Here is a 115,343-nt window from a genome sequence, read left to right on the forward strand (position 1 = left end):
CATGTTTTGTACCGTAGTACTGCAAGCGACAAATGTCTCGTACTCAGGTGGTAATCATCTATCTACAGGCATCTGCCTGTCCTTCCCGTTGTTCATTTCCTCAGGGAAAGTGCCCCTACCATCATTTGGGTTTCTCGCTCGCGGGGTTTACCTCGTTCCACCCTTTTCATTTCTGAAAAGGCTACGTCACTGTGGCACTTTCAAGGTATTCATGCCATATCCAGAAGGACTTAGGCATTTTCCCTGCCGTCAGCCAGAGCTAGCTCAGACTGCCCTAGCTTATGAATTCGCTAGGCACGAACACTACAGGCATCTCAGCCTGTGCGAGCATGGACTTTCCTCTACAATATAAAACATATTGCAGCGATTACCCGAACGCTATTAATGATCACAAAGAATATTATATGTAATCTGCGATGGAATAGCAATGGTTTTAAACAGGAAAAACTGTTAATTCCTGTCAATCATACAATTTACTGCCAAAAACGTGTTTTTCCAGATTTGATAATCTTTTTAGAATATCAAAATTGGTTGTACCTGCAGTTTGTGCTGCCGGTCTGCGTGAAGCATCGTCAACCTGTTTTTTCAATCTCATATTTTCCTGCTGAAGATCTTCAATTTCCTGATGGAATGCTTCATAATCTTTTATGACCAAATCTAAGAACTTGTCAACATCTTCAGGCTTATAGCCTCTCATAGCTGTCTTAAACTCTTTTTCCAAAATATCTTTTGCAGTTAATTTAATTTTATCGGATAGCATGATACTCACCTCAGTATATCGCCAATCATAATTAATACTATTTTTCCAGAGATATGTACATTTGTCAATTTATCTGTGTATTATTCAAATATGTCTCTCTGAGAGAATTGTTCTTCTTCTACAATCAATTGTAAATCATAAAAGGTGATTAGTCTAATTTCATATTCATTTTCTTCCTGATATTTTTTTGCGGTTTCATACAAATATTTGGGGCTTCCCTCTTTTTCCAAATCATAAAAAAGAAGCAGCACATCACTTTTGCCGACAAAAAAATGATTTTTCACCCTGAATTGCTGAGGACTTTCATAAGGTTTTTTTGATACTGAATCAACAAAATCAGCCTGAAGCAGTATGGATTCATACCATTCTTTGTTCGCATCCTTCCAGGATGCTTCCTGCTCCAAAAAAGGAGTTATGAATGCAAGCTTCAGGTCTTCGTAACCTTCCAGCTTCAGGTCAGATACAACTTCAGCCGCCCAAAGCTCGGCACCCAGCTGCCCGCTGATGATTACCCACTCGAGCCCATCATCAATCAGTGAAAGCAGGCTTTTTCTTATGGCGGTTTTTATATAGCCGACTGCCGGGTCATCATTTTTAAAAATCCCTACTTCAAAAGGCTTATACCCTGAAATAACTGCTACTTTTGTCAATTGCAAAAACTCCTTAAAGAAATCTGGCCGGGACTCATTTAAGTTTCCATTTGATATTTATATAAATAAAACAAGGGCATAAAGCCCTTGTTGATTATCTGCCGGAAAAACTCGGCCCTTGTTTTGGCCCCATTCCGGTTGATGCTCCTGCTACGCCAGTTCCTGGTCCGCCATATCCTGGACCCATTCCCATACCTGGGCCCATTCCCATACCTGGACCCATTCCTGGGCTATATGCACCTGCCACGCCTGGTCTTGGTCCCATATTAACATTTGATTGTGTCACCTGGTTCACATTTGACTGAGTATGCGGGAAAGAATGCTGATTCTCATAGTTAATGTGGTTTACATGAGTATGATGTGTAGGATGAATGTGTGGAACCACAATGTTCTGGAACGAATGAGTTACACAGCATTTTGTCGGATGAACAACAGCAGGCATCACCTGCGAAGGTCTTGGTCTGCAAAACATGTAAAGATCCCCTTTCCAAATTGTTTTTACATTAACAACCTATGTGAGAAAGAGTAATCTTGTACTAATGAAAACACCTATTTTTTAGGTACTAGCCTTAGAGCATGCTGTAGAAACTGTCTTTTAAATTGGAGAAAACGATTGCTGTAGTGAAAATCACAAGGAAGAATAAAAATAAGATTGCTTTATACATTTTACCAGCCTCACTATATAAAATTCCTAAAAAAGTACCACACAAGTTATAATTTTACCTGTAAGAAGAAGTACATACAACTAGGAAATAGTGGATTTTTTTGTCTGGTATATTAAAATTATGTTACAGGGAAATTTAAGTTCGATTAAACTTTCGTTCAAGCCGTACAATCCGCCGATGCAATTCTTCCTGTTTTATTTTCAGCTTTTCTGTTTCGCCACCTGAGATATCTTTCATCATGTTAAAAGCTTTTTTCGCATATATAATTGCCTGGCCTATATCCTTTAAGCGATGCTCATAGATCTTGGCCAGTTCAATGCATGATATTACCTTCCTATTCATCAAGCCTTTTTCAGCAATATCCTTCCATAATTTTGCCGCCTCATCCCAATTTTTATGTTTCTTATGCTCAAAAGCCAGTGCAAACCTGGCATCCGAAGCTTCAGAAGACTCTCCTTCAGATATTCTATTAAAGGCTGTCTTCGCCTGTGAAGATTCACCCAATGTCGAAAGCCATCTTCCTACTTCATAGACCTCACGGGGAGTCTGTTTTTCATCCAGCTGCATTATTTGGAAAGAAAGATGTGTATAAAGACTGATCAGGGACAAAATATCTATTTCATTATGTTTAATTATTCCCAGCATTCCTTCAGGATTTTTTCTTTCCACAAAATCAAAATAGATCATCGGTGCCAGAAAACCCGGAATATCATCCTTTCTTTCGATCCCCAAAACATCTTTTTCCACTGCAGTAAGTTTTATCCTCTCGAGTTTGTGCTTCCACATTCTCCTTGCTGCATGATACAAATCAAAATGGCCAAATGGAGGAAGTTTGGGGACATGCTCCTTCAGAAGGGTATGCCTCGTTTTTACCTGCGGCCAGTCGAAAGCCTTCCCGTTGTATGTCACCATTGTTGAATAATCAATGCTTTCAAGAAAGCTTTTATACAATGGAATCTCGGCTCCAGGATGAGGAAGGATATGCTGCTTCAGCTTTATTTTATCTCCGTGCAGACTGGCTTGGCCAAGCAGGAAAATAGTGTTTCCAGTCCCTCCGCCTAAGCCTGTTGTCTCTGTATCAAAGAAGAAAAGATTTTCCGGCCCATGTCCGGCAGCAGACAGCGGATGCCTGATGCCTGAAGAATTCCAGGCCTCCACCGCCGCTGTAAACTGGCCAAAAGAATAGATTCCATGCATTTGATCAAGGCTATATTCCTTTTCCCTCACAAGGCAATAGGAGTCTTCAAAATAATATGGATAGACACTTTCGGCTTCCCATACTTCTTTAAATGGCACATCGATATTATTCTTTGACAACTTGACGGGTGATGGCTGTTTATCCTTCTCTGTACCGAGATGGCCCTTTAGCCTGTTCAGTTTGTTTTTAATGGACAAGTCTATCACCTGCTCGATTAACTCCATTTTTAAAAGAGCTGAGAATCCTGAGTACGTCTTTTTTCGCGGTTTCTGAAGAGGTATCAGTTCCAATGCAGGAAGGACACCCATGCTCACATGAACATCTGCTGACCATTTCCATCGTTTCGTGCATGATATGTTCTATTCCCCCAAAAATCTTCTCGCTTAGCCCTACCCCGCCGGGATACCTGTCATAAAAAAAGATCGTCGGCTTTTCATTATGGGCCGCTTTTACCTGTGGGACAACATGAACATCCTGAGGATCGCACATAACAAAAAGAGGCACAATATGTTTAAGCGCATGTGCTGTTCCGATGAGTCCCTGCTCAAGCCGGTCTTGCTTATAATTTAAGGATTCCTTGTTAAACGAAAGCCAGGTTGAGCTTGTATGAAGTTCTTCTTCCGGAAGTGTTATTGGACCGGATCCGATATTTTCATGTGTTTCAAACTTAATTTTCTTAAAGATCGTAGCCATTGCCACAACACTTACATCCCCAAACCCTACTTCCCCAATGGTGGATGATCTGAGTTTATCCTGTTCCAGCACCTTTAGCTCAACTGCCAGGTTAGCATCTGTAAAATAGTCTACATCCACTTCGCGGACAAATGCTTTTTTCTCTTCCCAATCAAGCATTTCCACCTGAAACTGGGTCCCCTGGTGGAGATAGATTGCTTCTTCATGCAGAAGGGTCATAGCGGAAAAGCGGTCCATTTCGCCAATAACTTTCACATTCGCGATATCCGATTGATCGATTATAACGACATTTTCCTGTGATGCTGAACGGAGGCTGATGTTATGGGCAGGAAATGAGTCTTTCATCCAATAAAATTTATCTCCATTTTGATGCAGTACCCTTTCTTCTGCCAGGTATTCCAATACCTCTTCAGTTTCAAAGGTGCCAAAACGTTCCCCGGCATTAAAAGGAAGCTCATAGGCTGCACACTTGATATGATCCACCAGAATAATAAGATTATCTGGATTAATTCTGGCTGTTTCAGGACTTCTATTAAAAAAGTAATCAGGGTTTTGAATAACATATTGGTCAAGCGGACTGGAGCTTGCCACCATGATGACAAGCGATTCACCATGCCTTCTGCCTGCACGGCCAGCCTGCTGCCATGAGCTGGCAATTGTACCGGGGTATCCGGTCATAATACAAACCTGCAGCTGTCCGATGTCCACTCCGAGCTCAAGCGCATTTGTGCTGACAACTCCATAAATCTCCCCTGAACGAAGTCCTTTTTCAATTTCCCGCCTCTGAGTTGGCAGATAACCGCCTCTATAACCCCGAATGGCTTTAGGTCCCAACTTATGCTTTACAAGCTCCTGGAGGTATGTCAGCAGAATCTCGACTCTGACTCTGCTTCTTGCAAACACAATGGTCTGGATTTTATTTTTCAGTAGTTCACCTGCGAGCTTTCTCGCTTCTAGAGTAGCGCTTCTTCTAATATTCAGCGGTTTATTGACAATAGGAGGATTGTAAAATACAAAATGTTTTTTCCCGCTCGGGGCTCCATTATTATCTACAAGTTTCATCGGCTTTTCTGTAAGCTTTTCTGCGAGTTCCAATGGATTTGCAATTGTTGCAGAAGTACAGATAAAAATGGGGTCACTTCCATAAAAACGGCAAATCCGTCTAAGGCGGCGTATGACATTGGCTACATGACTGCCAAATACCCCTCTGTAAATATGAAGTTCATCTATGACCACATACTTCAAATTTTCAAACAAAGACACCCATTTTGTATGATGGGGCAATATCGCCGAATGAAGCATGTCCGGGTTTGTTATAACCACATGCCCAGCCCTGCGTACCTTTTGCCGAATATTTGCTGGTGTATCCCCGTCGTATGTATAGGAATTGATATCCAATCCGGACTCCTGGATGATTTCATTGATTTCGCTTTTTTGGTCCTGAGCCAAGGCTTTTGTCGGAAACATATAAAGCGCCCTTGCATCTGGATCATTGACGATCGTCTGCAGGACTGGAAGGTTGTAGCAAAGTGTTTTGCCTGAGGCCGTTGGAGTAACTGCCACAAGACTGTCCCCATTCATGGCTGTCCGATAAGATGTTTTTTGATGTGTATAAAGCCTTGTAATGCCCCTCTTTTGCAATGCTTCTATTAAAGACGGATGTATGTCTTCCGGAAGGCCGGCAGTCTTAGCCTCTTTTTCTTCTATTGTATGCCAATGGACAATATTATCTTTATATTGCTGTTCAGATATAAGTTCTTTCATGATTTCAGGCAGATTTTTACGCACTTTCATCTATTTCACCTCATACCCCTATTCTAGCGAATAAACGTTCGTTCTAACAGAGCAAACTCTTAAATCCCATTAACTTTTTATGGAAATATTCTATTAAACTCTAAAATCCTTCGTCCTCAATTCCCTAAATTAGACTTCATGGGAAAAATTGACTGAAAGTTCTAAATATAGGACAATATTATGTATATTTTTCATTTTTTTAAGAGGTGAAGCCATGCTTTACAGCATTTTAAAATCAGCAGCGGTGTTTTTGTTAATTCTAATTGGATTTATCCTGATTCTTCTTCTTCCCCGGGAACAAGAAATAGCTGTTTTTTCGGCATTTCATGTTGAAGCGGATTACCCCTTTAGCTTTGAATTATATAAAGAGAGAATACAAGATTTCACTGTTTATATAGTAACTGAAAAAGGTTTGGGTGATGCAAGGAGCGGACGCCCAGTCAGTGAGGAATCAGCGATATTTGTTAAGCGCAGCATTAAGATTATTTTGCCGGCCTTCATGGTCAGCATGCTGCTTGGCACACTGATGGGTGCACTCCAATTTTACAGGAGAAAAAAATTTTCCGGGAAGCTTCAGAACTTTCTTTCCTGGCTGTTTTCTTCCATACCCGATTTTTTTCTTTTTATTGCCATTCAATACCTTCTGATTCTGTTGATGCAGCAAGGGCTTCCTTACTTTAAGCTATATGGGCATGAAAATTGGTATAGCTTTTTACTGCCGCTCATTTCTTTATCCGTGTTTCCATTTCTTCACATGTCCCGTTTTACCTCGGCTGCACTTGAAAATGAAATGGGCGAAGAGTATGTGCGCACCACCTATGCAAAAGGGCTTGGCGACTTTAAAGCACTCCTGCATATGCTATGGAATTGCTGGTCCCCCATTTTGAACCAGGCGCAGCTGGTGATGCTCTATATCCTATCCAGTCTGCCAATCATTGAAAAGCTGGCTGGCTATAATGGGGCAGGCAAGGAGCTTCTATTCAGCATAACATCTAATGATGAAATTAAGGCACTGTCCCTGATGCTCCCTTTTCTCTTTATCATGTTTATTACTATTATCCTTTCACAGATAGCAAAATTCTGGCTCATGCCAAAAGGAAGGGCGTGATGGAGTATGCGCGTTTTAATATGGTTTAAGAGACATGCCCTATTTTGCACAGGAACTGTTTTTCTGATGCTACTATTGGCAATCACGTTTGCCGGACCTTATCTTCCTTTTGTAGACCGCGAGTTAACAAAGATTACTTACATCCTTAATGAGGATAAAAAGCCCGTTATACCGCCTTATCCGCCATCAGAGGAATACATATTCGGCACTGACAAAAGCGGAAGGGATTTACTCAGCCTGATTATATTGGGCGCAAAAGAAACCATTTTGCTGGTCGCCTGTATAACTGGCCTGAGATATACACTGGCAATTCCGCTCTCCTTTCTTGCGCACAAAAAATGGATGGGTACACACCTCTTCCTTAAATGGCTTAATGGACTGCTGTCATATATTCCGACCATCATCATTGTCATGCTTCTTGCCATGCTTCCGCCATTTTTGTTAACTGAACACCGGCCCCTATTCCTGCTCCTAATTATAGGTCTGGCAGAAATGCCCCGTGCCGCAGAAATGATAAAGCTGGAATTTGATCAGATTTCTTCCAAAGAATATATATATGGAGGGATTGCTGCTGGAGCTTCACCATACAGGCTTTTCAGAACATACTATCTGCCTTTTCTATTTAGCAAGCTTCTTGTATATATGGTTACAGACCTTGGAAAAGTCATGTTTTTACTTGGTCAATTAGGGTTTGTCGGCATTTTTATTTCCCAGGATTTAGTTCAATCCATGGGAGGAGATTGGCAATTGGTCAATAATTCGATTTCTTGGCCTATGATGCTGATGAAAGCCTTTGAGGATATAAGAGGCCCGATTTGGATTCCTTTCTTCCCAGCATTTGCAATGACCTGTGCCATCTTAACGTTTAATATATTCGCTCAGGGATTAAAATCATTTTTCACCAAGAAGGTCCGATATATTTAGACGTCCCAGCCGGACTATCTTCTTTAAGGAAACTGATTTTAAAATAAGCTTTTCTTTATATGAACGTTAAGAATGTTTTTTGTTACAATAAGCTTTATAGGACAGACGCAAGAGGTGGATTATGAGAGCAGAAGAAATTAAGGGAGTTCTTTCCCAGTTCTCTCTATTTAAAGAACTGAACAATGAAGAGCTCGATAAAGTGGTAGAGATATCAATTTCACGGGATTGGAAAAAAGGAAGCCATGTTTTTCTTCAGGATGACCCGCTGGATAATGTTTATTTTATTAACAACGGCAGAGTTAAGATTTATAGAAGTGATATTAATGGAAAAGAGCAGATTGTTGCCATCTTAACAAAAGGCGAGATGTTTCCTCACGTAGGATTTTTCAGAAAAGGGGGATATCCGGCTTTTTCGGAGGTGCTTGAAAATGCTCAACTCGTCGTTGTACCAATTTCGCAATTTGAAAAGGTACTAATTGAAAATCCCGTGCTATGCATTAAGGTGTTTAAAGTTCTGGGCGAGAAGATTGTTGATCTTCAGGAGCGGCTGGAAGCGCAAATTTTAAACAATACTTATGAACAAATTATCAAATTACTTGTCCGTCTAGCCAAAATGCATGGAAAAACGCTTGAAAACGGCAGCTTTCTTTTAAAAGGGGACTTCACCAATAAAGACCTCGCCAATATGATTGGCACTACAAGGGAAACGGTCAGCAGGACTTTAACCAAAATGAAAAAAGAAAAGTTAATTGAAACAGATCAGGATGGACATTTAATCATAAACCCTGATCAGCTCTTAGAGACAATCTTTTAAAAACCGCCTATGCGGTTTATTCTATTTTCCAGCTCAAGCGTTTACTCCCTCGAGGTTTCGGCCGTGAGCACCAAAGGAAAGATTCCTTGGAGGTTCTCGCAGTCGCAGGAACAAGCGGTTTTACTTGTTCCAAAGGGCGCTTCCGCTTTTCTTTTAACCTTATTTGCTCAACAGGAACATCCACCCAATTGGCAGCATAGGATATGTTGAAAAATCCTGTTTGAGAGGGGATGGATGTATATGGAGGATCCAAAGAAAAAAGACCGAAATGAGCCTTTTGGTGATTTAATGAAATCGATGAATCAGCTTTTTCATGAAAAACCCGTTAGAGGATTTCTGCAGACCATGGATGATTTCTTTAAGAATCCCTTCCCAAATTCTTCTTCCTTTCATGTCGATGTTGCGGAAACCGAAAAAGAACATATCATTAGTGCAGAACTTCCAGGAATAAATAGAGAGCAAATACAAATTGACATCCTGGACAATTATATAACCATTTCTGTCAAGTCCTCTGAGATGGTGACAGAAGAGGATGAGAAAAATAAAATCTTTAGAAGACAGCAAAGCATGCAGCGTTCCAGCCGGACCGTTCCGCTTCCCCAGCCAGTTAATGAAAAGAAAGTAAAGGCAGTTTACCAAAACGGCCTTCTGCAAATCACGGTGCCAAAGCAGCAGGGAAAAAGAATCGTAATCGATGAAAGCTGATCCTGCCTGCAAGCCAGGTAAAATTAATTCACTAATGCGGCCTGGTTAAACAAAAACAAGCAGGCTCAATGACTGCTTGTTTTTGTTTAAATGAACTAATTAGCTGTCTAGTTTAGATGTATCAATCCAATTATTGAAATAACCGGTCGGAACACTGAAGTAATCTTTTGTGAAGGATATAAACTCCTTTGTATCGACCTCTTTATAACGGAAATTTTGATAATAATCTGACAGGAACTGCATCCCCACGGCTTTAGGGGATTCTCCTTTTAGGGTATATTTTTCCTGAATCATCTGTAAAATCTCCAGAGAAGGCTGCCCATAGATATAGCCTGAATGCTTTACCTCATTAACCGGCACATTTGAATATTGCCTTCCAAGTCCAGCTTCTTCAATGGCCTCCATTCGAAAATGGGAAATGCCAAATGCCTGTCTTTCAGCCTGGTTTTGACCTGCATAGAAATACATAGAGGTGGCAAATTCAGTAATTCCTTCATCAATCCACGCATTATTGTAGGGGTCATTGGCCACTACTCCATAAAAATACTGATGCGCAATTTCATGAACAATAGATATATCATAAAATCTCTTATCATCAATATAAGGGTTAATGGTTACAATACCGGGATATTCCATAAATTGTCCATCATCTAAAACGATGTCAAGCTGCTCATGCGGGTAGTCTCCAATATGATCCTGATAGAATGTTAATGCATTTTTGGCCAGTGTCAATGAAGCTACAGGGTCTTTGTCATGATTGCTTCTTGAAAACAATCTGACCTTCACGCCGTCTTTCGCTTCCGTTTCATGAACTTCCATATCCTTCATGACAGCAATGAAGAAATCCCTGACCTTTTTGGCTTTAATATGCCCTTCATTCTTCCCTTCTGCAGGATCTTTGTCTGCTGTGGAAGCCAGAGAATACCCTTTCGGAAGCTTATAGGAAACGTTGAAATCAGAGAAGCCTGTATGAAATGTTTCCAGTCCTTCCATATACGGCTCTTTATTCCATTTGCCTTTTTGATAAACTGCAGCCATAGGGTACCATTGAGCAAGATAATAGTTTGTGTCTACTTTTGAAAAGCGGCTGCCTTTGTCAGGGACTGTAAATCCATATTCGATCTTTACATTATGTCTTCTTTTATCTTTCATTTCAGGTTTTAACTTTATGGTTAACGTATCACCCTTTAGCATAAATGACGCTTTTTGCCCGTTCACTGTTACCTTCCCGATATCTGCCTCAGATGTTCCCTCGACTGAATCAAATGTATGTCCCTCTGCAAAAACGTTTGGAATGAAATAAAATACAAGGTCTTCCCATTCTTTATTTGATTGGTTTTTCACTTGGATATTAGCATTGGCAGTGAAATAACCTTCGCCATTCATTTTCAGATCAATGTTGTAATCCGAGTGGCTGCCGCTTTTAACGCCAATATTGGCATCTTTTGCTGCCATTACATAAATTCCAGCACCAGCAAAAGCAATGACTAGTGAAGAAAAGGCTGCTTTTGGGGCAGAAAATGACCAAAATTTCTTTTTTCGGCCATATTGTTTTCTGGAAGGCTGAATTAATGGTTCATGCCCTGTCCTAATCCACGGTGTACGCTGATAATTTGACTGAAATCGATTCTTCAATCCATTTGCCAGAAGGCTGAAGGATACTGTTGTATATAAAAGGACCGCAAGTGGCGCAACTAATATATGAGTGTTTCCATAGATATTCAACCTCGCCTGCCCAACCAGCCCTGCGAGCTCTTTTGTAGCTGATAGGTATATGATGGGGTCAAATCTCATAATGGTTCCGCCGACAAAAATATTTAAAAGCGCCAGCTGGCCCATAAGAGCAATCACATACACAATTTCAAGTATAAACATAACAAGGAAAGTTTCCTTTAACTGAGGAAATAGATGCTTCCAAATCAAACGGTGTTTTCCAGCACCCAGTGCTTTGGCCGCTTCGATATAAACGGACTTATATAATTCAGCGGTTTTAAGTCTTACAGATGATACGATGCTGGGAATGCTGATGACCGACGCAATAACTATAAAGTAGACTATTAATACATTTTGTTTAAGGCTGCTGTTGAAGCTTATTGGCGCCAGGAAAAAATACAGGATCAGAAACAGCGGAACATAGCTCCAGGCATTTTCAAAAGCAATCAGCCAGCCTGGTGTCCGTTTCAATGTGCCAGCATACAAACCGATGATTGTTCCGAAAGCCATTTTAATCATCGTAACAGCAGCTGCAATAAAAACAGTGTATCTTAATCCATATAAAATCATGGACAAAAGGTCGTAGCCCCATTTGTCTGTCCCCAGCGGATAGGAGGGTGATTCAAAGGGCTCTAATGGCGGGGCCAAAACCTTCCCGTTTGTATATTGTGTTTCCAATGCTGCAGTCAATGAATGCGGTGCAAGATAAGGTCCAAATATGCTGAAAAAAAGCAAGCCTGCAACCATAAGAATTCCGATAATCAAGGAGTAATTTATTTTTAGCAGCTTATTCATAGATAAAACCCCGTTTAAACAGATAGAATATGAGCCTGTTAGAAATATAGACAATTAGAGAAATCAAAAGCATGGCAAACAAGCCAATTGCGATCGGCTGGACCTCATTGCTCTGAAAAATAAATTTAGTTATGCCGGAGACATTCATAATATGTTCAATAATGAAGAGATTGCCAATCGCCAGGGAAATCACTTTGATTAGCTCAGATTTAATAAATGGCTCCAAATTTTTAAATACATGCTGAAAATTTATGTAATTCAAGCTCATTCCTTTAGCAACTGCAGTCTTTATATAGTCCTCCCCGCTTGTTTGATAATATTTTACCGAAACAAGCTTAAATAGATATAGAGTTGGAGCTAAGCTTGCGAGCACTGTTGGAAACCAGGTGTTAAGGGCTCCTCCATCCGGCCTTAGTGAGATCACTCTGATCCCCGTCATTTTATATATTTTAACGGCGAGAATCATAGACATTACAATGATGATAAAGTCGGGTATGGACGCAAGGATATTCAAGAATGCACCAAAAAGCTTAGTTAGTTTGAAACGGCTGATAAATACCCCGAAAATAAGACTTATAACTAAGGAAGCATTCACAGCAATCAATACAATTAGCAGACTGGTAGTAAAGTTATCAGCAATATCCTCCGCTATAGGACGAGTTTGCCGGCCGAGCTGATAGGTACCCAGGCTGCCCCCGCTTACTTCTTTAATAAAATCTCCATAAATCTGCGGTAGACTTTCAAAGCTCCAATCAAGACTCCCGTTTGATGGATCAACAGAAATAATTTTTGGCAATGCCGCAAGTAGCGAAATTAATATAAATATGATAAATATTTGCTGAAGAGCACGAACCATACAAATCCCCCTTTATGACCATGAGCCATTTTTCTATCTTTTCACTTTTATCTAAATTTTGTCAATCATGCGATAAATTCTCCTGGATAATAATTCCTATACAATGGGAGTCGCAAAAAATAGACCAGCTATTTTATTTTCAAATATATTTAATTTTTTTTCAAGTCTGATTTTTATATATAATTCCATGCCATTAAAATAAGAGATAAAAAAAAGGCCTATTCGGCCATGATCAGTTAAGCTTTAAATATTCCGCCAATCCCTTTTACCATCGATGACACTTGCGTTACAGCTGACATCATCTGACCTGCGGTATCCACCATTTTATTGAGATCAAGCGAACCATCCTGGGCTTTAAAGGAATTCATAATGCTTTGCACTCCAGATGGCTGTTTAGGAATGAATGATTGTTTAGGATACGGATTCATATACGGCATCTGCTGCGCAGCGGACTTGCTTGCCTGAGTTCCGTAATAATCTTCAGATTCTAATGGGTTTTGAAAAACACCAGCATTTTTCGAACCGGTCTTTGCGTAGTATCCTTGGTCATAGTTATGCTGCGGATAGGGATTTGGTGAATAATTTTGCTGCTGCAATCCTGCCATCTGAGGCGGCTGATGATACTCCATATTATAAGGCAAATAATAAGGGTTATACTGTCCAGCAGAATTATTATAATTCTGCATTGGCTGCTGCCTCATATAAAATTGGCCATTCGGCCCCATATAAAATGGATCCATGTATATACTTTGATTTAAATGGCCGTATGGCTGCAGATGGCTCGCTCTATTCATTACTCGGCCAAACATGGGCAAACATCCTCCCCATTCAAAAAATATAAGTATATTAGCAATAATTCCAGGCAAAAGCCTTCTAATTATCACCAATATAATATATGAAAGTTTTGCCCAGAATGTGAAAGGATCAATTAACATTAAAAATGGAAGCGGTTTCCGTTTTTGTCTAACTATGAAGAATCATGTCGGAAGTTTGATTTTTTTAAAAACGATGAAAAATAAATTTTCATGATAGGATATAAAAAACAAAACAGTTTCTTGTCCCCTTTTTCATTTACCGGGCTGCGGGGAAGAAATTTCTCCGCGAATCAATATTCTGAGGAGGCAATATCATGAATGTTCACGAACTAAAAATGAAGTTTCATCAGCTGCGGGAGTATACTCCTGAAAATGTTAATGAATTATTGGATTTTGCTAAAAAGGCCTATATCCATAATGAAATTTCCAGTACAGATTATCGAAATCTCGTTCGTGAGCTTGAAGCTCAAGGAGCGGCCGTTCCGGAAAGCTACAAAGATAACACCCTCCAGGATTCAGTAAATGCATAAGAAATATTTAAAAAAGGGACCCTATTTCAGGTTCCCTTTTTTTCTTCACCTACTAATTTTATCAATTGCTTTAGGACATACACGGCCGAATTAACATAATTAATGAACCTGGTTTTGCTTGTTTCAGGGAAAAATGCCTGAATGGAGACCAGTTCAATATGTTCAGCAGCAGATTCAATCTGCTGAGGATAAAGATTTCGGGGTTTATGAATGCCAATCCACTCCAGGGCTTCTTCTTTCCATCTTTCATTTATGGATTTAACATCATCGGCAAAAGGTTTGACTTCATTATAAAAATCACCCTTCTCACCTGATTCCTTAACCTTTTTAAACCTGCTGTCTGAGATTTCCACACATTCAAGCAGCTGTTCTGTCATTTGCAGCAGGGAATTTTCATGAACCATTCAGCATCAACTCCAATTAGAATAGCGGAAGGCGCCCGCTTAATAAAGGCACGCAGACTAAAACGCCACGTCCGGTGGCAACGTCTGCATGACCCACATCCTCCCAAAAGCTATCGCTTTCGGTCGTGCGATGTTTATGCTGACGAAGCCTTCCATGTCCTGTGGGCCTCATACATAAGACTCTTTAACCTTTTGGACGGATTGGCTTAGACCCGAGAGCCGATGGCGCCTGGAGCTAGACAGTTTTCTAACTTCAGATCTTATACGCTTTATTAAAAAATAAAAGTAGCTAGTCAACATTAGCTACTGAAGGATACTGCTATTCTATGCCACTTAGAAGCCAAGTTCAAGCTTCATTGCTGCTGACCTTTTTGTATCTTCTATATTGTCTGCCTCAGACCTGATTACCGTCATGCCCTCTTCAATCGCTTCCAGCCTGCTTTCGCAAACCTCCAGTTTTTCTGACTGTTCATAATACCAATCCTGGCGAAGCCCAGACAAATTAGACTCCAGGACATTTTCAAGCTCTTCCAGCTGATCATATATTTCTGTAAGCATGGCCAGCAATTCATCTTTTTCTACCATTTTTCCCTGCATACAAAAAACCTCCCGATTTCTTTTTCTCCTTGCTTCCTGCAATAAATACGACGAAGGATACAGTGAAAATTTTGCTGTGTGCCTACATAATTCTATTTCGTTTGTAGGTTTCCTCCATGCATGACAAAACTAGAAGTGATTCGTCAAAGAAAGTTCTTATTTGCATGGCAGCAACATGGTTTCGACAGCCCCCGGAAGAATGAAAACAGCGTCATTGAACAAACTAATTAACGGAGGTGTAATGTAATGGCAAAAAAAGAAAAAGAAAAAGAAAAACAAAATAAAGCACAGCCGAAAAAGCTGGAAGAAACAAAAACAGGCTATGGCAATAAGAAACTTGAAGGCCCTGACCGCCCTTCAACTTAAAAGAACAAAGGCGGAAGCGCCTTGATCAGCCCCGACAGGCATAAGACGAATCACGCAGATTTCTGGAGTGATTTGGCTTATGACCCGAGGGGCTAGGCGCTGGAGCTGGATGCAGATATTTTTTCATCAAAGTTATCCACATTGTTATATTTTATAATTTCATAGACATTGTAAAAAGCAAGGGATTCCTTGCTTTTTTTCACTTTTCCGCTAACAAAGCAAGCGAAATAATTTCCCCAGCTTTGCAGCAGTATGAAGCTGTTTCTGCTTATGCAAATACCATTTGGTAATATGGACAGGGTGCTTTAAGACAACCGATTCAGATGCCCATTTACTTTTAATGCGTTTTTTTTCGGACCAATCATTAAATTGATGAATGTGATGGGTGATTATCGGGTATGTACAGCGTAAGAAAGGGGTGGTTCTCCGTTGTCTTCCCTCAAAGTATTTCTCATAATCATGTCTTGAACCAGTATGAATTGTGCCTGAAGCAAATTCATACACGTCCCCATAATAGCTGGTGTCAAATAAGATTTCTGCCAGCCGTTTTCCAAGATCAATTCTTTTCGACACCGAGCGGAAACCATTGACACTTGCCCCGTATAATTCCCCTTTACAAGTAGGGAAGATTACAGAACTAAAATGAAGATAGTCCTGAAAGGAAAAAAGCAATGAATGAAAAACTTTATTCTTATAAATTTCATGTTCCATTACAGGTTCTTGGATAACATTTTGTTCATTGATAATCAGTGAAATCATTAACCTCTTTTTATTTCTATTTTTCCAGAAAGAAAGCCACTCCTGTTCCATAAATGCCGATACACGAAAAATTTTTAATAAATGAAACATTGGCCTATTTATTTTCGTCGAATAATGATAGAGGAGCAATTGCGGAAATGCATCCTGAAAAATCAGCCAATTGGCCCTTTCATATGTAATATAAAGCATGTCCCGCAATTTCTTTCCTATCAATTTAGGAAAACAGTTTCCTTCAAGATCACACATATTCCAGCCGGCATTTCGAGACACCATGGAGGCAAGAAACGCCCAGCGTATCTCAGGATGCTTTTTATAAAATCTGAAATATGCTTCCGTTCTTGAAATATTGTCCAGGTTATATTTTGCAGTCATCTTCATAATATGATCCATTATTGCCTGTTCCTTTTTCTCATGGCTATTCAAGAATTTCCCAGGAAGAAACATCGCATTTCACCTCAGAAAATGAATGGTCTGTATTTGGCCAGCAGGCAGACACTCCAAATGACTCTGTAAAACGAATAAAACTGGAAAGTAACGCTCAAATGGAGTTTCCTATATACTTTGTTATTTAGAACTTTTTATTCAACCAAATCATGCTTACTTTTGTTATTATAGGGAGTAGTTTAAAACGAGGTGAATGCATGAATTTCCATTATCCTAATGGCAGGAGATATACTCCTTCTCCCAATAGCGCCAAAAAATTAACACCAGAGAAGAAATGGACCTACAGCAATCGTGGAATGACACTGGAGGAAGATATAAACGAAACGAATGAATTCTATCTGGAACATGGAATAGCCACTATTCATAAAAAACCAACGCCTGTTCAAATCGTCCAGGTTGATTATCCAAAGAGAAGTGCGGCAGTTATTAAAGAAGCATATTTCAAACAAGCATCAACAACAGATTATAATGGTGTGTATAAAGGGAGATATATTGATTTTGAAGCAAAAGAAACTCAGAACACGACCTCCTTCCCTCTAAAGAATTTTCATGAACACCAGGTGAAGCACATGGAGAAGGTATTAGCCCAGCAAGGGATTTGTTTTGTTCTTCTCCGCTTTTCTGCTACCGAAGAAGTTTTCCTTTTAGAGGCACATTATTTGCTCTCATACTGGGAGAGAATGAAGGCTGGGGGAAGAAAATCAATTACCAAGGGGGAAATCGAAATGCATGGCCACCACATTCCGCTTGGATTTCAGCCCAGAATTGACTATATTAAGATAATAGATTATCTTTATACCCTTAAATAAGTTTTTTTACAGTTCCATTGTCAAGAAAGGATGAACATAGATATGACTGAAAAATATCAATCAAGAGAGGAGCGCCGCAAACAGCAATCCAAGCCTAAAAAGAAGGGCAGAAAAAAAGGCACAGGCACTTTTAAACGTATTTTCCTAATTTTAATTGCCCTCGGGATTGCTGGAATGCTTATAGGAGCAGGCGCTTTTGCTTTTATGGTGAAAGACGCACCAAAGCTTGATGAAAAATTGCTGAAGGATCCAATTTCTTCACAGATTTACGATATGGAGGGCGAATTCATTACTGATGTAGGCTCCGAAAACCGTGATTATGTCGCTTATGAAGACATACCAAAACTAGTGGAAGACGCGTTTTTGGCAACTGAGGATGTTCGCTTTTACAAACATAATGGCATGGACTTAATTCGATTAGGCGGTGCAGTAATAGCCAACGTAACTCGCGGATTTGGTTCTGAAGGGGCAAGTACGATTACCCAGCAGGTGGTAAAGAACTCCTTCTTAAATAATGAAAAAACGCTAAGCAGGAAAGCCCAGGAAGCCTGGCTCGCATTCCAGCTTGAGCGCAAGTATACAAAACAGGAAATCTTTGAGATGTATGTGAACAAGATTTACATGTCAGAAGGGCATGGAGTTTTAACGGCATCGAAAATCTTTTTTGATAAAGAACTAGATGAGCTGGAGCTGCATGAAGCGGCCCTCTTAGCCGGCATGCCGCAAAGCCCGAACAATTATAATCCTTTTGATCATCCTGACAAGGCAGAGAAAAGGAGAAATATTGTCCTTTCACTGATGAATCAGCATGGTTTCATTACAAAAGAACAAATGGAAGCAGCCCAAAAAGTTCCTGTGGAATCTACACTTGTGGCTGAAGAGAAAAGAGAAACAAACGAATCAAAATATGATTCTTTCATCGATGTTGTCTTGGATGAAGTAGAAAAGAAATACCCGGATCTTAACCCATATTCTGATGGATTAAAAATTTATACGACCCTGGATCCAAATGCACAGAAACACGTAGAAAACATCTTAAACACTGATGCAGCGGTAGCGTATCCAGATGACGAATTCCAGGCAGGAATCACTTTGCTGGATACAAAAACTGGGGAAATAAGAGCAATTGGCGGCGGTCGCAACCAGGAAGTAAAACGCGGGTTTAACTATGCTGTAGATCAAAAAAGACATGCTGGTTCAACTTTTAAACCGATTGTCGATTATGGCCCAGCAATCGAGTATCTAAAATGGGGAACCTACCAGACTATTGTTGATGAACCCCACACATATTCCGGCGGAACAAAAATTAATAACTGGGACGGAAAACATATGGGCCCTATGTCCATGCGTGAAGCCCTCGCCCGTTCACGTAATATCCCGGCCCTGAAAACCCTTCAGGAAGTAGGAACTGATAAGGCTTTAGAATTCACCAATAGATTAGGCATCCCAATGGAAGAAATGTATGAGTCATATTCTATCGGCGCATATGAGGTTTCCTCTCTGCAGGTAGCCGGCGCATATAGTGCTTTTGGGAATAATGGCTTTTACACTGAGCCTCATGCCATCAAGCAAATTGAAATGCGTGACGGCACGAAGCTTGACTTGAAACCAGAGTCTGAAGTAGTGATGAAAGATTATACAGCATTTATGATTAGTGACATGCTGAAAAGTGTAGTTAAATCTTCATATGGAACTGGCCGACAGGCAGATGTTCAAGGATTGCCTGTAGCAGGAAAAACAGGAACTACAAACTACACTGATGAACAGGAACAGGAATGGGGAATTCCTAGTGGTGCTGTGCCTGATGCATGGTTTGCAGGTTATACGACGAACTATACAGCAGCTATATGGACCGGCTATCAGGATAGAAAAAACTATATCCCTGCAGGCGATGAGCAAAAAATTGCGCAAAGACTTTTCAGCAGTCTAATGGCACATGTTTCAGAAGGAAAAGAAACAGAAGACTTCAAGGTCCCTAACTCCGTGGAGGAGGTTGCCATTGAAAAAGGAAGCAACCCTGCCAAACGGGCAAGCCAATTTACACCTAAGGACCAAATCATTTATGAATATGCTGTAAAAGGCAATGCTCCGACACAAGTGTCTGAGAAGTTTGATAAACTCGACTCCCCTTCTGGCCTGTCAGCGAACTTTGACCAGGAGACAAATGAAATTGCATTATCATGGGAATACCCAGAAGACGCAGAAGGCACTCAATTTGAAGTGACGGTATCCGTAAATGAAGGCGGAGATCAGCAGCTTAGCGTCACTTCTGAAAAAGGCTTAAAAATTGCCAACCCTCAGCCAGGAGCTGTTTATACCTTTAAAGTAACAGCATTTAAAGGTGATCAGCAAAGTGATCCTGCCTCTGTAAAAGTAGAAATCCCTGATCCAGGCGTCATCGAAGAAGATGAAACTGAAGGTGAAGGACAAGATGGAACTGGCGAAGAGGAACAGGAAGGTCAAGAAGGACAAAATGGTGAAGACGGCCAGGACGGAAACCAAGATGGCGACGGTTCTGGAAATGGTGAAGGTGAAGGTTCCGGTGATGGTTCCGGAGATGGCGAAGGAGCCGGAAACGGTGAAGGTAATGGTGAAGGTTCCGGAGATGGCGACACCGGTACCGGAGAAGGAAATGGAGCGGGTGCTGGAGATACAGGAGATACTGGAGATACTGGAGGTACTGGAGGTACTGGAGGTACTGGCAGCGGCGGAAACGGCAATGGCAGCGGCACTTCAGGCTCGAGCGGTTCTGGAAATGGATCTGGCACATAACTAAATAGAAATGAAGAGCTGGCTCAGGGTTGAGTCAGCTCTTTTTTTATCTTTGTCCTGCTGAGGTTTTATGGAATGGACGGTATTGGTACAATTGTGTCCGGGTAATTCGTGATTGTAGGCAGCTTCCTCCTTTGGCGCTCGGATTCTTTGAAGTTGTGCGCGATTCTGTTGGGTTCGCGCGGATCCCGGTCTTTTGCGCGTGCATTTCTTCCGTTTGTGCGCGGTTTCCTCACTTTCCGCGCTGTTTAATGAGATTTTTGCGCTGAGACCTTTGGATTCGCGCGAGTCTCGGTCTTTTGTGCGCCCATTTCTCCGGTTTGTGCGCACTTTCTCTCCTTTTACGCGCGGCTTTTTTGGAGTTGTGCGCGATACTTTTGGGTTTGCGCGGGTTCGGGTCTTTTACGCTCGCATTTCTTCCGTTTGTGCGCGCTTTCCCTTCTTTTGCACGCGGCTTAATGGGATTTATGCGCGGGACTTTTGGGTTTGCGGCGCGGGTCCTGGTCTTTTACGCTCGCATTTCTTCCGTTTGTGCGCGCTTTCCCTCCTTTTGCGCGCGGCTTAATGGGATTTATGCGCGGGACTTTTGGGTTTGCGCGGGTCCTGGTCTTTTACGCTCGCATTTCTTCCGTTGTGTGCGCTTTCCCTCCTTTTGTGCGCGGGTTCCGGTCTTTTACGCTCGCATTTCTTGTGCGCGCTTTCTCTCCTTTCGCGCGCGGCCTTAATGGGGTTTATGCGCGGGACTTGTAGTTCGCGCAGGCTATTGTTTTCTCTAGCCATAGAAAAAAGCGCCTATCATTTAAAGGCGCTTTCTCTTCGATTTTTCCAATGCAAGCATCTTCATATATTGCTTTTCCATTTCAGACATTAGTTCAGACAGCTGTATATAAGAATGATAAAAAGCCGGTCGTGCAAAAATGAAATTCAGCCGTTCCTTAAGGTTCACTGGCTTTATTGGCAATTCTCCAGGATCTGACTGAAGGTTTACCGGCTTGCTGTTTGCCCAATACAATAGCTGTAAAAATACTCCCAAAGATACTTTCATCGGATCTAATGCTGCCTTCTGGTCCCGGTTCGAAAAGTGCATACCCAGAAGATGTTTCTGCCCTGCCCACTCATTCATTAAGACAGGAATAAATTTTTCGCTGGTTTCCCAAGGCCTTACAGCAGGTATGCCCCTATAAAAAGCCGCTTCATATAGAAATGGCGGTAGAGGCTGATAAGCGGAAAGGGATCCTTCTTTTACAGCCAATGAATCATTCATTTTGTAAAACAGGGAATGGCATAATTGTTCTGTAACAGGAATGACTATCTCCCCGGTCATTTTGCTTGCTTCACCTTCATACGTTTCTTGCCTTCCCGGCATAAATCTAGCAGAGGGCAAATCTCACATTGAGGATTCTGTGCCTTACAGTGATATCTCCCAAAAAAGATCATACGATGATGAGTAATTGACCATTCATCCATCGGCACTTTCTTCATTAATGTCTTTTCAACTTCCAGTACAGAGTCCTTCCAGCGGCAGAAGCCAAGCCTTTTGCTTACTCGTTCAACATGAGTATCGACTGCAATAGCAGGCACTCCATAAGCCACTGAGACAACGACATTGGCAGTTTTGCGGCCTACTCCAGGAAGCTTTGTCAGCTCATCTCTGTCACGCGGCACTACACCCTCATATTCATCCAGAAGCAATCTGCACAGCTTTTGGATATTTTTAGCTTTGTTGCGATAAAGACCAATTGAGCGGATATCTTCCTGCAGTTCCTCTATGGAAACATTGAGGTAATCCTGGGGTGTTTTATACTTTTGGAACAGGTTTTTTGTCACTTTGTTTACCAGTGCATCAGTACATTGTGCAGATAGTGCTACAGCTATGACTAATTCAAATGGATTGGAATGATTTAATTCACAATGTGCCTCCGGGAACATTTCCCCCATTGCATCAAGGCAGTATCTTATTTGTGTTTTATTTAACAAAGAAATCACCAACTTACTATCTTCAATATTTTGGGTGCAGCTTTAGCCTGCTTACTGTTCAAGCCAATTATAAAAGGGAACAGATTTCGTCGTCTGTGACGGAGTGTCTTCCCTCTTTGTCCTTAGCTGTGCCTGGTTCTGCCTGAATTTTTTTCCATAGCTTTTAGCCTGTTCAATCGTTTTTATGCCATTCTTTTTCCACTCAAAAAGAATCCTGTCTATATATCTGAAATTCAGTTTGCCGGACAGGACAGATTCTCTTAATGCAGCTTTTATAATATGGGGATCATGATGATCATCATCCATCCAGAGCGCAAGTGTTTCACATTCAAAAGGTGAAAGCGGCCTGCCGAATTCCCTTTCAAAGCAAGTATAAAGATCTGTTTCCTCCTGCTGTATCTTAACAGCTTCCTCTTTCTTGCCGCTGAGCAGAAACTGATCAATGAGCTTCTCCCAAAGCGGATCTAGATGGTATTTTTCATATCTGATGCCATCAGCAGAGTAGCTATCTTTGATATCAAAAAATCCTTTTTGGATTAGTTTCCTTAGCATATCCGTACATTCAGCCACAGAAATGGTCATGCGCGAAGATAATTCTACAGGGGTGGGAAATTCATTCCCATGTTCAATATAGGAAATTACATGAAGAATTAAGACGAGTTCATGCTCATTCAAATTCATTTCTTTATATTGAGAAAGCAGGACTCCAGGTATTGAAATATTTCCTTCCTGAAGCCATTTTAATAAACTATTTTTAGACATTCGGGACACCTCCTTCTCAGTATATCATGAACACAGTGGCCAAAGTGAGATGAAAAACCGGTAACTTTTCCATGAAGATTCAGCTTGACTGCTTTCTTCTGGAAGATGTTGCGGGAATCTGAAGAAGCAAAAAATCCGCGGAAGGCGGATTTCTGCTTTATCTATCAGTTTTTTAAAAAATTATGGATATAGGCGGTTTAATAAACGAGGAAAAGGAATTGTTTCACGTACATGCTCGACGCCGCTTATCCACGCAACTGTTCTTTCAAGTCCAAGACCAAATCCCGAATGCGGTACGGACCCATATTGACGAAGCTCCAGGTACCATTTGTAAGCATCCCTATCTAACTTATGTTCATCAAGGCGCTGCTTTAGAAGGTCATAGTCGTGAATACGCTCAGAGCCACCGATGATTTCTCCATACCCTTCAGGTGCAATCAAGTCGGCACATAATACAACATCTTCTCTTGATGGATCAGGCTGCATATAGAATGGTTTCAGTGAAGTTGGATAGTGTGTGATAAAGACTGGCTTATCATAGCTTTCTGCAATTGCTGTCTCATGCGGTGCACCAAAGTCGTCTCCCCACTGGATATCATCAAAACCTTTTTCCTGAAGAAACTTAATTGCTTCATCATACGTGATGCGCGGGAATGGTGCCGTAATTTTTTCAAGTTTCTCCGTATCACGGCCTAGTGTTTTGAGTTCAATTGAACAGTTCTTAAGAACAGATTGTACAATATGAGCTACATATTCTTCCTGTACTTTCAGGTTATCATCAAACTCACAGAAAGCCATTTCAGGTTCAATCATCCAAAATTCGATTAAATGACGGCGAGTTTTGGATTTTTCAGCACGGAAGGTCGGCCCGAATGAAAATACTTTTCCAAGAGCCATAGCAGCTGCCTCCATATAAAGCTGGCCGCTTTGTGATAAATAAGCATCTTCATCAAAATACTTTGTCGCAAAAAGTTCCGATGTACCTTCTGGGGCGCTTCCCGTCAAAATTGGAGGGTCAACCTTTGAAAAACCTTGCTCGTTGAAAAACTCATAAGTTGCCCGGATAATTTCATTTCTGATTTTCATGACTGCATGCTGTCGGCGGGAGCGCAGCCATAAGTGACGATTGTCCATTAGGAATTCAGTTCCATGTTCTTTAGGAGTAATCGGATAGTCCACAGCCTGATGAATAACTTCCAGGCCTGTAACCAGCATTTCAAATCCGAAAGGTGAACGCTCATCCTTTTGAATCTTGCCAGTAACATAAACAGAAGATTCCTGTGTAACTGATTTTGCACCCTGGAAAATCTCTTCCGGCACTTCCGCTTTCACTACAACACCTTGAATAAAACCAGTCCCATCGCGCAGCTGTAAAAATGCAATCTTTCCGCTTGAGCGCTTGTTGGCAATCCAAGCTCCAATCGTAACTTCCTGATCAACATATTTATGAACTTGAGAAATTGTTGTTTTTATCAATTTATGTTCCCTCCAAAAAAATCTAAGCAATCACTTCTTATGTAACGCTATATATTATACCTTCAAGCACATTGACAAGCAATATTAGTAATATTTTAAGTGTTCTTACGAAAAATACAGAAGGAGGCCGGATATAATCCAGCGCTCCTGTTTCACAAAAATTAGAAAGTCCAAAATTTTGAACGTCGATAACTTTCTAGCGTAAGCAGCCTACCGTCTCGAGGTGTCGGCGTGGGCAAGGCGCTTCCGCTTTTCTTTACTTCATGTTCTTTTCTACAAATCCATGCATCCGTTCCACAGCTTTTTCTAATAATTCAAGAGAAGTTGCATATGATAAACGGATATTATCCGGAGAGCCAAAACCAGAACCTGGAATTACTGCAACCATCGCTTCCTCAAGAAGAGCCTTAACAAATTCATCGACACTCTCAAAACCGGTCAATTCTGCTGCCTTTTTCACATTGGGAAACAGGTAAAATGCTCCTTGTGGTTTTACACAAGTAAAGCCTGGAATGCTGATTAATTTATCATAGATAACATTTAATCGATGTTCGAATGCTTCTCTCATTTCTTCCAGTGTATCCTGTGATCCGGCATATGCAGCGATTGAACCATATTGTGCTGTTGTTGTCGGGTTGGATGTGCTGTGGCTGGCAAGGTTGGTCATGGCCTTAATAATATTCTTATTACCTGCTGCATATCCAATTCTCCACCCTGTCATGGAATGAGACTTGGATACCCCATTAATGATAATGGTTTGTTCTTTAAGTTCAGGTGAAATTTCAGCAATCGAAGTATGCTGGTGGCCGCCATATACCAGTTTTTCATAGATTTCATCAGAAATGATAAGGACATTATGCTTTAAACAAACCTCGCCAAGCTCCTTTAATTCCTCCGCTGAATAAAGCATGCCGGTCGGGTTGCTTGGTGAGTTAATAATCACTGCCTTGGTTTTGTCAGTTAGGCTTTTAGCCAGCTGTTCCGGTGTGATCTTAAAATCATTCTCTTCTCTTCCCTCTGCATAAACAGGAATACCTCCTGCTAGTTTAACCTGTTCAGGATAGCTGACCCAATATGGAGTCGGGATAATGACTTCATCCCCTTCATTAAGCAAAACCTGGAAAAGTGTATATAAGCCATGCTTTGCACCATTGGTAACGATGATTTCTGAAGCGTCATACTCAAGTCCCTGGTCTTTTTTAAACTTGTTTGCGATTTCTTTCTTTAATGCTGGAAGACCTGCTGAAGCCGTATATTTTGTATGTCCCTCATTCATTGATTTCACTGCTGCATCGATAATATGCTGCGGCGTATTAAAATCCGGCTCGCCTGCTCCCAATCCAATAACATCATGTCCCTGGGCTTTTAGCTCTTTTGCTTTTGCTGTGATTGCCAGAGTTGTTGATGGTGTCAACGCTTTTACTCTTTGTGCCAGTTGAATCTCCATTTGCTTGCTTCCTCCCGATTTTCTCCTGCACTAAGGCGCTGTAATGCCTCAGGCTATAGATTTTCAATTTTTTTTAGCCATTCTCCTGTTTTAAAATCTATATAATAATAATTTATTAAATCACTGCCGGAACGGTAATGAATTTCCCATAATGGAATATTTTTCTCCATTCCAAGCCGCACAGACATGATTTCAGCAGCATTTTTCTCCTGCTTAAGTCTGTTAATGGCCTCATTTCTGGAAATTCCTTCAGATTCTTTCAGTGTAACGATTTTCCCTTTTTTTTCTGGAACCCACACATATATACTTGTCCCATCATGATCTTTACCCTCGATTACATAGTAGGTCTCAGTGCCATGATATAAATTGAAATCTTCAGTTTCAGCAAGATCTGTTTCCTTTTTCGCAAGCTCTACAGCCTTTGATTCTGCCGCTCTAACCGGCTTCATGCTGTTGAAATAAATTAAAGAGCCTGCTCCAATGCATATGACAAGCAGAATAATGATACCCCATATTGCTCTCTTCATGTCTCAATCACTCTTTTATGTACGATAAATCGTAAAAATCGCTTTATTTTGGTCTTCCTGATCAAGCGCCAAACCGAACATCAAATCTTTTTCTTTTAAAGTTCTGTTCAGTGCATCAACAATTTTATACAGATCCGGGCTTTGCTGGATCTTCACGGTAGATAAAACCTCAATTTTGCTTTCCATTCTGGAATTCCTCCTCAGCCTCTACAATATTTGTAACTTATATACCCAGCCGTTAAGGTTAAACTAATTTTACAAAGAAATAAATCTCAGTAACAGTATAACAGCAGAATTGATTAACTGGTATTAAAACAACTACAAATTTTCTTCTGGTCCATCACGTCAAGCTGCGCCGCAAGCGCAGCTTTTTTCATTTGGCCATTAAATTTTGATTGCTAATTATTTGGCCTGTTGAAAGTGGTAAACTTCCCCCTAAAAGTCATTACCTTCACAAAATATTTCCCTTTGATATTTTGGTGAAGGTATATGTTTATTTGAACTCCTCGCCCTGGAAAATCGTGAATAATTCATAATTAATGTCTGTAAATTTGATGGTGACGGTTCCGTGCTTTCTTGTATAATATACATCAACCCAGGCATCGTTTAACAGCCCGAACAGATCCGAATCATGTTTTATGGATGGTTTATAAAAAAGAATGGCGATCTGCGGATCCAAATGTTTGATCATCTCTTCTGATATGGAATCGTTCCTGCCAAACGCAGGAAGTTTTACAATATTAACATTGGATAACTCTTTTTTCATGAGAAAATCTTTAGATTTTGGACTAGTCGAGTTCATAAATAATACACGATGCCTTGCAAATGTAAAGGAAATATCCATTCCTTCCCCCGATTCATTACCTGCGTAAAGAACTTCTGCAAGCAACCCCGGAAATAGCTGCTGCTTAAAATTCTGATTCCAGGCATGCAGACTAAGGTCACTGATTCCGTTCTCAGCCCTCAACTCAGAAACTGCAGAATCATAGGCAATAATTTCTTTAACCCCAAAATCTTCTATCAGCCATTTAAGGCTGGCCACGTTATATAATTCCTCATCTGTCAGGATAATAGCTGAAATCCTATTTACGCCATATAATTCAAGAAGCTTCTTTAATTCTTCCTCTGTTCCTGGCCCGCCGGTGTTAATAAGGACTTTTTCGTCATTTCCATGATGAAGCAAGGAAGCCTCGCCATCAGACAAGGAAAAAAACGTAAAAGCCAGCTCATCACTTTTTAGTTTTAGATCAATGCTTTCCACTTTAACAGGAACTGCTGGTGAATCCTTAGGTATGTAATACCAATTCGTGAACAGTAGCATAAAGGCGAACAGCACGTTCATCTTTCCATTCCTCCTACATATGAACAAAAGCATACTGAGGATTTATAAATAAAGAACCCACAAAATTATAATGCGTTAATCATCTAAATTTATCCTGATAAAAACCAGATGCCTTGTTCTCATAGTAGGATTCCGGTGAAAATCGCGGAATTTTTTACAGCCAAGTATAAATTAATTCGACAATTTCATCAATATTACTTTTCTGGACAGGAATAGGCGGAATGGAATCCAGAAATGCCTTTCCATACCTTGCGGTGATAATTCTTCGGTCAAATATCACGATGACTCCTCTATCCGAACTTGTTCTAATTAATCTCCCGACACCTTGCTTAAAGCGGATAACTGCTTCGGGCAATGAGTATTCGGAAAACGAATTTTTTCCTTCCTTTGCAATTTGCTCATTTTTCGCCTGTGCCATCGGTTCATCTGGAGGTGAAAATGGCAGCCTGACAATTACAAGACAGGAAAGATCCTCACCAGGGATATCCACACCTTCCCAAAAGCTGCTTGTCCCTAAAAGAATGGCTTTATCAAATCGCTGAAAATTCCTCGTAAGTCTTGATCTGCTTCCGCTTGTAACACCCTGGGCAATGAGAACATAATCCTCCAGGAACCCTGATTCCTTTATAAGCTCATAGGTTCTTCTTAACATCTCATGCGAAGTGAAAAGAATCAGCATTCTTCCTTTCGCTGCTTCCGCAATTGAAATTATATGCTCGGTAATTGATGCCACATACTCCTCGAGCGGTACTGCATTCACTTCAGGCAAATCATCAGAAATCACTAGCTTAACCTGCCTTTGATAATCAAAAGGAGATTGAATTTGCTTTAGAGTGCATTGCTGTTCCTCAAGCCCTAGTTCCTTTAGAATAAAACTGAAAGAATTTTTCACAGATAAAGTGGCAGATGTAATGACCGTACTTTCCTTTTGGCTGAAGAATTGTTCATTAAGATATTCAGAAACTGATACAGGCTGTGCATAAACAGTTGTAGCATTTTGTGCAGAGCGAGTATCCATTTCAATCCAAACAACAAATTCCCGGGACGGCAAGTGAAAGATATGGTTTAAATCCTCATACATTCCCCTTAAATCATCCAGAATGGAAGCCACTTCCTCCATTAATGCCTTCTCCTCAAGAGAAAGAGCTGATTTAATATTTGTAACTGCTCCTACACGGCTGTCTATGCCCTGGATCAATTCCTTAAGCATAAATTTAAAACGTTCGGCACTCGCTAATACGACATTCGTTTCCTTGTTATCAGCATTTCTATTAAATCGGACCGTAATTCGATTTACGCTTTTTTTTGCTTTTGTATATTTTTTAGCATAAATCGCTATAACTCTAAACAACTCATCCATTTCATGAATAATGTCAGCTATTGTTTGGTTGATTTCAAAAGAATGCATGACATCATCAGGTGCCGCTGCTTTCTCTTCCACCAGCTTTTCAAGCTTATAATACAGCTGCTTCTGTTCAAATAATCCAATTTGACCAAGCATCAGCCGAACTGATAGATAATCAAGCTTATTGCCAAAATGTTTCCCAGAAGCCTTAACAAAATGATGTCCCTCATCGATCACCACATGGCTGAATTCAGGCAAAATAACATTATCTGCTGTTAGATCCGTTAAAAGCAGTGAGTGATTCGTAATAATGATATCTGCCTTTTGGGCATCCTTTCTTGCCCTTAGATAAAAATCTCTGGAAATCCAAGACTTATCCTGTAAAAAAGCTGTTTCATCATTCTTTATCCTGCTCCAGTAAATCATCCCGCCGCTTGACAGGTTTAATTCATCAATATCACCTGTGTCAGTCTCCAGCAGCCAGACAAGAATCTGCATTTTGCTAAGGGTTGTATCATAATTATCTTCATCATCTCTTAACGTTTGAGCGAACTTCGCAAGGCTGATATAATGGCTTCTTCCCTTCAGCAATACAGCTTTAAGCGGGAATGGCAGCATTTTTTGAAGCAGTGGAACATCCTTCCTCAGCAGCTGCTCCTGAAGCTGTGTTGTATATGTACTGATAATAACAGTTCTTCCGCTTTCCTTTGCATAAACAGCTGATGGAACAAGATATGCCAAGGACTTCCCAACACCAGTGCCTGCCTCAATCAATGCATGCCGTTTATTTTTGAACGCTCCATAAACCGAATCCATCATGATAAACTGGCCTTCTCTTTTTTCAAAAGAAGGGAAGGCTTTAATGAACATTTCCAGCTTTTCCTCTTCACTGAAAGGAAAGCCCTGAAATTCGGAGCCTGCTAGTTCCCGTGGTTTCATTTCTTTTTTCAGTGCAATCCCTCTGTGAACTTCAATCCCATCATCTAAATAACCAATCCTACTTTCATTAACCGCAATGAACTCGTCCAATAATATATCAAGATCACTCTTTAAGCCTCCAGACAGCTTATGCAGCAGGTCTATGGTGTTATGGGGAAGGTTTTTAAGCTTATTCAATAATATTAACAGGAGCTCAGCGGTCACATACGCATCACTGTCTGCCTGATGGGGACGTTCATGATTAAGGCCTTCCCGGAGTGCAAGATCAGATAATTTAAAGCTATCTGCAGTCGGAAAAAGAATACGGGCCATCTCAACTGTATCAAGAACAGGACCGTAAAATCCGTTATATCCTGCCTCAATTAATTCTTCCTGTAAAAAAGATAAATCAAATAAAACATTATGAGCCACAAAATAAGCACCCTCAAGCAAAGTCAAGACTTTAGGGGCAATTTCCGAAAAGAGCGGGGCATTCTCGACCATTTCATCTGACAATCCTGTCAGTTCTTCTATAAACGGGGGGATGGATTGCTCCGGGTTTACAAGGGAGGAGTATTCCTCTGTGATTTTTCCGTTTTCAATCACCACAGCAGCAAATTGTATCATTTTATCGCCTTTTTTCGGGGCGTTCCCGGTTGTTTCCAAATCCACTACAACATATTTATTACCCATGGCTAACACCTCAATATTCAGTCATTCAAACGGTATCATAAAAACGGAAAAAGAAAAAGGCAAATAGCTTTTCCCCTTATTATTTTTCTTCCACTTGAACTATGCAGTTATTCAGGCTGTTTATAAAAAAGAGCTGAATCTCCATAGGAGTTCAGCACTTTATAAAACTCTATTTAAAAAACTGTACTTTCCGGCTCTGCATGTATCATGTCAGCGATCCGATTGCTGCTGTCCATTATCGCTACCTTTGGTTCATGATAAGGCACCTTTTCATCAGGAACGAGAGCATATGAAATGATAATGACAATATCCCCTTCCTGTACAAGGCGTGCAGCTGCACCATTAACACAGATTACGCCGCTCCCTCTTTCACCGGGTATAATATAGGTTTCAAATCGTGCTCCATTGTTATTATTAACAATTTGAACTTTCTCATTGGGAGCCATGCCTACTGCTTCAATAATGTCTGTATCGATAGTGATGCTGCCAACATAATTAAGATTGGCTTCTGTTACTGTTGCACGATGGATCTTGCCATTCATCATGGTGCGAAACATGCTGTCTTCCTCCCTTAGCTTTGTTTTTTTACTGATATTATAGCGTTATCTATTAAACGGGCCTTTGAGAATTTAACGGCCATTGCGATGATGATTTTACCTTCCAGGCGGGAAAGCTGTTTAAGGTGGGGATAGGATAGGATTTCAATATAATCTATTTCCCCGCTTGTATTTTTTGTGATGAATTCCTTCATGCAGGCTAGAATCTTCCGGGGATCTTGTTCCCCTTCATCTATAGCGGACTCCGCCATCTTAAGACTTTGGTGGAGAGCTGCTGCTTGATCTCGTTCTGCCGGAAGAAGATGTACGTTTCTTGAGCTCTTAGCCAATCCATCTTCTTCTCTGAACGTCTGAACAGGGACAATTTCCACTGGAATATTGAAATCTCGTACTAGCCTATCAACAACGGCCACCTGCTGAGCATCCTTCATCCCAAAATATACTTTATCAGGCTGTACAATGTTAAAGAGCTTTATAAGGACCGTTGCAACACCATCGAAATGTCCCGGCCTGGATTTTCCGCATAAAACATCCGTACGATCCTGTACTTTAGCTGTTACAGACGGAGTCTCAGGATACATTTCCTCTGCTGAAGGAAAGAAGATGTAGTCATTCCCCTCTTTCTCTGCAAGGCTGCTGTCACGCTCGAAATCCCTGGGATATGTCGCTAAATCTTCTTTAGGGCCGAATTGAAGCGGATTGACAAAGATGCTTACCACTGTCACATCATTTTCTTCTCTGGCGGCACTTAATAAGGAGAGATGACCTTCGTGTAAATAACCCATTGTCGGGACGAATCCAATTGTCTTTCCTTCCCTCTTAAGCTGTAAAGCAATACTTTGCATTTCTCTTATATCAGTAATCGTTCTCATGCTTTTCCTCCGTACAAGCTCAGCACCTCTTCCTCTTTCATCTTGAAGGAATGGGAATCATCAGGAAATGATCCGTTCTTCACTTCTGCTGAATAAGCTGCAAGACTATCGCCGATAATTGGGTTCAGGTTTTCATACTGTTTCACAAACTTTGGAACACGCTCTACACCGTATCCCAATACATCATGGTAAACAAGAACCTGTCCATCTGTATCCTTGCCGGCCCCTATCCCAATGACAGGAATCGTCAATTCTTCAGTAATCTGCTTTGCCAGCTGTTTTGGAACACACTCAAGGACAAGAGCGAAAGCTCCAGCCCTCTCACATTCTCTGGCATCATCAATCAGCTTTCTGGCTGCTTCAGCGTTTTTCCCCTGAACTTTATATCCCCCAAGGACCCCCACAGATTGTGGTGTCAGGCCCAGGTGGGCAACAACAGGAATGCCTGCTTTTGTTAACGCTCCAATTTGTTGTGCGACTTCATCACCGCCTTCAAGCTTAACAGCATGTGCCCCTGTTTCCTGAATGAGCCTTGCTCCATTTATAAGTGTATCTTTTGCGGACAAGTGATAGCTCATAAACGGCATATCAATCACAATAAATGTATTTTTTGCTCCACGTTTGACAGCCTTTCCATGATGAATCATATCCTCCATTGTAACTGGAACAGTTGAATCATAGCCCAGCACTACCATCCCAAGCGAGTCCCCCACAAGAATCATGTCCACATTGGCCCCTTCGGCCTGTTTGGCAGCAGGGAAATCATAAGCTGTCAGCATTACAATTTTCTCTTCATTTTCCTTCATTTTTAGAAAATCAGTTGTTTGCTTCATCATTCGTCCTCCTTATGCAGGAAGAGGCAATAAAACTTCCAAATGAGTTAAAAAACAGAACATTAAAAAATCCTTCTGTAGGCAGAAGGATTTTGCAATAGCTCATATATCAGTTCATCCCTCTGTCCCGGTCCATTTTTTTGGATCTAGGCAGATATCTATTTATTTTATGATTCGCTCAAAAAAGGTGCAGTTCTTTTAAGGATACTGCCCATAAAAAGTATATCAAAAAGGCAAAAGAATTGGCTATAAAAATTTTAGGCAAACAATTAAACATCCAGCTCAATGTCCGCAGAATAGACATGATGGACCTTTCCGCTGCTGTCTTCGATCATCAGGACTCCATCTTCTGTAATTCCAAGAGCCTTGCCATATATACTGCCGGTAATAGTTCTTGCAGTAAGGTTCTTACCAATGCTGACAGCATAACTTTCCCATAAAAGCTTAATCGGATAGAAGCCTTTATCTAAATACAGTTTATAAAGGTTTTCCAGTTTTGCCAGTAATACTCTAATCAGCTCCGCTCTTGAAAGCTTTTCGCCTTTTTCAATGGATATAGAAGTGGCAATGTCTTTAAGTTCATCTGGATAATCATCAAGCTCCTGGTTAACATTGATTCCGATGCCGATGATTATTGAAATAATGCGGTCTGCATCCGCCTGCAGTTCCGTCAGGATTCCTGTAACTTTCTTCCCGTTCATTAATATATCATTCGGCCATTTAATTTGCGGTGTTAAATCTGTCAGCTCTTCAATCGCCTGTACAACAGCCACCGCTGTAATGAGCGTCAGCTGCGGTGCTTTCGGAGGTGGAATATTCGGCCTCAGGATAACACTCATCCATACGCCTGTTGATTTCGGGGAATGCCATCTCCTGTCCATTCTTCCCCTGCCTGAAAGCTGTTCCTCCGCGATGACGACCGTTCCTTCCTGCGCACCTTCGTAAGCAAGGCGATGAGCAATCTTCTGTGTTGAGTCAACACTTTCTTCATGATGAATTTGACGGCCAAGTGTTTCAGTCTGCAGACCCAGCCTGATTTCATCAGGAGTAACCTTTTCAGGTGTTTTCGTAATCCGATATCCCTTTCTTCTGACCGCTTCCAGTTCAAAGCCTTCTTTCCTCAGCTCTTCAATATGCTTCCATACAGCCGTTCTTGAGCAGCCAATCAGGTCGGCTAAATACTGGCCTGAAAGGTATTCCTCCTTGCTCTTCGTAAAAGCATCAATCAATTTTTTCCTAATTTCTGATTGCAATTTATGAGCCACTCCCTTATGGATTCATTGCTATTATTCAATTCGCCGCGCAAGACAGCTTCCTCCGTTTTTTCAAGAATTGCTTTAATCCAGGGTCCAGGAGGTTTGCCAAACCAATCCATCAGGTTATCTCCGGTAAGCTGAAGATCGCTTCTCTCTTTAATCGGCAGGCAATTATATTGACTCACCAGGATATCGGTTCCCCTGTTTGAGTCCTCATGCACGATTACGTTGAGGACCCGCTCGGAGTTTAGTGAAACGCATCCTGCCTGGTAAAGGGAATAGGCATCCCACTTATTTTTGGCTCTATACCGAATCCATTTATTAATTGCCAATATCTTTTTTATTTTCTTTACAGGCAGTTTCCAGCTTTTGAAAAAGGCTTCAGCCTGCGACTCGTCCAAGTTAAAGATGCATGCAAGAAAGGCCCACATTTCATCCACTGTCAGTTCAGCTGCATTATAATCTTCTGCCTGCATTAATTCCTTTTGGAAGCCAGACATATTTGGCAGATACTTAGATAGTCCTGTTTCCCCAATTATCATAAGAGCTTTCATCCGGCTGGTTCCTGCTAATAGTTTTTCGAATTCTGCCAGCTTTCTTTCAACTGCAATGTTTTCAAGTAAATGAGCCAAAGATGCCAAAGCATCATAAGTGTTTTTTTCAATTTCGAATGCAAGCTGACTATAAAAGCGGACTGCTCTCATCATTCGAAGTGCATCTTCAGTAAATCTCTCAGCAGGCTGTCCAACGGTGCAGATTCTTTTCTCTTCTATTGCTCCCCTGCCGTTAAATGGATCAATAAGATGCCCTTTCTTATCCATAGCAATGGCGTTCATTGTAAAATCTCTTCTTTTCAAATCCTCTTTTAGAGACCTGATAAATTGAACCTTTGAAGGCCTCCTAAAATCCAGATATTCAGCCTCTGACCTGAAAGTTGTAATTTCATAGGGTATGCCATTATGCAGTACAACCACAGTGCCATGCTCGATGCCCACATCAAGTGTTCTTGGGAATATGATTTTGACTTCCTCAGGGGCAGCGGAAGTGGCAATATCGACGTCCGCAATTTCCTTGCCAAGGATAAAATCCCGTACTGAGCCTCCTACAAAATAGGCCTCATAACCTGCCGCTTCTATATTCTCGAGGACAGGAACTGCCCTTAAAAAAGCTTCATTCATCGAAGGTCACCTTTTTCCAAAAGTTCATAATAAAACTCTTCATATTGAATGACAATCTGACTGGCACTGAACCTTCCTTTAGCGAGTGAAATGGATTGGGAAGCAAACCTTTCAAGCAGGGGCACATCATTAAGCAGTTTAATTGCTTTTTTTGAGATATCAGTTATATCCCCCAGAGTACAAATATAACCTGTCTCACCGTCGCTGATTACTTCTGGAATTCCCCCAGTATTAGTGCCGATGCACGGCACTCCGCATGCCATTGCCTCGAGAGCAACAAGTCCAAAGCTTTCCTTTTCGGATAATAAGAGCATTAAATCACTGATGCTGTATAGCTCCTCCAGATTATCCTGTTTTCCCAAAAACAAGACCTTATCTTTAAGCTGCAGATCATTCACCAGCCTGCATATAACGGTCATTTCCGGTCCGTCTCCTACTAATAGCAGCTTGGAAGGAACTTCTTCCGTGATTTTTGCAAAAGCCTTAACAACATCAGGTACCCGCTTTACACCGCGAAAATTGGAAACATGGATGATAACCTTCTCATCCGGTTTTATGCCATATTCTTCTTTAAGATAAGCAGAGTCGGTTTTCTTGTATATTCTTTCATCTATAAAGTTATAAACTGCTCTTATAGATTTATCAGGTTTTATCAGGTCATAAGTTTGCGAAATGAGCGCATTGGATACAGCTGTAACGCCATCAGACTTTTCGATTCCGAAACGGATCGCATCTGTCAGGGATGGATCATACCCGAGAACTGTAATATCCGTTCCATGAAGGGTGGTCACAATCTTAATATCCGTGCCGCTCATCTGCTTAGCCAGAATCGCACAAACTGCATGCGGGATTGCATAATGCACATGAAGAAGGTCAAGTCCTTCACGTTTTATCACTTCTGCCATTTTACTTGCAAGCGCGATATCGTAAGGAGCATATTGGAACACGGAGTATTGATTTACATCTACCTGGTGATAAAAAATATTTGGGTACATCCTTTTCAGTCTAAAAGGGAGGCTTGATGAAATAAAATGTATTTCATGGCCTTTTTCAGCCAGCATTTTACCCAGTTCTGTTGCAACAACACCTGATCCTCCCACCGTGGGATAGCAGGTGATACCTATTTTTAATTTTTTTCTCATAATTCTCCACCGAATATATCCATATTAATCATTAAGGGCTTATTGACTTTAAAGCCCTCTGCATATTCCACCCCTGCCTGTTTTCCAAATAGGCCTTCCCTCGCTGCAACAGTCTCAATATAACCGTTGACAAGCGGAGTATCAAATGAACCAGGTTTTTTTACAAATTGACTTTGATAAGACTCCAGCCCTTCAGCTTTTTTATCCATAAAAGATGAGATATCAATTAGGAAGTCAGGCTTATGGAAACCATTTATCATGTAAAAGTGAAGGCTTTTCACCTTATGCGGAGCAAAATCCCCCCCTGTTTCGTATTTTCTTATTCCGGCCGAAAAGACGGCTTCTTCCACCAGCCGGGCACAATGGCCATGGTCAGGATGCCTGTCCTCCATGTAAGGTGCAAACACAAGAACAGGCTTGTATTTACGGATCATTTCCGCAATCTTTTTTATGTATTCCTGATTATAATATAAACCCCTGTCAGGCAGATTAAGTGTTTCCCGCACACTAACCCCCAGAATATCAGCTGCTTTCAGTGATTCCTCTTTACGGATTTCAACCGTCCCATTAGAAGAAAGCTCGGCCCGGGTCAAGTCGCATATTCCAATTTTTTTTCCGATTGAGGCAAATTTGGCAATTGTGCCGCCCATGCCAATTTCAACATCATCAGCATGCGCACCAAATGCCAGAATATCAAGATTATCCAGGTTCATTCATGTCACCTTTTTCACTTACAATATTCCTCCATGATAAATCATTGCGTTCCAGTCCTTTAATAATAATTTCAGCAGTGCCCATATTAGTCGCCAATGGGACGGCATATACATCACAGAGGCGCACCAAAGCTGAAACATCCGGCTCATGAGGCTGAACAGTCAGAGGATCTCTAAAGAAAAATACTACATCCATTTTATTGTTAGCAATTAAAGCACCAATTTCCTGGTCCCCGCCAAGTGGCCCAGACTGAAAACGATGAATGGAAAGGCCAGTTTCCTTCATGATGCGTGAACCGGTTGTTCCAGTAGCGTAAAGGGTATGTTCAGCAAGAATTGATTTATAGGCGATTGCAAATCTTACAATATCATCCTTTTTCTTATCATGGGCAATTAAGGCAATATTCATGTTGGCACCCCTTTCTAATCAATAATATTTTCGAGGCCGTAGACGAGAGTATCAATTTTTAAAACTGTATCGACAGCAAGTTTTACTCCAGACATAAAGGAAGCCCTGTTATAGGAGTCATGGCGGATGGTCAATGTTTGTCCCTCCGAACCGAACATAACCTGCTGATGAGCAATCAGGCCAGGAAGCCGTACAGAGTGTATATGCATGCCATCAAAGTTTGCGCCTCTTGCACCAGGAATCGTTTCCTTCTCCTGTGAATGGCCCTGCTCTTTGTTCTCTCTTACATCAGCAATCATTTCTGCTGTTTTCACTGCAGTTCCAGATGGAGCATCCAATTTCTGGTCATGGTGGAGCTCTATAATTTCCACATCGTTAAAATATCTTCCTGCTAATTGTGAGAATTTCATCATTAATACAGCACCAAGTGCAAAGTTTGGGGCAATAATGCAGCCGATTCCTTTTTCCTGGCAAAGTTCTTCAAGCTCTTTCAAATTTTCCTTCGAAAAGCCTGTTGTCCCAACAACTGGTCTAACACCATACTCCAGTGCAGTTTTCGTGTGGAACATTCCTACTTCCGGAGTGGTCAAATCAATAAGCACATCTGGTTTTAGTTCCTGAAAGCATAAGGCAAGATCTGTGTAAACCGGAACCTGGCCAAACTGTGAAAACCCTTCAAAATCGCCAAGAAAGCCTCCTCCATTTTTATGGTCGATCACTGCAGCTATTTCATAATTTTCTGTTCGATTAACAAGCTGGACGGCTTCACTTCCCATTCGTCCCCGCGGTCCCGCTATAACAATTTTAACTTTATCCATTGTTTTCTCTCCTTCTATTCTTCAATTCTTGTCCATCTGTCTTTATCACGTGTGCTGAATTTTTTCATGACACGATCGTGCGCTTCTTCCAAGTCAATATTTAAGGAATTAGCAAAGCATATTAGAACAAAAAGCATATCTCCAAGCTCTTCTTCGATCGCTTTTTCTTCCTCGGTGGATTTTTTGGGTTTTTCACCATAGTAATGGTTCACTTCCCTCGATAGTTCCCCAAGTTCTTCAGTCATTCTTGCAAGCATGGCCAATGGACTGAAATAACCTTCTTTAAATTGGCTTATGTATGTGTCTACTTCTGTTTGCATATCTTTCATTGATTTTGCTGATTGCATTTATTTCACCTCTGCTTTTTATAGGTGTATCTATATACGGAGATTACCACTTTTCATGTTAAGCTAAAGATCGGCTATTTTACAAATATTTTTTATCATCGAGCTTATTTGATTCCCCTCTGCCATCTTGTCCCGGAAAGGTCATTGCTCTTATATTCTGTATCTTATATAATTAGATACGCTTTGGTATTGTGATATTCAGGCAGTGGAGGGATAATATGCATTTTGGAGTAAAATTTAAGAATATTTTTTTCATTTTGCTTGGTGCGGCCATTTTTTCGTGGGGCCTTGTTCATTTTAATATGCAGAATAATTTGGCTGAAGGCGGATTCACCGGGATAACACTGCTGTTATATTTCCTGTTCAAGTGGGATCCTTCTTATACAAACTTGCTGCTGAATATACCCCTTTTCTTTATAGGGTGGAAACTTCTTGGCAGGAATGTTTTTGTTTACACGATTATCGGAACGGTCGCTGTGTCCATTTTCTTGTGGATTTTTCAGCGGTACCAGATCGAAATGCCTCTAAAAGAGGATTTAACTCTTGCTTCTCTATTCGCCGGAGTCTTCATCGGGATTGGACTTGGGACCATTTTCAGGTATGGGGGCACAACAGGCGGAGTGGATATAATCGCGAGGCTTACCCATAAGTACGCAGGGGTAAGCATGGGAAAAACGATGTTCATTTTTGACTTTTTTGTTATAGCACTTTCTTTAATTACATACTTGGATTACAGGGAGGCCATGTATACTCTTGTTGCTGTTTTTATCGGTGCCAAAGTAATTGATTTTATGCAAGAAGGCGCCTATGCAGCAAGGGGAGCGATGATCATTTCAGAACAAAATGAAGCGATTGCCGATAAAATCATGAAAGAAATGGACCGGGGTGTCACCGTGTTAAAAGGCCACGGCTCCTTCACTAAGATAGAACGGGAAGTGCTCTATTGTGTAGTTGGCCGCAATGAAATTGTTCGTTTGAAAAATGTCATCACAGCTGTTGATCCGCATGCATTTGTATCGGTTACAGCTGTCCATGACGTACTGGGGGAAGGCTTTACTCTGGATGAAAATAAAAAGCCGGTTGAACGCTAAAGAATAGATCCAGGAGATGCCATAATGGCATCTCTTTTTTCAGCAAAAAGAAAAAGCCAGCTAGTGGTCTTGCCCCTGTCAAGTAGACAACATAAAAAGCTAAGCAGTGAGCGCGTGTCGATATTCAATCGGCGCGCGTATCTTTAGTTTCTTTTGTCTTCGTTTGTAATGGTAGAGGTAATCCTCAAGAGCTTGTTCTAGTTCTTCTTCTGACTTACACTTATTTATATACAGCTTCTCGGTTTTGAGGTGTGAGAAGAACGATTCTACACTGGCATTGTCCAGGCAGTTTCCTTTTCGAGAGTGGCTGCCCTTGATGCCATAATCCTCTAATCGGCTGCTGTATAGCTTTGACGTATACTGGAAGCCTTGATCTGAATGGAGAACGGCTTCAGCTACGTCTTTTTTCTTTGTCCATTTTTCTACTGTATTTAACACAAGTTCCAGATCATTTCTCTTAGATAGCTCCCAACTTACTATTTCGTTATTAAAGAGATCCTGTATGACCGATACATAATAAAATTCTTCTCCAACAGACACATATGTTATATCCGTTACCATCTTTTGATTAGGTCCTGCAGCCCTGAAATTCCTTTTAAGGCGATTAGGGAAGAGGATAGAAGGACTACGACCGTGCCATTTTCTCTTCTTTCGGATGACTGATTGTATGTCCATTTCCATCATCAGCCTGCAGACCTTCTTGTGGTTAATTAAATACCCGTTTTCATTTAATTCATCTGTAATACGAGGCCGGCCAAATTCAGGATGCATGAAATGGATCCCCAAAATGTGCTCACGGATGACTTGTTCATCCTTAGCCTTCTCTTCCCGTTTAACATTCGTTTTTTTCCATTTGTAATAGCTAGCCGGTTTGATATAGGCAATCTCCAGCAGCCAGGAGACCGGATAGGTCCCCCTTAACTCATCAACCAGTTCATAATTTATTCTTCTGGGTATGTTTCCTCCTCCTTTACCAGATTTGGATACTGCTTTTTTAGAAATTCAACCTGTGCTTTTAAATAATCTCTTTCCTCTTCAACCGATTTAAATTTAGTCCTAGGCCTGCCTTTTAAAGGGTTAGAGACTCCTTTACGCTCATCAAATGGTACTCCATCTTTCCATTTCTTAACCCACACTTTAAGCTGGCTGCAGTGACGAATTCCCAATTCTTCTGACAACACTTTATAGCTCTTAGACCCATTCACGTATCTCATGACGGCATTATGTTTAAACTCCTCCGAATAGCTATTAAAAGTTTGTCCTTTCTTTGCCATAGAAAAAATCCCCTCCAAGTAGCATTCTTTCCTCCATGGTAACATGAAGGTTTTTTTGAATGTCTACTTAAAGGGGACATTAACACTAGCCGGCTTTTTTAAGATAACTATCTAGCAGCTTTTCTTACTCGGATCTTGTCATACCTGTGTAAATAAGGATTAAACGCAGCAATTCCAGCACAGCAACAGCTGCTGCCGCCACATATGTCAATGCAGCTGCATTCAAAACTTTTTTTGTTTCCCGTTCTTCATCGTTTCTGATAATTCCGAGGGACACTACCTGATCCATTGCACGATTAGAAGCATTGAACTCCACAGGAAGAGTGATAACCTGGAATACCACTGCAGCTGCCATAAAGATAATTCCCAGCAGCACCATTCCGCTCAATCCTGCAAAAAAACCGATCATGATCAGAATCCAGGAGAAGTTTGAACCAAGATTTGCAACAGGCACAAGCGCATGGCGAAAACGCAGAAAAGCGTAATCCTGATTATCCTGAATTGCATGGCCAACCTCATGGGCCGCAATGGCAGCTGCTGCCACTGAATGGCCGTGATAATTTGTTGCTGATAGCCTGACAGTTTTAGAACGCGGATCATAATGATCCGTTAAATGTCCCCTGGTCTCTTCCACGCCAACGTTATATAAGCCATTTTCATCCAGGATTCTTCTGGCTACTTCAGCACCTCTCATTTGTGTGGATGAAGGAATTTTTGAATATTTGCTGTAAGCTCCCTTAACTTTCATTTGTGCCCAGAGCGGAACAAGAATAATTATTGCAAAATAAATGAGATATCCTCCCATTTTGTTACCCCCCATCAAGCTGATCATGTTGAATTTTAACCGCTGGCTTTTCTCTCCAGCATATGAGTAGTTCTAATTATCTTTTTCCCATTTTCCTTTATTGCAAAACGGAAAAGACGCTCAATTATTCTTTTTGTTCAAAAATAAGGGTGTAGAAATTTTTGAACTTCGAGGACTGTCTAGCTACAGCACCTACCACCTGGAGGTCACAAGCTTGTCTAGTTACGGCTCCTAGGGACCCGGGGTCATAAGCCGTTTCCTTCCAGAAGGAACCATCTTATGCCTGTCGTCCCTGGGCAGTCGCCTCCACTTTTCGGTTTGTCTAGTTGCGGCTCCTAGGGACTCCACATTTCGGGGACTCCCCCCAAAAAGGCAAAGAACACCTTTTCATGAGGCTCGTCTTGTGCTTGAGGCACACAGGACAATGTAGGCTTCGTCAGCAAAAACATCGCACGACCGAAAGCGAAGCTTTTAGGAGGACGTGGCGTTCTTAGTCTGCGTTCCTTTGTGGGCAAGGCGCTTCCTCTTTTCTTATCACGATCTGTTTTTTTGTCTTGCCCTGTCTCCCTTATATTTTCTCCAGCCTACGTAAGATAATGTAATGATGATAATACTCCCGGTTGAAATGATTACCCACCAAAGGGATGGGTCCGTTTCATCTTCTGTCATTTCATCAAAGATTGTCTGCAGATCATTTTCCAATGCCGCCAGCTCCTGCTGACTTGCCTGCTGAGAAAGCACCTGCGGCCGATAATGATCGATAAAATTAATGCGTGCGTTCAGTTTTTGTACCTTTTCGGCATCAACATCAATTTTTAAACTGGGATAAATAACCTCATATAAAGACAAAAAGGAATTCAAATGTGAATGAAAGTTCTCGTTATTGCCTCTGTATGCCGCTTCCTTAACTTCTCCAAATACAGTCATAATCGGCTTCTCCATTTCGGTCCACAAAGGCTGATACTTTGAGGAGATTGCATCCATAACCAGGCGGAACTTTGTTGCATGATTCAGCCGTTCTTCATGGCTCATTGATGTATTGACAGCAGCTTGTACAGCATCATCATGAGAGACTGTAATAATCCGGAGTTCGTCCATTGTAAATGGCCTTTCCTTGCCATTCACAGCAACAAATTGCTCGGAAAAATACTCCAAAAGCTTCTTGGCATCCTCATACCTATGAAGCTTAACCATCTGTAAGGCTTCATTAGATAATTGATCTAATTTATCTATTTGTGTTGTCTTATCCGCAGACACCATTCCAGGCAATAACATAATAATGAATAAGAATGCGATTACTTTTCGCCTCATTAAACTTGTCCCCCCTCAAATTACTATTAGATAAATATGAAAAGAGGGACAAGGTTAGACCAGAAATTAATTCAGCCAGCCAGGATATTTCTTTCAAACAAACGAGGAACCAAATCACTCAATGGTTTGGATTAGGACAATCGGAGCACTATTTCACTATATCCAGACTAAACCGATTCTTTCTTAAGACGAAGTAATAAGCGGTTCCTAAGGAAAAAATACTGAGCCAAAATGTAAAGTAGCCAATTTGCGGTGTGTAAAGATTTAAAATAGGGTAGCGCGGCAGCATGAAAAAGACATAATCAATTACATCATTATGAAGAGTCCAAATTGCTGTTAAAACTAGATGCCATAGTTTAAAACGGTAGAATGGTGCATACAAAACACCCTGGACTGCCATTGCACCATGCGAGAAGATCAGCATGAGCGCTACAGGATCCAATTCACCTGTCACCTGAAAAACGAGCAAATTCATAACCACAGCCCATATTCCGTATTTAATAAGGGTTACAATAGCTAGCGCTTCAAACAGCGGCCAATTTTTGCCCAATAGAAAGGCGACAAGCACAAACATAAAAAACAGGCTCGCTGTAGGACTGTCCGGTACGAAAGGCAAAAAAATCGGCGGTGTATCGACAAGCTGCCACTTATACCATACATACCCATAAATTGTGCCTGCCGTGTTAATGACCAGTAGCAGTATCAGCATAGCTCTGCTGCCTAATAAAGGATAGATCCATTTCATATTTTGTTCTCCTTCTCTATGTACACGATTATTTCATTATTTTACCACACCAAATGCCTGTAAAAAAAACCGAACAATTTTTGTGCATAAAAAAGAAGCTGGCAGTGCCAGCTTCTTTACAAATTATTTGCTTTCAAGGCCAGAAATAAACTCAGCAAGCTTTTGAAGTTCTTCATCAGTGCCTTTGAACATTCCCGGAGGCATGGCGCCTTTACCGTTTTTAGCAATGTCAGCAACTTCTTCAGGTGTTAATCCAGTATCAACAAGTGCAGGTGAACCTGCTCCACCCTGAAGATCTCCTCCATGGCAGGAAATACAGCCGTTCGCTTCAAAAATCTTGTAGCCTTCGTCCTCTTTATCAAATTCTACTTCAGCTACAATCTTACCTTGCTGTGCAGCAGCTTCCCAGTCATGGTGTGCAACAGACTCCCAAGTCAGGAAAGTGATGCCGGCAAGAGCCAATAGCATGAAGCCAGTTGCTAAAGGACGCTTGGATGGGCGGCGTTCAGGTCCGCGGTCAATGAATGGCGCAAGCAGCAAAGCTCCAAATGCAAGACCCGGTATAATGAAAGCACCGATTGCATTATAAGGTCCTGAAGCATAGCTGTATTTCAGAAGCTGGTACAAGAACAGGAAGTACCAGTCTGGCAGCGGGATATAAGCTGTATCACTAGGATCAGCAATTTTTTCTAATGGCGGCTCATGCGCAATTGTCAAGCATAGGAAACCGATAAGGAATACAGCCCCTACCATCCATTCCTTTAACAGGAAGTTTGGCCAGAATGCTTCTGTTTTTCCTGGATATTCCGAATAGTCTTTCGGGATATTCGGTTTGCGTTCTGCAGGAACACGAGAGTCACCTACGAATTTCATACCTTTACCACGATGCATTGGGCGATTTCCCCTCCTTTTGCAATGATCAAAAAATTATTTCTTACAACGGTCCTGAAATACCCTGTTTACGAATCATAATAAAGTGGGCAGCCATTAACCCGAACAGTGCAGCCGGTAAGAAGAATACATGGATGGCAAAGAATCGGGTGATCGTCTGAGCGCCGACAATATCAGAATGTCCGGCAATAAGTATTTTCAGATATTCTCCAATCAGCGGAGTTGATTCTACGATCTGGATTGTTACTTTTGTAGCGAAAAGGGCTTTCATATCCCAAGGCAATAAGTAACCTGTCAGTCCAAGTGCAAGCATAATGAAGAAAATGAGCACTCCGACAATCCAGTTTAATTCACGGGGCTTCTTATAAGCTCCCTGGAAGAAAACACGTAACGTATGTAGGAACATCATTACGATTACCAAACTTGCTCCCCAGTGGTGCATTCCGCGGACAATCTGTCCAAATGCAACATGGTTCTGAAGATAATACACGGATTCCCATGCATTTTTAATATCCGGAACATAATACATTGTCAGGAACATACCGGATAAAATCTGAATTACAGTTACAAAAAACGTCAGACCGCCAAAACAGTAAACGAATGCAGAGAAATGATGTGCAGGGTTTACATGCTCTGGAACTTCGTGGTCAGCAATATCCCGCCAGATCGGCGTAATATCTAAACGTTCATCTACCCAATCATAAATTTTGTTTAACAATTATTACGCCTCCTTTCGCGGTTCAGCCTTGCCTAAATACAAAAAGCCGTCTTTTTCTGTGTAAGGAAATACATCCAGCGCTGCAACCGGCGGTGTACCAGGAACGTTTGTCCCATCCTTTGTATAAAGGCCGCCATGGCAAGGGCAGTAGAAATGATCAGGGTTTGATTTGTCAGTATTCCAGTCGACTACGCACCCTAAATGCTTACATACTGGAGACAATGCTACAATTTCACCTTTTTCATCCTTATAAACCCAAGCAGTGCCGGTAACTTCGGATGTGTACCAAGCATCCTGCTGTTCAAATGTGTAATCAACCCTTGTTGGCGTTTCAGTAATTTCAGCCACTTTTTGCTTTGTTGGGATAAAATCACTCTCACCAGCTGCCTGCAATACAGGATCGACCGCAAAACGGACCATCGGCATCAGCATGCCAGCTGCCATGAAACCGCCTACACCAGTAAGTGTATAGTTTAGGAATTGACGTCTAGAAACTCGATTTTTGCTCATACTTTTCCCCCCTCTATTATGAAGTTAAGTCCAACGGACAAAATTCAACACAATATAAAACTAGGACATAACAATGATATATCAATCTTTATGTAAGGTCAATATAATCCTTTGGCGAAACATGTAAATAGAGCGGCTCAACATTCACACTATTCACCATTTTGCCACTTTTGCACGAATAAATTCAACAGCTGCTTCACCTGGTCATCCAGAATGGAATTTCGATAGTTTTCATCCATATGCTCAAGAGGCAGGGATGGCAGCCAAATCAAACCTCCTTCCAAGCGGTCTTCAAGGGATTTCCACATGCTATCTGAAGTTAGAAGGAATATGTGCTTAAATCCCTGTGCCTTCAATTCTGCTTCCCATTCACTCAAGCCGCTGAGCAGGCTTTCTTCCCCTGCTGATTTCAGATAGGCATAGCCAGGAAGCATGATCAGACGGCCTCTGAATTGCCGTTCAAGCTGGACACTTAGAAGCGATATAAATTCTGTCATGGCTACAGACTGTTTAATATCATCACCAAATGATACTGGAAGGAGCGGCAGAACTGCAGTGTCTACATATTGCTTTTCTTTAAGGAACATTTCGATATCCTGTGATACCCATTTCATATCATTCACTCCATTACATATATTTGCCTCCCTTAATATATCATTAATGCTTAGAGTGCTTCAAATCAGATTACGCTATAGGGCGCAGACAAAAATAAGAGCCCTGCTTTTATAAAAGCAAGGCTTAGGTTGTTTCTAATTTATTCAGCTGCTGAGTCAAAATGTTAAAAGCTTTTTTATCCTGCTTATCCAGTGCTTCATCAATCAGCTCAAGAAGTTTTTCTCTTCTGAACTTCTCCAGGCTTTCTGTCAGGAACCTTTCCGCGATCAGCCGGTCCTTTTCATTAATCTGAAGTGTTTTAGGCATAAAGGGATTTTCCTCCATGACAGCTGCATACTGATGGGCCTTGTTGGAAGCATGGAAATTAAGCTGAATGTAAATCTCTTCATCCCTGTTTAAGCGGATATCATGGAAGGACTTCTCCGCATCTGTAGTCATTACATTCTCTTTATAAAAACGGAAAGGAACTTCATCCACACAGTGGGCGGACATGATCAGGCCTCTTGGACAATACTGTGCCTGTTCCACAAAATGCACCTTCTCCATAAGCTGGTCATGGCTCATCAAATAATTGAGAATCCATACGCATTCTCTTCTTTTGAGCTGATAATGGTTTAAAAACCAGCGGATAAAATCTTTCTTCTCGTTGACAGATACAGGGGTCGCCATTTTTGATTCCCTCCTCTGCTTACAGACAAATTTGGCCTAACTGAAATTACAATAAGGGCACCCTACGCTAAAAAAACAGCTTCCTTATTTAATCAAGAAAATCATCAGTAAGTCTTTCCAGAACATCGAGGTACTCTTCATTGCCTGGCTCCAGTTTGATTAATGTATTAAAAATTTCGGCAGCCTCTTCCCTTTTTCCTTCCTCTGCTAAAAAATATCCGTAATCTGAAAGAAAATCAGGCTGCTGTTTAAAGAAAGTATATGCAAGCTGGTATTTGTTTAATGCCTCTGAATATTCTTCAGTATGCTGAAAGGCAACAGCTGAATCCCATATAAGCTGCGGCTCTTCAAGCTCGTTCAAAATATCAGTGATCTCGATTACATCTTCATATCTTTCGTGCTGCAGAAGCAATCTATTTAAATAAATGGCTGCCTGGACATATTCGGGATCCAGTGCAAGAGCCTGTCTGAACATATCTTCAGCTTCTTTTTCATTGCCATTTTTCAGGGCAAGCTTACCGCCATAGAAAAATAGTTCTTTATTAAATTCGTCCAGTTTAATGCCTTCCTTTACCGCTTCAAGGCCTTTTCCAGCCTCTTCCTCCCTCTCATATGCCTGGGCAAGATATAAATACAGTGAATGATACTCGGGGTCCAGATCCTTCAGTTCTGTCAACTTTTCAATTGCTGTACGGTTAAAGCCCGCTTGCAGCGCTGTAAAAGCATAGCTGAAAAGGGTATTAATCTCCAGTTTATCAGCAAGCGCTTTTTCGTAATATGGAAGGGCTTCTTCAAATGCTCCTCCTGCGCTGAGAATATCCGCCATTCTCTGATTTACATTTATCCCCGCAATGACTTCCTCTTTACCGAGAACATTTTCGTAAATCCGCTTTGCTTCCAGGAATCTTCCCTGCTCTGCATAAAGTTCTCCCAAAGCAAAATCTACAATTACTTCTTCAGGCAATATTTCTTTTGCTTTCAGCAGCTTTTGTTCGCTGACTTCGAATAGACCATCCATTTGATAAAGGTCTGCTAATAGAAGAAGCGACTGCGGAAAGCTTGGATCATGCTCATTTATTCTTTCAAGGACGAGGATGGCTTCCTCTTCATTTCCCAGATCAATATGTGTTTCAGCTAACAGAACGAGCAGTTCCCCTTCTTCCGGATATGCTTCCAGAAGACGTTCATATAATGCTTTTGATTCTTCAAGGAACCCATACTGGAACAGTTCTTCTGCCAGCAGGAACCTTTCTTCATGTGAACCATCCAGCAGTATTAGCTGATAGCTCTCCAATGCTTCTTCGTGATGACCGTTTTCTAAAAGAGTAATGATTTTATTTACTTTATCCATACTAAATTCCTTTCGAATGCTAATCGGCTATTTTAAAGTAAGCTGGCGTACTGATATTAACATGCTCGCCTGACCCTGAACGGAAAACCACTTCTTGCCCGGCTCGTATCACTTTCCCCCTCAGTACAGAAACAGCAAGTTTATCTCTATGATAATGAAACAGCTGTGATTCTTCAACGGTAAGACCTTCTGCAGGTTTTTCATATAAATTATAGCTGATTTCACCACCCTGATGGATATTTCCTTTTAACGGGTAAATTCCTGCTTTGGAAAGGACTGACCGGGATAGCGGTTCGTGTTCATTCAGCTCATTTGGCATGGAAGGGATTTTCTGCTCCTGCATCATTTTTTTCCATAATGTATTAATTCTGCTTTTCTCCTTTTCATTCCTGCTTGCAAAGATTGGGGAAAGCGGGCAATTATAAGGAAACATGGCTTCCCGCAGCCACCCCCATGGTACAGCTTCAAGCTCCTTTGCATCCTGTATTTCAACAAAAACAACAGGAACCCTTTCCCTCTTGCATCTTCTAATAAATGAAGGTGTGAGGAGACGGACAGGAATCTTAACACCAATAATATAATCGATTGGACTGCTTAACAAACTTGCCTTAAAGCATTTCAGGTCACTCTTCATGGAATATTCATGCTTTACAGGTGCGGCTGTTAGGAAGGCTGTACAGCCTTTTAATAGGAACTCCCTTATATAATACTCTTTGAGTTCAATAAAAGGCTTTTCCAGCGGTATAGATGTATCCAGAACCACAAATCCTGCAGCCATAATAAATGCAGCGGCATCCATTCTGGCAAACTGAAACCTTTTCATTTCTGCCTGCATCAGTGAAATCTCATTATTCTTGATCAGCAGTGATGTTTTTATCAGCTTGTCTTCCTTTAAAATATTTGCATTCTCAATAATATAAGTCATAAAACCACCCTCTAAAACGGTCTTATGACAAGCTATGAATTTTTCTCGCAAATATGACTGATTCAATAGAAAAAGAGCTGCAGGAAATCAGCTCTTTTTTAAATGACAAGAATGTCCAAAATTCCGAAGTTTGATAACTATCAGCGCAAGCAGCCTGCCTCCTCGATGTGCCGGGGCGTGCAAGGCGCTTACAGCTTTTCTTACGTCTCCGAAATCAGGCTTTCAAAATGCTCAAAAAACGACGGATAGGATACAGAAATAGCTTCTTTCTGTTGAAGCTGAACTTCCCCCTTTGAAATGGCAGCGGCAACTGCAAGCATCATGCCGATTCGATGGTCCCCATGGCTTGAAACAGTACCTCCAGAAAGGGATGACCTCCCTTTGATCACCATTCCATCTTCCGTAGCAGTAATATCGGCTCCAAGCTTTGACAGTTCCTTGACAACCGTATCAATGCGATTCGTTTCCTTGACTTTAAGTTCTTCTGCATCCTTGATAACTGTTTCTCCCTCTGCCTGTGTTGCGAGCAGGGCTATAATAGGAATTTCATCGATAAGCCGGGGAATGAGCGCCCCTTCGATAACGGTTCCTTTAAGAGTAGATGTTCTAATGGTAATATCTCCTGCGGGCTCGGCTAAGCCATTTTCATATGGCTCAATGCTAATATTTGCACCCATCTGCTGCAATACCTCAATGATGCCGGTTCTTGTAGGATTGAGCCCGACGTTTTTCAGTTTAATCTCACTGTTAGGCACAATGGCTCCTGCAGCCAGGAAGAAGGCAGCAGAAGATATATCGCCTGGAACATGGATTTCCGTCCCTGTTAGCGTTTGACCGCCTTTAATCCGAATGGTATGCCCATCTGCTGCAACTTCCCCGCCAAATTGCTTAATCATTCTTTCGGTATGATCACGCGTCTTCATAGGTTCAATAATGACTGTTTCCCCACTGGCCTGCAGGCCGGCAAAGAGCAGCGAGGATTTTACCTGTGCGCTCGCTACAGGAAGCTCGTATGCTGCCCCGGCCAACGGTCCGCCAATTACTGATAAAGGGGTAAATTCACCATTCTTCCTGCCATAAATCTTCGCCCCAAATAAACTAAGCGGTGCGGTAACTCTTGTCATTGGCCTTTTTGCAATTGATTCATCCCCGACAAGGACTGAATGGAATGGACGGCCAGCCAGGATTCCCATCATAAGGCGAATGGTTGTACCGGAATTGCCAACATCCAGAATAGCTTCGGGTTCCTGTAATCCATCCATCCCCTTCCCCATAATTGTGACTTTATTGCCTTCCTGTTCAATAGATACACCCAGCTTTCTAAAGCAGGCTATCGTACTTAAGCAGTCCTCACCTAGCAGGAAATTGGTTACAACAGTCTTTCCCTTTGCAATTGATCCAAACATCACAGATCGATGAGATATGGATTTATCACCTGGCACCGCAATTTCTCCGCTTAATCCTTTAAGATTTGTCCTTAAATTTGCCGGAATCATATTAATCACCCTTTGCTGGTTTATAAAGGTCTTCCCTGCTTAACTATAGACCGATGGTTGTTTCATAGCTTGTATATTGTTCTAAGCAATTAATGGCCCGTTCCCGGTCCTCTTCAGTTTGAAAGCTGATAACCAAAACTCCATAAATTTCTTCTCTTGTTTCCAGAATTCTGATATTCGTAATGCTGATTTCTTCCTTAGCTAAATATCCAGTGATTTCTGAAATGACACCAGGGTAGTCCGGCACATCGACGAAGAGATCATAAAATGCCGGAATTGCGCCTTTTTCTTTTTGCGGCAGTTCATCCCTGAACAATTTTGCACGGAGGAAATACTCAAAAATGCCCTCACTGTTTTCTTGCCTGAGGATTGATTTAACATTCTCCATTTCCTCCTGCCAATCCTCCATTAACTTAAGAAGCACTTCTTTATTCTGAAGCAGGATATCTCTCCACATTGCAGGGCTGCTGGAGGCAATCCTGGTAATATCCCTGAATCCGCCGGCAGCCAGTCTTGGAATCAGCTTTTGTGAACGGCTTGTTTTTTCTGCCTGATGCACTAGAGAAGCAGCCACCATGTGCGGAAAATGGCTCACAATACCAGTTATATAATCATGTTCTTCAGGCGATAAGGTTAGAAATTTTGCTTTCGTCCCTGTGAGCCATTCTTTTAACCTTTCAACCTCTGCCGTGGAAACGTGCTCTTCAGGAGTGAGCAGATAAAAGGCATTTTCAAAAAGCAATGCTTTTGCTGCAGTAACACCGCTCTTATGAGAGCCAGCCATTGGGTGGCCTCCGATAAACGTAATTCCTTTTTCCTTCAGTACCTTAGCGCAGCTGACAATTTCCTTTTTAGTGCTGCCTGCATCCGAGATGATGACCGTGTTTTTTAATTCACACTCTTTTAATATATGTATAATTTTTTGTGTCTCCTGCACAGGTGCAGCTATTAAAATTAAATCGGCGTCCCTTGCTCCATCCTCAATTGTAGAAGAAATTCCATCTGCGACCCCAAGCATTTCAGCAAGGCGTCCCTGCTCTTTATTTACATCAAAGCCGATGATCATGCTTTCACTATGGCTTCTTTTTATCGATAATGCCAAAGAACCGCCGATCAAACCAAGGCCGATAATAAAGATTTTCCCTCTCATCCTCTCACCGCCTTATTAAAAATAATTCAGAGGCATCTATATGCCTCTGAATGGATATCAAAAAGTATTAATACTAAGAACCCATATTGCCTACAATGCTGCAGCCTGCTTTGCAAGGTATTGATCCATGGCGGCAAGCACACCATCATTCTGTTCCTTGGAACCTACTGTGACACGGACATATCCCTGGAAGCCAAGTGCTTTGCCGGAGCGGACGATATACCCTTTTTCAAGCAAAAATTGAAACACTTCATTTGAATCTGCATTAAAGTTGATTAAAATGAAATTTCCCTGTGAAGGGTAGTATTCCAGTCCATGTGCTTCACAGAAAGCATAGAATTGTTCCAGCCCTTCCCGATTTTTCTGTCTGCACTCTTCGATAAAGTTCTGATCCCCTATGGCTGCAGCTGCTGCAGCCTGAGCAAACTTGTTTACATTGAACGGCTCCCTAACCGGCTCAAGAGCTTTGATAGTTTGAGGATCTGCAATTCCATAGCCTACCCGAAGGCTTGCTAAGCCATAAATTTTCGAAAATGTACGAAGGACAATCAAATTTTCGAATTTCCGGATCAAATCCAATGCATTGTAGTAATCCTCAGCAATAACATATTCATAATAAGCTTCATCAAGGACTATCAATACATCACGAGGCACCTTTTGCAGAAAGGAAAGCAATGAAGATTCATTAACATAGTTTCCTGTCGGATTGTTTGGACTGCAAACCCATACTACAGCTGTATTTTCATCAATTGCAGCCAGCATTCCATCAAGATCATGTCCCCCATCAACTAATGGAATTTCCCTGATCTCGGCCCCTTCTACTACAGCATTATGCCTATATTGAGGGAATGTTGGCGCAGCCATTACAGTATTTGTTTCCGGGCTTAATAAAGCTCTGGAAATCATTTGAATTATTTCATCCGATCCGTTTCCAAAAATCAGCTGATCTTCCTGTATGCTTAAGTGTCCAGCCAGAGCAGTCCGCAGTTCAGAAGCATAGCCATCGGGATACAGCGCAAAAAATGATGTCGACTGATTCATAGTAAAAAGAACTTTTTCAGAGCATCCAAACGGATTTTCATTTGAAGCAAGCTTAACTATTTTATCCAGACCGTATTCCTTTTTTACTTGATCAATTGATTTTCCCGGCTGGTAAGGAGTTAAATCCAACAGCTGTTCCTTCCATTTCATTCAAATCCACCTCTTTTTATCACTTTTACTTATTATCGTATTAAAGCGTTATTTGATCTGCTCCTATATTATCACAAAACTCTCCATTAAGGAGAGTCTGTGGTCTTTAGATCTGGCCGGAGCTGGATGGCTTCACGCAAATATATATGGCAGATATTCTCCTGAGGAACATCTATATTCACATGCATCATTACCCTAATACAATTACGAAGTGATCCTTCAACAGGTATTTCCCTCATGCACATGACAGGAACATAGGTCCAGCCCTCTATTGAACGCATTGCCTTTGCGGGAAAGGCTGCTGTTAATTCTTCCGTAACGGATATGAATACAGAAGCAACATCCTCAGAATTAATCTTATTCTCCTGAATCATTTGTCTGATCAGCATCTCAGTTGCCTCTAATATCTCAGATTCACTATTCTTATCTACGGTGACGGCTCCCCTCACCCCTCGAATCACTTGCAGCACCTCCCAAAGCTGATTCACCAGCCTTTTTATCTCTTAGTAATAAAGTCTTCCTTGTTTATTTTAAAAATATTGCGAGCTCCTGCAGAATAAAATCATCAGAAACCTGGTGTATAACGGGACTGCCCACTTCTTTCAAAAGAACAAAGCGGACATTCTGGCCTTCTGATTTTTTATCCTGCTTCATCCGTTCCAGCAGTTTTGAATGCGATAAATCTTCCGGGAGATCCGTTTGGTAGCCAAGCTGATCAAGCCAGCACCGGAATTCGTTAACATCAAAACGCAGATCAAGCATTTTATTGCTTAATTGGAGTGCGAATAGCATTCCTACTGCAACAGATTCTCCATGTGTCCATTCTCCATAGCCTTTTTCTGCTTCAATTGCATGACCCAAGGTATGGCCGAAATTCAAGAATGCGCGAACACCAGCTTCCTTTTCGTCCTCAGCAACGATCATGCCTTTGATTTCTATCCCCTTTGTAAGCATTCCGCTTAATTCATCAGAAGGAAGCCCTTCAAGCGAGCGGATGTTGTCTTTAAGACTCAAATAAAAGTTCATATCATGTATCAAGCTATGCTTTATTACTTCTGCAAACCCTGAGCGCACCTCTTTTGGAGGAAGGGAATCAAGAAAATTCAAATCATAAAATACAGCTTGAGGCTGATAAAAGGATCCCACCATATTTTTTCCTGAAGGATGGTTGATGGCCACTTTCCCTCCAACGGCGCTATCATGCGCCAAAATGGTAGTAGGAATCTGAATGAAGGGTATCCCCCTCATAAATGTGGCAGCCACGAAACCTCCCAAATCTCCGACAGCTCCCCCGCCAAACGCCAGAATAAGAGATTTTCGGTCAAGCTTATGTTCCAAAGCAAATGACAAGCATTGATAGTAAACTTCAAATGTCTTTGCTCTCTCCCCGCTTGGCACTGTGCAGACTTTTGCATCTATACCCCTAAGTGCTGTTTCCAGCACAGGCAGATGTATGGCCCGGACCGTTTCATCTGTAATTATCATTAAATTGGTTAGAGCCGGAAAAGTATCTTTAATATATGATCCCAATCCCTCAATTGCTCCTGACCCTATATAAACTGGATAGGTCCTCCCGGGGGTTTTGATTGAAATACTATTCATTAAAACTCCCTCGCAAATTTTCTTTGCTGCTCAACCGAAGCTTTTAATGCTTCGAAACGGTCAGAATAAAATTGATCCACAATAGCTGAAGCCAATTCCCAGGCAATTACATTTTCTGCAACGACTGCAGCTGCAGGTACTGCACAGCTGTCAGAACGCTCTATGCTTGCTGAGAAGGGTTCCTTTGTTTCAATATCGACACTTTGAAGAGGCTTATAGAGGGTAGGAATTGGTTTCATCACTCCTCTGACAACAATAGGCATACCCGTTGTCATGCCCCCTTCTAAGCCGCCAAGCCGGTTCGTTTTCCGATAATAGCCTTTTTCAGGATCCCATGTGATCTCATCATGAACTTCACTTCCAGGCTTCCTTGCAGCCTCAAAGCCAATGCCAAACTCAACACCTTTAAACGCATTAATGCTCACCATTGCCCCTGCAAGCTTTGAATCGAGCTTGCGGTCATAGTGTACATAACTTCCGACACCCGGAGGCATGCCTTCAACAATAACCTCTACTACTCCGCCAATGGAATCCCCATTTTCTTTCGCGGAATCAATGGCATCCATCATTTTTTGGCCGGCATTCTGATCCAGACAGCGAACAGGCGATTCTTCTGTGATTTCCTTTAACTCTTTTAGTGAAGAATAATCTCTTTTGCTTGAAACAACCCCGCCAATTTCAATAACATGGGCTGCAACTTCAATCCCCAATTCAGAGAGCAGTTTTTTGGCAGCTGCACCGGCTGCCACCCTCACTGTCGTTTCTCTGGCTGAAGATCGCTCCAGCACATTCCTCATATCCCTGTGCCCATATTTTAGTGCTCCATTTAAGTCAGCATGGCCTGGACGGGGACGCGATATTTTTCTCTTCACTTCACCCTCATCCTCAGGACTTAGAGGGTCCTGGCCCATAATCTTTGTCCAATGCTTCCAATCATTATTCTCAACCACAAGTGCCACCGGCGATCCTAATGTATATCCATGCCTGATCCCCGCTGTTATTTGAACAGTATCCTTTTCAATTTGCATCCTTCTGCCTCTGCCATAGCCTTTCTGGCGTCTGGCAAGTTCTTCATTTATATCTGAATCAATCAGCGGCATTCCTGCAGGCAGCCCTTCAATTATAGTGGTCAGCTGTGGTCCGTGAGATTCACCAGATGTAAGATATCTCAAAACTCTTTCCCCCTTCAACTCATTAAAGGATTATGTATCAATATAACATAATGATAAATATAAGAATAGATAAAATTGAAAATTCCTATAATATTTTATTTCTTCTTATGAATGGAGCCATTTTAACACGAATAGATATTTACTACAAAACGGAGAAAAACAAAAGAAAGAGGATGTCAGAAAATCATCCCCTATGCGGTTACTTTTTTTATTCTTTTCTATAAAAAAAGGTTTCAGCAGATTCCAAGTGATAGCGGCCTGAGTTAAAAATCTGTTCAGTACTCCCAACAAAGAATATGCCATCTTTTCTTAATGCGCTGCTGAATTTATGATAAAGCTGATCCTTTGCTTCCTCTGTAAAATAAATAAGAACGTTCCTGCATACAATTAAATCGAACGGCCCGCCAAAATCGTCTGCAAGAAGATTTTGCTTTTTAAAAATTACCGTCTTTTTTATATCCTCGGATATTTTAAAGAAACTTCCTTCACGCCCAAAGAATTTCTGTCTCATGGTTTCAGGAACCTCATTAAGCGAACGCTCAGGGTATACACCCATCCGGGCCCTCGCCAGGGCATTTTCATCAATATCTGTTGCAGTAATCTTTATTTGGGATAGCGGCAGCATTTTTGATAAAATCATGGCAATTGTATAAGGCTCTTCACCAGTGGAGCATGCTGCGCTCCAGATTTTCAAATTCCTATTCTGCTCTAATAACCCCGGCAGGATTTTTTTTTCGAGCACCTCCCATCTCTGCGCATTACGGTAAAATTCGGAAACATTTATCGTCATCCTGTCCAAAAAATCATTCAGGAGTTCTCTATCCTTGACTATGCCATTAAAAAAATCTCCAAATGAATTAAAGCCTTTTTTCTCATACAATGAAATGAGCCTTCTTTTCATTTGTGCTTCTTTGTACAGAGATAGATCGATTCCTGTTTTTCTTTTAATATTTAGAATAAAATCCTGATAATCGTTAGCCATTCCTTTTCCCCTCTTATAATAATTGGTGAGCTTTTTGACTTCTATCTATGCCCGCCCAGCCGTAAAAATGAATTCGGTTACAAAAAAAGCACTTGTCAGGGACAAGTACTTTTTTTGAATATTAGTTAATCCATTCATTCATTAGTTTTTTGTATTCCACTTTTTCTTCCTCTTTGAAGAAAAGGCCGATCTCACGTTCTGCACTTGCAGGTGAATCTGATCCATGGATTACATTTTTCCCAACTGTAATGCCGAAATCTCCTCTGATTGTTCCAGGAGCAGCATCTTTAGGATTTGTTGAACCCATCATCTGACGAGCTGTAGCGATAACATTTTCACCTTCCCAAACCATTGCGAATACTGGTCCGGATGTAATAAAGTCAACAAGTTCTCCGAAAAATGGACGCTCTTTATGCTCTCCATAATGCTCTTCAGCAAGTTCCCTGCTGATGCTCATTAGCTTGCCGCCAACAAACTGAAAGCCTTTTTTTTCGAAACGGGAAACGATTTCCCCGATTAGATTGCGCTGTACTCCGTCTGGTTTAACCATTAAAAATGTTCTTTCCATTGATTCCACTCCTAAAACTTTATGTATAGTGATTTATGTTAATCCACGAAAATATTAACATTGTTTTGAAAATTTAGCAACAGAAATCTGAAAGCGCTTTTACTTAATAATTTCCTCCTAAACAAAATTGCCGGCACCTGTAAAAGTGCTGGCAATTAATTGGCGGATTAAAATTTTCTTTTGCCTATAAATTTTGCAATATCCCGCAAAGCTTTCTTTGACCTGGAAGGAGGCAGCTCTTCGAGAACCCCCAAGGCTTTCTGCAGATATTTATCACTAATTTGCAGAGACTTTTCAATTGCACCGGAGTCTTTGACCAAAGCAATTATCTTCTCAATATCACTTCGTTCAGTTCCTTCGTGGACTCTGCTGATTTGATCGCAGATGATGCTGTCCTCCATTGCAAATAAAGCAGGGAGCGTAATGTTACCCTGGTGGAGATCTCCTCCCGCCGGCTTGCCAAGTTCTTTTTCTGTACCGACAAAATCCAGGACATCGTCAATGATTTGATAGGACATTCCCACAAAATAGCCGAATTTAAAGAGCTTTTTATGTATATCTTCCTCCACATTAGCTGCAATGCCGCCAAGCTGACAGCTCACCGCAATAAGCATGGCTGTTTTCCTTTTAATTCTCCGGAAATATGTCCTTATATTCTGATCATAGTTATACTTATCTTTAATTTGCTCAATTTCTCCTATGCAAAGTTCCACAAGGGTATGGGAGAGAATTTTGTGAGCATGCGGATTTTGTATATTGGTTATTAATTCCAAAGCGCGTGCGAAAATATAATCACCGGTATACATGGCAATCTTATTATCCCACTTTGCTTTAATGGTAGGCTGCCCCCGGCGCAGTTCTGCATCATCAATAACATCATCATGGACAAGCGACGCCATATGGATAAGCTCCAGTGATACCGCTACGTTTTTAATTTTATCAATATCATATTCTCCGAACTTTGCAGCAAGCAAAACAAAAACTGGCCGGATTCTTTTCCCCCCGGCCTGCAGCAGATGCAGGGAAGCCTGATGCAATAGAGGAGACTCAGCTTTAATCGTCTCCTCAAGCTCGTTCTCTATAACAGTTAAATCTGAATTTAAAAATGAATACATCATTTTCAATTTCATTTGCTTACTCACCCAGCTTATCGATCCCGTCTGATCTATTCTCTATCGTTCAATGAGAAACATACAGAACAAGTTATTATTTTTTATTTCGTTCCAATGTGTACTGCAGCCACACCGCCGCTATAAGGCTTGAATGTGACGTTCTTAAAGCCTGCTTCTTCGAACATTCCTGCAAGTTCTTTCATCCCAGGAAAGTCTCTGGCTGATTCCTGCAGCCAGGAATATTCATTAAAACTTTTGGCAAAAAGCTTGCCAAACATAGGCATGATAAAACGGAAGTAGAAATAATAAGCCTGCTTGTATCCAAACAGAGTTGGCTGAGAAGTCTCCAGACACACTGCTATACCGCCAGGCTTTGCAACACGGTGCATTTCTTTTAATACCTGCAGATAATCCGGAACATTGCGAAGACCGAAACCGATTGTAACATAATCGAAGGAATTGTCCGCAAAAGGAAGTTCCATTGCATTTCCATGCACAAGCTCGACTTGCTTCAGTTTCCGATCCTTAATTTTTTCCTCACCGATTTTAAGCATATTTTTACTGAAATCCAAACCTACAACTTTACCGTTTTCACCTACGGCTTCAGCAAGCGCAATGGACCAATCGGCAGTACCGCAGCAAACATCAAGAGCCTTTGAACCCTTTTGAACATTCATCTTTTTCATTGTATCTTTGCGCCATCTTAAATGCTGCTGAAAGCTGATAACTGAATTCATTTTATCGTAGTTGCCATAAATCTTTTCAAATACGCTATGAACACGTTCTTCTTTTGATTGCTGCATATTTTATCCTTCTTCCACAAAAGTTTTAGCCACAGACTGACTATTATTAAAAATGCAGTGAATACGCTGCTCTAATAATTCATTTGCAAGAGGGAATTTCCTCAGGGATTGATCAACTATATTCCTTGAAAAATCAATATATCTATCACAAATGAGAATCAGATATCTCCGCTGCTCAGCAGACATGTCTTTCACTTTTGGGAAAGTCAGCTTTTTCAGGGCTTCAAAAACGACTGAGGTTCCTTCCTTAATGAACTGCTGCTTCTCTGCAATCAATCGCTTGATGAATAAAAGATTGGATATTACCTCTTTCCAAGCTGCCTTGCTGAATGCATCAGCCAGTTTTTCAAATAGGGACGCCTCAACTTTTTTGACTGAATTCATCAGGCTGTCAACTGCATCAGGAGACTTCTGATATAGCGAAATTTTATGCTCATTTACATCTTTAATCCCATCTGCGAAGGCCCTGATCATTTTAATATCATCAAAAGCTGCGAGAATCTTGTAATATAAACCGCTGTAATAAACACCTGCAAGGACAGTGAGCTGTCTATGCTTAAGACCTTTGTCTTCAGATTCATCGTTCTTAACAAGTTCATGGGTATCAAGGGCGATTTGGATAAGCATTGCAGTAACTGCATATTTTTCTGCTTTTGTGTCAGGTATTTCCACATCATTCAGGAAAGAGATCAGAAGCAGAAGCTTGTCTTCATCAATAACAGGAGAATCAATATACCTGAGCAGATAAGGGTGGTTAACTTTTTTCTCAATCTGTTCTTTTATATCTGCTAATTTAATCTTCACATCATGCATGCCATCACCCTTGTTTCCCCTTAGTTTTCTTTTTCAGCCGCGCGCTTTCTCCATGTAAATACTGCGACAAAGAGAACGGGCACAAATTGCCTTACACATCTTATCTATTTTAGCCAATTCATTGGTTACTATTAAAGTAAAACGGGCAAAAAAAAGCCTTTTACCCGGTATCTTGTATTCAAGAGAAATAATCAAGCAGAAACAATTATATCATAAATTACAGGAACATGTCAGGACATTCTCTTGTGAAAATATCCTATCCTTCTTTTCAAAGGGAAGGTTATTTCTTAGCTTCACTTTCAAGTTCCCCATAGCTTGTCATTATTCTTGCATTCCCCCGGATCTTAATCGCGGATGTATGCTCGGTAAATTGTGCAATCATTACTTCTCCCTGATCAAGTTTTTCTGAATGATGGAATCTTGTATCAGAGCCTCTTGTTAACCCTATGACATTAACACCGTCTTCTTTGGCTTTTATCACAATATATTCATTTGCTGGTGGACTTTTCTTTTCCATTTAAACCATCCTTTGCTTCATATGTTCATGATAATTACTTACAAAAAAAGGCTAAAAGTTTTATCTTTCAGCCTTTGACCTTTTTATAGCCTGAACTCCTTCATTACAGAGTTCTCATTATTATTGTTTAATAAGCGAAAGCACTTCAGCCCGTGCTCTTGCATCCTCTGCAAACACACCTCTTACTGCTGATGTCACCGTTTTTGAACCAGGCTTTTTAACTCCGCGCATTGTCATGCACATATGTTCCGCTTCCACAACGACCATTACACCATGGGGCTCAAGCTTTTCCAGAATGGAATTTGCCACAGTAGATGTAATGCGTTCCTGAAGCTGAGGACGCTTGGCAACCGCCTCCACTGCTCTGGCAAGTTTGCTTAAACCTGTTACTCTGCCGCCCCTTGGGATGTAAGCTACATGAGCAACACCAAAGAAAGGTACAAGATGATGTTCACACATAGAGTAGAATGGAATATCTTTAACTAAAACAAGTTCTTCATGATCTTCGCCAAATACTGTTTCAAAGTATTCTTTAGGATCCTGGTTAAGCCCCATAAAAACTTCTTCATACATTTTTGCGACTCGCTTAGGCGTATCAAGAAGTCCTTCACGATTCGGGTCTTCTCCGATAGCTTCTAATATTAAACGCACCGCATCCTCTATCTGGGCACGATTCACTTCTGCCATAATTATGCCTCCTATGTATTAACACTGTGGTAATAATATGTTCATATTAGCATAACCCTTTCATTCAGGCAAAACTGAAACTTCCGTGTCTTTCTCTAATTTAAATATACAGCTCTTTCCCCTGTAGCCAGGGTGATTTCAGATCGGATAAAAAAGAAAAAACCGCGATTATTCGCGGTTTTTAGCTCAAGCATAAGCTTTAAGCACTTGTATGTAGATTATTTAACTGCATCTTTAAGCGCTTTACCTGGTTTGAAAGCAGGAACTTTGCTTGCAGCGATTTCGATTTCTTCGCCAGTTTGCGGGTTGCGTCCTTTACGGGCTGCACGCTCGCGAACTTCAAAGTTTCCGAAACCGATTAGTTGTACCTTATCACCATTTTTCAAAGCATCAAGGATTGTATCGAAAACAGCATCAACTGCTTTAGTCGCGTCTTTTTTAGAAAGTTCGCCAGCTTCAGCAACTGCGTTAATTAGTTCTGTTTTGTTCATGCCTTTCACCTCCTCCCAAATATGGATAAAACCCAGTAAAATAAGATTCCTTACATACATTTGTAAACAAAATTACTGAATTCTATACGTTATGGCGTTTTTTTTGTATAACAAGCCCTATAATAAATGATAAATTGAAATTTTTCAATCCAAAAATCATTATAAACCCTTTAAATATAAGGGTTTCGGCCGCCATAACGGTAATTCTGTTAAAAGATTATCACAATCAAATGCTGTTATCAAGAATATTTCATGATTTAATGGGAATCTTTTCTTCTTTGCAACATATTTGTAATAAGTTGACCTGTTTTTATTACCCTTACGGCGCTTTTTAAAACACTATTTTAGATAATCAATTGCAAATTAAGCAGTGAATTTTTCAAACATTTCCTTTAAATTAGAATAAACGTAAAAAAAGACTCCAAAAGGAGCCTTCATTAAAGAATAATCGCTATTAATCCGCCAGAGCCTTCGTTGATGATTCTTTCTAATGTTTCTTTCAGTTTGTATCTTGCATTTTCAGGCATTAGGGAGAGTTTGGCCTGAATTCCTTCTCTTACGATGGAGCTTAGGCTGCGTCCAAAGATGTCGGAGTTCCAAATTGAAAGCGGATCGTCTTCAAAGTCCTGCATCAGATAGCGGACAAGTTCTTCACTTTGCTTTTCTGTTCCGATGATAGGTGAGAATTCAGATTCTACATCCACTTTAATCATATGAATGGATGGGGCAACGGCTTTTAGCCTTACACCAAAGCGGGAACCATGGCGTGTAATTTCCGGTTCATCGAGGCTCATATCAGCCAGCGAAGGAGCAGCAATGCCGTAGCCGGTTTGCTTTACCATTCTCAATGCATCGGAAATTTGATCATACTCTGCTTTGGCATGAGCAAATTCCTGCATCAGCTCAAGCAAGTGGTCTTTTCCGCGGATTTCAACACCCACTATCTCTTTAAGTACCTCATCATAAAGATCATCTGGCGCATATAAGTCAATTTCGGCTACTCCCTGCCCCATTTCAATACCTGCGAGGCCTGCCCGGTCAATGAATTCAAAGTCGCTGAATTGATGGACCACTCGGTCGACATCTCTTAGCCTCTTTATATCCTTAACCGTTTCTTTAACAGCTTCCTGATAGCTTTCACGAAGCCAGTGATCTTCATGCAGCACCATTACCCAGCTCGGAAGGTTTACATTGACCTCCAGTACCGGGAACTCATAAAGAGCTTCACGCATAACGTTTAGTACATCTGATTCCCTCATGCCCTCAACACTCATGGCCAGGACAGGGATATCGTATTTTTCAGCGAGATCATTTCTCAGGGCATCCGTATTCGGATGATGAGGCTGGACACTGTTAATGATCATGATAAATGGCTTGCCAACTTCCTTTAACTCTTCAATAACCCTTTCTTCGGCTTCCAGGTAATTCGCACGCGGGATCTCTCCAATTGTTCCGTCAGTTGTAACCACTACTCCGATAGTCGAATGCTCCTGAATTACCTTTCTAGTTCCTATTTCAGCAGCTTCATGAAAAGGAATCGGCTCTTCATACCAAGGTGTATTGATCATTCTCGGGCCGTTTTCGTCTTCATAGCCCTTCGCCCCCGGTACTGTATATCCCACACAGTCCACAAGCCTGATATTTACATCCAGCCCTTCTGCAACATGCACTGTAGCAGCCTGGTTAGGGACAAATTTCGGTTCTGTTGTCATAATCGTCTTGCCGGCAGCACTTTGAGGAAGCTCATCCTGTGTGCGGGCACGTTCTGCTTCATTCTCCATATTTGGCAGAACAACTAGTTCCATAAACTTTTTTATAAATGTAGATTTGCCGGTGCGAACTGCGCCAACTACTCCAAAATATATATCGCCGCCAGTTCTTTCGGCAATATCTTTAAAAATATCAACCTTTTCCAAGTGATCCCCTCCTGAAATCTTGAGTTAATGGGATAATATTATCCTATCTATTATGTTTGGACATTATATGTGTATGATGTTGTCCTACATTGTTATGACAGTTTTTTAAAATTTTTACCCCCTATCAGGAATGTGCATTGCACCTGCCAGCCCAGCTGGAAATCTCCAAACCAATGACAGTCTGAAATGGACAGCTTACCATTCCAAATTTCCTTTTTTATTTTCAAACTCCCCTTACTCTTTATTCCTTTACCTTTATGCTTATAGTCAATAGTTGAAGAGTGGCTATAAAAGTATATAAAAAAATAACCCTTCTCCTACAATATATTTTGCAGGAGAAGGGTTATGACTATTTCACCAAAAAGATTGGATCATTTGTGGCGGGATCGATTGTGTAAGGCAGGGAATAGGCAGGAACAAAATCAGAATCCTCTACAAGAAGATCTCTAATATCTTCTCCAGGTTTAGGCTTGTTTTCCTTATTCTCCAATGCCTGATATAAATCAGCCCGATAATCCACGTATACCTCTGCATTGCCGGTAACAACATACGGGAGGCTCTGGCCGCTGTATGGACTGAGGGCTTTAGGTTCTTCCTTAAACCCTAATTTTTTGAAATCCATCGTAAAGACATTTTCTGCTATCTGCTCTTTATATGGCGGGAACCCATTTGCCTTAACCCTCAGGTTAATATCCCTTATAGTTTCAGCAATTCTTAAATCAAAAATCTTCACTTTTGGATCTGTTTCTGCATCAACGATTACATATTGAAAAACTCCGCCGGATTCAAAGGCATTCCCAGGCGGCTCTGCCATATATTCGGGGGCAATTTTCTTAAAATCAATTGGATATTTTTGATATATAGGGGTCGTCTGATCCTTGGTTTTGATCGGCAAAAGGCCTCCATTTGCTTCCCGATATTGGTCCACTGCCGACTGGACAGACTGAAGCTGATCCTTATAGGCTATCTGATTTTGTGATAATTTCTCTTCAGGATACATACAGCCCGTCAGAATCAAAGCACCGCTCAACAAGAGCAAAAATATATTAAAAGCTTTTTTCATTTAATCAACCCTTTATGTAAAAGTGCTAGCTGCTTGTCGGACCGCTGAACACGACAATCACTATAATAATCCCGCTTATTATCATTAAAAAGTAGGCAACAATGGCTGTTATAATCTTAAAAACTCCAGGTTTCAGCTTGTAGCGGCTAAGATAAATTAATATTATAGATAAAAACATAAATCCCATAGAAGCAAGGGATATCCACATTTTCATTAAAGCCGGCGACATACAAATCAACTCCCTTTTCCGAAATGTATTATAACATACTAATTGAATAAATCTAAAAACTTTTCATTACGAAAAAATTAAACACAAAAAAACTGAGGCAAAGAAGGGGCAATTCTTTACCTCAGCCATTTGACTAAATAACCCAGCACCCTGTTCATTACACTAGTTTGCTTCGTTGCATTGTATGCAGGAACCTGCTGTCTCGCATCATCTAATGCCTATATTTTTCAATTAATAAACATTTCAGTCCTTTTTATTCCCGCTTTGATCTTCCAAAACGTTCGCAAGATCTTCCATCTCATGTGTTTTTCCTCTTGCCATCAGAAGATCAACAGCATCCTTCGCAATTACATTATTAAAAAGAACATCATACAGGACAGTAGTAATCGGCATTTTTACATCATATTTTTGAGCCAGCTGATGTGCTGCCTTTGTTGTCCTGACTCCCTCTACGACCATCCCCATATTATCAAGGACCTCCTGCAGATTATGGCCCTTTCCAAGAAGGTTGCCTGCTCGCCAATTGCGTGAATGGACAGAAGTGCATGTAACGATCAAATCACCGATTCCCGCTAAACCGGAGAAAGTAAGCGGGCTTGCCCCCATCTTCATACCGAGACGGGCAATTTCAGCAAGGCCTCTGGTTATCAGGGCTGCCTTTGCATTGTCTCCATAGCCTAAGCCATCTGTAATTCCAGCTGCAAGCGCAATAATATTTTTCAAAGCCCCGCCAATTTCCACTCCAATGATATCCGGGTTTGTATATACTCTGAAATTGTTATTGATAAACAAATCCTGGATTTTTTCGGCAGCAACCATATTTTTTGATGATACCGTAACAGTAGTTGGATGCCGCAGACTAACTTCTTCTGCATGGCTTGGGCCAGAGAGTACCACTACACTATCCAGAAGATTTCCAGGCATTTCTTCTTCAATCATTTCAGAAATCCGGAGAAGTGAATCAGGTTCAATGCCTTTACTTACGTGTACAATGGTTAGAGGCTCTTTTCTACTTCCCTTGATCTTGCCGACTACTTCACGAATTGCCTTTGTCGGTACTGCCAAAATCAAAGTGTCTGTTCCGGTTAAAGCCTCTTCAAGCGAGGTGTATCCCCTTATTTCTGCAGGCAGATGTATCCCTGATAAATATTTTTGATTAGTATGGTGCTTATTAATTTCTTCTATCTGATCAGGATTATGGCCCCACAGTCTGACGTCATGCCCATTATCCGCAAGCACCATCGCCAGGGCAGTACCCCAGCTGCCAGCACCTGCTACAGCTACACTTTCTTTTTTCCGCTCCATTTGATCACTGCCTTTCAATGTATTTGGATGCATCAAAAATTCATCCGATTCTGCCTGCCAGACAACATTAAAGCTTTCCGGCTGGCATCATCGCATTATTTTCTTTCCCTTGCAAATATCTTAATAGGTGTGCCTTCAAAACCAAAAGCGTCTCTAATTCTGTTTTCAAGGAAACGTTCATATGAAAAATGAAGAAGTTCAGGATCATTAACAAACACAACAAATGTCGGCGGCTTCACAGCAACCTGTGTTGTATAATAAATTCTTAGGCGTCTTCCTTTATCTGTAGGTGTTGGATTCATCGCAACAGCATCCATAACGACATCATTGAGGACGCTTGTTTCAACACGCAAAGCATGGTTTTCACTGGCTGTATTAATCATCGGGATAAGAGTATGAATACGCTTTTTCGTTTTAGCTGAAAGGAAAACAATTGGTGCATAATCAAGGAATTGAAAATGCTCACGGATATTTTGTTCAAATGCCTTCATTGTTCTCTCATCTTTTTCAACTGCATCCCACTTATTGACTACAATAACAACAGCTCTGCCTGCTTCATGAGCATAACCGGCAATGCGCTTGTCCTGCTCGATGATTCCTTCTTCCCCATCGATGACCACTAGGACAACATCGGAACGTTCGATTGCCCGCAAAGCTCTCAGTACACTGTATTTTTCTGTTGTTTCATAGACTTTCCCTTTTTTTCGCATTCCTGCAGTATCGATGATGACATATTCCTGTCCGTCAACCTTCACCTTCGAGTCGATAGCATCTCTTGTGGTGCCTGCGATATTGCTGACAATGACCCGTTCTTCACCAAGCATTGCGTTTACAAGGGAGGATTTCCCGACATTCGGGCGCCCAATTAAAGAAAACTTAATGACATCTTCTCCATATTCAGTTTGGCCATGTTTCGGGAAATGCTTGGCTGCTTCATCAAGCAAGTCTCCAAGACCAAGCCCATGAGAACCTGAAATAGGAAATGGTTCACCAAAGCCAAGTGCATAAAAGTCATAGACTAAATCCCGCATCTCAGGGTTATCGATCTTATTTACCCCAAGAACTACAGGCTTTTTGGCTTTATATAAAATTTTGGCAACTTCCTCGTCTGCAGAGGTAACACCCTCTCGCCCGTTTACAAGAAAAATGATGACATCCGCTTCATCAATCGCAATTTCTGCCTGAAGCCGAATTTGCTCTAAAAATGGCTCGTCTCCAATATCAATTCCGCCTGTGTCAATAATATTAAAATCATGAGTCAGCCATTCTGCCGAACTATAAATCCTGTCCCTTGTCACTCCCGGAATATCTTCGACAATGGATATCCGTTCTCCTACAATTCTGTTAAATATCGTTGATTTCCCAACGTTAGGACGCCCGACAATAGCCACCACTGGTTTTGCCATGAACATCACCCTTTCAATTCTTTATTTAAATTGTTTAAACATCCCATCTATGTTCCAGAAATGCCTTTACCTTGAGTAAGCATACAGATGGCTGTCCACAATAACACTACATTGATGTTAAAACCATCCAAACAGCTGTACATTTATAAAATAAACCCTTCTCAAAGATAGAAGGGTCTAACTTAGATATTTTAACAAAGAGAAACCTTCCTAGCAATGAAAAACTTGGAAGCTGGATTAATGCTTAACAATTACATATAGTTCATCTGTTAAAGCATGGGCAATACCGTCAAGAATAGCTTCGAGATTGGCTGCGATGATTTCCATTTCTTTTTTATCTTCACAATGAAATACGGCGGTTCCTGAGGGTATCTTGGCTGGATTTGTTGTAATTGCAGCCAGTATGAATTTTTCAAGCACCATACGCTAACTTCCTTTCCCATTAGTTTGCCGTTCAGTAGGCATCCTAATCGCGTTTTCGAGTGTCGGAACCGCTTCGATGATTTTTATGGCTTTATTGATATTCTTTTCCTGCGGCAATACAAAAACCCCCACACGCCCATCATCAAGGTCCCTTTTCGCAAGCGGAACAAGCGCAGGAGTTCCGGAATCCCGGTAAACACCCAAAGCAGTAGAAACATCATGCAATATAGCCTGTCTCTGCCCAAGATTCGCAATAGTGGAGCGGGCATTGAAATTTTTAGGTTTTAAAATAAATCCCATCCCATATCGCAGCACTTCCTCTTGTCTTTCAGGCAAACCTATATTCATGATATAAATATTGTCAACATACAAGCCCGCTCCATCAAATCGCGGCTCTACAAACTCAACTTCAACGATTTCCTTCAGCCTTCCCCCTGACATTAATTTCTTTGAAATAAGTACGGCCAGAATGGCTGCCGCAAGCCCTCCCCATATATTAAATAGCAGATAGCCAAGCGTACTTAATAAAGATGTAAAAATCACAAGATAATTTCTGCTTTCGAAGGCGATCGCCACGCCTTCTATATACGTTTTGCCTCTGGGAACCATTTCGTAGCTGTCCAGTTCAGTAAGCGTGTTTCTCTCCATGTTTCTGACTTCCCTAAACTGGGATGCAGCAAGGGTCAGGAAGGTAATGGCTGTGAATTCTTCCTCCATAATTGAAGGGATGGCCACCGTTCCCAGGCCAGCAGCAATGAATCCCAATGCAACGTGTATAATTTTTCCATGTAAGTATGTAGGGTATTGCCGGTAATCCGTCCTCAGCATATAAATACGGGTCAAAGTTCCGGCTGCCAGACCAAAAAGTATCGGGTACGTATATTCGCTCATGATAATTTTTGTTTCTCCCTTTCGAAATGTTTAAAGTTGGCTTCAATATATTTGACGGCCCATTGCACTGCAATCCATACGGCCGATATGGAAACAGAGATTGCCATGATATCCAGAAAGGCCAATGATCCAATAGTGTACGGAAAGGAAAATTGATTAAGTATGAGCGCATAAAGAACTTCTCCCTGGATGCTCCCGAGCAATATTAACGGCAGTCTGAGCATTCTGTTTTTTTGCAGGAGAACTGCCAAATAAACAAGAAGGACTGACAGCATCCAATTTCGTGAGAATATTACCCAAACCGGATCAAACAGTTCAAACAGATGAAATGTGACATATGCCATCATCAGGATGAAAGCACAAAAAAGGAAATAAAGTTTACTCAGTTTTTTTAATCTCCCAGCAAAAATATATAAAGATACAAGCAGAAAAAGGCCACCAATACCAGTTTCAACATTGAAGATTTTAAGTGTCCAGGGTGACAGCATAATGAAGAATAAAATCCAGGCAGATAATAGAAACCTGTATTTATTATTTCGATCCATAAAAAAAGTCGCCATAATCCAAACCATCCAGGAAATCCAATAGAAAATTAATCCTTCCATCCTCTACCTCCTATCATTTCCATTATGGCTTTTTCATATGTAAAATAACCCTGCAAGTTCAAAAGGATAATTCCTTTGGAATCAAAGCTATCTTTTTGCATAATTCTTTTGCACTCATTTCATCTTAATAACATGGAGGTGTTTAATATGGGTAAAGACAGACAGGAAAAAAAACTTAAAAATAGCGGAAAAGTGGAATCCGATCGCGACCAGGCACTTCATTATGCTGGAGCTGCCAAGATGCAGAGCCCCGAAGAAGCCAGATCTTTGAATGATTCAAAATACAGTTAAAAAGAAAAGTGCAAGCACTTTGCTCACAAAGGAACACAGACTAAAAACGCCACATTCTCTCAAAAGCTGGCGCATTTGATCGTGCGATGATTATGCTGACAAAGCCCTCCTTTCCTTGGGGGCACCAAGCACAAGATTAGCCCTGCAGGAAGGTGTTCTTTCCTTCTGGAATGGAATGGTTAGCTTTCGTCCGGAGCCGAAACCGGACAAACTTGTGACCTCGAGGGTGGAGGCGCTCCTCATAAAAGCTAATGCTTTTAATCGTGCTATGGTCATGCTGTCGAAGCGTTCCTTGTGGACCCAGACAGTTATCGATGTTCAAAAATCTAATATACACGCCTCTGAAAGCAAAAAATAGCTCTCGTCATTTGACGAGAGCTTTACTTTGGGATGATCCGCTGGGAATATGCCTTTGTATCAATGCCACGTTCATTCAGCCAATGATGGGTCCCTCCAGTTATGATAATTGGAGACTGCTGAAGCTGGGCGATGTTTGCTGCCCCCAAGGCCGTCATGAGCACTTTCAATTCGGTATGCATATTGTTAATCTCTTCAATGAGTGCTTCAAGTCCTTCTTTCATGAGCACTTTCAAAAAGTATCCCGCCATCCCTGCAGCTCCTGCACCAAGAGCAATTGCCTTAGCTATTTCATGGCTTGACTGGATCCCCCCAGAAGCTATGACAGCAATATCTTTTTCCAAAGATACAGCTTCTGCAATGGAAACTGCTGTCGGAATTCCCCACTCATTAAAAAACGTTAACAGTCTTTCTCTTCTTGCATTTTCTATGCGGGAGAAATTCGTTCCGCCAAATCCGCCGATATCGATTGCTGTAACACCGGCTGATGCAAGCATTGATACTGTTTCTTTATTCATGCCAAACCCCACTTCTTTTACAACTACTGGAACTTCTGAATGGGAGACGATATGTTCAATTCTTTTTAGGGCCCCCCGAAAATCACGGTCACCTTCAGGCATGGTCAATTCCTGGACTACATTTAAGTGAATTTGCAAAGCATCTGCTTCTATCATATCAACCGCTGCTTTTGCCTGATCGATTGTAGCTTCGCTGCCTAAGTTGCCAATAATAATTCCATAGGGGTTTTCTCTCCTGACAACCCTGTAGGATTCTGCTTCACTTGGATCCTTCAGTGCAGACATTTGAGACCCTACTGCCATAGCAAGGCCTGTTGATCTGGCAGCCAGGGCGAGATCCCGGTTAATTTGAACCGTTCTTTCTCCTCCGCCTCCTGTCATGGCATTTATAAAAATTGGCGAACTTAATGAAAGTTCGCCAATTGAAGTGCCTAAATCAGCCTGATCAAGAAACGCATCAGGAAGACTTTGATGAATAAATGCAATATCCTCTAAACCGGTATTGCTGTTTTGGCCCGTTGCCAAAGCATGCTGGATATGATCCCATTTACGTTTTGATCTAGACAAAATTTATCACCATTACTTTTTTAAATTCTTTAGCTGGTCGCCTATCATATCACCAAGAGAGAAGCCTTTATTTTCTTCAGGAAGTTCATAGTCAGTCACTTCTTCCTGTTCTTTTTCAAGAAGATCTTTGATGCTCAATGACAGGCGCTGGTCCTGTTCGTTCACATCAAGAACCTTTACTTTTATTTCCTGTCCTTCGCTCAATACTTCGTGAGGAGTTCCAATATGCTTATGCGCAATTTGAGAAATATGGACAAGGCCTTCCACTCCTGGGAAAACTTCAACAAATGCTCCATATGACACCAGTCTTTTTACTGTTCCTTCAAGAGTGCTTCCTTTAGGAGCCTTTTCACTGATATTATCCCATGGCCCTGGCAAAGTCTCCTTAATGGAAAGTGAAATGCGTTCATTATCCCGGTCTACACTTAATACTTTCACTTTCACTTTTTGGCCTTCTTCCACAACATCTGAAGGCTTCTCTACATGCTCATAAGAAAGCTGGGAAATATGAACAAGACCATCGATCCCGCCAATATCAACAAATGCTCCAAAGTCAGTAATTCTTTGAACTGTTCCATCTAAAACCTGACCTGCCTGAAGGGATTCAAGCACTTGGTGTTTCTGTTTTCCTTTTTCTTCCTCTATTACAGCGCGGTGAGAAAGAATCAGGCGATTTTTATCTTTATCAAGCTCTACAATTTTAAATGTCATCGTTTTGCCTTTATAATCAGTAAAGTCCTCAACAAAGTGAGCTTCAACCAGGGAAGCAGGAACAAATCCGCGCACACCCAAGTCTACTACTAAGCCGCCTTTAACAACATCTTTTATTTCTGCTTCAAAAACTTCACCATCATTGAATTTCTTTTCAAGGGTTTCCCAGGATTTCCCGGCATCCACTTTTCGTTTAGAAAGAATAAGGGCTTCTTCCTCCACTTTTAAAACTTCAAGCTCGAGCTCATCTCCTTCTGAAACCGCATCGCTTGCTTTTTCAATATGAAGGCTTGAAAGCTCGCTGATTGGGATAATCCCATCCAATTTGCTGTCAGCAAGATCAACAATGACTTGCTTTTCTTCTACTTTGGTAACTTGGCCTTTTACCTTGTCACCCACCTCAAAATTTTTAACTTCTACTTGATTCATTTCCTCTGACATATGTATTCCTCCTTAATCCAATGGCTGCTTTCAAATTTTTAATCTGTATTCAACTGCCTGCCATCCAGGCAAGAACCCTGTGTCAGCAGCAGAAATACTCGAATGGCTATTTATTTTGCAGGCTATTTTTCAACTGTTGTTGAATGTCTCTTTCTGCCCTCATAAGAAAAGCGTAAACGCCTTGCCCATCCCCGACAAGAACAAGACTTGTGACCTCGAAGGGTCAGGGTGCTTGCGCTAGACAATTCTTGAAGTTCAAAGTAAAGGACAGCCTTATTTTTCGAATATTTTCGCCTTTTTAAAAAATGCCTTTTTACTAACTTCTTACAAAAGAAGTTTTTTGTCAAGCAAGAAGGTCTATGAATAATCTTCAATTAATTTACGTATTTCTGACATAATCAATTCAGTGGTTTCCTCTGCCGAGGCCTTTCTTTCCCTTAGCTCTTTCATATCAATTGGTTTACCATATACAACTTTTAATCTTGAAAAAGCTTTATAGGGGCCAATAATGGCGCAGGGAACGACATTCGCTTCTGACCTGAGAGCAAAAAAACCTGCACCTGCCAGTCCTTTCCCCAGCTGCCCCGTTTTACTTCTAGTACCCTCTGGAAACAGCCCTAAAACCTTTCCTTCTTTTAATATTCCAAGCCCTTTTCTTAATGCCTCTCTGTCACTCATTCCTCTCTTGACAGGAAATGCGTTTAGATCGGGAAGAATTTTCCCCAGAACCGGTACATTAAAAAGCTCTTCTTTGGCCATAAAATAAACTGGCCTTGGAGCATTAATGCCGACTACCGGAGGATCGAGATTATCTATATGATTGGAGCATAAAAGGACGCCCCCTTCAGCAGGAAAGTTCTCCTTCCCAATTACTTCAAATCTGTATATGGGTTTTAGAACTCCATAGACTGCTGCTTTGGCAAAAGAATAGAGATTCACTTTGAACCAATCCTTTCAATAGCCAGATCCATTATCTTATCGACTACCTGTCCAATTGACAAAGAAGTTGTATCAATCTCCTTTGCATCATCTGCTTTCTTTAAGGGAGCTACTTCGCGCTCAGAGTCCAACTTGTCCCTTAAGGAAATTTCTTCCTTTAGTTTTTCAAGATCAGATGGATATCCCTTCTGGATATTTTCGTTATGTCGCCTTACAGCTCTTTCATCGACAGAGGCTAAAAGAAAAATCTTTACTTCTGCATGGGGCAGGACATGAGTTCCGATATCCCGGCCATCCATTACAACTCCTCCATTTAAAGCAAAGCTTTGCTGGCGCAATACCATTTCTTCTCTAACTAGCTTATGCATGGAGACTATAGAAACAGAATTTGTCACTTCAGAAGTCCTGATTTCATTTGTCACATCCAGCCCGTCCAGATAAATTAATTGCCCTTTTTCGCCTGGCTGCAGTTCAATAACTGTATTGTTTAGAATCTCCATAAGAGAAGCTTCATCTTCAAGACTTGCATTCTTCTGAATAGCTTTATAAGTCAAGGCGCGATACATGGCACCAGTATCAATATATATGTAAGATAATTTTTCTGCCACAATCTTTGCTACTGTACTTTTCCCTGCAGCAGCTGGGCCGTCAATTGCAATTGATATACGTTTGCTCATAGTTCCTCCTGTACCCCTGGCCGCTTCTTTCCCAGGTTCATTCAGCTTTATTTTAACATAATAAGTCTGCATCAGTGCATAATTAAGCTGTTTTTTAAGTCTTGCAAATATTAAAAAATAGCCCCTGAAAGGCTTATAAATGATCGATTTTCCCGACTGCCGGGACAAAAAATAAGCAGGCGCCTGCCTGCTAATAATTTTCCCTGAACGTTTCAAGCAGCTCAGTGAAATTCTGATCTGTAACACCCTCATACTGAGTCAGCTGCTTTAATTCCGGAAAAGCATCCATATGATGAAAGAAAAATTGAGTGAACAGCAAGAAAACAAATTGCACAATAATTAACTTTAGAATAATCCTCTCCACCGTTTTCATTAATGCCATCTCTCCAACTGGTAAAATAAGAATAAGCCAATAGACTTCACCATCTATTATGAGAGATGAATATAAAAAATATTCCTTTATTTATATTTCCAGGCCTTTTTTCTTCATTGCCAGTTGCCTATCGAAACAAAATCGCAGGAGCAATTGTCTATCCTGGGGGCTTACCTCCAAAAACTGAACAGAAATAAGCGATTTTCCATTTTGAGGTTCAGAAACTCTGATTACCTTACTTTTAAGCCGTAAATAATAATTGTCGCCGTTTTGCATAGTTAATACGAAATAAGTGAGTATTTGCATATTCGCTATTAAAGAGCTGCCTGTTTGTGCGATGATTGCAGCCCCGCCAGCACTAATATCATCCGTAACGGATACAAAAGGACTAAACTCATTACTTTCCGGGTGGATAGCAACATCAACGGGTGTTTCAACCCGGACAAACTGACGCCGCTGAATTTTTACCAAATGTTCGTCCCCCGGATATGATAAAACAATCATCGGGATCTTCAACTTAACTCTTCCCATAACCTCGCTTTCGAAAAGATATACCGTCCCATCTTCAGCCAAAAAGGTTGCCTTCAGCTGAGTCCCATCGAGCAGGAAAGCAGTTTTATTTGTTTCCTGTACTATCGGATAATCAATATATAGATTATTTCCTTCTCTTTCAACAAGCTTGCATTTATATTTCTCGGATTTTTCCGAGTATGTTAATTCGAGCAGCACTGTCTCTCCAATATTTATCACACTGACACACTTCCCTTATTAAAAGGATAAACTTGTCATTTAATTATGACCGGTATAAAAGATTCCCGCAATAGCATTTTTAAAAAACTTAGGCAAAAAGACCCAAGTGCTTCCTAAAGCAAAAAAAGAAAGCCTATACGGCTTTCTCTACAGTACATCTTCAAATACTGGCTCAGCATTTTTTAGCTTTTCTACTTTTTCTTCTTGTCCTGTTTCTGCGTTTATATAGATTCTGTAGGTATCTTCACCCAATGTGCCTAGAATTTCATAACAGGAAACTTCCTGTTTTAAATCATTAATGATGATTGCCCGTCTGTCTTCCATGACTTTAAGCTGTGGATTCACCTTGGCTCTCGCCTCTTCTGCAGTAATTGCAGGCTCAGGAATTTCTCTCTGGTGATGAGCTTTTAAATAATCCTCAGCAGAAAAGGCTGCCATACTGCCATTATCAAGCGCAACTTTCACACGAATGGAGTCCGGATAAATTCTTACGCCATCCTGATTGGATACGAAGGTAAATACGCCTAAATTGTCATACTGAGCACTCTCGAATAAATCAAGGTCCTTGAAGCCATTTTCTTTCAGAAATTTAATCGCATTATTGCTTGCTTCATTAAGGCTTACTTTTTGTTTCGCCACTTCCCGATCCAGTATGAACCAGATAGGATACCCGCCTTTCTTAGTGATATCCATGTTTGCTTCTTCTTTTGTTTTCTTATTTTGAATACTGACACTATAGAACCCGTAATCAGATCCTTTGCCGTTTTCAGTCACTCTTATATTTACATTTTTCCCCAACTTTGCATATTGCTGACCTATTCGTGCAGCTTCTTCTTCTGTTATTTCTTTACCTTTAAGATATTTGTAATTTTCATCCTTCCTCTGCATATTTACAAATGCCGGTCCAAAGTCTGTCTCTCCATAGCCTTCAACCGTTTTTTCCACTGTCTTAAATCCATCTATGATTGTATTATCTGCAGCTTCCCCATTGGAAGCGAGCGCCATTTCTACATCCATCCACCGTAAGTTCTTTTCAAGCACCATATGCTGAACTTTGCGCAAATCCTGCTGAACATCAGCCGACTGTTTATAGAGCTGCTTTAGCGCTTGATATTCTTTATCCGATAAAGGTTCCTTCTCCAAATCCCTTACTGCTGTCCGATAACTGAAATCTCCAATATTGGATAGAAACTCTTCTGTTTTATTGAAAGGAAGAAGTGAGAGAGGCAGCTGGCCAACATCTGAGTGGGCTTCTGAAGTCAATCTCCACACTTCTGCCAATTCAGGTGATAGTGAAGCTCTCGAATTCATTGCTAAGGTTGTTCCGATTTTGTCATGCAATAGGTCAATTTGGTAAGTTAAATCATGAAATGCCCTTTGATAATTATTTTCGGCATTAATTAGGATTGCATTTTTCTCCCGGTGTTCCTGATAACCCCAAAACGCTGTACCGGCAACACCCAGTGCAAGTACGCCTATGAGAATTCCTCTAAGCATGATCATTCACCCCTCTATTTACAGAATATATGTTTTCCAATCTGCTTGATTTGCGGCCGTGTCCAAATCCATCCGCTTGTTGCTGTATCCGGGTTAAAGTAATACAGTGCCTCGCCTGTTGGATCCCATCCATTAATGGCATCAAGGACGGCCTTTTTTGCAGTTTCATTCGGCGTTAACCATATCTGTCCATCGGCCACGGCGGTAAAAGCACGCGGCTCAAAAATAACGCCAGATACAGTGTTCGGAAATGATGCACTTTCTACACGGTTTAAGATAACTGCGGCAACTGCCACCTGGCCTGTATACGGCTCTCCTCTTGATTCTCCATAAACTGCATTGGCCATTAACTGGATATCATTATCTGAGAATCCGTTAGGCACATTTGCAGCAGTCGGCTGTTTAGGAGCTTCCTGCTGCTGTGCCGTTCCCCCGGAAGATCCACCTTGCTGAGGCTTAGTCTGCTTTTCAGTGTCCACCCCGCCGTAATGGGTAAATTTATTGCCCTTATTAATTTGTTCTTTCACATACTGTTCATTATACTTGGATGCTTTTACGAGCTTATTTTTTGTTTCCTGGCCAGCAAGCCCATCTATCGGAAGGCCGAATTCATATTGAAAATTCCTGAGTGCCCAATAGGTTCCCCACCCAAAAACTCCATCGATTTTCCCATTGTAGAATCCTAAATACTGCAGGCGGGACTGAAGCTCGATTACATCATTTCCCACTGCTCCGTGCTGGATAACCTGGTTCGAAAAGGCATTAGCTTTGTCCATATTCCCGCTAAAAGGAATTCCTAGAATACAAAGGGAGATTATGAGTAAAACCTTTCCTGCCAAAAAATTCTTTTTCATGGATTTTAACCTCCAAAAGTCAATCTTTTTTCATTGACCCTATTTTTTGTAGTCCTTGGCTTTTTATTCAATAACTTGAGTCTTTTTACTTTTGGTTTATTTTCGGCAAAATAAAAAACCCTCCATCAAGAATGGAGAGTTTTCTGTAAATCAAATTGATTATTCATGTGGTTTAGACTATGTGCCCTTGCTTTTTTGACTTTTCTTAAGCCCAGCCACCAAAGGAAGATCATAAATGGGAACATGATAAAAATCCAATGTTTTAAGGAGATCAGGATATAGTCGTAAATACCGTGAAGGAGAAAAGGTATAAAGAGCGAAAAGGCTATCCATTTTTTTGTCGAGGTTGCCGAGAATTTTCCTTTTCCTATATAATAGCCCATGATAACACCAAAGAGAGCATGACTGGAAACCGGAAGCAAGGCCCTTCCAAGAGCGTGTTCCACACCGAGTGCGACGAGATAGAAGATATTTTCTGCAGTGGCAAAGCCAAGTGATACAGAAGCACCATACACAATTCCATCATATGGTTCATCAAATGTTATATGCTGATAAATAGTATAAAATAATATAAACCATTTAAAGAATTCTTCCAGCAGACTTGATGACAGAAATGCATCCATCAAACTAGACTGCAGCACCCCTTCAGTCTCTAAAACATACTGGATGAACATGATAGGGAATACGAGCAAAGCACCAAACAAAAAAGTTTTAAAAACCATTGATATGGGTTCAGACTCATATTGATCTTTTAAATAAAAATAGCTTAATAATGCCAACCCCGGCGCGATGCCAGCGGATAATATTCCCAGCATGAGCTGCCCTCTTTTCAATCTGTTTTCTTAATCGTATCATGATATAGAAAGAATTAAAATGATTATTCAAATATTGGAAAACAAAATATTTCACATCATATTTTGAGTCAAAGCTAGAATTGGGGGATTAACATGGAGAAAAAAAAGATACTTGTTATACACACTGGAGGCACCATTTCAATGAGTGAGGATGCAGCAACTGGTGCTGTAAAGCCAACAGATAATAATCCATTAACTGAAAAAACAAAGGAACTGCTTTCCCTTGCAGAATTACTGGTTGAAGAGCCTTTTCATCTCCCTTCACCGCATATAACACCTAGAGAAATGCTTAAATTGAAGGAAATCATTGAAAAAAACCTGGCAAAAGAAAAAATTAGCGGCGTAGTCATTACCCATGGAACAGATACATTAGAAGAGACAGCCTATTTCTTGGATCTGACTGTTAAAACATCTCTTCCCATCGTTGTTACTGGTGCAATGAGATCAAGTAATGAAATCGGCTCTGACGGACTTTACAACCTAATTTCCTCCATTCGCGTGGCTTCATGTGAAGAAGCAAAAAACAAAGGGGTTCTGGTTGTTCTAAATGATGAAATTCATACTGCGGAAAATGTGACAAAGACACACACAAGCAATGTATCTACTTTCCAAAGCCCGCAGTATGGACCAATCGGAATAGTCACAAAGAGAGGTGTATTATTCCACAACACGCCCACAAATAGAGAATATTATCCTTTAAATGCTATTGTTAAAAAAGTCACACTTATTAAAGCATTTGCCGGAATGGATTCTTCTTTGCTTTATGCGATAGGTGATTTAGATTTTGACGGAGTTGTGATTGAAGCACTTGGACAAGGCAATTTGCCTCCAGCCACAATTGAAGGCATTAAGGCTCTTACAGAAAAGAACATTCCGATTGTATTGGTTTCCCGATGTTTCAATGGAATTGCACAAGATGTGTATGGCTATGACGGAGGCGGAAAGCATCTAAAGGACATGGGTGTTATTTTCTCAAATGGACTAAACGGGCAAAAAGCAAGAATTAAACTGCTTATCGGACTGGAAACCCAGCAAAATATCGAAGAGATTTTCCAAATATAAATTGGCAATAACAAAGGCTAATCACTTGTGATCAGCCTTTGTTATTGCCTTTTTCAATTATAGCTTTTGCTATTTGTCCGCCATGGAATCTGCCATTTTCAATAAAAATTTCGTTGGCATTATTCCCGGCAGCTATTACACCCGCAATAAATATTCCAGGGACATTCGTTTCCATCGTTTCAGGATTAAATTGAGGGCGGCCCGTTTCTTCATTTATTTGAATTCCCATACCCCTTAAAAATTCATGGTCAGGATGGTAGCCGGTCATGGCAAATACAAAGTCGTTCTCAATGTCAAAATGCTGGCCACCTGCCATGTAGGTCAGCTTATTTTCACTGATTTCTTTCACATGTGCATTAAATTCCATTTTGATGACGCCGTTTCTGACTAAGGACTCAAACTCAGGGAGAATCCATGGCTTTATGCTGGGTGAATATTCTGTTCCGCGATAGATCACCGTAACTCTGGCTCCTGCTTTAACCAGTTCGATCGCAGCATCGACGCTTGAGTTTTTCCCGCCAATTACCGTTACGTCTTTATCAAAATAAGGATGGGCTTCTTTGAAATAGTGAAACACCTTTGGCAGATCCTCCCCTGGAACTCCCATGTAATTTGGATGGTCGTAATAGCCTGTAGCAATTACTACGTAATTGGCGGTATAAATGCCCTTATCTGTTTGTACTTCAAATACATCAGATGGATTTTTAATTACTTTGAGAACTTTTTCAAAGGCATTTACCTTGATCCCTTTTCTTTTTACAACTTCCCGGTAATAAGTTAGTGCCTGGTTTCTCTTAGGCTTATAATTTTCTGTTATAAAGGGTACCCCGCCGATTTCGAGCTTTTCGCTCGTGCTGAAGAAGGTTTGGTGTGTTGGATAGTGGTAAATTGCGTTTACAATATTGCCTTTTTCGATAACAAGCGGGTTTCTCCCAGCTTCCTGAAGGGCTATGGCAGCTGCCAATCCGCATGGTCCTCCGCCAACAATAATAGCGTCTATATTCAAGATTCTCACTCCTTAATCAATACCCATGAAAAAAGTTTCATGTTGCTGTTTTTCTTACAAATAATTGTTTTAGCCTATAATATGCGCGTTCAAATCAGCATGGGGCACTTGCTTTCCGCGCGGAGAGATGAGAGCCTCCTCGCTTCCGCCTGCGGGGTCTCTCACTTCCCTAACCTCCTGCAGGATACTGAATAAGCGTCCTAGAAATAACCCCCCACGAAGGAAATGCGGATGAATTCCGTGGATAAAGTGCCCACAGCGAAGATCAACTCAACAGGTAAACTTAGTTTGAAGATAAAAAGCAACAACCTTTACTGAAAACAACTGAAAAATCTCCCATCAGTTTATGATAGGAGATTTTTTATGATTATTCAAATGTCTTACTTTCACCAATGGGATTTATAATTAAATCCATCCGCGGAATCTTGAAGCTTCCGCCATTTTTCTCACACCAACCATATAAGCAGCCAGGCGCATATCCACACGGCGGGTTTGGGACGTCTGATAAATATTATCAAATGACTTAACCATTACCTTCTCAAGCTTTTCTTCTACTTCTTCTTCGGTCCAGTAATATCCCTGGTTATTTTGCACCCATTCGAAGTATGAAACCGTTACTCCTCCAGCCGAGGCCAGCACGTCAGGCACAAGCAGAATTCCGCGCTCGGAAAGAATTCGTGTTGCTTCCAAAGTAGTTGGGCCGTTAGCCGCCTCCACTACAATGCTCGCTCTTATATTATGTGCATTTTCTTCTGTTATCTGATTTTCGATGGCCGCAGGAACCAGAATATCGCAATCAAGTTCAAGCAGCTCTTTATTTGTAATTGTATCATTAAACAACTTTGTCACAGTGCCAAAGCTATCACGGCGATCCAAGAGGTAATCGATATCAAGACCGTCTGGATCATATAAACCGCCATAAGCATCTGAAATGCCAACAACCTTTGCACCAGCATCATGCATAAACTTTGAGAGGAAACTTCCAGCATTACCGAATCCCTGAACAACTACTCTTGCACCTTCCAGATTAATGCCTTTTTTCTTTGCAGCTTCGCGTATGCAAATTGTAACCCCTTTAGCTGTTGCTGATTCCCGTCCATGTGAACCGCCTAGTACAAGTGGTTTACCTGTAATGAAGCCTGGAGAGTTAAATTCATCAATCCGGCTGTATTCATCCATCATCCATGCCATGATCTGCGAATTGGTAAATACATCAGGTGCAGGAATATCCTTAGTCGGTCCCACAATTTGACTGATTGCCCGTACATAACCGCGGCTTAGCCGCTCTAACTCACCGAAGGACATATCGCGAGGGTCGCAAACGATTCCGCCTTTACCTCCGCCATATGGAAGATCCACAATTCCGCATTTTAAGCTCATCCAGATTGACAGTGCCTTTACTTCCTTTTCAGTTACATTCGGGTGAAAACGAATACCGCCTTTAGTAGGACCAACAGCATCATTATGCTGGGCCCGGTAGCCAGTAAAGACTTTTACTGTTCCGTCATCCATCCGTACAGGGATTTTCACTGTCATCATGCGAATTGGCTCTTTTAGAAGCTCATAGACCTCATCAGAATATCCCAGCTTCCCTAAAGCCTTATGTATGACAGTTTGAGTCGACCTTAAGACGTCCAATTTTTCAGCTTTATTTGAATCAGTACCTTTCTCGGCTACCATTTGTAAACCTCCTAGAAAAATCACTTTCATTAGTTGTCCGCTTCCATGGATTAGTATACACCTTTGCCTAATTTATGCAAGAAGAATAATGTACTTTTCCTCATTTTTTAATATTTTCATGAAACCGCTCTCAGCCCTGGTATTAAAGGGAATTTTCTGTTTACTCCTAGTACCCGTTTTCCCGTTTTAACCTAAAGGAAACATCCATTTCCCTCTTTACTGTTTAGTTAAAAACTTTTCCATTTTTATGCTATTATTGCATTTGATTGACTATACTTGTTTTACCCAATTTTTATATAGTTCATGACCATTTAATCCAAAATCACTGTATTTCGCTGTAATCATCCTCCCTGATAATCTGTGCGGGGAAGATTGCCTATGTTCAAAAAAAAGAAAGAGGATTTCCCTCTTTTCAGCCTTATGAAAAGTATTTTACCAGCTCCTTTACTGCTTGGGACTCGATAAGTACTTTCCCATATTCCTGAATAACATGTATGCTGGTAAAGGCTGAATCACCGTACTCAGCTAGTATGGCAATTACTCTATGAACGTTTTCTGCCGCTATATCAGTAACATGATAATAATACTTCTCTTTATAAGAATAAAGGCTTCCTTCCTCAATCTGTACACGATTCAGCTCTGCAGCCATTTGAATTACATCTTCAAAATCCTGGAACTCGAATAATATATCTTCACTGCCCTCAACAGTTACTTGCATTTCAATAAAACCATCCTCAAGGAGCTCTTCATCATCCATCTGCTCCTCCATTGTAACGATCATAACCATTCCCTGAGACTGCATGGAGAATATCTCCACAGCAACTGAACCTTGAATATCTACACCAAATTCTTCACTTGCCTCTTCCAGCATCTCATGAAAAAGCTGATGCCATTTAAGTGAATCCTTCCAGACATCTTCCTTAGTCAGTCCTCTATCATTTAAATCATCTAATGTGAGAAAGATTTTGATTTTATTATAATTCAAACGTTCTAAGCGCATAATAAGCCCCCTGACCTGAACCAACTCTTTGATTTAGTGTATGAAACATTGCGCAGTTTGTGAGTCGTCTTATTTTGTATGGCTAAAAAGAAAAGACCCGGCAATTTACCGCCAGATCTTATCTTATTGGAGCCGTTTTCTAATCCATTCTTCCCATTCATTTGTGGAACTGCCGGGAATTAACTGTCCATACTTCGTTTTTTCTTCATTACTGAGGGTATCAATCCCGAATCCCCCAATGCCTACATGCAAATTCCCATAAGTCTCTGCAAGGCTCTCTGACAGTTTTAGGGTTTCTGGTACGTTGGACTTCATCGTACAGGATAAGAATATAAACTTTGGTTTAACTATCTCAATCACAGTTTCGATATCTTCTTCAGCGATGCTTGTCCCAAGGTAAACGACTTCAAATCCTCTTCTGCGCAAAAATAAAGTAAAAATTAATAGCCCTAATTCGTGAGCTTCACCTGGTCCGCAGACTGCTATCACCTTTGGCAGAACTCCGTTATGCGGAAAAGAATGCAGAATCATCCCAATTCTGGATCTTAATATAGATGAGGCAAAATGCTCATGTGCACTTGTTATTTTCCCCTCTTCCCATTGATGCCCGATTTTTACAAGAAGTGAACCTAATATATCAATAAGAACTTTATCTATTGTATAAAAACTGAAAGCCTGATTAATTAAATCATGTGCTTTTGTTTCATTAAACTGAAGGAGAGCTTCGAGCAGCTCATTGGCGAGGGCACCAGACCGATCACCTTCCTTATCCATCTGAAGCGGCTCGGCATTCAGTTCCTTATTTTCCAGAAGGGAAACAGCCTGACTTATGGAAAAACCCTGATCCACTTTCCTGATCAGCCATTTTAACACTTTGATATGTTCCTCTGTATAAAGCCTATGGCCAGATTCATTTCTCTTTGGAGCAACAATTTGATACCGTCTCTCCCATGCTCTTAACGTTCCTGGCTGAATGCCGAGCATCTTAGATACAGCCTTAATATTATACTTTCCTTCTTCAGTTGCCATACCCAGCCCTCCATTCATTACTAATTATAAAAACCGCCGGTGGAACTGTAAAATCTGGGTGTGTTTTATTTTCAGCCCTTATTAATTGTAATGAAATGAGTTTCCGGCTTTGCCCCCAGCCTCAATGGCACACCGGTCGTACCATAGCCGTTGCTGATCAGAATAGTTGTTTGCGGCAGCACTTTTATCCGGCCCTTCTCATAAGGACCAAACCCGAAAATGCGAATTTGCCCGCCATGTGTGTGTCCACTTAACACCAGGTGAATATTTTGTTCTTTTGTTATACTGTTAATGATTCTTGGATCATGGCTGACCAGCACCTGAAACCCCCCTGAGCCTGCATCCTTAAGTGCAAGGTCGAGCCGATCCCTATCCTTGCTTAGATCATCTGTTCCCATCAAAATAAAACGTTCTCCTTCATTTGATTCAAAGGAAAGGGCAGTATTATCTAGAATTTTTACTCCGCATTCGAGAAGCAGAGCATCGAGCTCGTGGTAATCCGCTTCATAGTCATTATTCCCCCAAACGAAATAGACGGGCCCGCATTCCTTTAATCCCAAAAGGTTCTTCTTTACTCTTTCAAAAGGGACTCCTTTTTCCAAGAGATCGCCGCCGATGATGACCAGATCAGGCTTCTTTTCTTTAACCTCCCCGATTATCGATTCTGACACCGTCCTCTTATGAATATCCGAAATAAAAAAAAGCTTTACTTCACCGAAGCTTTCCGGAAACTCAGGAAAAGAAAGCTCTTTATATATAATTCTATCTGCAAATGCCTCACTAAACATATACATTAGTAAACACGCACCGCCAATTATGGCCAAAGCTATTAGGTATATCATAAATCCTCCTGCCATCAATCGCCTTCGATCAGTCTTCGGCAAGATTGATTTTCTTGAAATCTAAAGAAATAATACCATAAATTACTGAAAAACAGAAAAGGGCAAATGCTTCCCATGGCGAAAGGACTGACAAAACAAAAAAGCCTCCAATTAGCAATAAACTCAGCACAGGCCCAAATAAAGCATCCATATGTTTTAATGACCTCATATTTTTTAAAAGCCTGGCAGTCCACTCGATAATACTTCTGATGATCTCTGCGTTGGCTATAAAAGCGATAAGGAAAAAAATCATTCCCATGACGAAGCCCGCCGGCTCCAGTACAAAAATGACAATCATATCCGAGATGCCCATTGGAATAGACACCGGAAAAAATTTAATAAATAATATGCCGCTAATAAAGCCTGTAAATAGCTTCAGCAAAATAAAAAACAAAATAAATCCCTCCCATACAAAGTGTATGAGAAGGATTTATTTTGTTGACTATATTTACTCTAGTCCTCAGTTATGTCCAAAACACGGAAACCGGATTTTTCAAGCCGGCTGATGAACTTATCCATATTATTATTTTTTTCAACCTTCATCACGATGCGGCGGACCAGCTTGTCTGTTTCATCAAAGGTAACAAGGGAAATGATGTGTTCATGGAAATAATGAGCGATTTCGGCTAAACGTGCAATTCGCCCTTCCGCTTCTACCGAAGTAAACGCAATCCTGACACCGGATTTATTGGTTCCGAAGGCCGATTGGAATTGAGCGAGAACATCAAAGCGTGTAACAATGCCCAGAAATTTTCGATTATCGCCCAAAACTGCAAGTAAAGGGAAATCCTTTAAATCCAGAAGCGTTTTTTCAAAAATCTCATTTCCTTTTAAATATTGCTCCTGATGTGTGGCAATATCCTTGACCAGTGTTCCTTCCAGGAAACCCTCCTTTGAATTACCTGACAAAAAGAAGTTCTCATATATTCCATATCTCGTAATTATGCCGGCATATTGTTCGCCATCCAATACAGGAAGCCCGTCAATCTGATGGTCCTCCAGCAGAGCCAGAGCTTCTTTCAATGGTGCATCCTGTCCGATTGTATAACAGGTATGTTTGGGGATCATGATACTTTTCACAAACATTGCCATCACCTCAGAGTAATATTAATTAGACCTAACATTTAATTTCGCCATCACCTCAACTTTCCCTTCTTTTTATTAGAGTAAACAATCATAAAAACACTGCACTTTTCATAAGTTTCAATGACGCATAAAAAGGAGGGATTATGATGAATACACTCCGTAAAACCTGGCACCCTTATGTAAGCCCATTTGACCCTTGCACTCCTATAAAGGTCAAAACTTATTCCACTCCTCCAAATCTATATATGGGATTTCAGCCGCCAGGGCTTGAACAATTTACGCCAATGGAGGCTTTAAGAGCAGGAACGCTTTGGAAGGCTTTCTATGATCCATGGTACAGTCCCTATGAAAAAGCCAGGGAGGGACAATAGCCATGAAACAATTGCCGGCAGATTACTATCAGCTTCTTGAACAGCTCCAGGCTGTGGATTTTGTCCTTGTTGAACTGACTCTATACCTTGACACTCATAACAATGATTCTGAAGCCATTAAGCAATTCAATCACTATGCAAAGGAACGAAAAAAACTGAGAAATGCCATTGAGAGCAAGTATGGTCCATTAATGCAATTTGGACACAGCTATTCCGGCCAGCCTTGGAATTGGGATGATGCACCGTGGCCTTGGCAAGTATAAATTTTTTCCCGGCGCCTTCTTATATGAAGGCGCTAAATAGGAATATATCTGGATATTTGAAAGGAGCTGAGAAAGAATGTGGGTTTATGAAAAGAAGCTGCAATATCCGGTAAGGGTAAGCACATGCAACCCCAAACTGGCAAAGTTTCTAATTGAACAATATGGGGGGGCTGACGGAGAACTTGCTGCTGCCCTAAGATATTTGAACCAGCGTTATTCTATACCTGATAAGGTCATCGGGCTACTTACAGATATTGGAACAGAGGAGTTTGCCCACCTGGAAATGATCGCAACAATGGTATACAAATTAACGAAGGACGCTACGCCTGATCAAATGAAAGCCGCTGGTCTCGGTGATCATTATGCTGACCATGATAACGCACTGTTTTACCATAATGCTGCAGGTGTTCCTTGGACAGCTACTTATATCCAGGCAAAGGGAGACCCAATTGCAGATTTATACGAAGATATCGCAGCAGAAGAGAAAGCCAGAGCAACCTATCAGTGGATCATTAATATGAGTGATGACACGGATTTAAATGACGGACTCCGGTTTTTAAGAGAACGAGAGATTGTTCATTCACAGCGCTTTAGAGAAGCCGTGGAAATTCTTAAGGAAGAACGGGATAAGAAGAAATTCTTTTAAAAGATACTTAACAAAAAAGAAGCAGGCAAGCTGCTTCTTTTTCCATTAACTGCACTGTCATTTATTCTCATGATAAAGATTTATATCATAATTTTTTTTCATCATTTCGAAAACAGTATGGCGGTTTTTCCATTCATCTTCTTTTTTCCAAAGGTCTTTGCTCTTATCTATTATTTCACACCTTAGAGCATGATATTCTTTTTCTGCTTTTTCTCTTTTTTCCCTCAGAAGGTTCATAAGCCCATATAGGCCAACAGAAAAAACGAGCAAATAGAAATTAGCTGACTGATTGACAAAAGCCGAAAACATGGAAGCAAACGAGTAAGAGTAAGGCTGCATAACACTTTTATAAATATATAAAAAGAATAAAAAAGAAATAAAAACAGTTGCCCACATGGCAAGTAAATGCCAGGACTTGAATCGATCAAATTTTTGCTTTCTCTCTACCACTTTCTCAAGCATTTTTCTGGTAGCCTGATCTGTACGTTCGTCAAGCATTCTAATTGGCGATTCCAATACTCTCCCTCCCTTTCTCAATAATGTATGAGCCTGTCCATTATTATATGACTAAGAAAGAGAGGCCGCTGCCTTACCTGTTTCCGCTCCTTCTATTGCTCAAGCGGAATCTTTAATACCTGGCCCGTTTGTATTTCATTCGACGGCAAATTGTTGGCTTGCTTTATTTTTTCAATTCCCGACTGGGATTTATAATAGGTCATGGCAATTCTAAAAATTGTTTCCTTTGGTTTGACCGTATGGTAAACAACTTTGCCTTCCGTTTTTAATTCTTCCTGTTCCTGTTTCCCGGCAGTTTTGGAAGAGTCTGTACTTTCAGGTGCTGTTTGCTGGGCTTGCTTTTTGGAATTGGATTCAGATCCTTTATCTTCTTTATCAGTCGTTTGAGAGGCCTCTTTTTCCTGCTGGACTTTGGCATCTTCTTTTACTTGAACGCCCTCAGCTTTTTCAGGTTTCTCAGGTTCCTGGGATTCCGGCTCTTCTCTTACTTCTATGGTTGTCCCTTCCCCTTCATCATTTGTGGCAAAAACGACCGTTTCAGAACCGGTTTCTTCATTTTCTGCATTTAACCCGGCATTAATGCTTTTATCACTACTTACATATTGATATATACTGAAAATGGTGATGGGCAAAAGGATAAAAAATAAAGCAAGCAGGCGAATAACTGGGTATTTAACCTTCCATTTACTCTTTTTCCTTTTTTCCTGGTGAACACGGCTCCGTGGCGGCAAAGCGGATTTTTGCCCGCTATATTCCGCTTCCTGTTTTCGGTCAATCTTCTTACGGAGTCTTTCAGCTTGATCTCTATAAGGGTCTTCTTTATTCATGTTTCATCCCTTCCTGTAATAAAAATCATAAGAAGTATATTTTGTGTGCTGCTGTTAATGATCGTTAATTGAATTGTCCTCTTCAGCTTTCCTTATAGTTTTTTTCAGGTAACGTTTTCGAATAAGAATACCAAGAAGAAAGTCAATCAGAAAATGCATAACAATCGTAACAAGCAAATTATTGGTTATATGATAAATATAACCTATTAAAAAGCTTAATGTAATAATATTTACAAACAAAAACCAATTAAAAAGATATCGATAATGAACAAGCGCAAAAATAAGACTGGAAATAGCAAGGCCGAAATGGGTCTGAATGACTCCCCTGAATAGAAGTTCTTCACTAAACGCCACCACAGCCGCAATAAAAGCAATATGGATAAAACTGCGATTCTGAAAGATTTTCTCATTTAATCCTCCATCATCATACAGCACTTCAGGGAGAACCTTCATCAACACGATATCAATCAGGACAACTGCAGCTCCTGCCGCCGCTCCAATTACAAAAATGTTTATATCATTGAATTCAAAAAGAGCTTGGAACTCCCCAAAACTATTAAACAATATAATACTTAGTATCAAAGAAATGGATAAAATAAGCACCTGAGTAAGATAAAGATGGAATAATAGTTCCTTGTCAGTCAATTCCTTAATAATGTCCGCGTATCTTTTCCTCATTTTGGTTCACTCACTTGGAATCAGGAGGTATTCCAGATGATTTTTCCAATCATACAGCAGGCTTTCCTGATTATCTGAATTTGTATTCCTTAAGAAATTTTCCAATTGCAAACCGCAAATATCGCAGCAGGATGGGACTGAGGCATTTTTTTCCTCATCAAAGCAGGAAAGTATACTCTCTCTCCGGCATGTCTTCTTGTAGATCCACTTATATACTTCCTCAATGCTATCCCTTTTCAGTTTGATTCTGCCTTCATAATACTCCTTCATCTCCTGCAGAATCCTTCTGTAATCGAATCCAGATTTGCTTTTCTTTTCAAAAAAATCATTAAAAATTCGCCACTGAACATCGGTCAAACCGGAACGCTGCTTAATTTGCTCTTCAAAAGGACCAATATTCTGGATCGCATTTGGGTTTTCTTCTATCCATTCCTTAATCCAATCAATTTGTGCTTTGTCAGGCAATTCACTTTCTGCAAGCTGTATGGGAAGCTGCTCATCACCCGGTGCATAGAGCATAATGGCTATACTTTGATTTCCATCTCTCCCTGCCCGGCCAATTTCCTGCAAATAGGATTCAATCTGAAGAGGCATATGAAAGTGTATTACATACCTGATATTATCTTTATTAATCCCCATGCCAAAGGCGCTTGTAGCACAAATAAGATCGAGCTGCCCATGAATAAACTGCTGCTGCACAAGGATACGGCTTTCCTGGTCCATTCCCCCATGGTAAGCCATCACTCTTTTGGCTCCTTTGTCCCTAAGCAGCTCAGCTGACTGTTCCGCCATTTTTTTGCTGGAAAAATAAATAATTCCAGGGCCCTGAAGGATTTCAGCAAGCTCCACAAGTCTCTCTGTTTTTTCACGGAAATTCTCTAACCTTTCTACAGATAATGCAATATTAGGACGGTCAACGGAGTATATAAATTCGCTGCAGTCCAGTATGCCAAGTGACTTTTTTATATCTGCTTTAACTTCAGCGGTAGCTGTAGCTGTTAATGCCAGAGTAACCGGGTTCCCTATAATTTTCCTGACTTCCCCCAGCTTTAAATAATCGGGTCTGAAATCATACCCCCATTGGGAAATACAATGAGCTTCATCCACAACAAATAAAGCAATGCGCAATTTCTTCAACTGTGATAGTACTGACTCATAATAAAGCATTTCGGGTGAAATAAAGATAAACTTATATTGATTCAGATGAATCAATGCCTGTTTTTTTTCTCCGCGGGTTAAAAAGGAATTGAATGCAATCACCTTTTTTTCCCCATTCATCATAAGGTGTTCAGCCTGATCCTGCATAAGGGACAGCAAAGGAGATATAATAATCACCTGACCTTCAATCATATATCCCGGCAGCTGATAACATAGGGATTTACCTGTACCTGTAGGCAGCATGGCAACAGTATTTCTCCCTGAAAGCACAGATTCAATGATCTCCTTTTGTCCAGGTCTAAAGGCAGAAAATCCAAATTTGCTCTGTAATAGCGCTTCTAATCTCATTGTCCCTCTCCAAGCTTTGCCATGACTAATCTGATTTCAAAATAATCGGATTCCGGCACCATTTGACGTATTTGCTTTAATTGCAATGAATCAGCACTGTTCGCTGCTTGAAGAATCAATTTCTGCTTCTTTTCTGAAACATAACTTGTGATATTAAAACCGCTGTCATTTAACGCTACCTCCACAACATGATCCTCAATTGTGCTTTTTTTCAAGTTTCTTGTTTTTGCGATCACATCCAAATCCAGTCCCTGTTTTAGCAGTGTATATGTTTTTTGAGCAGACAACGTTAGCTGAACTTCATTTCCTGTCCCGCTCACTAATTTATCGATAAGCGGATATTCGTCAGGATTTTCTCTTACGCTTGCAAGGATATGATGAATGGCTCCAAGGAACTGATGGTGATAATAATCATGACTGATTCCCAGCTGTTCTGAAGTCTGAACAGCAGTGAGGCCAATACGGTTATAGCCTGTCAGCCTCAATGTCAGTACAGCAGGATTAATATCACTTAGTCTTTCAAGGCACTGGCAAAGTTCCCTGTTTAGCACACTTCCTACTTCATTGCGGGCGAATCCAGATGTTCTCAAAAAGTATTTCAGCCATTCGTGAACATCTCTTTTTCTTTGAATAGGAAGGTATTTTACATTGTTATTATTTAAATGTGATATAACCTGGATTAAAAGAGTAATCCTCTCCCAAAACAGGTCACCTGCACTATGATACAGCCATCCGTTTAATGAAGACGGTATTGGACATTCTAAAAGAGACCTTTCCAGCTCTTCCTTACCATCTGAAGTCAAAATGTAATGCTTTTCATCAGTTGGAGTCATCCAGCTTTTGCTTACAATTTCTTGTGCAAGTTGATCCAGAACATCCCGGCTTAAACTTCCAAATGTTCTAAAAAGCGGGGTTAGCTGAAATAAATGAGCATCCTGAATGGTTTGGGAAGATTTTTTTCCATTGAGCAAATGTAAAATAGAATATATAGTTCTTTGTCCCTGTAATTCTTTAATACAGTACATTATTATAGTTTTTAAATAAGATCTTTCCATTTTTTTCACCTTACGGCCAAAGATTTTTTTCTTGTTTTAAGAAGCTTGTTGCCCTTCTTCCATTTTATCATGAAAGAAATCGGCAGGCCGTTTTAATTATTTATTCACAGGGTAAATTATGCCTAAACCCTTGTGTGATAAGCATTCTCAATACATTTTCTATTGAAAAGTTGAACATTCAGTTTTACAATAGATGTGAGGAATGTGTTACCATCATCTTGATGGACGATTAATTGTTTAAATCTTGGGAGGTTTTTTTCATGGCAAAGTATACAATTGTTGACAAAGAAACATGCATTGCATGTGGAGCTTGCGGCGCAGCTGCACCGGACATTTATGATTATGATGATGAAGGCATCGCTTTCGTTACCCTTGATGATAACCAGGGTATCGTTGAAATTCCTGATGTATTAGTTGATGATATGATGGATGCATTTGAAGGCTGCCCAACCGATTCAATTAAAGTAGCTGATGATGCTTTTGATGGCGATCCGCTTAAATACGAATAATCCTTCAACCATACTTTACCCTTTGTTAAGCTGCTGCTCCCTTTCATCATGAAAGGGAGTTTTTTATGTTAACATTTAACAAGATTAAATGGAGTGAATAGAAAAAGCAGCGGCACATTTGCCGCTGCTTTAAACTTATATATTATTAAGCTGCGCTTTTTATAACAGCCTGCTTCTCCACCCAAGTTCTCATGCGTGTAAAAATAAGCATGAAAACAAATGAAATGATTAAACCTTTTATAATATTGAATGGCAAAATCCCTGTCACAATCATAGTTCTCATTTCAGGTGCTGACATTGCAGGGAAGTTAAGGAAGAAAGTATATGCCGGCAGTATTACAAGGTAATTAAGCACACTCATTATGACAGCCATAACCATTGTGCCGATAACAAGTCCAAACGTCATGCCCTTTTTTGTTTTCAGCTTGCTGTACATATAGTAAGTCGGCAGGACGAACAAAATGCCTGCGGCAAAGTTTGCAATATGCCCAACAGGTACTCCTGTTGCACTCCCTGTCATGAAGTAGTCAAGAATATTCTTAATAAGTTCCACCAAAATCCCTGCTGCCGGCCCAAAAATTAACGCAGCGATTAATGCAGGAATATCACTGAAGTCAATCATCAGAAATTGCGGAAACGGCGGGATTGGAAAATTGAGAAGCATTAATACGTAAGAAATGCTGCTCAGCATTCCGATGGCAACCATGGTTTTGATATTAAGTTTTTTCATGTTCCTCTCTCCTTTTAAGGACTATCTCTCCTAAAGAAGAAAGGTTCAGCTAAGCAAATGTCTTCGCAATAAATAACCCTCAAGCTAATATAACTTGAGGGAGAGTTGCAAAGGCACGCTTAATAACGTTCAAAACCTGCATTTTTTGAACGTCTGCAGAACCTCCATCTTCTCCCATCCAGACTGTACTGTCGGCTTTGGAATCGCACCAAATCCTGCCCAAATTAACCGCAAAGGTTTCTCTTCAAAAACTCTGCTTTCAGGCTCGCGGGCTTAGAGTCAAGAATGACCCATCACCGCCGGTCGGGAATTTCACCCTGCCCCGAAGATAGACCGTATTTATTTATACAAATTAATTATACTGAAAAAAAGTTATTCTGTGAAGGGATATGTTTATTCTAACCGAGAGCCTTACAGATTTTTATCGATATAACAAAAAAAGACGGCAATATGCCATCCTTTATATTATCCAAGCGGAAATTCCTTTCTTTCTCCTTTTGAGAATGTCATGATGGACTGATACCCCACTTCTCTTGCAAGATCAATTGCTTTTTCAAAATCTGCACCTACATGTTCAGGAAAGTGTGCATCAGACGAAAGAACAATCGGGATATTTTTATCATAGCATTTCTGAAGAAGCCGTTTGTCCGGGTATAGTTCCCCCACTGGTTTTCGCAGACCAGCCGTGCTGATTTCAACACATGTCTTGGATTCTGCCAGCGCATTGGCTGCACGATCATATTGCTCCAGCAGGAATTCTTCGTCCTGGGGAACATATTTAAAAATTTTCACGAGGTCTAAATGGCCAACAATATCAAATAAATTTGACTGAGCCAGAGTGACCACCTGATCAAAGTACTTACGATATACATCATATAAATCCCTTTTGTCCCATTCTTTCCTAAATTCAGCCAGGTCTATGCCGAAATCTCCAACCCAATGAATGGATCCAATAACATAGTCAAAAGAATAACTATTGATAAACTTCGCCATTTCACGGTGTTTGCCTGGCGTGTAGTCCATTTCAATTGACATCTTCACATCTATGTCATTGCTCCACGCTTCATGAAAAACATTCACATAGTCTTTCATATCATAAAAGCGCCTTTCGTTTACCCATGAATTCTGCAGGATGTCTGCTGTCTGATAGAAATGATATGCATGCTCTGAGATTCCAAAAGATTCAATGCCTTTCCGGGCTGCAGCATCTGTGAATTTTCTTAAATAATCCAGGCTCAACGTGCCATTTTCGAGATGATTATGATAGTCTGTAAGCATTTCTCAAACTCCCCCAGTTTTTTTACCCATTATACTTTAAGGGAGTAAAGCGGTGCAATCATTTCTATTCTATTTTTTGCGAATGATTAGAATTTGTCCAATTTTTATTGTATCTGAATCAGCATTATTTAATTTTTTGATTGTTTCTGCCGTTGTATCATGCATTTTTGCTATAGAAGATAGAGTATCTCCCTGTTTAACAGTGTATTGTAAAGATTTCACGGGTTTTATCAATAGTTTTTGACCTGAAAAAATGTGATCAGGATTAATATTATTTAAATCCGCAATTTCCCCGGCCCGCAAATTATAGTGTGCAGCAATGGACCATAATGTTTCCCCTGTTTTAACTATATGGTAAGTTTCCTCGAAACCATTTTTTATTTTCCCTGACTCAAAATTAGATGGCCGCGCTGAAACTTCACGCGCATTTTCATCTTTCATCACTGCATTTACAGCTTGTCCAACTTCTCCCATCCCAAATGCAACAGAAGGGTCAACTGCATTTATTTTATCAGCTGTCCATGCCTGCGTATGTATTTCAAAATGGAGATGCACCCCTGAGGAGTCACCCGTGCTTCCCATCAGTCCGATTTTCTGTCCCAGCCCAACACTTTCTCCTTCAGCAGAAAAGCGTTTATCCAGATGGGCGTATACTGTTTCAGTTTGATTGTTATGTTTAATGAATATCACATTTCCATATGTTTGGGAATAATAAGACCTGGACACAATTCCTGCGTCAACAGCATAAACTGGAGACCCGGAATCTCCAGCTATATCAATGCCTTTATGCTGTCCTTCTCTTGTCCCAAACGTGTCTGTAATTACACCATCTGCAGGCCATACCCAATGCTCTGTCAGTTCCGGAATTTTTGGCTCGGCAGCTTTAGAATGCTTCCCTCCCAGAAATAACAGACTCACACAAAGAGCCATTATTCCTGCGATAAAGAAACGTCTTATGTAATCCTTCATTCTTTTCCTCCTATGTTGTCAGCTGAAATATCCGTACGAGTGCCTTTCAGTGACCGCACTCTCTTTCACCCTATGACAGCTTGTACTCTTTTAGAACAATTAATAATAAAGCTCTTAAAAGCACAGTTATTAGTATACTTCCAGCAGCATAGTTTTTATGCAGACCTGAGGGATTTTTATCCCTGAAAAAAGAAAAGGCAGCCACATGGGCCGCCTCTCTAATTTGGCAAATCTCGTTTATTCGCTGCTATTGGTACTTTTAATTCTTCTGTAAGGTCAAACTTGCCTATTTTATCAACATCTGCATTTTCCAATTTAACCGTGTCAAAATCAAAGTCTTTTGCCGTCAGAAGTATTGCTTCAATCGCATGAAGTGTTGATTCATCATCAATTATTTCTGATTCATTATTAAAACGGATTAAGAGTTTGCCATCCTGTATTTCTTCTGTTTCAAAATCAATGTCTTCTGGTATGGATGCCTGTAAATTATTTTCAGTCCGGTTTTGCTTCATAGCTGTTAGAGCATCTTTTATAGAGTTGAGCTGCTCTCTTAGCGGGACCAGGAATGGTGTTGAATCTGCGCCATTTGGATATAAGAAATAATAAATTAAGTTACCATTGCTATTTTCCGGGATAAATTCCTCTCTATATCCGTAATGGCTAAATTCAATGCCGATTTCCCCTTCAGTCATGAGGTTAATCTTTTCAATATCAAGATTATTCATTATATTGGACAAGACCTTCTCTAAAAGTAATTCTGTCGTGGAAGACATACTATATGGATGATCCGCTGGCACATCAACAGTTAACATTTTATTTCCCTGATCATAGGTGAAATTTGCTTTCAGAGGATAGTAATCCTCTAAACCCCATTCATCTTCGGTCAGCCTGCCCATCGTGTCTTCAAATAATTCAAATTTCGTCCTGGCAGGATTTTCATCAACTAAAACACTGACGGGTACAATATTTTGTGCCGCCTGATCTGGAATCGCATAAGTCAGTACCTCTTTCCCTGCCAAATCTTCTTCATAAACGGCAGTAGGGCTAGATTCTGATGCAACCGTCTTCTGGCTTATCTCCTCATCATTTACTTCCGCTTCCGCTTCCGGCTCAGTGGACAGCTCTGCCTGGTCCTGTTCTTCTGAGCCTTTCTCTTGAGCAATTAATTCAGAGTCTTCCTCTTTTGCTTCCAGAAAAGTGTTATTTTCACTTGTTATTTGTTCAGATGAGGTTGTTTGGTCCGCTTTCGATTCGACCTGCTTATCGGCAGACTCCTGCCAGCTCATAAGGTTTGGGACGAGAATAAAAAGCAGGAGCAATGCAGCAGCCGCTGCGATAGATGGCAGGATCCATGTTTTGTTTTTTTGCTTTCCCATCTTAATTTCGATGGCTTGATAAATGTCTCTCGGATCACGATCATCTTTAATTTTAGGCAACTGTCTCAGCAATTCCTGAAGCTGCTCATCGCTCCACTTTGATTCCTTCATTATCCATTCCCTCCTTTACCTTAAAATCTTCCATATGTTTCTTAAGCACCTTTAAGGCACGATGCTGGGTTGTTTTAACCTTGCTTTCGGACCAGCCAAGTGCATCAGCTGTTTCATTAATGCTGAGTTCATGTATATATCTCATAATTATGACAAGCCTCTGGTCAATGGTGCATAAATCCAGACTGCGGTAGATCAGCTGAATTTCTTCTCTTTGCAGGGCAATTTCTTCCGGCAAGGGAAGTTCATCCTTTACCTCCTGAGTTGACCAGTCAAATTTCTCCATAATCCTTTGCTTCCAGCCCTTTTGCTTGCGAAAGGAATCTATGGCAACATTCCGCGCAATGGAAAAGAGCCATGTTTTTTCGCTGCTTTTCCCTTCAAACTTTTCATATGATTTTAATACTCTTATATAGACTTCCTGGACTAAATCCTCAGCCAGTTCCTTGTTTTTGACCATATAAAATAGAAATTGAAAAACGTCATGATGGTATTTTTTATAAAGATCATCAAAAACGGAGTCCATGGATTCCCCTCCCCGTTCAATAAAATAGTCGTTCTCTCTCTAAAAAAAGTTACAGTTTAACTATATTATTATTTTGCAGAAAAGCGCAAGAGCCTGTTTGGGTGCAGGATTACTCCCTTGCCTTCAAAAACGCCCGGCCTGTTGATTAGAACTATATTTCAAAAAAAAGGGAAGGAAACTTTATGCATCTCCTTCCCTAAGCCTATGACAAATTGTTTCCCGTGTATCAAGAACAATCGCCACATTTCTCGCCTTTATCCTTCATTTCGAGGGATAAAGATTGAAAATGTCGTACCGTGTCCGGTCTTGCTTTGAACGGTAATATGTCCTTTATGAGCTTCAATTATATTTTTTGCAATTGCAAGGCCAAGGCCAGTTCCAGATCGGCCTCTCGTTCTTGCTTTGTCCGCTTTATAAAAGCGTTCAAATACAAACGGCAGGTCTTCTTCAGGAATCCCTGAGCCAGAATCTCTCACTTCGATAAACAGTCCCCGTTCATCACTTCTCTCGAGCACTTTTACCTCTCCATTCTGAGGGGTATGCCGGATGGCATTATCAATCAGATTAGTCATAACCTGTTCAATTCTGTCCGGATCAATTTGAATAGGGACACCCTTGCTTTGCAGATCATGTTCCAGACTAATTTCCTTCTCTTTTGCCAGCCCCTGGAACTTCCTGATAATTCTTTGCAGATAGGAATTCACTTCAGTTTCTTCCATTGTCAGCTGAATATGTCCGGCTTCCATTCTGGCAAGGTCCAGCAATTCATTCACAAGCCGGCCCATTCTCAGGGATTCATCATAAATGACACTTGCCATCTCTTTTTTCTCTTCGTCCGTTCCGGCAATATCATCGACAATCGCTTCACTATATCCCTGCATCATAGAAATCGGCGTCCTTAATTCATGAGAAACATTCGCTATAAAATCGTTCCGGAGCTTATCAAGCTTACGCTCTTCCGTCATGTCCCTGATAACCGCAACCGCTCCTCTTATATATTTATTATTATAAAGAGGGCTTACGATTATCACCCAGGAACGTCCTTGTATAGAGATTTCTCCGATCTGCTCCTTCTCGGTATTAACAGCAAGCTGGAAAAGCTCCATGACTTTGGATGGCACTTCCTCTGTATTATTCTCAATGTCATCCAGTTCATAAAACCAGCTTTGCAAAAACCGCTCTGCAGGAGGATTTGTGATGAGGATCGTGCCATCCCGGTTGAAGGTGATTACCCCATCAGCCATCCCGCTTAGAATGCTTGCCAGCTGTTCTTTTTCCTGGCTTAGAGCATTCATATTGAATTTCAGCTGTCTGCCCATTTGATTAAAAGCCATGGCTAATTCGCCAACCTCATCATTAGTCAGGATCGGAACCTTTGTGTCGAATTTACCTCTTGCTACCTCAAAGGCAGCTTCTTTCATTTTTCTGAGCGGAGCATTAATTCTTGTCGATAAGAAAAATGCAAAGATGGTTGTTAGGATAATGGCAACTCCTGCAGCCAGCAAAATAAATTTAGTCGTTGAACGCAGTGTTTCATGCATGACTTCAATGGATTGATAGATAAAGACGGCCCCATTGCTGCTGTCCCCTTCAAGAGGGACCCCAATTATAAGAATCTTGCTGTCATCATCTGCGGCTACATCTGTGTACTCAGGATTAACGGATGTTACTTTTTTTACAGTCTTATCTTCCGTGAGGACTTCTTTTAAATCATCTTCCTCGGTGAGGTAGGAGATAGGGAGTTTTAATGAACCTGTATGATTTGGAGAATAGTAGTACTCTTTCGGCGAGTTAATAATGACTACTTTTGTAACATCGTCGACAAGTTCCCAGGAGATCTCCAAACCGACTTCACGATTATGCTCTTTTAAAATTCTGGTTATTTTATGGGCTGTATTTGATAATCCTTTCTCTGTTTCATTTATATGGTAATTTTCAAAAAACTCAAGCAGCATGACTGTTAAAATTAGCAGTACAAAGGAAACTAACAAAAGAATTGTGCCCCAAAGCTTACCTGCAACACTCCTAAAGAGCATCATTCATTAATTACCTCGAACTTGTAGCCCACTCCCCAAACAGTGACAATCATTCTGGCAGCCTGCTCAGAAACTTTATTTAATTTTTCACGCAAGCGCTTCACATGTGTATCGACAGTTCTTAAATCTCCGAAAAATTCATAGTGCCAAACTTCCTTAAGCAGCTGCTCCCTGTCAAAAACCTTATCCGGTGCCTTTGCCAGGAAATAGAGAAGTTCATATTCCTTTGGCGTTAAACTGACTTCTTTTCCATCAGCCAACACTTTGTGAGCATCATTATCAATCGTTAGATGAGGAAAAACAATTACATCCTTTGCTGTTGTTTCTGTTTGAAGGTAGGTAGTTTTAGAAGACCTGCGCAATAATGCCTTCACTCGCAGCACAACTTCCCTCGGGCTGAAAGGCTTTACAATATAATCATCTGTGCCCACTTCAAATCCCTGTACGCGGTTAACTTCTTCCCCTTTGGCTGTCAGCATGATCACAGGAGTAGCTTTTTTCTCTCTCAGCTCTCTGCAGACTTCAATGCCGTCTTTGCCGGGCATCATTAAATCCAAAAGGATGACATCGTAATCATTTGCGAGAGCTTTTGACAAAGCCTGGTTTCCATTTTCCGCTTCATCAATCGAATAATTTTCACGCTCAAGGTACATCTTTAATAAACGGCGGATTCTTTCTTCATCATCCACTAGTAGAATTTTCACTTGGTTTTCCATTTTTCAAATCCCCCTAACGTTCAATAGAAATGGCTCTTCTCAAAAATCTATTTTAGCTAAAGAATTCTGCCCGTTGATTTCCGCTGCAGGCACTTAGCGACACACGGGGCTGCCTGGATTCTCCGACGCTTAGCGTCTGCGGGGTCTCCCCTGGTACGCTACTCCCGTAGGACGTTGAATGAGCTTCCTCGAAAGAACACCGCACGAAGAAAATGCGGATGCATATTCGAGGATCTCTCACCTTCCGCTCCAATCAAATCGCGGTGACACATAGTAAATATAGAGCAGAAAATCACAGAAGAATTATAGCTTTAATTAAAGCCTTCACTGTTGTGAAGTGAAGGCTTGTATGATTAATATCAGAATTATTATCTTTGAATTTTGAGAACTGTCTAACTCCAGCGCCTACCCCCTCGAGGTCACAAGCTTGTCTTGTTTCGGCTCCTAGGGACTCGGGGTCATAAGGCGTTTCCTTTCAGAAGGAAGAACGCCTTCTTACAGGAACCGTCTTATGCCTGAGGCCCGCAGGATGCGGGTCATGCAGACGTTGCCACAGGACGTGGCGATCTTAGTCTGCGTACGTTGATAGGGCAGTCGCCTCCACATTTCGAGTAATCCTCCCAAAAAGGCAAAGGACGCCTTTCCGGGAGGCCCGTCTTGTGCTTGTCGGGGGTGAGCAAGGCGGCTTCCGCTTTTCTTGTTATGATCCGGCGTAGGAGTGCAATCCTGCAATGACCAGGTTTACCGCAACCAGGTTAAACATGATAATGATAAATCCGATTACTGCAAGCCACGCAGACTTTTCACCATGCCAGCCCTTTGAAAGGCGAAGGTGAAGATAGGCAGCATAAAATAGGAAGGTAATAAGTGCCCATACTTCCTTTGGATCCCATCCCCAGAAACGAGTCCAGGCAATTTGTGCCCATATCATGGCAAATATCAACGCTCCGAGCGTAAATACCGGAAATCCGATTAATACTGAACGGTAGCCGATCTCATCAACCAAATCCAGATTAATATTTTTAGCAAGCGGCTGAAGCGCAGCTCCAACTCTTTTTCGGAGAATCAATCTTAATGCAAGATATAAAATGATACCTGAAGCCAATGACCATATAACTGTATTTAATTTTTTTGCATTAATAATTGCAGGCATTTCCGCCAGCGGTTCAAATTTCCCTTCCGTAATCAGCTTTCCTTCGTTAGGACCTGTTAAAGCGGGCATATGATACTCAAGAACATCTTCCTGTCCGTTTTTATCAACCCAGTTAAATTCGGCCTTGTAGCCGGAAGCTGAAAAGCTTGAGCTTATAATAATAAAGCCAAGTGTACAAACCAAGCCAAACATAACGGCTTCTAGCCAGAATCTCTGTTTGCTTTGCTTAGATTGATCGACTGATTTAACCAAATAGATAATTCCTGCAGCAAAGCTGACAGCTAAAATAGCCTGTCCAACTGCTGCAGTTGTAACGTGAATATGAAGCCAATCACTCTGCAGAGCCGGGATCAGGGGTGAAACTTCCCGCGGAAACATACTTGCATAAGCGATCATAAGCAAAGCAACAGGAAGCGTAAAGACTCCTAAAATAGGTGTTTTATAAATTAAGTAAATCACTATAAAAGCACCTACAAGCGACATTCCAAAGAATGTTGTAAATTCAAATAAATTGCTGACAGGCGCATGCCCGGCTGCAATCCATCTCGTAATAAAGTAGCCCAACTGTGCAGCAAACCCGATAATGGTAATCCATAATCCGATTGCCGCCCATTTGTTTGGCCCTTTGTTTGTATTTTTCTTATCCTTTATGGAGCCAGCAAAAAAGACAGTAGCAATTAAATAGAGGATAAAAGCTGTGTATAGTAAATTGCTGCTTATTGTAACCACTCAGATTCCTCCTTAGCCTTTCTTTTCACTTTGATTTTGCAGCTGGTCTTCCGGCACCTTAATTCCGGTTCCGTCCAATGCTGCCTCTATTTCCCTTTTAAGTCCATGCCAGTTTTTGTTAGTGTGTCCGGCTACCCATACTTCTCCATTGACACGGCGCAGCCAGATTCTTCGATGGTTCCAATAAGACCCCTGTGCAACACCTATCATGAAAATAACACCGCCCAATGCAATAATCCATAGGGTTAAATCTTTTCGGACAGTCAGAGCCGATACATTTTTAGTATCTATGCCTTTAAATGCCATCTTATATTCATTATCACCAAAAGGTTCAATTGTCTGTCTGATTGCAACGAAGCTAATTTCGCCATCTGGCTTATCCGGAGTAAACATTTTAAAAACAAAGGCAGGATTATTAGGAACTCTGGACTTTGTTATCGGTTCCCCATTTTCATCAAATTCAAAATCAGGAAAATAGCTGACAACTTCAGCTTTATAGCCATTTCCAAGATCATATACATCCTGAGGATCGTTCAGGTCGACTGTTAAATCACCATATTCTTCACCCGTTTTTTTATTGGTCAGGGCAAAGGACATTTTGTTAAGCTCATTAAGCTTGTAATCTACTTGGTATAATGCAAATTTTTCAAACTTCAGAGGGTTATTTACCTTAATTTCAAAATCCTTAACTTTCTCGAGATCAGCCTCTTCCCCTGCAACTGTATCTCCCTGTTTTTTATAAAGAGTCACATTGGACTGATAATTTTTTGCTACCATTCCTGCTTTATCGATCGCTTCTTCAAACACTTCTTTATCTTTCTCTTTATCGTACATTTCAAGGATGAAGCCATCATTTTTAAGGTAGTATTCTCCATTGGTTTCAGGAATGACCTTTGTCTCGCCTTCCCGGATCCAGAGTATTTTGTCAACGTACATGCCTGGTACAAAACGCAGCATTCCGCCGATTAAAAATATGATAAGCCCTACATGGTTAACGTATGGGCCCCATCTTGAAAAACGTCCCTTCTCGGCAAGGATGTTTCCATTCTCTTCTCTGATGCTGTATTTCTTTGATTTTAATTTTTCTTTTGCCATAGTAAATGCCTGATCAGTGTCTTCTGCCTGTGAAACCCCAAAAACCCGCTGGCGCTGGAGATAGCTTTCATGACGGCTTACCCTCTGTTTTTTTAGAGCCCTGTACAAAGGGATTACCCTATCCAGACTGCATATTACAAGCGATATGCCGATTGAGGCAATCAAAATCAAATACCACCATGAGCTGTAAAGGTTATGGAATCCTAAATCATAGTATAATTTGCCTATCCATCCATATTGATCTTCGTAATATTCTTCAGCAGGCATGATCGGCGGAATATACATTTCCTGAGGGAGAATCGTTCCTAGGGCTGAAGCAATCAGCGTTATGACAATCAGCCAGACTCCAACCTTTACAGACGAGAAGAAATTCCATATTTTATCAATTATGGTTTTGTTATAGGTTTGCGAACGGCGTGCACTACCTTCATACCGCATATCCAGAAGTTTCTTATCTTTTTCTTTTTCTTCCAATACCTTGCCGCATGACTCACATAGTATCGTTCCTATGGGATTTACATGGCCGCAGTCGCATTTTACTTCTTTCATATATAAAACTCCCCGTAACTTATGGTTTAATCTGTTCCATATAGTTCTTGATTGTATCTTCAGTCAACTCTCCTGTAATATACTTGACTACCTTCCCGTCTTTATCGATAAGGAAAGTTGCAGGAAGAGGATTAATCCCGTAAGCTGATTGAACCTGGGTATTCTTATCAATGACAATCGGGAAAGATAAATCGTAACGCTCAGAAAATTTATTAACTGCCAAATCTGTTTCTCCTACATTGACAGCCAAAACCTGAACACCCTCATCTTTAAATTGCTTGTATTGGTTGTTCATATATGGCATTTCTTTCTCACAGGGCTTGCACCATGTTCCCCAAAAGTTCAGGAAAACACCCTGGCCTTCATAATCTGATAACCGGTGTTTATTTCCATCCATGTCTGTCAAAACGAAATCAGGTGCCTTTTCTCCTACAGCAACCTTTTGAATCTTGTCTTTCGTAAAATTAGCGTATAGCGTATATGCCACGGCAGCACCAAGGACAAGCAATATGACTGTTCTCATTACCAGACGCTGCTTCTTCATAAAAAACTTCCCTCCTAAGGCATCCTTTTCAGATCAAAAATCGTACCTTTAATACGTTAATATGTAACATATGGAAAAAGAATTTAGCCTCATAGCTGTTTACTATTATAGCATTTTTCATCATACCTATATTGTTAACAAATTATCGTAACTGTGACACTTCTATGAATTTTTATTGTGCTCACTATTTCTTCTTCATAGCAAGTGCCCGCAGCTGTTTAACTTCATGGGCAGTAAGTTCTCTCGCATCTCCCGCTGATAAACCCTGCAAAGTAAGATAGCCGTATCTCTCCCTCTTCAGTTTCAGAACAGGATGGCCAATGGCTTCAAACATCCTTCTAACCTGGCGATTTCGTCCTTCATGGATGCTGATTTCCACAATGGCTGTCTGTTTTTTCTTATCCATTGATAAAAGTTTGGTTTTAGCAGGCGCTGTTTTTCCATCTTCGAGGACCACTCCTCTTTGAAGGCTTCTCATGCTTTCTTTTGAAGGGATGCCTTTTATCTTGGCAACGTAGACTTTTTCAATCTCATTGCTTGGGTGCATTAAAAGATTTGCAAATTCCCCGTCATTGGTAAGAATGAGAATTCCGGATGTATCGTAATCCAATCTGCCAACAGGGTAAATTCTTTGTTTGATTCCTTCAAAGAAATCCGTGACGACTTTTCTGCCTTTATCATCGGAAACGGCAGAAATTACTCCTCTTGGCTTATAGAGAAGGAAATAAACGGGCTCCTCTCTCTCAACTGGAATTCCATCCACTTCAATCCGATCTGAAGGAGAGACCTTAACTCCCAGTTCCTTCACTGTTTTTCCATTAACCTTTACACGGCCTTCAGCCATTAGCTCTTCCGCTTTTCTTCGCGAAGCAAACCCAGCATGGGCAATAACCTTCTGCAATCTTTCCATATATGTCACCTCAAAGTTTTATTAACAGTATTTCATACTTTTTCACTCCTACTGAATTATGACATAATTCGTCAAGTTTTCAAAGCAAACCATAGTTAAAACAGCTTGCATCAGAAATAGTCTGTAATTACTGAATGTTGGAATTTAGATAAAAATAAAAAAAGACACCTAATTAGGTATCTTTTTATTAATAGGATGTTTTGTTTTTAAACTGATATCCGCTGATTTCCGCTGCGGCTAGTGAATCCGCAGAGAGGAACGATAGCCTCCTCACGCCGGACATTGGATTTTCTTCTGTGAATTTACACCGCACGAAAAAAATACGAATGCATTTTCGAGGATCAAGTGCTCTCCAGTCCAATCAGCCCGATGGTTAAACTTCGTTTGCAGTTAAATAGCAACAACCTGACTCATCGTTAAGACCCTATATTAAACGCCTTTTATTTTCCATTCTGTTTTACATATTTCCAAAAACAAGTGTTACAATCACTATGGAGGCAATGATGCCTGCCAAATCGGCTAAGAGTCCGACTTTGAGGGCATCTCCCATTTTTTTGATTCCTACCGCCCCAAAGTAGACCGTCAGTACATAAAAAGTTGTATCTGTACTGCCCTGAAGCACTGAGGCAAGTCTGCCTATGAACGAGTCGGGACCATGGACAGCGATTAAATCACTGGTCATTCCCAGAGCTGCAGTACCAGAGATCGGACGGATAATAGCCAGGGGCACGATATCAGGAGGTACTCCAAGGGCATCTAGTCCGGGCCTGATCAGATCCATAAAATACTCCAGAGCGCCGGAAGCCCTGAAGACCGATATGGCTACAAGCATGCCGACAAGAAACGGAATGATGGATACAGCAATTTTTATGCCTTCTTTTCCGCCTTCAGTAAAGCTTTCATAGGTAGGAACTTTCTTAAATGTTCCATATATTAATATAAATCCTATTAAAATAGGAATTAACCAAAGGGAAACAGCTGACACAATCTCCATCCTAACCTCATCCTTTACGCGTTCTTCGATAATAGAAATAACGGTCAATCATTATTGCGGCCAATGTTGAACAGAATGTAGCCACTAAAGTGGGACCTACAATATCAGTTGGCGAGGCGGAATTATAATTCATCCGTATTGCAATCACGGTTGTAGGAATTAAAGTAAGACTTGAAGTATTGATGGCCAGAAAGGTAATCATAGAGCGGCTCGCTTCATTTTTGCCCCCATTCAATTGCTTCAGCTCTTCCATAGCTTTTATGCCGAGCGGGGTAGCTGCGTTTCCAAGACCGAACATATTGGCCATCATGTTTGACAGCATATATCCCATCGCCGGGTGATCACCCGGCACCTCTGGAAATAGCCTTTTCACAAGAGGCCGGAATAAGGAAGCAAGCTTCTTCAGCAATCCGGCATCCTCTGCAATTCTCATCATTCCCAGCCAAAAAACGAGTATGCTGATTAGACCGATACATAACGTGACCGCTTCTTTTGCACCATTGAAAATGGCTTCGTTCACTTCGTTTATGGTGCCATTTATCATGGCAAAGACAATGCCTATAGCGGTAAGCATTACCCAAATGATATTAACCATTGATCTTCACTCCCGCAATGGAGGTAAAAAGACCCTTAAAGTATTCTAAAAGCGATTTATCTTCTTTTGCTTTATCATGCTTGTAATATAAAGGAAGTTTTTTAACAGGCTGATCTTCAAAATACACTGTTGCCTGTCCTATGACTTCAGGCATTGTCCGGCTGTCTTTCCACTCTGTTTCAGGTTTCTGCAGCTCTATATTAATCTTAAACTTGTCTTTTTCCTCTTTTAAAACAGGGTAGTGGTAGGGATGCTTTAAATAAACTTTGCCTTTATAATATTCTTCATCAATATCATCTATAATTCCCTCGGGCAGGACTTCCACAATTTCATAGGTTTTAAAAGCTGTCTCATACATATTAATATGGTCATTCCAGTCATCGGGTCCGTTTAAGGTTACTGCAATCAGATTAAGGCTGCCTTTGGATGCTGTTGTAACAAGAGTTCTTTTTGCCCTTTTTGTATATCCTGTTTTTCCCCCGGTGCAATACTCATATAATTCAGTCAGGAGCCTATTTTTATTTTTCCACACCCTGTCCCAGCTTTCATTCGGATTTGGTGCTCTGTGCACCTTTGTACCAGCAATCTTTTGGTATGTCTCATTATTCATTGCATACCTGGTCAGCAAAGCCATATCATACGCTGTCGAATAATGGTCTTCATGATCATCCAGACCATGGGGATTTGCGAAATGTGTGTTCTTCATGCCAATCTCTTCAGCTTTCTTATTCATTAAAAAGCCGAATCCTTCAAGACTTCCGCCAACATGCTCTGCGATTGCAACAGCAGAGTCATTGCCTGAACGAAGCATGAGTCCATAGACTAGATCTTCAAGCTTAATTTTTTCGCCTGCCTTTAGATAAATCGAGGAGCCTTCCGCTCTGACAGCACGCTCACTTACTTTAACCATGTCGTCCATTTTTCCGGACTCTATAGCCAGAATTGCTGTCATTATTTTTGTAATACTTGCTATTCTCCTCACTTCATTTGCATCTTTCTGGTAAAGGATACGGCCAGAATCCTGCTCCATTAATATGGCACTCCGGGCACTTACTGAAACAGACGCTTCTGCCTTCTGAGGAATATTCATCACCATCAACGCGGTGGCCAAAACCATGGCCATCAGCCTTCTAAACCATTTCATTGCACAAAACCCCGTCTCCTTTGTGGAATGTCAAATTGAGCGAAATACAGGATCCCCCCGCAGAGAGGAGCTCCTTGTTTTTCATTTATTTGTACAAGTTTATGCAGGACAAGTAGTGATATGACTATTAAGTTTGACTTGTCAGGCGGCTTTGGAAAAGGCTTGTCCATCAAAAATGAGGGGAATACTCTTGGTACTCCCCTTTTTCTTATTTCTTCTCCTATTTAGAACGGCTTCCATTTTAACTCAGATGCTTTTAAATACCTGTCTTCTACATCCTTCCAGTTGACAACATTCCACCAACTTTTCACATAATCTCCACGATTATTTTTATATTGCAGATAATATGCATGTTCCCATACATCTAAAACCAGCAATGGGATCGTATCCCACTGGGTTAAGAGCATATGTCTTTCCGACTGAAGTATTTCGAGTCTGCGCGCTCTTGGCGACCAGACCAGTATTGCCCAGCCTACGCCCTCTACCTGTTTGGCTGCTTCAGTGAAATGGTTTTTGAACCTCTCAAAGCTCCCAAAGTATTTGTTAATTTCTTTGAGGAGTGCCCCAGAAGGTTTTCCTCCGCCCTCAGGGCTCATATTATTCCAGAATATCGTATGCAAATAATGGCCCGATCCATGAAAGGCGAGTTCACGGGACCAGTGTTTTACGAGACTGTAGTCATTATTGTCTCTCGCATTTTGAAGCATCACTTCTGCTTTATTCAATCCATCCACATAAGATTGATGATGCTTATCATGATGCAGTCTCATAATTTCACCTGAGATATGCGGTTCAAGTGCACTGTAATCATAAGGGAGCGGAGGCAAAAAGTGCTTACCCGCAGAAATGTACGGTTCATTGATATAGATATTTCCAAGCTGCTGTCTATTAGTAAAATAATTCTCCATATCGGAATGAAGAGTATCTACGTGTTCCTGCAGCTTTTCCAGGGCTTCAATATCGAGGGGACCGTTTATTCCATCCATAATTTCGGTAAAATGATCCAGCCTTTGCCACAGTTCATTGTTTTGTTCAACATCCTCCGAGTCTAAGAAATCTCTTAGCTCTTTGTTCCATTTTGTAACTTCCTTGATGTAATCTTCCATTTTACTCATACAATCCCTCACTCACTTCTTTTTATAGCTCACTTTCTATTTGTATGAGTGGCAGTTTGTACGTTTTCCAAAGAAAATTGGAAACCTGCATATAAAGTGAAACTTCAATCTTTTACTGCCCGCTAGACTGCAGTAAACCCGCCCACAAAAAAAAGAACAGCCGCCTGCTGTTCTTCAACATTCCTATTTTGATTGAATCATTTTTGTCCGGTAGTCGGTTTCGTAATATTCAAGTTCCTCCCGAATCCGCTGGAACTCTCCTTCCAGCTGCCTGAACATTGTTTTTAGGCTGTCAGGAACTTCCTCGTGGAATTGGATTGAGTTTTTTCCAGTATATGCTGAACGGCTATTCTCAAACCAGGCATCATTTTTCGGAGAGAAAAACTCTTCAATGCACTGATGGTAAATCCGATATAATGTCTTTTCGGCAGCCCCCTTTTGGAAGGGTTCACTTTTTAAAATGATCGTGCAGGTATCAAGCCCTTCTTCACAATAAACCAGGAGTTTTCTGACATGTGAAAGAATGCTTTTATAATAATTCACATTTCCCTGCTTTTCTGTTTCAAGATCTTTAATCGTTGTATTATTTAAGAAATCTTCAAAAGCGGCAACGCTATTACCGAGGAAATTTTTCACATCTTCCATTTGTGATTTAACGATTGAATTCCCCATCCATTACACCCCCGTATTTATACACTGGCTATTACTGCGGTTGAACAATAAAATCTAAAGGTGATCGCAGGTCAAAGGATTTTTTATTCTCCAGCGCTTCAAAAATGGATGGAAGCTTGGAAAAGTCCAGATCCTGAAAATAGGATGCAAAATCAGCCTTTGAGTTAAGATAAATTCGTTTGCGATGCCTAAAACCCGGGTTCTTTAATAAACATGAAAGAGCAACAAGATCCTTGAACTGCACCTCTCTCGAACCAGCAATGAAGACCGGGTCCTGTTCATAGGGTGTGAACTCATTCATGGATTCATCAAAGAAACGGACATATAAAACATGAAAAGTTTTCTCCTGCCCATCTTCTTCGAACACAATCTCGCTTCTGTTAAAAAAGTCTTCCGAAGTGTTCGGCTTTTCTTTTTCAAGCTCGTATCCAATGCAATGTTTAATCAGCAAGCAAAACCCTCCTATTTCCCCCGACGGTTTTAAGATGATATGTATGACAGCTGTTTTAAAAGGAAAGGGAAAAATATAAATCTATTTTACCACACTTCCTATGTAATGTGTCAGAAAACTCAAGAATCTAGCTCCTGGAACTTCTCAAAGAATAAATCTGCCTCTTCCTGGAAGGAATCCTCTTCTTCACTAACCTTATCGGGGAGCGGCGGAAGCTCTTCTATGCTTTTAAGGCCAAAATAATCAAGGAATTCTTTAGTCGTTCCATACAGGTAGGCCCGCCCTGTTCCTTCTGCCCGTCCAACTTCTTTAATCAGTACTTTTGCCGATAATGTCTGAAGAGGCCTCTCTGTCTTGACTCCCCTTATCTCTTCAATCTCTGTCCTTGTAATAGGCTGTCTGTAAGCAATGATTGCCAATGTCTCGAGTGCCGCCTGAGATAAGGAAGCGGACGATGGAGATTCTACCAGCTTTTTTAAATACGCAGAAAACTCTTTTTTCGTAACCAGCTGAAAAGTCCCTGCCAGTTCAACCACCATAATTCCGCGGCTGCTATTGCTGTAGTCTTCAATAAGGCTGTCCATGATTTCACGGGCCTGAAGTTCTTCCACCTCCAGAACATGGGCAATTTGCTTTAGGGATAAGCCTTCATCACCGGCTGCAAACAGAAGGCTTTCAGCAATTCCTTTCCAATTAATAATCTCCATACTATTTGTCTCCTTCCATGGACGCTACAAAGATATCCGAGAAGTTTCTGTCCTGCTCGACCTGTATTTCTTTGCGCTTGATTAACTCCAGCACCGCCAAGAAAGTAACCACTATATGTTCTCTGTCTGATATTGGAAAAAGGTCGGTGAATTTTTTCCTCCCCTTAAAATTCCTTAATTGGTCCACAATTTCAGACATCCGCTTCTCTATGGGAATCTCCTGACGGGCAACTTTCGCAGAAAGCGGCCTTTGCAGTTTCTTCCTTCTTAATAACTTTTGCAGAGCACCAAGCATATCATAAAGACTTACACTCAAATCAGCTTTTTCCTGCTGAGAATCATTCACATATTCTGAAAGGTCTGCAGGCGGCTTTGTATACATTAAACTTCTATCCTGTTCGCGCTCCTTAAGCTCTTCTGCAGCTTCCTTATATTTACGGTATTCAATCAGCCGTTCTACAAGTTCATCTCTTGGATCTTCCTCCATTTCCATTCCAAATTCATCCTCCAGCTCTTCCTCTTCATGCTTTGGCAGGAGCATTTTGCTTTTAATAGCCAGCAGTGTAGCTGCCATCACAAGATATTCGCTTGCTACGTCAAGCTGGAGCTCTTTCATTGTATGTATATAAATGAGGTATTGCTCGGTTATTTCTGATACAGGAATGTCATAGATATCGATTTCCAGCCGATTGATAAGATGAAGAAGGAGATCCAGCGGCCCCTCGAACGCATCTATTTTTACGTTATAATGATCATATTGCATAAATACCCACCAAATTTTCCTAATATTGATTCCGTTAAACGCCAAAAGACTATATCTAGTATAGATTATTCATTAATGTTATCCAATAGAAAAATAACCCTGATGTCCGGAATGCCCCCAATTTCATTTTCAAATTTTTTTGATGCGCCCAATCATTCAGGCAATTGCCTACATACGATGTATGGAAATAAAGATACAGGAGGTATATTGAATGTCTAATTCTGGATTTGGAGATTGCGGAACCGGGTTTGCTTTAATTGTAGTGTTGTTCATCCTTTTAATTATTGTAGGAGCTTCCTGGTGCTTCTAAATTGTTGCGTTAAATACAGTAAATAACAAATTCAGCACTTTGCTGGCTGGACCTGAAAAAGGATTGCCTTTCAGAGACCAGCCAGAAGCGCCAAAATATACGTGTTCAAAAGCCCGGTTAAATCGCCGGGTTTTTATTTTTCTGATAACCGCTTCTCCTATGTTAAAATAAAGAAAGAATTGTCAAGGAGTGAAAGTATGTATCCTGATGCATATATCGAGTTCATGGTCCATTTTCATGGTGACCGTGATTATTTTGAATGTCACGAAATACTGGAGGAATACTGGAAGAATACAGATCGAAACAATAAAAGTTCTACATGGGTTGGGCTAATTCTCATGGCAGTTTCTTTTTATCATCATCGCAGAGAAAATAATAATGGTGCCGAACGTACTCTCCGCAAAGGAATCGGCATATTGGAGTGCAGTCCTGCAGATTTGACGGCACTGGGACTTAATGCAGATCAATTGATGAAAGACCTTAAGGACAGGCTCGAGCTGATACAAAAAGGCGGTAAGTACACGAGCGTTAATTTGCCAATAACAGACCACTTGCTTAAGGAAAAATGCATGGATGTTTGCTCCTCCAAGGGATTTGCCTGGTGCTCTGACAGCATTCTACTGGATAAAGAAATTGTTCACCGCCATAAAAGAAGAGATAGAACAATGGTCATTAAAGAGAGACTGGATGCCCTGAATCAGAAAAAAAGGCAGGAATAATAATTATTCGCTGCCTTTTTCTTTATTTTCATTATTGATATCACACTTGTTCAAAAAAGCTTCCGTTTCATCAGTTGCAGTTAACGTTTTGCCAGGGTATAGTTCATCCAATGCTTTTATCATTGTTTTGCCTATCCCTTGATGCCGGTGTGACGGGTTAACAGAGATATGCTGAATCTCCATGGTCTGATCACTTGATGTAACCCCAACCAGCCCAATTATATCTTCGTCTTCCTTCCACAAAAACAGCTGCCAATTTTCTTCTGATTCATATTGCTTCATCGTCTGCTGCAGCCTTTTCAGGTCTTTTTCATTAGGCATGAAAGATAAAAGACCCATTGCAATTTTTTCAAATGATTTTTTATATCGAATTAGCATATTAATCCCTCATTATTTGAATAAAAACATCATAACTATTTTTCCCACTTTTTAATATTTATAAACTTACCATAACAGTATATGTATTCATGCTGAATGTTGCTATTTTCGAATAAAAACCGTATAATCCATTGCCTTAGCGCCTTTTTTGATACAAGACGGCTCTAAACTATAAAAAACCAGTAAACCAGTCCCCATCCGATACTTAAGACAAGCAATAAAATAAAAAGAAGCCAATTGCTTTTTTTCATGATTCCTTACTGCCCCCATTTATATAAATCCTATGACTCACAAACTATCATTCATTTTACACTATTCTTTTTGATAATTCCATTCTGCTTGCTGAAATAGGCATTTTGAGCTAATGTTTCAGGTAAAGAAGAATTGAAACTTTTCCGCATAAGAATCGTCTATTTACAGGAAGCCATTATAATTAAGGCAGACTTGTCATACATGGCTTACCTATTTTTGCTTCGGGAGGAAACCGCATGAAATGGAATAAAATGCTTGCGCTATTCATGATTTCGCTATTATTTATTATGCCGATACAGGCATTTGCCGATATGGCAGAAGGTGACGTAATTGTCACCCTAGGAGAGAATCTATCAGAAGAACAAAAAAATATGCTTCTGGCTGAAATGAAAGCTCCGAAAGATGCGGCCATCATTACTGTTTCAAATGAAGAAGAACATAAATATCTTGGCAATTATATCTCTAAAGCTTTAATAGGCACGAGAGCGATATCTTCTTCAGCTGTCACAATAGCAAAACAAGGCTCCGGACTTGAAGTTGAGACAAAGAATATCAACTGGGTTACTGATGAAATGTATATTAATGCCTTGATTACTGCAGGTGTAAAAGATGCGAAAATCTATATAACAGCTCCTGCGAATGTTTCCGGAACAGCTGCCTTAACAGGCATCATCAAGGCATATGAAATTTCGGCCGAAAAAACAATCCCTGAAGAAGTAAAACAGGCGGCTAATGAAGAAATGGTCGAAACAGCTAAGCTTGGCGATTCGGTCGGAAACGAGAATGCTGCTGCTTTAATTGCCAAAATTAAAGAGGAAATTGCAAAAAACTCACCTGAAACCGATGCAGAACTAAGAACTATTATCGAAAATGCCGCCAAGGAACTCGGCATCACTCTGACTGAACAGGAGATTTTAAGTTTAATAGATTTGTTCAACAAGCTGAAAGAGCTTGATATCGACTGGAATCAGGTCGGCGAGCAGCTTAACCAGGCAAAAGACAAAATATCCAAATACCTTGAAAGTGAAGAAGGCCAAGGTTTTTTAGAAAGTTTAAAGCGTTTTTTTGTGAGTGTAATAGACGCTGTTAAAGCCTTCTTCTCTTAAAAAATTAAGCTGCCTTGACGGGCAGCTTAATTTTTTATTTTTTCATTGATTGGCAAATCCAATCTTAAAATGTCCTCGTATGTTTCTCTTTTAACAACCAGCTTTGCCTCTCCATTTTCAATAAAAACGACAGGCGGCCTTGGAATTCGGTTATAGTTGTTTGCCATGGAATAGCCGTATGCGCCGGTGCAGAAAACCGCCAAGAGGTCTTGATCCCCTGCTTTTGGAAGAGGCAAATCCCAAATAAGCATATCGCCTGATTCACAGCATTTACCGGCAATTGATACTGTCTCTTCGGGTTTATCCAATACCCGGTTTGCCAATACCGCTTCATATTTAGCCTGATAAAGAGCCGGCCTGA

The 115,343-nt window shown here is 40.8% G+C and carries 123 protein-coding genes, 1 other RNA gene and 1 riboswitch (2 of these 125 running past the window's edge); of the genes, 17 read left to right on the forward strand and 107 right to left on the reverse strand.

The genetic code is table 11. From position 1 onward, the window contains the following. From rnpB to AC0VZ9_RS19470, 6 genes are all read right to left on the reverse strand, one after another. Positions 1-379, reverse strand: an RNA gene (gene rnpB / locus AC0VZ9_RS19445) — RNase P RNA component class B (it extends 10 nt beyond the left edge of the window). 81 nt (positions 380-460) lie between these two features. Continuing rightward, positions 461-760: a cell division regulator GpsB gene (gene gpsB, locus AC0VZ9_RS19450; RefSeq protein WP_009332691.1), complete on the reverse strand. Its 300-nt coding sequence runs from the start codon at positions 758-760 to the stop codon at positions 461-463. Positions 761-840: 80 nt separating this feature from the next. Then, the gene (locus tag AC0VZ9_RS19455; protein ID WP_009332692.1) at positions 841-1,410 is read right to left on the reverse strand and encodes an SLOG family protein; all 570 of its coding nucleotides are present in this window, start codon (positions 1,408-1,410) and stop codon (positions 841-843) included. A gap of 94 nt (positions 1,411-1,504) precedes the next feature. After that, positions 1,505-1,882, reverse strand: coding sequence for a CotD family spore coat protein (locus AC0VZ9_RS19460; RefSeq protein WP_009332693.1), 378 nt, complete (start codon positions 1,880-1,882; stop codon positions 1,505-1,507). 328 nt (positions 1,883-2,210) lie between these two features. After that, complete coding sequence (locus tag AC0VZ9_RS19465; protein ID WP_475396641.1) at positions 2,211-3,470, reverse strand: ribonuclease H-like domain-containing protein; 1,260 nt, start codon at positions 3,468-3,470, stop codon at positions 2,211-2,213. Next, complete coding sequence (locus tag AC0VZ9_RS19470; RefSeq protein WP_475396642.1) at positions 3,460-5,760, reverse strand: DEAD/DEAH box helicase; 2,301 nt, start codon at positions 5,758-5,760, stop codon at positions 3,460-3,462. The genes AC0VZ9_RS19465 and AC0VZ9_RS19470 overlap by 11 nt, the downstream gene beginning before the upstream one ends. Positions 5,761-5,974: 214 nt before the next feature. On the opposite strand from AC0VZ9_RS19470, the gene AC0VZ9_RS19475 reads away from it, so the two are divergent. From AC0VZ9_RS19475 to AC0VZ9_RS19490, 4 genes are all read left to right on the forward strand, one after another. Further along, a complete protein-coding gene (locus AC0VZ9_RS19475) occupies positions 5,975-6,868 on the forward strand; it encodes an ABC transporter permease subunit (protein ID WP_019379762.1) in 894 nt (297 codons plus the stop codon). 66 nt (positions 6,869-6,934) lie between these two features. Further along, on the forward strand, positions 6,935-7,792 hold the full coding sequence (locus AC0VZ9_RS19480; RefSeq protein WP_226280631.1) for an ABC transporter permease subunit: 858 nt from the start codon (positions 6,935-6,937) through the stop codon (positions 7,790-7,792). Between the two features lie 121 nt (positions 7,793-7,913). Next, positions 7,914-8,606: a Crp/Fnr family transcriptional regulator gene (locus tag AC0VZ9_RS19485; protein ID WP_009332698.1), complete on the forward strand. Its 693-nt coding sequence runs from the start codon at positions 7,914-7,916 to the stop codon at positions 8,604-8,606. Between the two features lie 240 nt (positions 8,607-8,846). Next, positions 8,847-9,311 (forward strand): Hsp20 family protein, encoded by a 465-nt coding sequence (locus AC0VZ9_RS19490; protein WP_009332699.1) that lies wholly within the window; start codon positions 8,847-8,849, stop codon positions 9,309-9,311. A 99-nt stretch (positions 9,312-9,410) separates the two neighbouring features. On the opposite strand, the gene AC0VZ9_RS19495 is transcribed toward AC0VZ9_RS19490, so the two are convergent. From AC0VZ9_RS19495 to AC0VZ9_RS19505, 3 genes are all read right to left on the reverse strand, one after another. Beyond that, positions 9,411-11,819: an ABC transporter permease subunit gene (locus AC0VZ9_RS19495; RefSeq protein ID WP_475396643.1), complete on the reverse strand. Its 2,409-nt coding sequence runs from the start codon at positions 11,817-11,819 to the stop codon at positions 9,411-9,413. Further along, positions 11,812-12,675 (reverse strand): ABC transporter permease subunit, encoded by an 864-nt coding sequence (locus AC0VZ9_RS19500; protein ID WP_217026228.1) that lies wholly within the window; start codon positions 12,673-12,675, stop codon positions 11,812-11,814. The genes AC0VZ9_RS19495 and AC0VZ9_RS19500 overlap by 8 nt, the downstream gene beginning before the upstream one ends. A 236-nt stretch (positions 12,676-12,911) precedes the next feature. Beyond that, positions 12,912-13,484 (reverse strand): YppG family protein, encoded by a 573-nt coding sequence (locus AC0VZ9_RS19505; RefSeq protein ID WP_019379764.1) that lies wholly within the window; start codon positions 13,482-13,484, stop codon positions 12,912-12,914. 320 nt (positions 13,485-13,804) lie between these two features. Here AC0VZ9_RS19505 and AC0VZ9_RS19510 point away from each other — a divergent pair, with 320 nt between their 5' ends. Next, positions 13,805-14,020, forward strand: coding sequence for a YppF family protein (locus tag AC0VZ9_RS19510; RefSeq protein WP_009332703.1), 216 nt, complete (start codon positions 13,805-13,807; stop codon positions 14,018-14,020). 26 nt (positions 14,021-14,046) lie between these two features. On the opposite strand, the gene AC0VZ9_RS19515 is transcribed toward AC0VZ9_RS19510, so the two are convergent. From AC0VZ9_RS19515 to AC0VZ9_RS19525, 3 genes are all read right to left on the reverse strand, one after another. Continuing rightward, complete coding sequence (locus tag AC0VZ9_RS19515; RefSeq protein WP_019379766.1) at positions 14,047-14,424, reverse strand: YppE family protein; 378 nt, start codon at positions 14,422-14,424, stop codon at positions 14,047-14,049. Positions 14,425-14,757: 333 nt separating this feature from the next. Further along, positions 14,758-15,021: a hypothetical protein gene (locus AC0VZ9_RS19520; RefSeq protein WP_019379767.1), complete on the reverse strand. Its 264-nt coding sequence runs from the start codon at positions 15,019-15,021 to the stop codon at positions 14,758-14,760. A gap of 576 nt (positions 15,022-15,597) precedes the next feature. Then, positions 15,598-16,590, reverse strand: a complete 993-nt coding sequence (locus AC0VZ9_RS19525; protein ID WP_475396644.1) for a DUF2515 domain-containing protein — start codon at positions 16,588-16,590, stop codon at positions 15,598-15,600. A gap of 197 nt (positions 16,591-16,787) precedes the next feature. Here AC0VZ9_RS19525 and recU point away from each other — a divergent pair, with 197 nt between their 5' ends. After that, the gene (recU, locus tag AC0VZ9_RS19530; RefSeq protein WP_009332707.1) at positions 16,788-17,399 is read left to right on the forward strand and encodes a Holliday junction resolvase RecU; all 612 of its coding nucleotides are present in this window, start codon (positions 16,788-16,790) and stop codon (positions 17,397-17,399) included. 42 nt (positions 17,400-17,441) lie between these two features. After that, positions 17,442-20,171 (forward strand): PBP1A family penicillin-binding protein, encoded by a 2,730-nt coding sequence (locus tag AC0VZ9_RS19535; protein ID WP_475396645.1) that lies wholly within the window; start codon positions 17,442-17,444, stop codon positions 20,169-20,171. 799 nt (positions 20,172-20,970) lie between these two features. On the opposite strand, the gene AC0VZ9_RS19540 is transcribed toward AC0VZ9_RS19535, so the two are convergent. From AC0VZ9_RS19540 to AC0VZ9_RS19630, 19 genes are all read right to left on the reverse strand, one after another. Further along, on the reverse strand, positions 20,971-21,495 hold the full coding sequence (locus AC0VZ9_RS19540; protein ID WP_019380438.1) for a YpoC family protein: 525 nt from the start codon (positions 21,493-21,495) through the stop codon (positions 20,971-20,973). Continuing rightward, on the reverse strand, positions 21,492-22,148 hold the full coding sequence (nth, locus tag AC0VZ9_RS19545) for an endonuclease III (RefSeq protein WP_009332710.1): 657 nt from the start codon (positions 22,146-22,148) through the stop codon (positions 21,492-21,494). The genes AC0VZ9_RS19540 and nth overlap by 4 nt, the downstream gene beginning before the upstream one ends. Before the next feature lie 51 nt (positions 22,149-22,199). Then, the gene (locus tag AC0VZ9_RS19550; RefSeq protein ID WP_019380439.1) at positions 22,200-22,910 is read right to left on the reverse strand and encodes a DnaD domain-containing protein; all 711 of its coding nucleotides are present in this window, start codon (positions 22,908-22,910) and stop codon (positions 22,200-22,202) included. Positions 22,911-23,090: 180 nt separating this feature from the next. Next, positions 23,091-24,383, reverse strand: coding sequence for an asparagine--tRNA ligase (asnS, locus tag AC0VZ9_RS19555; protein ID WP_157888601.1), 1,293 nt, complete (start codon positions 24,381-24,383; stop codon positions 23,091-23,093). 259 nt (positions 24,384-24,642) lie between these two features. Next, entirely contained in the window at positions 24,643-25,827 is a 1,185-nt protein-coding gene (locus tag AC0VZ9_RS19560) for a pyridoxal phosphate-dependent aminotransferase (RefSeq protein ID WP_252246548.1), read from the reverse strand. A gap of 59 nt (positions 25,828-25,886) precedes the next feature. Further along, positions 25,887-26,360, reverse strand: a complete 474-nt coding sequence (locus AC0VZ9_RS19565; protein ID WP_019380442.1) for a cell wall elongation regulator TseB-like domain-containing protein — start codon at positions 26,358-26,360, stop codon at positions 25,887-25,889. A gap of 15 nt (positions 26,361-26,375) precedes the next feature. Then, positions 26,376-26,546, reverse strand: coding sequence for a YpmA family protein (locus AC0VZ9_RS19570; protein ID WP_009332715.1), 171 nt, complete (start codon positions 26,544-26,546; stop codon positions 26,376-26,378). A gap of 307 nt (positions 26,547-26,853) precedes the next feature. Beyond that, a complete protein-coding gene (locus AC0VZ9_RS19575) occupies positions 26,854-27,702 on the reverse strand; it encodes a ComEC/Rec2 family competence protein (RefSeq protein ID WP_019380443.1) in 849 nt (282 codons plus the stop codon). A 154-nt stretch (positions 27,703-27,856) separates the two neighbouring features. Next, positions 27,857-30,658, reverse strand: coding sequence for an ATP-dependent DNA helicase DinG (gene dinG / locus AC0VZ9_RS19580; protein WP_475396646.1), 2,802 nt, complete (start codon positions 30,656-30,658; stop codon positions 27,857-27,859). A gap of 173 nt (positions 30,659-30,831) precedes the next feature. Further along, positions 30,832-31,215 carry an aspartate 1-decarboxylase gene (gene panD, locus AC0VZ9_RS19585; RefSeq protein WP_009332718.1) on the reverse strand — a complete coding sequence of 128 codons (384 nt, stop codon included), beginning with the start codon at positions 31,213-31,215 and terminating at the stop codon, positions 30,832-30,834. Positions 31,216-31,229: 14 nt separating this feature from the next. After that, positions 31,230-32,087, reverse strand: a complete 858-nt coding sequence (panC, locus tag AC0VZ9_RS19590) for a pantoate--beta-alanine ligase (protein WP_475396647.1) — start codon at positions 32,085-32,087, stop codon at positions 31,230-31,232. Beyond that, a complete protein-coding gene (gene panB / locus AC0VZ9_RS19595) occupies positions 32,084-32,920 on the reverse strand; it encodes a 3-methyl-2-oxobutanoate hydroxymethyltransferase (RefSeq protein ID WP_475397518.1) in 837 nt (278 codons plus the stop codon). The genes panC and panB overlap by 4 nt, the downstream gene beginning before the upstream one ends. 269 nt (positions 32,921-33,189) lie before the next feature. Next, entirely contained in the window at positions 33,190-34,173 is a 984-nt protein-coding gene (locus tag AC0VZ9_RS19600; RefSeq protein ID WP_019380447.1) for a biotin--[acetyl-CoA-carboxylase] ligase, read from the reverse strand. Further along, positions 34,146-35,354, reverse strand: a complete 1,209-nt coding sequence (locus AC0VZ9_RS19605) for a CCA tRNA nucleotidyltransferase (RefSeq protein ID WP_475396648.1) — start codon at positions 35,352-35,354, stop codon at positions 34,146-34,148. Before AC0VZ9_RS19605 ends, AC0VZ9_RS19600 begins: the two co-directional genes overlap by 28 nt. Continuing rightward, a complete protein-coding gene (bshA, locus tag AC0VZ9_RS19610; RefSeq protein WP_475396649.1) occupies positions 35,351-36,496 on the reverse strand; it encodes an N-acetyl-alpha-D-glucosaminyl L-malate synthase BshA in 1,146 nt (381 codons plus the stop codon). Before bshA ends, AC0VZ9_RS19605 begins: the two co-directional genes overlap by 4 nt. Then, complete coding sequence (gene bshB1, locus AC0VZ9_RS19615) at positions 36,493-37,209, reverse strand: bacillithiol biosynthesis deacetylase BshB1 (protein WP_009332724.1); 717 nt, start codon at positions 37,207-37,209, stop codon at positions 36,493-36,495. The genes bshA and bshB1 overlap by 4 nt, the downstream gene beginning before the upstream one ends. Beyond that, positions 37,196-37,618 (reverse strand): methylglyoxal synthase, encoded by a 423-nt coding sequence (gene mgsA, locus AC0VZ9_RS19620; RefSeq protein WP_009332725.1) that lies wholly within the window; start codon positions 37,616-37,618, stop codon positions 37,196-37,198. The genes bshB1 and mgsA overlap by 14 nt, the downstream gene beginning before the upstream one ends. Before the next feature lie 14 nt (positions 37,619-37,632). Continuing rightward, positions 37,633-38,436: a 4-hydroxy-tetrahydrodipicolinate reductase gene (dapB, locus tag AC0VZ9_RS19625; protein WP_009332726.1), complete on the reverse strand. Its 804-nt coding sequence runs from the start codon at positions 38,434-38,436 to the stop codon at positions 37,633-37,635. 14 nt (positions 38,437-38,450) lie between these two features. Then, a complete protein-coding gene (locus AC0VZ9_RS19630) occupies positions 38,451-38,783 on the reverse strand; it encodes a nucleotide pyrophosphohydrolase (RefSeq protein ID WP_475396650.1) in 333 nt (110 codons plus the stop codon). A 218-nt stretch (positions 38,784-39,001) separates the two neighbouring features. Here AC0VZ9_RS19630 and AC0VZ9_RS19635 point away from each other — a divergent pair, with 218 nt between their 5' ends. After that, the gene (locus tag AC0VZ9_RS19635; RefSeq protein WP_019380451.1) at positions 39,002-39,874 is read left to right on the forward strand and encodes a YitT family protein; all 873 of its coding nucleotides are present in this window, start codon (positions 39,002-39,004) and stop codon (positions 39,872-39,874) included. A 99-nt stretch (positions 39,875-39,973) separates the two neighbouring features. On the opposite strand, the gene AC0VZ9_RS19640 is transcribed toward AC0VZ9_RS19635, so the two are convergent. The 34 genes from AC0VZ9_RS19640 to AC0VZ9_RS19805 form a co-directional block, all read right to left on the reverse strand. After that, positions 39,974-40,876, reverse strand: coding sequence for an IS3 family transposase (locus AC0VZ9_RS19640; RefSeq protein WP_475397519.1), 903 nt, complete (start codon positions 40,874-40,876; stop codon positions 39,974-39,976). Continuing rightward, positions 40,816-41,148: a transposase gene (locus AC0VZ9_RS19645; RefSeq protein WP_034296489.1), complete on the reverse strand. Its 333-nt coding sequence runs from the start codon at positions 41,146-41,148 to the stop codon at positions 40,816-40,818. The genes AC0VZ9_RS19640 and AC0VZ9_RS19645 overlap by 61 nt, the downstream gene beginning before the upstream one ends. Before the next feature lie 124 nt (positions 41,149-41,272). Next, positions 41,273-41,953, reverse strand: a complete 681-nt coding sequence (locus AC0VZ9_RS19650; protein ID WP_019380396.1) for a zinc metallopeptidase — start codon at positions 41,951-41,953, stop codon at positions 41,273-41,275. Between the two features lie 534 nt (positions 41,954-42,487). Then, positions 42,488-43,264, reverse strand: a complete 777-nt coding sequence (ypjB, locus tag AC0VZ9_RS19655; protein ID WP_009332733.1) for a sporulation protein YpjB — start codon at positions 43,262-43,264, stop codon at positions 42,488-42,490. A gap of 148 nt (positions 43,265-43,412) precedes the next feature. Then, positions 43,413-44,009, reverse strand: coding sequence for a lipoprotein heptaprenylglyceryl N-acetyltransferase LhaT (lhaT, locus tag AC0VZ9_RS19660; protein ID WP_475396651.1), 597 nt, complete (start codon positions 44,007-44,009; stop codon positions 43,413-43,415). Between the two features lie 123 nt (positions 44,010-44,132). Then, entirely contained in the window at positions 44,133-44,900 is a 768-nt protein-coding gene (locus tag AC0VZ9_RS19665) for a menaquinol-cytochrome c reductase cytochrome b/c subunit (protein ID WP_009332735.1), read from the reverse strand. A gap of 43 nt (positions 44,901-44,943) precedes the next feature. Beyond that, a complete protein-coding gene (gene qcrB / locus AC0VZ9_RS19670; RefSeq protein ID WP_009332736.1) occupies positions 44,944-45,618 on the reverse strand; it encodes a menaquinol-cytochrome c reductase cytochrome b subunit in 675 nt (224 codons plus the stop codon). A gap of 3 nt (positions 45,619-45,621) precedes the next feature. Further along, a complete protein-coding gene (locus AC0VZ9_RS19675) occupies positions 45,622-46,128 on the reverse strand; it encodes a Rieske (2Fe-2S) protein (protein WP_009332737.1) in 507 nt (168 codons plus the stop codon). A 149-nt stretch (positions 46,129-46,277) separates the two neighbouring features. After that, on the reverse strand, positions 46,278-46,742 hold the full coding sequence (locus AC0VZ9_RS19680) for a YpiF family protein (RefSeq protein ID WP_019380393.1): 465 nt from the start codon (positions 46,740-46,742) through the stop codon (positions 46,278-46,280). A 124-nt stretch (positions 46,743-46,866) separates the two neighbouring features. After that, a complete protein-coding gene (locus tag AC0VZ9_RS19685) occupies positions 46,867-47,412 on the reverse strand; it encodes a ReoY family proteolytic degradation factor (RefSeq protein ID WP_009332739.1) in 546 nt (181 codons plus the stop codon). Between the two features lie 88 nt (positions 47,413-47,500). Next, the gene (locus AC0VZ9_RS19690; RefSeq protein ID WP_217028192.1) at positions 47,501-48,763 is read right to left on the reverse strand and encodes a tetratricopeptide repeat protein; all 1,263 of its coding nucleotides are present in this window, start codon (positions 48,761-48,763) and stop codon (positions 47,501-47,503) included. A 19-nt stretch (positions 48,764-48,782) separates the two neighbouring features. Next, positions 48,783-49,688, reverse strand: a complete 906-nt coding sequence (locus tag AC0VZ9_RS19695) for a hypothetical protein (RefSeq protein ID WP_019380391.1) — start codon at positions 49,686-49,688, stop codon at positions 48,783-48,785. A 200-nt stretch (positions 49,689-49,888) separates the two neighbouring features. After that, positions 49,889-51,184 (reverse strand): 3-phosphoshikimate 1-carboxyvinyltransferase, encoded by a 1,296-nt coding sequence (gene aroA / locus AC0VZ9_RS19700; RefSeq protein ID WP_475396652.1) that lies wholly within the window; start codon positions 51,182-51,184, stop codon positions 49,889-49,891. Positions 51,185-51,227: 43 nt separating this feature from the next. Next, positions 51,228-52,334 (reverse strand): prephenate dehydrogenase, encoded by a 1,107-nt coding sequence (locus tag AC0VZ9_RS19705; protein WP_009332743.1) that lies wholly within the window; start codon positions 52,332-52,334, stop codon positions 51,228-51,230. A gap of 90 nt (positions 52,335-52,424) precedes the next feature. Further along, positions 52,425-53,525 carry a histidinol-phosphate transaminase gene (gene hisC, locus AC0VZ9_RS19710; protein WP_019380390.1) on the reverse strand — a complete coding sequence of 367 codons (1,101 nt, stop codon included), beginning with the start codon at positions 53,523-53,525 and terminating at the stop codon, positions 52,425-52,427. Positions 53,526-53,611: 86 nt separating this feature from the next. Then, entirely contained in the window at positions 53,612-53,986 is a 375-nt protein-coding gene (aroH, locus tag AC0VZ9_RS19715) for a chorismate mutase (RefSeq protein ID WP_009332745.1), read from the reverse strand. Between the two features lie 64 nt (positions 53,987-54,050). Beyond that, positions 54,051-55,127 carry a 3-dehydroquinate synthase gene (gene aroB, locus AC0VZ9_RS19720; protein ID WP_019380389.1) on the reverse strand — a complete coding sequence of 359 codons (1,077 nt, stop codon included), beginning with the start codon at positions 55,125-55,127 and terminating at the stop codon, positions 54,051-54,053. Next, positions 55,127-56,299 (reverse strand): chorismate synthase, encoded by a 1,173-nt coding sequence (gene aroC, locus AC0VZ9_RS19725; protein WP_009332747.1) that lies wholly within the window; start codon positions 56,297-56,299, stop codon positions 55,127-55,129. The genes aroB and aroC overlap by 1 nt, the downstream gene beginning before the upstream one ends. A 208-nt stretch (positions 56,300-56,507) precedes the next feature. Continuing rightward, positions 56,508-57,281 (reverse strand): CheR family methyltransferase, encoded by a 774-nt coding sequence (locus AC0VZ9_RS19730; RefSeq protein ID WP_019380388.1) that lies wholly within the window; start codon positions 57,279-57,281, stop codon positions 56,508-56,510. Positions 57,282-57,402: 121 nt separating this feature from the next. Further along, on the reverse strand, positions 57,403-57,849 hold the full coding sequence (ndk, locus tag AC0VZ9_RS19735) for a nucleoside-diphosphate kinase (RefSeq protein WP_475396653.1): 447 nt from the start codon (positions 57,847-57,849) through the stop codon (positions 57,403-57,405). A 167-nt stretch (positions 57,850-58,016) separates the two neighbouring features. After that, complete coding sequence (gene hepT / locus AC0VZ9_RS19740; RefSeq protein ID WP_019380386.1) at positions 58,017-58,979, reverse strand: heptaprenyl diphosphate synthase component II; 963 nt, start codon at positions 58,977-58,979, stop codon at positions 58,017-58,019. 83 nt (positions 58,980-59,062) lie between these two features. Further along, positions 59,063-59,764, reverse strand: a complete 702-nt coding sequence (menG, locus tag AC0VZ9_RS19745; RefSeq protein WP_009332751.1) for a demethylmenaquinone methyltransferase — start codon at positions 59,762-59,764, stop codon at positions 59,063-59,065. 3 nt (positions 59,765-59,767) lie between these two features. Beyond that, on the reverse strand, positions 59,768-60,577 hold the full coding sequence (locus AC0VZ9_RS19750; protein WP_019380385.1) for a heptaprenyl diphosphate synthase component 1: 810 nt from the start codon (positions 60,575-60,577) through the stop codon (positions 59,768-59,770). Positions 60,578-60,857: 280 nt separating this feature from the next. Beyond that, on the reverse strand, positions 60,858-61,094 hold the full coding sequence (gene mtrB / locus AC0VZ9_RS19755; RefSeq protein ID WP_019380384.1) for a trp RNA-binding attenuation protein MtrB: 237 nt from the start codon (positions 61,092-61,094) through the stop codon (positions 60,858-60,860). Positions 61,095-61,214: 120 nt separating this feature from the next. Next, complete coding sequence (gene folE, locus AC0VZ9_RS19760; RefSeq protein WP_009332754.1) at positions 61,215-61,781, reverse strand: GTP cyclohydrolase I FolE; 567 nt, start codon at positions 61,779-61,781, stop codon at positions 61,215-61,217. A 218-nt stretch (positions 61,782-61,999) separates the two neighbouring features. Then, positions 62,000-62,272 carry a non-specific DNA-binding protein Hbs gene (gene hbs / locus AC0VZ9_RS19765; RefSeq protein ID WP_009332755.1) on the reverse strand — a complete coding sequence of 91 codons (273 nt, stop codon included), beginning with the start codon at positions 62,270-62,272 and terminating at the stop codon, positions 62,000-62,002. 437 nt (positions 62,273-62,709) lie between these two features. Continuing rightward, on the reverse strand, positions 62,710-64,188 hold the full coding sequence (spoIVA, locus tag AC0VZ9_RS19770) for a stage IV sporulation protein A (RefSeq protein WP_019380383.1): 1,479 nt from the start codon (positions 64,186-64,188) through the stop codon (positions 62,710-62,712). Between the two features lie 349 nt (positions 64,189-64,537). After that, positions 64,538-65,251: a hypothetical protein gene (locus AC0VZ9_RS19775; RefSeq protein WP_475396654.1), complete on the reverse strand. Its 714-nt coding sequence runs from the start codon at positions 65,249-65,251 to the stop codon at positions 64,538-64,540. A 25-nt stretch (positions 65,252-65,276) separates the two neighbouring features. Continuing rightward, positions 65,277-65,480 carry a DUF2768 domain-containing protein gene (locus AC0VZ9_RS19780; RefSeq protein WP_019380380.1) on the reverse strand — a complete coding sequence of 68 codons (204 nt, stop codon included), beginning with the start codon at positions 65,478-65,480 and terminating at the stop codon, positions 65,277-65,279. A gap of 243 nt (positions 65,481-65,723) precedes the next feature. Further along, a complete protein-coding gene (locus AC0VZ9_RS19785) occupies positions 65,724-66,785 on the reverse strand; it encodes an NAD(P)H-dependent glycerol-3-phosphate dehydrogenase (RefSeq protein WP_026041599.1) in 1,062 nt (353 codons plus the stop codon). Positions 66,786-66,880: 95 nt separating this feature from the next. Beyond that, positions 66,881-68,191 carry a ribosome biogenesis GTPase Der gene (gene der, locus AC0VZ9_RS19790; protein WP_009332760.1) on the reverse strand — a complete coding sequence of 437 codons (1,311 nt, stop codon included), beginning with the start codon at positions 68,189-68,191 and terminating at the stop codon, positions 66,881-66,883. A 237-nt stretch (positions 68,192-68,428) separates the two neighbouring features. Continuing rightward, positions 68,429-68,614, reverse strand: a complete 186-nt coding sequence (locus AC0VZ9_RS19795) for a capping complex subunit for YIEGIA (protein ID WP_009332761.1) — start codon at positions 68,612-68,614, stop codon at positions 68,429-68,431. 3 nt (positions 68,615-68,617) lie between these two features. Next, complete coding sequence (locus AC0VZ9_RS19800) at positions 68,618-69,505, reverse strand: YIEGIA family protein (RefSeq protein ID WP_009332762.1); 888 nt, start codon at positions 69,503-69,505, stop codon at positions 68,618-68,620. Then, positions 69,502-70,110 (reverse strand): YphA family membrane protein, encoded by a 609-nt coding sequence (locus AC0VZ9_RS19805; protein WP_009332763.1) that lies wholly within the window; start codon positions 70,108-70,110, stop codon positions 69,502-69,504. The genes AC0VZ9_RS19800 and AC0VZ9_RS19805 overlap by 4 nt, the downstream gene beginning before the upstream one ends. A gap of 147 nt (positions 70,111-70,257) precedes the next feature. Between AC0VZ9_RS19805 and AC0VZ9_RS19810 the strand changes: the two genes are divergently transcribed. After that, positions 70,258-70,401, forward strand: a complete 144-nt coding sequence (locus AC0VZ9_RS19810; protein ID WP_009332764.1) for a YpzI family protein — start codon at positions 70,258-70,260, stop codon at positions 70,399-70,401. Positions 70,402-70,781: 380 nt separating this feature from the next. On the opposite strand, the gene fni is transcribed toward AC0VZ9_RS19810, so the two are convergent. From fni to prsW, 9 genes are all read right to left on the reverse strand, one after another. Next, on the reverse strand, positions 70,782-71,843 hold the full coding sequence (gene fni, locus AC0VZ9_RS19815) for a type 2 isopentenyl-diphosphate Delta-isomerase (RefSeq protein WP_009332765.1): 1,062 nt from the start codon (positions 71,841-71,843) through the stop codon (positions 70,782-70,784). 12 nt (positions 71,844-71,855) lie between these two features. Continuing rightward, on the reverse strand, positions 71,856-72,995 hold the full coding sequence (gene rpsA, locus AC0VZ9_RS19820) for a 30S ribosomal protein S1 (RefSeq protein WP_009332766.1): 1,140 nt from the start codon (positions 72,993-72,995) through the stop codon (positions 71,856-71,858). A 357-nt stretch (positions 72,996-73,352) separates the two neighbouring features. Then, positions 73,353-73,934 carry a lysophospholipid acyltransferase family protein gene (locus tag AC0VZ9_RS19825; protein WP_009332767.1) on the reverse strand — a complete coding sequence of 194 codons (582 nt, stop codon included), beginning with the start codon at positions 73,932-73,934 and terminating at the stop codon, positions 73,353-73,355. After that, positions 73,931-74,611, reverse strand: a complete 681-nt coding sequence (gene cmk / locus AC0VZ9_RS19830; RefSeq protein ID WP_026041598.1) for a (d)CMP kinase — start codon at positions 74,609-74,611, stop codon at positions 73,931-73,933. The genes AC0VZ9_RS19825 and cmk overlap by 4 nt, the downstream gene beginning before the upstream one ends. A 190-nt stretch (positions 74,612-74,801) precedes the next feature. Further along, the gene (locus AC0VZ9_RS19835) at positions 74,802-74,984 is read right to left on the reverse strand and encodes a YpfB family protein (RefSeq protein ID WP_009332769.1); all 183 of its coding nucleotides are present in this window, start codon (positions 74,982-74,984) and stop codon (positions 74,802-74,804) included. A 90-nt stretch (positions 74,985-75,074) separates the two neighbouring features. Next, entirely contained in the window at positions 75,075-75,734 is a 660-nt protein-coding gene (locus AC0VZ9_RS19840) for a flagellar brake protein (protein WP_009332770.1), read from the reverse strand. Positions 75,735-75,881: 147 nt separating this feature from the next. After that, entirely contained in the window at positions 75,882-77,231 is a 1,350-nt protein-coding gene (ypeB, locus tag AC0VZ9_RS19845; protein ID WP_009332771.1) for a germination protein YpeB, read from the reverse strand. 14 nt (positions 77,232-77,245) lie between these two features. Next, positions 77,246-78,085, reverse strand: a complete 840-nt coding sequence (gene sleB / locus AC0VZ9_RS19850) for a spore cortex-lytic enzyme (protein ID WP_009332772.1) — start codon at positions 78,083-78,085, stop codon at positions 77,246-77,248. A 125-nt stretch (positions 78,086-78,210) separates the two neighbouring features. Continuing rightward, positions 78,211-78,900 carry a glutamic-type intramembrane protease PrsW gene (gene prsW / locus AC0VZ9_RS19855; RefSeq protein ID WP_009332773.1) on the reverse strand — a complete coding sequence of 230 codons (690 nt, stop codon included), beginning with the start codon at positions 78,898-78,900 and terminating at the stop codon, positions 78,211-78,213. Between the two features lie 132 nt (positions 78,901-79,032). Between prsW and AC0VZ9_RS19860 the strand changes: the two genes are divergently transcribed. Next, the gene (locus tag AC0VZ9_RS19860) at positions 79,033-80,001 is read left to right on the forward strand and encodes an asparaginase (protein WP_019380375.1); all 969 of its coding nucleotides are present in this window, start codon (positions 79,033-79,035) and stop codon (positions 79,999-80,001) included. A 31-nt stretch (positions 80,002-80,032) separates the two neighbouring features. On the opposite strand, the gene AC0VZ9_RS19865 is transcribed toward AC0VZ9_RS19860, so the two are convergent. The 7 genes from AC0VZ9_RS19865 to AC0VZ9_RS19895 form a co-directional block, all read right to left on the reverse strand. Continuing rightward, entirely contained in the window at positions 80,033-81,007 is a 975-nt protein-coding gene (locus AC0VZ9_RS19865) for a YpdA family putative bacillithiol disulfide reductase (RefSeq protein ID WP_009332775.1), read from the reverse strand. A gap of 405 nt (positions 81,008-81,412) precedes the next feature. Further along, entirely contained in the window at positions 81,413-82,687 is a 1,275-nt protein-coding gene (locus AC0VZ9_RS19870) for a Glu/Leu/Phe/Val family dehydrogenase (protein WP_009332776.1), read from the reverse strand. Between the two features lie 418 nt (positions 82,688-83,105). Next, positions 83,106-83,687, reverse strand: coding sequence for a genetic competence negative regulator (locus AC0VZ9_RS19875; protein WP_009332777.1), 582 nt, complete (start codon positions 83,685-83,687; stop codon positions 83,106-83,108). Positions 83,688-83,810: 123 nt separating this feature from the next. After that, the gene (locus AC0VZ9_RS19880; RefSeq protein ID WP_475396655.1) at positions 83,811-84,716 is read right to left on the reverse strand and encodes a MerR family transcriptional regulator; all 906 of its coding nucleotides are present in this window, start codon (positions 84,714-84,716) and stop codon (positions 83,811-83,813) included. Between the two features lie 71 nt (positions 84,717-84,787). Continuing rightward, a complete protein-coding gene (locus tag AC0VZ9_RS19885; RefSeq protein ID WP_009332779.1) occupies positions 84,788-85,558 on the reverse strand; it encodes a metallophosphoesterase in 771 nt (256 codons plus the stop codon). Positions 85,559-85,586: 28 nt separating this feature from the next. Then, a complete protein-coding gene (locus AC0VZ9_RS19890; RefSeq protein WP_009332780.1) occupies positions 85,587-85,991 on the reverse strand; it encodes a hypothetical protein in 405 nt (134 codons plus the stop codon). Between the two features lie 59 nt (positions 85,992-86,050). Continuing rightward, positions 86,051-86,683 carry a CBS domain-containing protein gene (locus AC0VZ9_RS19895; protein ID WP_019380372.1) on the reverse strand — a complete coding sequence of 211 codons (633 nt, stop codon included), beginning with the start codon at positions 86,681-86,683 and terminating at the stop codon, positions 86,051-86,053. 146 nt (positions 86,684-86,829) lie between these two features. Between AC0VZ9_RS19895 and AC0VZ9_RS19900 the strand changes: the two genes are divergently transcribed. The 3 genes from AC0VZ9_RS19900 to AC0VZ9_RS19910 all read left to right on the forward strand — a co-directional run bounded on the left by AC0VZ9_RS19900 (position 86,830) and on the right by AC0VZ9_RS19910 (position 87,963). Beyond that, positions 86,830-87,054 (forward strand): spore coat associated protein CotJA, encoded by a 225-nt coding sequence (locus AC0VZ9_RS19900; RefSeq protein WP_019380371.1) that lies wholly within the window; start codon positions 86,830-86,832, stop codon positions 87,052-87,054. 2 nt (positions 87,055-87,056) lie between these two features. Then, positions 87,057-87,317: a spore coat protein CotJB gene (locus AC0VZ9_RS19905; protein ID WP_009332783.1), complete on the forward strand. Its 261-nt coding sequence runs from the start codon at positions 87,057-87,059 to the stop codon at positions 87,315-87,317. A 76-nt stretch (positions 87,318-87,393) separates the two neighbouring features. Next, entirely contained in the window at positions 87,394-87,963 is a 570-nt protein-coding gene (locus AC0VZ9_RS19910) for a manganese catalase family protein (protein ID WP_009332784.1), read from the forward strand. A 57-nt stretch (positions 87,964-88,020) separates the two neighbouring features. Here the strand turns inward: AC0VZ9_RS19910 and AC0VZ9_RS19915 are convergent, their stop codons facing one another. The 5 genes from AC0VZ9_RS19915 to AC0VZ9_RS19935 all read right to left on the reverse strand — a co-directional run bounded on the left by AC0VZ9_RS19915 (position 88,021) and on the right by AC0VZ9_RS19935 (position 92,545). Then, positions 88,021-88,479 (reverse strand): YpbF family protein, encoded by a 459-nt coding sequence (locus tag AC0VZ9_RS19915; RefSeq protein ID WP_019380370.1) that lies wholly within the window; start codon positions 88,477-88,479, stop codon positions 88,021-88,023. A gap of 92 nt (positions 88,480-88,571) precedes the next feature. Further along, positions 88,572-89,306: a LysM peptidoglycan-binding domain-containing protein gene (locus AC0VZ9_RS19920; protein ID WP_071157048.1), complete on the reverse strand. Its 735-nt coding sequence runs from the start codon at positions 89,304-89,306 to the stop codon at positions 88,572-88,574. Between the two features lie 54 nt (positions 89,307-89,360). Further along, positions 89,361-89,984 carry a CPBP family intramembrane glutamic endopeptidase gene (locus tag AC0VZ9_RS19925; protein ID WP_019380368.1) on the reverse strand — a complete coding sequence of 208 codons (624 nt, stop codon included), beginning with the start codon at positions 89,982-89,984 and terminating at the stop codon, positions 89,361-89,363. A gap of 6 nt (positions 89,985-89,990) precedes the next feature. Then, complete coding sequence (locus AC0VZ9_RS19930) at positions 89,991-91,490, reverse strand: RecQ family ATP-dependent DNA helicase (protein ID WP_475396656.1); 1,500 nt, start codon at positions 91,488-91,490, stop codon at positions 89,991-89,993. Continuing rightward, positions 91,487-92,545 (reverse strand): YpbB family protein, encoded by a 1,059-nt coding sequence (locus AC0VZ9_RS19935; protein WP_019380366.1) that lies wholly within the window; start codon positions 92,543-92,545, stop codon positions 91,487-91,489. Before AC0VZ9_RS19935 ends, AC0VZ9_RS19930 begins: the two co-directional genes overlap by 4 nt. A gap of 260 nt (positions 92,546-92,805) precedes the next feature. On the opposite strand from AC0VZ9_RS19935, the gene AC0VZ9_RS19940 reads away from it, so the two are divergent. Beyond that, complete coding sequence (locus tag AC0VZ9_RS19940) at positions 92,806-93,054, forward strand: ferredoxin (RefSeq protein WP_009332793.1); 249 nt, start codon at positions 92,806-92,808, stop codon at positions 93,052-93,054. A 145-nt stretch (positions 93,055-93,199) separates the two neighbouring features. Here the strand turns inward: AC0VZ9_RS19940 and AC0VZ9_RS19945 are convergent, their stop codons facing one another. The 19 genes from AC0VZ9_RS19945 to AC0VZ9_RS20035 all read right to left on the reverse strand — a co-directional run bounded on the left by AC0VZ9_RS19945 (position 93,200) and on the right by AC0VZ9_RS20035 (position 112,217). Continuing rightward, positions 93,200-93,784 carry an ECF transporter S component gene (locus tag AC0VZ9_RS19945; protein WP_009332794.1) on the reverse strand — a complete coding sequence of 195 codons (585 nt, stop codon included), beginning with the start codon at positions 93,782-93,784 and terminating at the stop codon, positions 93,200-93,202. 162 nt (positions 93,785-93,946) lie between these two features. Continuing rightward, positions 93,947-94,118, reverse strand: a riboswitch (FMN riboswitch). A gap of 131 nt (positions 94,119-94,249) precedes the next feature. After that, complete coding sequence (locus tag AC0VZ9_RS19950) at positions 94,250-95,062, reverse strand: histidinol-phosphatase (RefSeq protein WP_071157041.1); 813 nt, start codon at positions 95,060-95,062, stop codon at positions 94,250-94,252. Between the two features lie 69 nt (positions 95,063-95,131). Continuing rightward, positions 95,132-96,031: a LysM peptidoglycan-binding domain-containing protein gene (locus AC0VZ9_RS19955; RefSeq protein WP_251266916.1), complete on the reverse strand. Its 900-nt coding sequence runs from the start codon at positions 96,029-96,031 to the stop codon at positions 95,132-95,134. Between the two features lie 218 nt (positions 96,032-96,249). Further along, a complete protein-coding gene (locus AC0VZ9_RS19960; RefSeq protein ID WP_475396657.1) occupies positions 96,250-97,518 on the reverse strand; it encodes a hypothetical protein in 1,269 nt (422 codons plus the stop codon). After that, positions 97,493-98,044, reverse strand: a complete 552-nt coding sequence (gene sigX, locus AC0VZ9_RS19965; RefSeq protein ID WP_475396658.1) for an RNA polymerase sigma factor SigX — start codon at positions 98,042-98,044, stop codon at positions 97,493-97,495. The genes AC0VZ9_RS19960 and sigX overlap by 26 nt, the downstream gene beginning before the upstream one ends. Positions 98,045-98,298: 254 nt before the next feature. Further along, positions 98,299-100,083, reverse strand: coding sequence for an ATP-binding protein (locus tag AC0VZ9_RS19970; RefSeq protein ID WP_251175099.1), 1,785 nt, complete (start codon positions 100,081-100,083; stop codon positions 98,299-98,301). After that, the gene (locus AC0VZ9_RS19975; protein WP_019380359.1) at positions 100,080-100,796 is read right to left on the reverse strand and encodes a response regulator transcription factor; all 717 of its coding nucleotides are present in this window, start codon (positions 100,794-100,796) and stop codon (positions 100,080-100,082) included. The genes AC0VZ9_RS19970 and AC0VZ9_RS19975 overlap by 4 nt, the downstream gene beginning before the upstream one ends. Before the next feature lie 700 nt (positions 100,797-101,496). Next, positions 101,497-102,678 (reverse strand): c-type cytochrome biogenesis protein CcsB, encoded by a 1,182-nt coding sequence (ccsB, locus tag AC0VZ9_RS19980; RefSeq protein WP_009332802.1) that lies wholly within the window; start codon positions 102,676-102,678, stop codon positions 101,497-101,499. 12 nt (positions 102,679-102,690) lie between these two features. After that, a complete protein-coding gene (gene resB / locus AC0VZ9_RS19985) occupies positions 102,691-104,322 on the reverse strand; it encodes a cytochrome c biogenesis protein ResB (RefSeq protein WP_251264360.1) in 1,632 nt (543 codons plus the stop codon). Positions 104,323-104,341: 19 nt separating this feature from the next. Beyond that, positions 104,342-104,866: a thiol-disulfide oxidoreductase ResA gene (resA, locus tag AC0VZ9_RS19990; protein ID WP_019380357.1), complete on the reverse strand. Its 525-nt coding sequence runs from the start codon at positions 104,864-104,866 to the stop codon at positions 104,342-104,344. 184 nt (positions 104,867-105,050) lie between these two features. Next, positions 105,051-105,776, reverse strand: a complete 726-nt coding sequence (gene rluB / locus AC0VZ9_RS19995; RefSeq protein WP_019380356.1) for a 23S rRNA pseudouridine(2605) synthase RluB — start codon at positions 105,774-105,776, stop codon at positions 105,051-105,053. Positions 105,777-106,233: 457 nt separating this feature from the next. Continuing rightward, positions 106,234-106,770 carry a spore maturation protein gene (locus AC0VZ9_RS20000; protein ID WP_009332806.1) on the reverse strand — a complete coding sequence of 179 codons (537 nt, stop codon included), beginning with the start codon at positions 106,768-106,770 and terminating at the stop codon, positions 106,234-106,236. 7 nt (positions 106,771-106,777) lie between these two features. After that, positions 106,778-107,365, reverse strand: a complete 588-nt coding sequence (locus tag AC0VZ9_RS20005) for a nucleoside recognition domain-containing protein (RefSeq protein WP_019380355.1) — start codon at positions 107,363-107,365, stop codon at positions 106,778-106,780. Further along, positions 107,358-108,509, reverse strand: coding sequence for a D-alanyl-D-alanine carboxypeptidase family protein (locus AC0VZ9_RS20010; RefSeq protein WP_019380354.1), 1,152 nt, complete (start codon positions 108,507-108,509; stop codon positions 107,358-107,360). Before AC0VZ9_RS20010 ends, AC0VZ9_RS20005 begins: the two co-directional genes overlap by 8 nt. A 224-nt stretch (positions 108,510-108,733) precedes the next feature. Further along, a complete protein-coding gene (locus AC0VZ9_RS20015) occupies positions 108,734-109,624 on the reverse strand; it encodes a superoxide dismutase (RefSeq protein WP_071157035.1) in 891 nt (296 codons plus the stop codon). Between the two features lie 183 nt (positions 109,625-109,807). Next, the gene (locus AC0VZ9_RS20020) at positions 109,808-110,296 is read right to left on the reverse strand and encodes a YpuI family protein (protein ID WP_009332810.1); all 489 of its coding nucleotides are present in this window, start codon (positions 110,294-110,296) and stop codon (positions 109,808-109,810) included. 31 nt (positions 110,297-110,327) lie between these two features. Further along, positions 110,328-110,747, reverse strand: a complete 420-nt coding sequence (locus tag AC0VZ9_RS20025) for a hypothetical protein (protein WP_019380351.1) — start codon at positions 110,745-110,747, stop codon at positions 110,328-110,330. A 119-nt stretch (positions 110,748-110,866) separates the two neighbouring features. After that, on the reverse strand, positions 110,867-111,454 hold the full coding sequence (scpB, locus tag AC0VZ9_RS20030; protein WP_071157033.1) for an SMC-Scp complex subunit ScpB: 588 nt from the start codon (positions 111,452-111,454) through the stop codon (positions 110,867-110,869). Position 111,455: 1 nt separating this feature from the next. Continuing rightward, the gene (locus AC0VZ9_RS20035) at positions 111,456-112,217 is read right to left on the reverse strand and encodes a segregation/condensation protein A (protein ID WP_475396659.1); all 762 of its coding nucleotides are present in this window, start codon (positions 112,215-112,217) and stop codon (positions 111,456-111,458) included. A 211-nt stretch (positions 112,218-112,428) separates the two neighbouring features. Between AC0VZ9_RS20035 and AC0VZ9_RS20040 the strand changes: the two genes are divergently transcribed. After that, positions 112,429-112,527 (forward strand): YjcZ family sporulation protein, encoded by a 99-nt coding sequence (locus AC0VZ9_RS20040; RefSeq protein ID WP_019380349.1) that lies wholly within the window; start codon positions 112,429-112,431, stop codon positions 112,525-112,527. A 197-nt stretch (positions 112,528-112,724) separates the two neighbouring features. Further along, positions 112,725-113,246 (forward strand): DUF309 domain-containing protein, encoded by a 522-nt coding sequence (locus tag AC0VZ9_RS20045; RefSeq protein ID WP_019380348.1) that lies wholly within the window; start codon positions 112,725-112,727, stop codon positions 113,244-113,246. A 3-nt stretch (positions 113,247-113,249) separates the two neighbouring features. Here the strand turns inward: AC0VZ9_RS20045 and AC0VZ9_RS20050 are convergent, their stop codons facing one another. Then, positions 113,250-113,624 carry a GNAT family N-acetyltransferase gene (locus AC0VZ9_RS20050; protein WP_019380347.1) on the reverse strand — a complete coding sequence of 125 codons (375 nt, stop codon included), beginning with the start codon at positions 113,622-113,624 and terminating at the stop codon, positions 113,250-113,252. Positions 113,625-114,112: 488 nt separating this feature from the next. Here AC0VZ9_RS20050 and AC0VZ9_RS20055 point away from each other — a divergent pair, with 488 nt between their 5' ends. Next, entirely contained in the window at positions 114,113-114,982 is an 870-nt protein-coding gene (locus AC0VZ9_RS20055; protein ID WP_009332817.1) for a DUF1002 domain-containing protein, read from the forward strand. Positions 114,983-115,008: 26 nt separating this feature from the next. Here the strand turns inward: AC0VZ9_RS20055 and lysA are convergent, their stop codons facing one another. Beyond that, positions 115,009-115,343 carry the end of a diaminopimelate decarboxylase gene (gene lysA / locus AC0VZ9_RS20060; protein WP_019380345.1) on the reverse strand. 985 nt of this gene lie beyond the right edge of the window, so only the last 335 of its 1,320 coding nucleotides appear in the window; the start codon falls outside the window, past its right edge; it ends in the stop codon at positions 115,009-115,011.

This window comes from Cytobacillus sp. QJM3NY_8, from assembly GCF_056173585.1.

Coding starts and splice junctions, on each gene's coding strand:
- AC0VZ9_RS19645 (WP_034296489.1), bottom strand. CDS start 41,148: ATGGCAAAGAAAGGACAAACTTTTAATAGCTATTCGGAGGAGTTTAAA.
- rluB (WP_019380356.1), bottom strand. CDS start 105,776: ATGGAAAGATTGCAGAAGGTTATTGCCCATGCTGGGTTTGCTTCGCGA.
- AC0VZ9_RS19460 (WP_009332693.1), bottom strand. CDS start 1,882: ATGTTTTGCAGACCAAGACCTTCGCAGGTGATGCCTGCTGTTGTTCAT.
- hbs (WP_009332755.1), bottom strand. CDS start 62,272: ATGAACAAAACAGAACTAATTAACGCAGTTGCTGAAGCTGGCGAACTT.
- AC0VZ9_RS19650 (WP_019380396.1), bottom strand. CDS start 41,953: ATGGGAGGATATCTCATTTATTTTGCAATAATTATTCTTGTTCCGCTC.
- AC0VZ9_RS20020 (WP_009332810.1), bottom strand. CDS start 110,296: ATGGGGAATTCAATCGTTAAATCACAAATGGAAGATGTGAAAAATTTC.
- dinG (WP_475396646.1), bottom strand. CDS start 30,658: ATGGGTAATAAATATGTTGTAGTGGATTTGGAAACAACCGGGAACGCC.
- AC0VZ9_RS19470 (WP_475396642.1), bottom strand. CDS start 5,760: ATGAAAGTGCGTAAAAATCTGCCTGAAATCATGAAAGAACTTATATCT.
- AC0VZ9_RS19935 (WP_019380366.1), bottom strand. CDS start 92,545: ATGGAAAGATCTTATTTAAAAACTATAATAATGTACTGTATTAAAGAA.
- AC0VZ9_RS19635 (WP_019380451.1), top strand. CDS start 39,002: ATGCATTTTGGAGTAAAATTTAAGAATATTTTTTTCATTTTGCTTGGT.
- AC0VZ9_RS19835 (WP_009332769.1), bottom strand. CDS start 74,984: ATGAAAACGGTGGAGAGGATTATTCTAAAGTTAATTATTGTGCAATTT.
- ndk (WP_475396653.1), bottom strand. CDS start 57,849: ATGGAAAGAACATTTTTAATGGTTAAACCAGACGGAGTACAGCGCAAT.
- AC0VZ9_RS19920 (WP_071157048.1), bottom strand. CDS start 89,306: ATGAATAAAGAAGACCCTTATAGAGATCAAGCTGAAAGACTCCGTAAG.
- gpsB (WP_009332691.1), bottom strand. CDS start 760: ATGCTATCCGATAAAATTAAATTAACTGCAAAAGATATTTTGGAAAAA.
- AC0VZ9_RS19960 (WP_475396657.1), bottom strand. CDS start 97,518: ATGAAGGAATCAAAGTGGAGCGATGAGCAGCTTCAGGAATTGCTGAGA.
- panB (WP_475397518.1), bottom strand. CDS start 32,920: ATGAAGCAAACAACTGATTTTCTAAAAATGAAGGAAAATGAAGAGAAA.
- prsW (WP_009332773.1), bottom strand. CDS start 78,900: ATGCTGGGAATATTATCCGCTGGCATCGCGCCGGGGTTGGCATTATTA.
- AC0VZ9_RS19490 (WP_009332699.1), top strand. CDS start 8,847: ATGGAGGATCCAAAGAAAAAAGACCGAAATGAGCCTTTTGGTGATTTA.
- hisC (WP_019380390.1), bottom strand. CDS start 53,525: ATGAAATGGAAGGAACAGCTGTTGGATTTAACTCCTTACCAGCCGGGA.
- AC0VZ9_RS19950 (WP_071157041.1), bottom strand. CDS start 95,062: ATGCTTACAGACTATCATAATCATCTCGAAAATGGCACGTTGAGCCTG.
- mgsA (WP_009332725.1), bottom strand. CDS start 37,618: ATGAATATTGCCTTAATTGCCCATGATAAGAAAAAGGATGATATTGTA.
- AC0VZ9_RS19505 (WP_019379764.1), bottom strand. CDS start 13,484: ATGTTTGGCCGAGTAATGAATAGAGCGAGCCATCTGCAGCCATACGGC.
- bshA (WP_475396649.1), bottom strand. CDS start 36,496: ATGAGAAAAAAATTAAAAATAGGTATCACCTGCTATCCCACGGTGGGA.
- der (WP_009332760.1), bottom strand. CDS start 68,191: ATGGCAAAACCAGTGGTGGCTATTGTCGGGCGTCCTAACGTTGGGAAA.
- AC0VZ9_RS19690 (WP_217028192.1), bottom strand. CDS start 48,763: ATGGATAAAGTAAATAAAATCATTACTCTTTTAGAAAACGGTCATCAC.
- rpsA (WP_009332766.1), bottom strand. CDS start 72,995: ATGTCAGAGGAAATGAATCAAGTAGAAGTTAAAAATTTTGAGGTGGGT.
- AC0VZ9_RS19515 (WP_019379766.1), bottom strand. CDS start 14,424: ATGGTTCATGAAAATTCCCTGCTGCAAATGACAGAACAGCTGCTTGAA.
- AC0VZ9_RS19695 (WP_019380391.1), bottom strand. CDS start 49,688: ATGACTTATATTATTGAGAATGCAAATATTTTAAAGGAAGACAAGCTG.
- AC0VZ9_RS19800 (WP_009332762.1), bottom strand. CDS start 69,505: ATGAGCGAATATACGTACCCGATACTTTTTGGTCTGGCAGCCGGAACT.
- AC0VZ9_RS19485 (WP_009332698.1), top strand. CDS start 7,914: ATGAGAGCAGAAGAAATTAAGGGAGTTCTTTCCCAGTTCTCTCTATTT.
- AC0VZ9_RS19520 (WP_019379767.1), bottom strand. CDS start 15,021: ATGCAGGGAAAAATGGTAGAAAAAGATGAATTGCTGGCCATGCTTACA.
- AC0VZ9_RS19860 (WP_019380375.1), top strand. CDS start 79,033: ATGGAGAAAAAAAAGATACTTGTTATACACACTGGAGGCACCATTTCA.
- AC0VZ9_RS19785 (WP_026041599.1), bottom strand. CDS start 66,785: ATGGAGCGGAAAAAAGAAAGTGTAGCTGTAGCAGGTGCTGGCAGCTGG.
- mtrB (WP_019380384.1), bottom strand. CDS start 61,094: ATGGAAAAGAAAAGTCCACCAGCAAATGAATATATTGTGATAAAAGCC.
- AC0VZ9_RS19495 (WP_475396643.1), bottom strand. CDS start 11,819: ATGAATAAGCTGCTAAAAATAAATTACTCCTTGATTATCGGAATTCTT.
- AC0VZ9_RS19680 (WP_019380393.1), bottom strand. CDS start 46,742: ATGAAATGGGTATCACAGGATATCGAAATGTTCCTTAAAGAAAAGCAA.
- AC0VZ9_RS19730 (WP_019380388.1), bottom strand. CDS start 57,281: ATGGCTAACGATTATCAGGATTTTATTCTAAATATTAAAAGAAAAACA.
- AC0VZ9_RS19605 (WP_475396648.1), bottom strand. CDS start 35,354: ATGAATGAAGCTTTTTTAAGGGCAGTTCCTGTCCTCGAGAATATAGAA.
- AC0VZ9_RS19900 (WP_019380371.1), top strand. CDS start 86,830: ATGAATACACTCCGTAAAACCTGGCACCCTTATGTAAGCCCATTTGAC.
- resB (WP_251264360.1), bottom strand. CDS start 104,322: ATGAAAGAAGTAAAATGCGACTGCGGCCATGTAAATCCCATAGGAACG.
- AC0VZ9_RS19500 (WP_217026228.1), bottom strand. CDS start 12,675: ATGGTTCGTGCTCTTCAGCAAATATTTATCATATTTATATTAATTTCG.
- bshB1 (WP_009332724.1), bottom strand. CDS start 37,209: ATGAACCTGGATAATCTTGATATTCTGGCATTTGGTGCGCATGCTGAT.
- AC0VZ9_RS19510 (WP_009332703.1), top strand. CDS start 13,805: ATGAATGTTCACGAACTAAAAATGAAGTTTCATCAGCTGCGGGAGTAT.
- resA (WP_019380357.1), bottom strand. CDS start 104,866: ATGAAGAAGCAGCGTCTGGTAATGAGAACAGTCATATTGCTTGTCCTT.
- AC0VZ9_RS19525 (WP_475396644.1), bottom strand. CDS start 16,590: ATGTTTCTTCCTGGGAAATTCTTGAATAGCCATGAGAAAAAGGAACAG.
- AC0VZ9_RS19480 (WP_226280631.1), top strand. CDS start 6,935: ATGCTACTATTGGCAATCACGTTTGCCGGACCTTATCTTCCTTTTGTA.
- ypeB (WP_009332771.1), bottom strand. CDS start 77,231: ATGCTTAGAGGAATTCTCATAGGCGTACTTGCACTGGGTGTTGCCGGT.
- recU (WP_009332707.1), top strand. CDS start 16,788: ATGAATTTCCATTATCCTAATGGCAGGAGATATACTCCTTCTCCCAAT.
- AC0VZ9_RS19955 (WP_251266916.1), bottom strand. CDS start 96,031: ATGAAGGATTACATAAGACGTTTCTTTATCGCAGGAATAATGGCTCTT.
- AC0VZ9_RS19665 (WP_009332735.1), bottom strand. CDS start 44,900: ATGCATCGTGGTAAAGGTATGAAATTCGTAGGTGACTCTCGTGTTCCT.
- panC (WP_475396647.1), bottom strand. CDS start 32,087: ATGAGAACGATTACTGATATAAGAGAAATGCAAAGTATTGCTTTACAG.
- AC0VZ9_RS20010 (WP_019380354.1), bottom strand. CDS start 108,509: ATGAAATGGTTTAGAAGGCTGATGGCCATGGTTTTGGCCACCGCGTTG.
- AC0VZ9_RS19975 (WP_019380359.1), bottom strand. CDS start 100,796: ATGGAAAACCAAGTGAAAATTCTACTAGTGGATGATGAAGAAAGAATC.
- AC0VZ9_RS19905 (WP_009332783.1), top strand. CDS start 87,057: ATGAAACAATTGCCGGCAGATTACTATCAGCTTCTTGAACAGCTCCAG.
- AC0VZ9_RS19475 (WP_019379762.1), top strand. CDS start 5,975: ATGCTTTACAGCATTTTAAAATCAGCAGCGGTGTTTTTGTTAATTCTA.
- aroB (WP_019380389.1), bottom strand. CDS start 55,127: ATGAATAGTATTTCAATCAAAACCCCCGGGAGGACCTATCCAGTTTAT.
- AC0VZ9_RS19675 (WP_009332737.1), bottom strand. CDS start 46,128: ATGAGCAAAAATCGAGTTTCTAGACGTCAATTCCTAAACTATACACTT.
- lhaT (WP_475396651.1), bottom strand. CDS start 44,009: ATGAAATGGATCTATCCTTTATTAGGCAGCAGAGCTATGCTGATACTG.
- cmk (WP_026041598.1), bottom strand. CDS start 74,611: ATGAGCAAACGTATATCAATTGCAATTGACGGCCCAGCTGCTGCAGGG.
- AC0VZ9_RS19750 (WP_019380385.1), bottom strand. CDS start 60,577: ATGCATGATGTGAAGATTAAATTAGCAGATATAAAAGAACAGATTGAG.
- AC0VZ9_RS19810 (WP_009332764.1), top strand. CDS start 70,258: ATGGGTAAAGACAGACAGGAAAAAAAACTTAAAAATAGCGGAAAAGTG.
- AC0VZ9_RS19575 (WP_019380443.1), bottom strand. CDS start 27,702: ATGAACGTGCTGTTCGCCTTTATGCTACTGTTCACGAATTGGTATTAC.
- AC0VZ9_RS20040 (WP_019380349.1), top strand. CDS start 112,429: ATGTCTAATTCTGGATTTGGAGATTGCGGAACCGGGTTTGCTTTAATT.
- AC0VZ9_RS19570 (WP_009332715.1), bottom strand. CDS start 26,546: ATGGAAAGCAAAATTGAGGTTTTATCTACCGTGAAGATCCAGCAAAGC.
- menG (WP_009332751.1), bottom strand. CDS start 59,764: ATGCAGCAATCAAAAGAAGAACGTGTTCATAGCGTATTTGAAAAGATT.
- AC0VZ9_RS20005 (WP_019380355.1), bottom strand. CDS start 107,365: ATGGTTAATATCATTTGGGTAATGCTTACCGCTATAGGCATTGTCTTT.
- AC0VZ9_RS19705 (WP_009332743.1), bottom strand. CDS start 52,334: ATGAGAGGGAAAATCTTTATTATCGGCCTTGGTTTGATCGGCGGTTCT.
- AC0VZ9_RS19565 (WP_019380442.1), bottom strand. CDS start 26,360: ATGAAGAGAGCAATATGGGGTATCATTATTCTGCTTGTCATATGCATT.
- AC0VZ9_RS19780 (WP_019380380.1), bottom strand. CDS start 65,480: ATGTCGCCGGCTTTAATGAAAATGTGGATATCCCTTGCTTCTATGGGA.
- AC0VZ9_RS19870 (WP_009332776.1), bottom strand. CDS start 82,687: ATGGTAGCCGAGAAAGGTACTGATTCAAATAAAGCTGAAAAATTGGAC.
- aroA (WP_475396652.1), bottom strand. CDS start 51,184: ATGATTCCGGCAAATTTAAGGACAAATCTTAAAGGATTAAGCGGAGAA.
- AC0VZ9_RS20000 (WP_009332806.1), bottom strand. CDS start 106,770: ATGGAGATTGTGTCAGCTGTTTCCCTTTGGTTAATTCCTATTTTAATA.
- dapB (WP_009332726.1), bottom strand. CDS start 38,436: ATGGATAAAGTTAAAATTGTTATAGCGGGACCGCGGGGACGAATGGGA.
- sleB (WP_009332772.1), bottom strand. CDS start 78,085: ATGAAAAAGAATTTTTTGGCAGGAAAGGTTTTACTCATAATCTCCCTT.
- sigX (WP_475396658.1), bottom strand. CDS start 98,044: ATGGACTCCGTTTTTGATGATCTTTATAAAAAATACCATCATGACGTT.
- AC0VZ9_RS20015 (WP_071157035.1), bottom strand. CDS start 109,624: ATGAGTAAAATGGAAGATTACATCAAGGAAGTTACAAAATGGAACAAA.
- AC0VZ9_RS19805 (WP_009332763.1), bottom strand. CDS start 70,110: ATGGAAGGATTAATTTTCTATTGGATTTCCTGGATGGTTTGGATTATG.
- hepT (WP_019380386.1), bottom strand. CDS start 58,979: ATGAAATTGAAAATGATGTATTCATTTTTAAATTCAGATTTAACTGTT.
- AC0VZ9_RS19885 (WP_009332779.1), bottom strand. CDS start 85,558: ATGATATACCTAATAGCTTTGGCCATAATTGGCGGTGCGTGTTTACTA.
- AC0VZ9_RS19895 (WP_019380372.1), bottom strand. CDS start 86,683: ATGTTTGTGAAAAGTATCATGATCCCCAAACATACCTGTTATACAATC.
- AC0VZ9_RS19880 (WP_475396655.1), bottom strand. CDS start 84,716: ATGGCAACTGAAGAAGGAAAGTATAATATTAAGGCTGTATCTAAGATG.
- AC0VZ9_RS19540 (WP_019380438.1), bottom strand. CDS start 21,495: ATGACCGGGGAGATAGTCATTCCTGTTACAGAACAATTATGCCATTCC.
- AC0VZ9_RS20035 (WP_475396659.1), bottom strand. CDS start 112,217: ATGCAATATGATCATTATAACGTAAAAATAGATGCGTTCGAGGGGCCG.
- AC0VZ9_RS19795 (WP_009332761.1), bottom strand. CDS start 68,614: ATGGTGCTTGAAAAATTCATACTGGCTGCAATTACAACAAATCCAGCC.
- AC0VZ9_RS19685 (WP_009332739.1), bottom strand. CDS start 47,412: ATGGCGACCCCTGTATCTGTCAACGAGAAGAAAGATTTTATCCGCTGG.
- folE (WP_009332754.1), bottom strand. CDS start 61,781: ATGGCAGAAGTGAATCGTGCCCAGATAGAGGATGCGGTGCGTTTAATA.
- AC0VZ9_RS19630 (WP_475396650.1), bottom strand. CDS start 38,783: ATGCAATCAGCAAAATCAATGAAAGATATGCAAACAGAAGTAGACACA.
- AC0VZ9_RS19775 (WP_475396654.1), bottom strand. CDS start 65,251: ATGAAAAAAGCTTTTAATATATTTTTGCTCTTGTTGAGCGGTGCTTTG.
- ypjB (WP_009332733.1), bottom strand. CDS start 43,264: ATGAGGCGAAAAGTAATCGCATTCTTATTCATTATTATGTTATTGCCT.
- AC0VZ9_RS19875 (WP_009332777.1), bottom strand. CDS start 83,687: ATGCGCTTAGAACGTTTGAATTATAATAAAATCAAAATCTTTCTCACA.
- AC0VZ9_RS20055 (WP_009332817.1), top strand. CDS start 114,113: ATGAAATGGAATAAAATGCTTGCGCTATTCATGATTTCGCTATTATTT.
- AC0VZ9_RS19535 (WP_475396645.1), top strand. CDS start 17,442: ATGACTGAAAAATATCAATCAAGAGAGGAGCGCCGCAAACAGCAATCC.
- AC0VZ9_RS19930 (WP_475396656.1), bottom strand. CDS start 91,490: ATGAGATTAGAAGCGCTATTACAGAGCAAATTTGGATTTTCTGCCTTT.
- AC0VZ9_RS19910 (WP_009332784.1), top strand. CDS start 87,394: ATGTGGGTTTATGAAAAGAAGCTGCAATATCCGGTAAGGGTAAGCACA.
- AC0VZ9_RS19925 (WP_019380368.1), bottom strand. CDS start 89,984: ATGAGGAAAAGATACGCGGACATTATTAAGGAATTGACTGACAAGGAA.
- AC0VZ9_RS19945 (WP_009332794.1), bottom strand. CDS start 93,784: ATGAAAAAACTTAATATCAAAACCATGGTTGCCATCGGAATGCTGAGC.
- AC0VZ9_RS19970 (WP_251175099.1), bottom strand. CDS start 100,083: ATGATGCTCTTTAGGAGTGTTGCAGGTAAGCTTTGGGGCACAATTCTT.
- AC0VZ9_RS19550 (WP_019380439.1), bottom strand. CDS start 22,910: ATGTCTAAAAATAGTTTATTAAAATGGCTTCAGGAAGGAAATATTTCA.
- AC0VZ9_RS20045 (WP_019380348.1), top strand. CDS start 112,725: ATGTATCCTGATGCATATATCGAGTTCATGGTCCATTTTCATGGTGAC.
- scpB (WP_071157033.1), bottom strand. CDS start 111,454: ATGGAGATTATTAATTGGAAAGGAATTGCTGAAAGCCTTCTGTTTGCA.
- AC0VZ9_RS20050 (WP_019380347.1), bottom strand. CDS start 113,624: ATGCTAATTCGATATAAAAAATCATTTGAAAAAATTGCAATGGGTCTT.
- AC0VZ9_RS19940 (WP_009332793.1), top strand. CDS start 92,806: ATGGCAAAGTATACAATTGTTGACAAAGAAACATGCATTGCATGTGGA.
- panD (WP_009332718.1), bottom strand. CDS start 31,215: ATGTTTCGCACCATGATGAATGGCAAGATCCATCGTGCAACAGTAACA.